The organism is Mucilaginibacter sp. UYP27, from assembly GCF_040547175.1.
Classification (GTDB): Bacteria; Bacteroidota; Bacteroidia; order Sphingobacteriales; family Sphingobacteriaceae; genus Mucilaginibacter.
The window spans coordinates 1-115,343 of the sequence record NZ_JBEPPE010000007.1 but is presented as its reverse complement, the minus strand read 5'-3'; the positions used below and the strand labels follow the sequence as shown (position 1 = coordinate 115,343).

Here is a 115,343-nt window from a genome sequence, read left to right as displayed (position 1 = left end):
TTATTTAGAGCAGCTAAAAAACAAAGTAACCACTCACGACCGCGGCTATCTTAAAGCACTGAACGCCCTGCCTAACGAAGAGCTTTACAATCAGCTACTCGCCTGGCGCGAAAAAGTGGCAACCCGTCAGAAAATAATGCCAGGGATGGTGTTTACCGAGAAAACGCTGGCTGCTATTGCAGAAAAACTGCCGGCAACTTTAAAAAACTTCAGCGGCATTAAAGGCGTCGGCCCTCAAAAGGCAAATCAATACGGGGCAGATATTATTACACTTATCCGCATATATCAGCAAGGGCCGGATAACGACCAGGCAAGTTTGTTTTAATTATAATCTATCCTATCAAAGTATTTGATTTCAAATTCTCTATATTCGGATAGAAGAAATCAGGGGCATTTAAAATAGCGGCTATTTATGTGATTGTGGGCGTGCTATGGATCATGCTGAGCGACAAGCTGTTATTTGCCATGCAAAACCACGTCGACCTGGAGTTTGTATTATTTATAGGCAGCATTAAAGGCGTTGGGTATGTATTGCTGACCGGTTTGCTGCTATATCAACTGATAAAACTACACACCCGCCGCATATCTGAAAGCGAATTACGTTATCGCAGTTATTTTGATGATAACCCCAACCCAATGTGGATAATTGACCTGCGCACTTTTGCTTTTACTGCGGTTAACGAGGCTGCAATTTCTTTTTACGGTTACAGCCGGGAGGAGTTTTTCAAGATGAATGTGCTGGATCTTTGTTTACCCGAAGACCTTGCCGCTGTGCATACCGCAGCACGCGAATTACAACCCGGCATGAATGATAGCGGCGTTTGGCGCCATCATAAAAAAAACGGTAACATCATAAACGTCGCCATTACAGCACACCTGTTACGCAGCCAGAAAAGCGGCAACATTATGGCGATGGTAAAAGAAGTTGCCCCCTAACCCTGGTTGACCTTAAAGAAGTTTTCTGTAGATGCAACCAAAGTAGGGTTAACCATTACCGGTTCCGCTTCCAGCCCGCTTGCCCAAAGTTCTGCGTCAAATTTCTTGAAAGATGCCAGCGAAAGTAAAACATCGTGCGGCATCATCCTCAAACTGGTCGAAATGCATAAAAGTTTTACCATCGGAAAGCAACCAGCACCCGCATTTTATGCCGGAATGCTTCACTTCTTTTAACTCCTTTATAATCCCGCGTATGTTAGCCTGGTTCACAGGCGAAAATGCCGCGGTGGTTGTGTATTGTACCCTGTTTACTCTCATAATTATTTATTATTGATGAGTAAAGATACCCGCCGCCATTCAATAATAAAATGTGTAATTGGGACAGATTGCAGGGTGAATTGCGACAAAAAAAGCCCAGCTTATTTTTGCAAGGCATTTTGATATTTTTAATTTAGCTATCCTATTCCCCACCCGCCATCATATCTACCATAAATTTTAGAGCGCCTTCCGAGTGCAGGGCTTCGGTGTTTTGCAGGGTGAAGTATGCCGTTTCGGATGCGCGTTTTAGCATTTGGGTTTCGTAGGTTTTGATAGCTGATAAGGTATCGGGATAGCTTTCATCGAGTAACTGTTGGCTTAGTTCTAACGCATCCAGCATAGCCATATTTACGCCCTCGCCGGCGTAGGGTGGCATCAGGTGGGCGGCATCGCCAAGCATGGTGAGGTTTGGTTTTGATTCCCAGGTTTGGTCTAAGGGCATGCAATATTGCGGGCGGGGAATAAAGTTGCCGCTGGTATTCTCAAAAAGCTCGTCCCAGGCATCGCCCCATCCTATATATTCCTGTTTAAACCAGGCAAGCACCTGTACTCTATCGCTAAAGTCTACCCCGCAATCACGAGCCCAGTTCTCTTCGGTTTTAAAGCCGGGGTAAAACACCAGGCTCCCATCCCCTTTCGAGCTCACGATCAAACTTTTGGTATCGCCGAAGGCAAATATTTTACCGCCGTTAAGCAGGGTGTGCATATTGGGGATTGTTTTAGCTGAGCTATATACCGATGCTTCGATGGCAGTCATCCCTGCAAAAAATGGCTTTATATCGGTTAGGTATGGGCGCAGTTTTGAGTTGGCGCCATCTGCAGCTACAACTATATCGGCGTTCTCAGCATAGCCATTTTTGAAAGTTATTGTCCAGCCTTTGCCTTTTGGTGTAAGGGTGTCAAACTGCCTGTCCCAAACCAATGTGCCGGGCAGTAATGAATCAAGCAGAATTTTTTGCAGCGGGCCGCGGTCTATCTCGGGTCGCCAATGCTCATCGTTCCGCTCGGTGTTATCTTCCAGCCAAATTTTGGCATGCTTATCTACAATTCGTAACCTATCGGCACCGGGGCGGTAATTGGCCATAAAGGCATCCCACAAACCAGCCGCACGGATGGCCGCCAATCCAGATTCGTCATGCAGATCGAGCGTGGCTCCTTTCGGGCGGGCATCCTTATTAGCATCGCGTTCGTAGACTCTTACATTCGCGCCGTTCATTTGTAAAAGCCTGGCAAGCGTTAAGCCGCCCGGGCCTGCGCCTATAACGGCTATATTTTTTGATTTGATGTTATTCATTTTTAAACAGGGAGTTAATTATGCACCCTGTTTGGGTAGACGGACCATCACCGTTTATCTTTTAAAATATTTTTATTTAAACCACAAAAGCCGCCAAACTTACGTTTGGCGGCTTTTAGATCGTATGTTGACTGAATTATTTAGTAGGTGCTAACACGGCGTTTAGGCCGTTCACCACACCGTTGGCGCCAACAAGGTCATATAAAATAACCTGCGAAGTATTACCTGCGGCGTTTGAAAGCTGCAATTTTTTATCGGCAGTAACCGAAAGTGTAAGCGTTTGTCCGTCGATAGTTGTCAACGTAGCCTTGCCTTTACCGGCATTTAATGCTTTGATGATATCAGCTTTAGCATATTTACCGGTCACTACGTGGCCTTTAAGCACGGTGGCTAATTTTGCAGGATCTTTTACCAGGCTATCCAATTTTGCAGATGGTAGCGCGCTGAACGCGGCATTGTTTGGGGCGAAAATTGTATATGGGCCACCTGTTTTAAGGGTTGCCTCAAGGCCTGCCGCCTTTACATCGGCAAGGGCAGTAGAGTAATCTGCATTGCTGGCTAATGCGCCAACTACATCGGTTGCGCCATCTGCAACTGCAGGTGTGGTGGCGGTAGCTGTAGTGGTAGTTTTTTTGGTAGTATCTTGTACTTGTGCAAATGCACGGCCGGTGGTTAAACTTAAAACGACTAACGCGCCAACCATTAAAGTGGATCTTTTCATGTTACTGATGTTTGTAATTGAATTAATTGATTTGGTTAAAGTGTAGTTGTTTTTATCTATATAGCGCAGTTTATTTTAAGTGGGTAACTGCCATTTATAACGCCAAAAAAATCAAATTTGTTTAACAGGCGCATAAAAAATAAATGCTAATGCCGTGCCATCAGTCACAAGATAGTGTAAATCAATTAGTTGAAAACTTATAATTTCAGACTAAAATTATAAGCTTTCCGGTGATTCTAACGCCGAAGTGGCAATAACGTCCATCATTTAATTTGCAACATAGTATTATGATTTGTTGCGAGACATCCGCATTTATAATCCGTCCGGTTGGAAATCTAAGGAGACGGAATTCATACAGAACCTTTTGTAAGTTGGTGCGGGGCCGTCATCAAAAATATGCCCCAAATGCGAGCTACAACGTGCGCAAATCACCTCGGTGCGCTCCATCCCTACTGAATTATCCTGCTTGTAAATTACGCTGTTCTTGCGTACAGGCTCGTAAAAGCTTGGCCATCCGCAATCGCTTGCAAACTTAGCATCAGAACGGAAGAGTTTGTTACCGCAAACCGCACAGTAGTAAATCCCTTTGGCGCTTTTGTTCCAGAACTGGCCGGTGAAGGGGCGTTCGGTAGCTTGCTCGCGGGCAGTCGCGTACAATGTAGGTGGCAGAATCTTTTTCCACTGGGCGTCCGTAACCTTTAAAGGAGTGGTATCGGTGTTGGAATAATATGGGTTATTCTCGTGCCCTTTATTGCTCTTTAAGTGCTGCGCGAATGTAGCGAAGTTAAAGGTTAGTAATAATACAGCGGTGATATATATCGCTTTCATTTTTAGCTTTTCAGTTTATTTTTAAATACTTTTCTAAACTTATCCAGTTCGGGTTGTATCACATATTTGCAATACGGGTTGCTTCCTTTATTCTTGTTAAAATAATCCTGGTGATAATCTTCGGCTTTGTAGAAAATCTTGTAGGATGTTACCTGGGTAACAATATTGCTTTTGTAGGCTTTCTCGGTATTTAGCTTACCAATGTAATAATCGGCCTTTTGTTTTTGGGCGGCGTTATGGTAAAATATAGCAGAGCGGTACTGCGTACCTACATCGTTCCCCTGGCGGTTTAGCTGGGTTGGGTCGTGCGCTACAAAAAATGCGGCCAAAAGATCATCATAGCTAATCTCTTTCGGGTCGTAAATAATATTACAGGCTTCGGCATGGCCTGTAGTGCCGGTGCAAACTTGTTTATAGGTTGGGTTGGCAACACTGCCACCGCTAAAACCCGATACAACTTTTTTAACTCCCTTCAATTGCTGAAATTTCGCCTCGGTACACCAAAAGCAGCCTGTGGCAAATGTGGCGGTGTCTAATTTAATTTTATCGACTAAAGCCTTTTTAGGCGTACCCGCCAGGGCGCTGACACCTATTAATAACAATAGTGCAATTTGAATGCTTATCCTCTTCATATAATTTTAAGATGTACACGTTTAAACGTGCTGGCTAACTAACGTAAATATGGTTTTAAGTATTACCCATTCGTCGTAAAACAGTATACAAACTTACGTGTTGTAATTATTGTGATGTGCCCATGACAAACATTGTTATTCTTACATACGTGGATAACAAATCATTGTCATTTTACGTATTAATAGATAGCAAATTATAAGTAAAGCATATCAATTAATAAATTAATGCCATTTAATGAATAATTAATGGTACATTTGTCACTATTTAAATCAATATAATGCAACAAGGAACAGTAAAATTTTTTAACGAAGAAAAGGGTTTTGGATTCATCACCCCAAGTAACGGTGGCAAAGAAGTGTTTGTTCACTCATCAGGTTTAGTTGATCGCATCCGCGAGAACGATACTGTACAGTATGAAGTAGAAGAAGGCAAAAAAGGCCCTAACGCGGTAAAAGTTAAAGTAGCTTAATACACTATATTAATAATCGTGAAGCATCCGTTAACCATACGGATGCTTTTTATTTTTTTTCCATGGGCCTTTTAAACGCCCGTACCCCCCGCTCTTTAAAGTTTTTTTATTAATTTAATTGCCGGCAAAAGGTGGCCGCATTATTCCCATTAAATGAGACAACTTAAGATAAGTCAATCTATTACCAACCGCGAAACCCAATCGCTGGATAAATACTTAACAGAGATTGGTAAAGTAGACCTCATTAGCGCACAGGAAGAAGTTATCCTGGCACAAAAAATACGCGAAGGCGACCAGGCCGCATTAGAGCGACTTACAAAAGCCAACCTTCGTTTCGTAGTATCAGTAGCAAAACAATATCAAAACCAAGGCATTACCCTTGGAGACCTTATTAACGAAGGTAACTTGGGCCTAATTAAAGCCGCCCGCCGTTTTGACGAAACCAAAGGTTTCAAATTTATATCATACGCCGTTTGGTGGATCCGCCAATCTATTATCTCTGCTATATCAGACCAATCACGTTCGGTACGTTTACCGTTGAACCAGATAGGTACATTGAGCAAGATCCGCAAAACACAATCAACGCTTGAACAACAGTTAGAGCGCGAAGCAACGCCCGAAGAACTGGCCGAATGCCTGGAAACTACAGTGGAAAAGATCGCCGACTCGTTACGTAACTCGGGCCGCCAGGTATCTATGGATGCCCCTTTTCAACAAGGTGAAGAAGGTACATTACTTGATGTAATGCACAATGATGACCCAACTACCGACAGTGGTTTGATCCACGATTCATTAGCGACCGAACTTGGCCGTTCCCTATCTAAATTAGGTGAGCGCGACCGCGAAGTACTAATGTTATTTTACGGCCTGGGCGATAATCATACCCACACCTTAGAAGAAATAGGCGAAAAATTTGTTCTTACCCGCGAACGGGTTCGCCAGATAAAGGACAAAGCCTTACAACGTATAAAACAATCATCGCGCAGCGGTGCGCTGCAATCTTATTTGTAGTATTACCATCCGCATAGATACAAAAGCCGCTTTTAAGACACTTAAAAGCGGCTTTTTTTCGCCCCAAAAACTCCCCGAGCAGCCATCATCAAAACATTGTAAAATTAGGCTGACTTAGTAGTGTACTATGTACACTTTGCTTAAATTTGCATCGTCATTTATAACGGTGACAAACAAAAAAATACAGAAATGAGCGATCTTTCTAACCCTTCGGTTTTTACAGGCCATGAGCCTGTAACTCCTAAAAAAATTGTGGTTATTGGGGGAGGTTTTGCCGGTGTAAACTTCGCGCAAAACGTGGCAAAAAACAAAAGCTACCAGGTTACGCTGGTAGATAAAAACAACTTCAATTACTTCCCTCCGTTGTTGTACCAAGTATCAACCAGTTTCCTGGAACCATCAAGCATCAGTTACCCTTTCCGTAAACTGTTCCGTAAGGATAACATCCGTTTCCGCCTGGGCGAGCCTGTAAAAGTTGACCCGGTTACACAAACCATTTATTTAAAAGACGGCGAGATGGACTATGATTACCTTGTATTTGCAAGCGGCGCTAAAACAAACTTTTTCGGCAATGCCAACATTGAGGCAAATGCCATCCCGATGAAAAGCATTGACGATGGCCTGCGCATGCGTAATGCCCTGTTGCAAACGCTTGAACGCGCTACTATCACCAAAGACCCTGCCGAACGAAAAAAACTGCTGACCATTGTAGTAGCAGGCGGCGGCCCAACCGGCGTAGAAGTATCGGGCATGTTGGCCGAAATGAAGAACTACATCTTTAAAAAGGATTACCCGGAATTGGTTAACCAACCGGGCGCTATATACATCATAGACGGCAGCCCTAACCTGTTAGGTGCCATGAGCGAGAAAACCCATAAGGAAGCCTACAAAGTACTTACCAGCCTTGGCGTTAAGGTAAAGCTTAACCTGCATGTTAACGATTATGTAGATGGCAGGATCTTGCTATCCAACGGCGAAGTAATAGAATCAAACACCCTGATATGGGCGGCTGGTATCACTGCCAATACTTTTGACGGCATCCCGGTTACCTGCCTTGGCGCAGGCCGCAGGATGATGACCGACGAGCACAACAAGGTACATGGATTAGAAAACATATATTCTATTGGTGATGCCAGCATCCAGACAACCGATGCAGCTTATCCTAAAGGCCACCCGCAAATAGCACAGGTTGCCATACAGCAAGGCAAAACCTTGGCGGCAAACTTTATTGCTATGGCTAAAGGCCAGCCTTTAAAACCATTCAATTATTTCGATAAAGGTGACATGGCTATCATAGGCCGCAACAGCGCGGTGGTGGATCTCTTTAAGCACAAAGTTCACTTCCGTGGCATAATCGCGTTGTTTATGTGGCTGTTCATCCACCTGATATCGTTGGTGAATTACCGTAACAAACTGCGCACGCTTTATAACTGGGCGGTTGCCTATTTAAGCCGCGATCAGTCGTTTAGGATGATATTTAAGTCGGGCGTGTAATAAGCTTGACGACACCATTGAAAGCATCAATGGTGTTACAGCCTTCTTTTTACTTCATAACGAGGTGATACGATATTAAAACATACAATGCTATAAAAATAATAAGCCTGCAGTATTTTACTGCAGGCTTATTGCTTTTATTAGTCAGGCCTGATTAAATCAATAACATTGCGGTCCCTAAAATAAACCCTCGCGGTTCATTTTAGGGCGCAATGTTTCAAACAATAAACTAAGCACTAACTACGCCCATCCTTTTTAATAGTTTCCGGTTTTCGCGCCTGTGGATCAACTTGTAAACCATAGCATAAATAACAGGTAATATTAAGAGGGTAAGAATAGTTGAGGTAACCAAGCCCCCTATCACCACAATGGCCAAGGGTTTTTGGGTTTCGGAGCCTATCCCGGTTGATAAGGCGGCAGGCATCAGGCCAATTGCGGCCATCAAGGCGGTCATCACCACCGGGCGCACACGCGATATTACACCTTCCATTAACGCAATATCAAGCGTCATATGCTCTTCCAGGTTCTTCCGGAACACCGAGATCAGGATCACACCGTTTTGGATACACACCCCAAACAAGGCTATGAAACCAATACCGGCCGAGATGCTGAAGTTGGTATGCGTAATGTGCAGCGCCAATATCCCGCCTATCAGCGCGAATGGTACGTTCATAATGGTGAGCATGGCATCTTTGGCATTACCAAAGGTTACATACAGTATCAGGAAGATCACCAATAAACAAATAGGCACCACGTGGGCCAATGTGTTTGATGCACGGATCTGGTTCTCGAACTCGCCGTTCCAGGTAAAGGCATAACCTTTATCAAGCTTTACAGCAGCATTTACTTTTTGTTGCGCCTCGGCAATGGTACTGCCCAGGTCGCGGCCACGCACACTAAATTTGACTGCTATGTAGCGCGTGTTATTATCCCTGAAGATAAACGCCGGGCCGGTCAGTTGTTTTATGGTCGAGATCTCCTTAATGGATATTTTTGAGCCATTCATGGTAGGTACCATCAGGTTCTCTATTTTCTCTTCGGTATCGCGATACTGCTTTTGGTAGCGCAGGCGGATGTCGAACTTACGCTCGCCCTCGTATAATTGTGTCGCAGCTTTACCTCCTATCGCCATCTCAATAACCGAGTTTGCATCGGCAGTGGCAACGCCATACAGCGCCATCTTTTGCTGGTCAAGCTCTATCCTAAACTCAGGCTGGCCAAGGTTACGCAGCACGCCTAAATCGTCTACGCCCTGTATATTTTTCAGCACCTTCATTACCGCGTCGGCCTTATGGTCGAGCGTTTCAAAGTCCGATCCAAAGATCTTGACGGCCATACTTGCGTTTACACCGGCTACGGCCTCGTCCACATTATCGCGGATAGGTTGCGAGTAGTTGAATACGATGCCCGGCAGTTTACGCAGCTGGGTATCCATCTGGTCTATCAAAGCCTCTTCGGATAAGCCGCTTGGCCAGTCCTTTTTATTTTTCAGATCCACCTGGATCTGCACGTTAAAGAAACCCTTAGGGTCGGTACCGTCATTGGTGCGGCCCACCTGGGCAAGCGTTTGCTTCACCTCGGGGAATTTCTCCAAAATCTGCATCATCTTTTGGTTGATGTGCTCGGCCTGGTTTAGCGATACACTCATCGGTAGCTCAGCCTCAACCCAAAGGGCGCCCTCATTTAAATCGGGCAAAAATTCTGTTCCTAAGAACTTAGCCGAGAAGAAGGTGATCACCATAAAGGCAAGCGCTACCAGCAGGCTCAGTTTTTGGTTTTTATAGGTGAAGCCAAACATCCTGCGGATGCCATTCTCGAAGAATATAACTAACGGGTTATGCTTCTCCCGTACGTTTTTCTTGAGCAATATGCTGGATAGTGCCGGCACCAGCGTAAGGGTAAATATCAACGCGCCCAACAAGGCAAAACCCAAAGTGTAGGCCAGCGGAGAGAACATTTTACCCTCAACCTTTTGGAACGCGAAGATGGGGATCAAACAAGTAATGATGATCAGCTTGGAAAAGAAGATAGCCTTGCCCATTTCGGCACCTACATTCTTAAACAAACCAAGCTTGGCAATCTTGTTAAATTTCTCCATACCAAGTTCTTTGGCGCGATGGTCGAGCGCTACGAAAATGCCCTCTACCATCACCACGGCCCCATCTATGATGATCCCGAAATCAACCGCCCCCATCGAGAGTAAGTTGGCCGTCATCCCCTTAATGCGCATACATATAAAGGCGAAAAGCAATGCAAGCGGGATAATGATGGCTACGGTTAAGGTAGTGCGCCAATCGGCCATAAACAGGAACACGATAACGGTTACCAATACGATACCCTCCAACAGGTTATGGATCACCGTTTCGGTACAAAAATCCATCAGGTTGGTACGGTCGTAAAAGGTATCTATCTTAACATCCTTCGGCAGGATGTTCTCGTTCAGGTCTTTCACCTTCTCGCGGATCTTATCAAGCACCAGCGCAGGGTTTTCGCCTTTGCGCATCACGATGATACCTTCTATCACATCCTTCTGCCTGTCGCGGCTTACCTGCCCAAGGCGTGGCAGGCCACTTTCCTTAATTTCGGCAACGTTGCGCGCCAGAATAGGTACGTTGTTTACATTTTTAATGATGATGTTCTGGATCTCGCTGACGTTGTTGATCAAACCGATACCACGCACTACAAAGGCCTGGTCGTTCTTCTCGATAACATCGCCACCCACATTAATATTACTGCGGTTAATGGCGTTATACACATCTAGGGATGTTAACCCATATTTTTGAAGCAATTGCGGGTTTACGCTCACCTCGTAAGTTTTTTCCTCGCCACCAAAGCTATTTACATCGGCAACACCCTGGATAGATTTAAACTGGCGGTCCAATACCCAATCCTGTATCGCGGTAAGGTCATGGATAGATTCGGTTTTGCTTTTAAGCGTGTAACGGTAGATCTCGCCGGTTGGGCCGTATGGCGGCTCAACCTCGGGTTTAACACCATCTGGCAGGTCGGCATTTTGCAGGCGGCTCAGCACCTGTTGGCGGGCAAAGGCATCATCCACATCGTCATCAAAAATGATGCGCAGGTATGATAAGCCGAATGATGAAGTAGTACGCAGGTTAGCCTTTTTTTGTACCGAGTTTAAAACGGTTTCCATGGGTATGGTGATCATTTTCTCCACCTCTTCGGCACTACGGCCCGGCCATTGGGCAATTACGATGATTTGCGTATTGGTAACGTCCGGGAACGTCTCGATAGGGGTATTCAAGTAGCTCCAGACGCCCAATACAGCCAGCACCGCAGTCAAAAAGAATACCATCGCCCGGTGCCTGAGCGAGTAGTATATGATATTTTTAATTAGCTTATTCATTTTTATATTTTTAAGGAGCCGGAGCGAAGAGCGACGACATCTTAAATTAATTCTGTCTTGCTTCTTAACTCTTATGTCTTAATTCTAATTGTCTTGATTCTTGACTCTTGACTCTTACATCTTGATTCTATTAATGATTCTTAAGTCCTGACTCTCTTCTTAATCCTCCGTTAAAGCATTGTAAAGCAGCAACTGGCTTTTAGAAATCACCTTATCACCAGCCTTTAAGCCCGATGCGATATAGGTAATATCGTCAACCGTTTTTATCACGTTTACCGGACGTACTTGCAGGTCGCACTTGCTGTTGTAAACCACGACGTAGTTTTTGCTGCTGTCGAATATTACAGCCGCAGCCGGGATGGCTACCGAGTTTGAGCCTTCTTTATTGGTGATGAGCACATTGGTGAACATTTCCGGCTTCAGTAACATATCATTGTTGGATAACGCGATACGCACTTTCATTACCTTGTTATCCGGATCAAGTACCGAGCTTATCTCATCTATTTTACCGTTGAATACTTTATCGGGATAGGCCAGTGTTGTTATTGTAGCATCGTAACCTTTTTTAACCTTGGCAATGTCTGTCTCAAACACATTTGCCCAAATCCACACATCCTTCATATCAGATATGGTGAAAAGGCTATTCGCGTTATCCGGGCGGATAAAGTTACCTGCCGAGATATTTTTCTCTACTATGTAACCGCTGCCCGGTGCCTTTATAATAAGCGAGCCGCTGGCGCTGGTATTGCCACCGCCGTTAATAGCAATCTGGTCGCGGACTTTGCTATTCGCGGCTACCGCCTTATTATAATTTTCTTTTGCTTCGGTATAATCACGCTCGCTGGAGATGCCGTTCTTGTACAGGTACTCGGCTTGCTCCAACTGGCGTTTGTTGATGGCCAGGTCAGATTTTGTAGTGCTTAGGTCGGTATAGCTACCTGCAACATCCGCGCTGCGGATAATGGCAAGCGTTTGGCCCTTGGTTACTTTATCACCAAGGGAAACCTTAACTTCCATTACCTGCCCGCTGGTGAAAGGGAACACCTTTACCACTTTATTTTCATCGAATGATACCTCGCCCGATAGTGCAAGCTCATCTTTCATGGGCTTGCTTTTGGCGGTATCTATTTTGATCATCTTTTGCAACGAATCGCTTATGCAAACCTGTTTGGTCTCCATAGTGCCAGTCTTTTTTTCCTGGCAAGCGCTAAGGCCAATTAAACCCAGGCCTAAGTATATGATGTGCTTTTTCATTTATATGTTAGTGCTATTATTGATTGAGATATATTTAAACTTTGTTCCTACCTCCCTCTCCTTTGGAGAGGGTCGGGGTGAGGCTTTTTAAAGCGGTGTTACTACTGTTGTGCCTACCGCGAAGTTGAGGTCGGCGATGGCCTTTTGCAGGTTTAGCTGCTGCTGTAAAATTTTGATCTTGGTTTCCCGGTAAGAATCGAAAAAGTCTACATACTCCTGTAGGTTAATCTGCTTCAGCTGGTAAGCTTTAGACATCCCCTTAAACAACTGATCGTACTTGGCGTAAAAGTCATTCTCGCGGTTGCCAAGCAATTGCTGGCTAAGCTTGTATTGTTGCACTGCCGAATACACATCGTTCTTCACCTGTAGTTCGCTGTTCTTTAGCGTGTATTCCTGGCTTTGGGCAGCAAGTTTCGCGTTTTTGATATTACCCTGGTTACGGTTAAAGATGGGCAACGGCAGGCTGATCTCTAAACCCACAAAGTTGCGGGCGTAGCTACTATTTTGGTCAAACGTGCTACCAATGGTAACATCCGGCACGGCCAGCGCTTTTTGCAGCGACAGGTTATGGTTGTTTTGATCTAACAGATATTGGTTAGCCAGGTAATCGCCACGGTTTGCTTTTGCAAGAGCAGATAGGTCATTTGCGTTGAGCGTGGTATCTGTATTATTAAAAGTTATTTGCGGGGCGATGAATTGTTCCTGATTAGCAACCAACAAAGTTTTCAATTCGCTTTGCAGGTCGTTTATCTGGCGGTCTATTTCAACAAGGTCATTCTGCAAACCAAATAATAAGGCTTTTAAACGTATCAGGTCTTTAAGAGAGTTATTACCTGCCTGGTAAGATTTATCTGTAGCGTTCACCATATTGGTAGCCGACGCTATCTCGGTCTGGTAAACTTTACGCTGGTCTATCAGGTTGGCCACCTGCGAAAAATCTAAGAGCAGGTTGTAGTGCAAATTCCGCAACAAATCATTAAATTGTGCCTGCTGGATGTTTACATCATCATTAGCAATTTGTACCTGCTTGCCGCGTTTGCCGGCTGTCTTAAAAACCTGACTCAGTTGTACCAGTATTTGGCCGTTACCGTTACTGTGGTCAAAAAACTTTTTGTTGGCGTCGGTAATGTTCTGGTCAGTACTTAGTACGGGGTTATCCCAAAGTTTGGCTTGTTTAACCAATGCCTGCGTGGCATCAACATTATACTTTTGGGCTATCAGGCTCAGGTTGTTTTGCAGGAATAGTTTCTCTGCATCTTTAAAGTTTACCTTAAGCGTGTCAGTTTGTGCGGAGGCTTTTTGCCCGATCATAAAAGCCAGGGCAAACAGAATGAAAATTCTATAATATATACGTAACATGTGCTATTGTTTGATAGTACCAAAACTATCGCACCTGTATTAGAAGCACATTAAAAGCAAATTAGAATACCATTAGAATTAGGCTGAGGCATTGTTTTTCAAAAATTGCACCTCAAAAGTGCTACCAGCCTGTCCGTCAGACGTTACCTCGATAGTGCCCTTAAACAATTCTATTATTTTACTGGTGATATAAAGGCCGATGCCGCTGCCGGCAATGTTTTTATCCCGGTTTGCACGAAAGAACGGGTTAAATATCTTCTCCGCGTTCTCTTTACTAATGCCCGGGCCATGATCACTTACTGCGATTTTAATGTGCGATGCATTGGCTTCAAAGCTTAGCGTAACGGGATATGGTTCCGAATATTTAAAGGCGTTGTCAATGACGTTGTTCAGCGCGATATACAGCATAGATTTATTGGCCGGGATGGTTAACACCTCTTCATCCTCGGGCAAAGCTGCCAACCGGATCTTCAGCATCCCCGCCCCTTTCCTGGCCGACCATTGTTCCTCCAGTTCCCAAATCAACTCGTCAACCCTAACGGGGCTTAGCTTGGCCTGGGTGTAATTCAAATCTACCTGTGCAAGCTCCATTAAACTTGTAATAGTTTCCTGCAACCGCGCGCCATCTATGGCTATTGACGACAAAATGCGTTCATATTCCGCTTTGTCGCGGTCTTTCTCCAGCGCAAGTTCTACTTCGCCAATAATACTGGTTAGCGGTGTACGCAACTCGTGAGATGCATTGGCTACAAAAGTTTGCTGCAACTCGAACGCGTTTTGCAAGTGTGCCAGCAGACTGTTAAAATTAGCTATCAGTTCGGCAATCTCATCCTTACTTTTTACCTGGGTAACCCGCATGTGCAAGTTGCTGGACCGGATATCCCTGATCTGCGAGATGATCTTTGTTACCGGCGAGAGCGCCCTTTGCGCGAACATCCGCCCCGCAAAAAATAATATCACCCCAAATACCACAAACAACACACCCGCTATTTCACCTAAAACAACCATACGCCGTGGCGCGTTTTCATCAACCGCGGAAGCCAGTATCACAAAATCGCCCTGGTTATCACGGTAAAATTTGCCCACCACCTGCCTGTTGCCTTCCTCGTATTGGATGCTTCCGTCGCGGCGTACTTGTTCAATAATGCTTTGTGTCCAATATATATTATGTTTTACCTTAAAGGCAGATACGTTGTCTTTATCATAAACGCGGATGGCTTCATCGGGCAATTTCTCCAGGTATTGCTCCTGTATCTGCAGCATACTGTCGGCAGCCAGTTCATCTGCCTTTAAATAAAGTTGGGATGCAAGGTTGGTACGGTCGGTAAGGCGGCTATAAAAATCGGCAGTAAAAAACGAATACACGGCTATGTACAATGCCACCAAAACAAGCAGCAACGCCCCCGAACTTATGAGCGTAAAGTATAACGATAAACGGGTTTTTATTTTCATTATTAGCCCCCTCTAAATCTCCCCCGATAGGGGAGACTTTTTAAAAATCTTTAAAAATCTATTAAGCCCTGCTTCCGGGAAGAGTTTGGGAAAGGCTTCTCTTAATCTTTCAATATATACCCCATCCCAATTACCGTATGGATGAGTTTTTTATCAAATCCTTTCTGGATCTTGTTGCGCAGGTAGTTTACATATACATCCACCATGTTGGTGCCTGTATCAAAGTTGATGCCCCACACCCGTTCCATAATATACTCGCGGGATAGCAGCTTGCCGGGATTGTTCATCAGCAGTTCCAGCAGGCTATACTCCTTTGCGGTAAGGTTTATTTGCTTGCCTTCGCGCTCGGCGGTTTTGTCCCAGGTATTGAGTTTTAATCCGCCAAAACTTAGGATATGGCTGTCGCCATCGGTAAGCTTTTTACGGCGAAGCAGGGCTTCAATCCGGGCCAGCAACTCGTTAAAGTGGAACGGCTTTACCAGGTAATCGTCCGCGCCGGAATGAAGACCGTTCACCTTATCGTCTATAGTGCCTAAAGCGCTTAACATTAGTACGGGCAATTGTGGCTGATGCTTGCGTATCTGCCTGCAAATTTCAATACCACTTATATCGGGCAGCATCACGTCCAGTATCAGCAGGTTGTAATCATTCGCCTGAACCATCTCCAATGCGGCTTCGCCGGTATCGGCAATATCCACTTCGTAGTTGTGCTCGTTAAGGCCTTTTTTTATAAATGATGAAACTTTCTCTTCATCCTCTACAACACAAATCCTGATCATTCTTAGTATTTGTTCAAATATGAAAATAAATGGCGGTTTGTCAATTTACTTTCACAAATATACATTGTACGCCATATAACTCTTGTTTGCATTTGATGGCGATACACATTTGCTTACGTTTGCGGCATGACGGCTACCATCACCCAAAAATTACACCCCGCTATAATCCCCTTAATGGCCGTGGCGGCCGGTGTTACAGTAGCCAACATCTATTATAACCAACCCATCCTCAAAGATATCGGCGAATCAGTACATGCCTCAGGTTCCGAAATTGGTAAGGTATCAATGTTTGCGCAGTTAGGTTATGGCTTAGGTATGTTCTTTTTGATCCCCCTTGGGGATAAGGTGAACCGCAAAAATCTGATCTTATTATTGAGCACTTTACTAATGGTAGCGCTTGCCAGGTTTAGCTTTGCCACACAATTATACCAGGTTTATGCGCTGAGCATACTGGTGGGCCTGTTTGCTACATCTGCCCAGATATTGATGCCGATGGCGGCTACATTAGATAGCGTTAACCGCGGCAAAACTGTGGGCAAGGTTTTCAGCGGCGTCCTGGTAGGTATCTTAGGCGCAAGGGTTATCAGCGGGTTAATTGCCGGCTGGCTGGGATGGCGTTTTGTTTACGGCATCTCTGCAGGGATGGTATTTGTTGTTGCTATACTGCTAAAACTTTACCTGCCCAACGTACCGCCAAAATTTAAAGGTAATTATGTGGGGTTGTTAAAGTCGGCATTATCATTAGTTGGCGAGTTTAAAATACTACGACAAGCTGCCTTGCTTGGCTTTTTCACCTTCGGGATCTTCTGCTCTTTTTGGACAACCCTTACCTTCCACCTCAGCAATTCGCCGTTAAATTATACGGCAAGTACCATTGGGTTGTTTGGTTTTATAGCTATTGGCGGCGCACTGGTTGCCCCGTGGTTTGGCAAATTGGCCGATAAAGGTAACACGCACCGCTCGTTGTTAATTTCTGTTGGGATGATCATCGCCAGCGTCATCCTTATCAAGATCTTCCCATACTCTATTGTGGCGCTTATTATCGCCATCTTCTTTTTAGATATAGGCGTGCAGGCTACCCAGATAACCAACTTTGCCCGCATCTATGCCCTTGACGAGCATGCGCACAGTCGCCTGAACACCATCTACATGACCACCTACTTTATCGGCGGCTCGGCAGGCACATACTTCGGCCTGCTATCCTGGAAGCTTGGCGAATGGGATATGAGTACCTGGCAGATGCTGCTTTGGGGGGTTATTGCAATAGCTATTGTAATGGTATCGGGCCGAGGAAAGTCGAGCGTACGGGCCTAATTTCTCTAAATTACTGGCATAATGGTGCGAGCGTGACTCTCACAGCGGGCAGTAATTTAAACCGCGTCAATCTTCTGCTTTACATGATCTGCCAGGCGTATAGATAATGCCACCAATGTTAAAGTTGGATTTGGCGCGGCTGCCGTTGCATAACAGGATGCACCCGCCATATACAGGTTAGCAATGCCATGCACTTTGCAATTGGCATCTACCACGCCCTTTTTAGGATCGGCTGCCATGCGGGTAGTGCCCATGTGGTGCCAGCCACCGCCGGTAAACTCGGGCCAGGTATTATCGCTCTCGTCACGCAGATATTCCATTAACCTAACACGGCCGGCTTCAGCGATGCCTATCTGTTCGCCAATAATTTTGTAGATGCCCCGCAAACTATGCTTTTCCAGCGGTGTAAGCTCCCAGTGCAGCATAGCCCTTGGTACACCCAAAGCATCTTTTTCGGTATCTAAGGTAACACGGCTGTTGGGGTTTGGAGCCTGCTCTATCCGGGTAAACAATTGGTACGAACTGTGGCCTTCTTTTTTCGCGCCCTCCTTCCCGACTTTTTCAAATTTGGCAAAGTTCTTTTTAGTTTGCGCGGTATCGGCCGACCAAATATCTATAAAGGCGGCTTGCTTTTTGGCGATATCCAAAGGAATAAGTGACGCTGTTCCGTTCAAAATCCTATGTTTGCGCTGCATATTCTCACTAATGGCCAGTTCGGCGCGGGCTTTGGTTATCTCCCACTCCCAATGGTATAGTTTTAATACATCGGGCCGGGTAAGCCACAACTCTGCCGATTTTATCTCGAGATGCTCCATAAAATAGCGGCCTACATTATCATTTTGGTTGCCCAGGCCCCTTGGTATTTGTTTATTTGATGCCAGCAGTAAACGGGCATTTTGGATGGAGCAGCAGGCAATAATAAATTCTTTTGCCTTAATTGTATGCTGCTTGCCCGCAAGGTTTTTTACCGTTACTTGCGTAATGGCGGTGGCGTGTTCATTGGCGGTAATATCTGTAACGTTGGCGTAGGTATACAGGTGGATATTAGGCGCCTTAACAATAGTATCGCGGTATTTGGTGCCAAAGCGGGTAGGTTTACTAAACTGCCACATTTTATTGTAAACCGCATCGCCCTCAAACGGCAACGACTTCAGTTCCGGGTCTTTACTTTGCCAATATGCTACATCGTACTCATACGGGCCAAGGTCGAGGTTTTTGTGTGCGCGGGGGTAATACGGGTCAAGATCATCACGGGTTATGGGCCATCCGCTATGCGGCACCCAGTCGCGCTCTTTAAAATCTATCGGGTCGAAAGTGGAGCAAAAGCCCGACCAGTGCCCTGTTGTTCCGCCAAAGTAATGCAGCCTTGCCGAATCGAGCGGATAGTACCGCTGCCCGGTAGTTTTGCCTTTATACAGGTCTTGCATTTGCTTTTCATATTCAAAGCCTCCCCCCTCAAGCAGTATTACCTTATATGGTGTATTTAAAAATTCAAGCGCTAAGCTTATACCTGCCGCACCCGAGCCAACTATACATATATCGCCTTCTATCAGGCTATCATCCTCTATATTTCTCGCGTCGATGTGCATGAGTATCCTAAATTATGGTGTAAAGTGCGCACTGGCGCGCTTCGGTTAACGCCATTACCCAACCACTAACTTGTATTACATTACCTGCTTTAAAATCGGCAGTTACCTGCTTTTTAAGCATGGATTGTATCTCGTTTTGCTTAAAGTTAGCTACATCTTTGCCGCCCATAAGCAGTTGCGAAAGCGTTTTCCGGTCGCGCTCGGCACTGTGAGTTTCCAGGTAATTGGCACCAACCTCTTTAATGGTTTTTGCATCAACCAAATGCGAGAATACGAATGGCTGCGCAACGGCCATTTCTTTAGGCCCTCTGCTACAGCTCTCAGCAAATGGCAATGTTAACGCCAGAGCGGTAAATGCCGATAGTTTTACAAACAACCTTCTTTCCATATCAATTCTTCACAGTTTCCAGTTTCATGGCATCAAGGCCACGCCCCTTTACCAGTTCGGTGTAGTTGGTCAGTTCAAATTTTAGTCCTATCAGTTTTTTAAACTCGGGCAATAACAGCATGTTCAGTTCCGTTTGGCGGTGCAGGGCGGTAAGCGGCCTGCCTGCTTTGGTATTCATCATGCTGCTGTTCATATCAAACAGGGCGCTCATTTCCGAATCTTGCAGAGCAACGTGGATCACCACGAGGTTTGGCCTGTTCTTACTTAGTTTATTGGTAACATAAGCCAAAAACGCTTTCTTTTTAGTGACAACGGGTTCGCCCCACATTTCCTTATAGGTTTCGCCCAGGTACACCTGCTCGCTCAGCGTTGAGATAGCCAGTTTATATTTATGGGCAAGCTTCTCAGTTAACGCGCGCAATGCCGGGGTTGATAGGGCGATGCCCATGTGCGGGTCGATGTAAGTGATTTTAAGCCCGGATGCCAGGGCGCGTTCAATTTGTGCCGAGAGTTCCCTCTCCACTTCATCTATCTTGTAACCGCTTTTGGCAAAAGCGCCTGTGCTTTGGTGGAAATATCCCACGCCATCAACCAAACTAGGTACCGCTTCGCGGCCTGTTACTGGCCCCCATCGATAGTTCTTCCATTCGGATGTAAGGGTAAGGTGCACGCCAACGCTTACCTGTGGGTTTTTCTTCAGTATCTCTACTGCTTCCTGGTACCAGGGGCAGGCAAACTGCACCGAGGCCGAGAACGGCATTTTAGTATCGGCCATTTTTTTCATGGCCATATTTACGGAGTGGTTCATGCCGATGTCGTCTAACCGCAGCATCAGTTTAGGCAATATCTGGATAGACATTTGTGCCGGTGCCGTTTGCATCAACCCAACGCATAACATTAAACAGAACAGGTATTTTATATTTTTCATATTGATAGATTATACTTTTAAGAAAGCCTTTTTACGATACAGGAAGTAAAGGAACATCCATTTCACCATTACAAAACATATAGCCATTACTACTATATTGTAAGGCTCACCAACCACCTCGCCCAGCCAACCGAAGAAACCATTGGTGGCATAGTTCCAGTTAATGAATTTGCTGGAGATGTAGATCAGGATAGAGTTCATACCTATCACCTTAAAATAAAATGCCCAGGCCTTATAACCCAACACGTCTATTACATAATAAAACAGTGCTAACAATAGCAAGCTTAAACCACCCACATGCAACACGAAAGAGCTTGTCCACAGGTTTTTATTGATTGGAAAGTCGAGGTTCCAGATCTGCGCCAGCACCAAAAACACCACACCTACAGCGGCCAGTATAAATGCCTTGCGCCCTTTATGCTGATGCCCGGTTTTAAGTAATGTACCCGCAAGCACACCCAATAACCCTGTACTGATAGCCGGGATGGTTGAGAATAACCCTTCCGGATCGTGGATGCCCAGATACAATTTACCCGGCAGTATCAGCCTATCAATATAAGATGCAAAGTTGCCCGGCATGGTAAGGTCGCCCGGGGCGAAGCCTGGGGCAGCTGTGAATTTTAATAGCAAATAGTACCCGATGATAAAGAACCAGAAAAAAACGATCTGCCATTTGCGGTTGGCATACAGGTAAATAATATTGGCGAACATATAAGCGATACCAATGCGCCCAAGCACAGATGCGAAGCGGATCTCTTCGAATGGTTTCAGGGTTTTTAAGCCGTTATTCACCAATAAGCCGAGCAAAACCAAAATTGCCGCGCGTTTTATAACGCGTAAAAGAAGTTGGTTTTTTGTGGCGCCCTTCTCCAACTCGCGGCCGGTCGAGTATGGGGTTGCCACGCCCGCCAGGAACAAAAATAGCGGGAAGATGAGGTCATACAAATGAAAGCCATTCCAGTCCGGGTGGGTAAACTGGTTGGCAATGGTTTTCCAAAATGGCGAGCCGGTAGCTTTGGCAAGGGTGTGGAAGATCTCTTCTCCCCCAAGGATCCAAAACATGTCAAACCCACGTAGGGCATCAAGGGAATAAAGGCGCTCGTAGCTAAACGGTGAGGTGTTTACACCATCGGATGCGGCGATATTATCGGCTTTTTTTGCGGTCATTGGTAATACTAATAAAGGTAAAACAGCCCGGTACTGGCCACCGGCAATGGTTTATCAATTGATTTTTAAATATAAGATACTTTTTAAAGAATTTACAAAAGTTTTTTGGCCTATCCTTTTAGGCCGCTTCAAAGCCCTTGTAGCCTCACCTAAATCCTATTAGTAGGAAGCCTCACCTAAGTCCTCTCCTTCGGAGAGGACTTAAAAAAAACGTCGACAGTTCTGATCTTACTCCCTCTCCTTCGGAGAGGGCCGGGGTGAAACTACGTACATCAAAATGCGGGTTTTACGGTATATAGGTTGCGCCTGCCTTTGGTCACCTTTAGTTGATTATTGTTGCGATGCTCAACTTTCCCCGGTTTTGCGGATGCCGGTGGTCCCGATGCTAAAACTATGTATAAAAACAAGTTCCAGTTTAAAAGGCACGCCTTTTTAAAGTTTTTAACTGTTATAATATTAATGTCGCCCATTCGCATCCTGGCGCAATCGCCCCATATTGACAGCCTTACTGCCAAATTAAAACGCTACCCTGATAATATTGCCTTACGTTTAGAGCTTGCGAACGCCCATTTAAAAGGAGGCACTATCGATACCGCTCAACTGCTTTTTACCGAAGTTGCTGCCCTTGCCGAAAAGCTTGATAATTCCGTGGATTATGCAGAAGCCCATATTAACATTGGCCGCATCAATGCTGATAGAGGCGAAAATGTAAAGGCACTTGCTAATTACCAGCAAGCCCTTACCAAAGCCGAAAAAATAAGCGACAAAGACCTTTCCGCGCACATCTACAAACATATTGGTGCACTATACATCAGCTGGAAAAAGTTTGATGAAGCGCTTAGCTACTACGAAAAAGCTGAAACACTTGCCCGCGAGATCGATAATGAAGAACTGGTTGCCGATTGCCAAAACAATAAGGGCACCGTTTACGAACAGCAATTAAAGTATGATAAAGCAATCATCGCCTACAAGAACGCGCTGGATGTTTACACAAAAATGGACATCACTGCCAAAATCTCGATGGCGCTGAGTAATGTGGCTATCGTTTATAAATTTCAAAAGAACTATGGCTCATCGTTAGAGTATAATTTAAAGGCGCTCAAACTTTCTGAAAAAACGGGCGATAAATGGATGATGGCCGCAACTTACAACAACATCGGCAACCTGTACGGCGAAATGGGTGAATACAAAAACGCCCTGGAATACTGCAACAAAAGCATCGCAATAGCCAAAAAAATAAACGCTATTGAAATTGTAGAAGCTGCTTACGAAAGCATGGCCGATGCCGCCGCCAAAGCAGGCGATTATAAAAACGCCCTTAATTATCATAAACTTTACGCTACTACAAAAGATAAATTCATTAATGTAGAAAGTACCAAACAGCTATCGGAACTGAACGTAAAATTTGAAACGGAACGCAAACAGAAACTAATTCAGCAGCAGCAGTTCGAGATCACCCGGCGAAATACCACCATTGCGGTCATCGCGGCGTTATTTGCAGTGGCAATCATTATTGGCATACAATCGTACCGTAGTTATAAATTAAAACAAGACTGCATTTTGCAGGCAGCAGTTTTGCAACAACAGAATATTGCAACAAAAGGCATTATTGAGGCCGAAGAAAAAGAGCGCAAACGCATAGCGGCCGACTTGCATGATGGTGTAGGGCAGCTCTTCTCGGCCGTGCGCATGAACCTCAGCAGCCTGATGGACCGCGTGGTTTTAATCAACGCTGATGAGCAGGCCCTCGCCGAAAAAACCCTCGCCATGGTCGACGAAAGCTGCAAGGAAGTACGCACCATTGCCCACCAGATGATGCCAAATATTTTGTTAAAAATAGGCCTGGCATCGGCTATTAAAGATTTTGTAAACAAGATAGATTCGCAGCATTTGAAAGTGAACCTCGAGGCTTACGGGTTGGAAGAACGACTGGAAGATAATGTGGAGATAGTACTTTACAGGGTTGTGCAGGAGTGCGTGAACAATGTTATAAAACACTCCAAAGCTAACCGGTTAGATATAAACCTTACCCGCGAGGATGATAATATTTCCGTAACTATCGAAGATAACGGCGTCGGTTTTAACACCAACGACAAGATGAAATTTGAAGGAATCGGCCTAAAAAATATCATTACCCGGGTGGAATACCTGAAAGGCACAGTTGATATCTCATCCGACCAAAACAAGGGCACGCTGATAGCGATCTATATCCCGCCTAAAGCTTAAATTTAAAGTAGCTTTTGGCGTTGTAGTAGCAAATATCCTGGATTACCTTACCTGTCCATTCTATATCGTTTGGCAATTCGCCGTTCACAATATCCTCGGCAAAAAGGTTGCATAAGATGCGCCTGAAATACTCGTGGCGAGGGAACGACAGGAAGCTGCGCGAATCGGTCAACATCCCGATAAACCTGCTCAACAAACCCATGTTTGATAACGCGTTTATCTGCCTGGTCATCCCGTCCTTTTGATCCTGGAACCACCATGCCGAGCCATATTGTACTTTGCCGGCAATAGAGCCGTCGTTAAAGTTACCTATCATGGCGGCCATCATTTCGTTATCGGCGGGGTTAAGGTTGTAGATGATGGTCTTGGCAAGCCGCTCGTCCTTGTCCAGTTTATTTAAAAACTTTGCAAGCGGCCTGGCCTGGCTAAAATCGCCTATGGTATCAAAACCGGTATCCGGGCCAAGGGTGCCCAACAGGCGACTGTTATTGTTTCGCAACGCTCCCAAATGGAACTGTTGCACCCAGTCTTTCTCCTGGTTCCAAACCGCGAAATTGTACAGCATGGCCGATTTAAATTTCACTTTTTCGGAGTTAGTTACTTTTTTATCAGTGCGCACTTTTTCAAAGATCTCGCGCATTTCTTCGTCGGTATATTCCTCTGCGTACATGTGCTCAACGCCATGGTCGGCAACGGTACAACCGTTTGCGGCGAAGTAGTGGTGGCGGTTCTTGAGCGCGTATAAATAATCTTCAAAAGTACTTATGGCGATGTTTGAAACCTCCTCGAGCCGGTTTATATAAGCGTTTAGCCCCGCCACATCTTCAATGTGCATGGCTTTATCCGGCCTAAACGCCGGGAATACTTTTACCTCGGCCCCATCCCGTTTAAGTTGGTTGTGGTGGGTCAGGTCATCCAACGGGTCATCGGTGGTGCAAATCACTTCCACATTCATCCTTTTGATCATTTGCTGTACCGAAAACTCCGGGCTTTGCAAACGTGCCGAGCAATCGTCATAAATAAAATCGGCAGTATCAGGCATCAGGCGGGATGTGATCCCGAAATAGCGTTGCAGCTCGAGGTGTGTCCAATGGTATAGCGGGTTACGCAAGGTGTACGGAACAGTATTTGCCCACTGCCGAAATTTCTCACTATCGGGCTTGCTGCCGGTTATGTATGACTCATCTACACCGTTGGCACGCATTGCCCGCCACTTGTAATGATCGCCCTGTAGCCATGCCTGGGTTATGTTGGCAAAATTGATGTTGCCGGCAATTTGATCTGGCGGCAAGTGGCAGTGGTAATCTATAATGGGGAGGTCCTTCGCATGATCGTGGTATAACTCGCGGGCGGTATCACTCTGCAGCAAAAAGTCCTCATCTAAAAAGCTCTTCATAATTGGCTAATAAAAAGGCAATGTATTAAACATTTCTGATACATTTTACCGGCAAACCACTCAAACGTTTTAGTTACACGCCCATTGCATTTAATATCTCGTTTATAGAGAATTTTGCCCCGCAAACAAACTCATCGGCAGCGCCATAATATAGGGTAATGGTGTCGCCATTAACCACGTGGCCGTTGGTAAATACCACGTGTCCAAAAAAGCCGGTAGTTTCGTAAGCCTCTGTTGGTTCCATGATCGGATCGGTGGTGCGGGCTAATACTTTTGAAGGATCGTTAAGATCTAATAATACCGCGCCTAAGCAATATCTATGCTCTTTTGTAGCGCCGTGATAAATTTCTAACCATCCTTTTTCAGTTTTAATAGGCGCGGCACCTGCGCCAACGCGGCCGCTGTCCCACATCCCCTCGCGGGTTTTTAGGATGCATTTGTGATTGCCCCAGTGTTCACCATCCGGCGATTCGGCTATCCAGATATAATTTCCGCCAATGTCCACACTGCTAGGGCGGTGCAGGGCGTAAAACTTGCCGTTTATCTTTTCCTCAAAAATGGCTACATCCTTATTGTGCGGGGGCAAGATCATACCGTAAGTTTCGAAAGTTTTCCAGTCGGTAGTGGTGCGCAGGCCTACGCCTACTCCACTATCGCTAACGGCGGTAAAGGTTAGGTAAAACTTATCTTCGAGATGGGTTACCCGGCAATCCTCGATACCAAAAGTTTGTAACGGGCCTATACCGTATAGCTTTTTATAGCCATCAGGTTCATAAAACTTTACACCATCATCGCTGCATAGTAAGCGCAGGTGCGATAGCGTGGTGAGGTAATCTACCCCTTTATAATGCACTACGCGGGCATCTGTGGCTATCAGGTCGGAGTCATCCAGGGCTATTTCCATAATGGTGGTTTCGCCTGTAGCGGTCAGGATCGGGAACGATACCTTCACTTCGCTTTGTTCGGGCCGCTCGGCTACGCGCACCAGCAGCCATACCTTACCATCAAACCTGAAAACGCCGGGGTTTAGCAGGCAGGCTATATGCAGGCCAGCGGCACTTGGCTTTAAATCTTTGGGTGATAAGAGTGGGTTTTGCGGGAAACGTTTAGCGAGATCTGCCATCATTTAAAATATTGGTACGTAATTTTAACAGCCTGTCTATACAATGGTTTACAATAAAAAAACTTTGACAAAAATTTGCGTAACCGAATGGTAACATATATATTTGCGTAACCATTAGGTTACACGAAATGAGAAGAGATGTTTTCCAGGCCATTGCCGACCCTACCCGCCGAGATATTATCAACCTGCTTGCCCATCAGCAGCTAAACCTAAATGCCGTTGCCGATAACTTCGACATCAGTCGCCCGGCGATAAGCAAGCATATCAAAATTCTGACCGAATGTGGCCTCATCACCATAAAACAACAAGGCCGCGAACGTTACTGCCGTGCCGACCTTAAAAAACTGGAACAGGTTAATAAATGGACCGAACAATACCGTGCCTTTTGGACCGGAAAATTAGATGCCCTCGAAGATTTTTTAAATAACGAAACAAAAACAAAATAATATGGAAACGACACCTCTTGTAGTTGAGCGCACGCTTAACGCCCCCGTTAGCCGTGTATGGCAGGCACTTACCGATAACGAACAAATGAAACAATGGTACTTTAAACTGGAAAGTTTTGAACCCCGCGTTGGTTTCGAATTTAGCTTTAGCGGGCAGGGAAGCAAAGGCGATAAGTATATGCACAGCTGCCGCGTAACCGCTGTTCAACCTGAGAAAAAACTGAGCTACACCTGGGCTTACGATAGCTTCCCCGGCGGTTCTGAAGTTAGTTTTGAATTGTTCCCCGAGGGGGATAAAACGCTGGTGCGCATTACGCATACGGGCTTGGAAAGCTTCCCGCAAAATACCCCCGACTTTGGCGTGGAAAGCTTCAGCAAAGGCTGGAACCATATATTGGGCATCAGCTTAAAAGAATTTGTAGAGAAGGAATCATAACAAAAAAAGGCCGGTAAAACTTTCGCTTTACCGGCCTTTCTCGCATTTATATGTAGTACAACTTATTAAACTTATAGACGAGGCGTAGCTGGCGCGGTGCTACCTGGTGATGTATTACCGGGTGTTGTAGCCGGGGTAGTTGTACGTGGCGCTGTTGGCGACGTACTGCTTGGCACAGTAGGGCTTTGCGTTGGCACGGTTGGGCTCTGTGTTGGTACAGTAGGGCTGGTAGGGCTTGTTGACGGTACTGTTGGGTTCGGCATAGTTGGTACTGGTGCCGTTGGAACAGTCGGGTTAGTAGGGCTGGTTGGAGCCGTTGGATTTGTTGGCGTTGTAGGATACGAGGGATTAGTCGGGCTTGTTGGCGTCATTGGACTGCTTGGGCTCATTGGCGTTGTAGGCGTAGTACTCCTGGTTGGTGTAGTTGTTTTGACCTTTTGTTTTTTAGGCACGGTGTCCTGATTAGCAGTTATATGGTCTGTTAACAATACCGCTTTGTGGAATGATGTTGAAGTATGAGTTTTTGCAGCTGCGTTCATGGCTAAAGCAGCAAAGGCAGTTGCCATTATTAAACTTATCTTTTTCATAGTATTAATTATTTAATGGTTTATAATGTTAACTATAAAACAATTACCATGCCGATAAAGATAATATAAGCATAAAATCGTTTTTAATAATACTGACTCCGCAACCACATCGCCACTTTCACCAGGATGATCAAGGCGGGCACCTCTACCAGCGGACCAACAACGCCCGCAAAAGCTTCGCCCGAATTGATACCGAATACACCAATGGCTACGGCTATGGCCAGCTCGAAATTATTACCGGCTGCAGTAAAAGCGATAGAAGCATTTTTTGAATAGTCTGCACCCATATATTTACCTGCAAAAAAACTTACCAGGAACATGATCGCGAAGTATATTACAAGCGGGATGGCGATTCGCACAACATCAAAAGGGATCTGGACAATTAATTGCCCCTTCAAGCTAAACATTACTACAATTGTAAATAACAAGGCAATTAATGTTACGGGCGATATTACAGGTAGAAATTTTTGGCTGAACCACTCCTCCCCTTTTAATTTAATGAGCGCATACCTGCTGATGATGCCCACGGCAAAAGGTACCCCGAGATAAATACCTACCGATTTCGCGATCTGGCCAATGGTGATATTCACTACCTCGCTTTTCATACCAAATAAAGGCAGCAATACCGTAATAAATACGTAAGAGTAAACGCTGTAAAGCAATACCTGGAAAATGCTGTTCAATGCTACCAACCCGGCGGCATATTCCCGGTTACCTTCGGCAAGTTCATTCCATACAATAACCATTGCTATACAGCGGGCAAGGCCTATCAGGATAAGGCCTATCATATAATCCGGCTTATCATGCAGGAAAATTAAGGCCAGTGCAAACATCAGGATAGGCCCCACTATCCAGTTTAGGAATAGCGAAAGGCTTAAAACCCTGCGGTTACGGAACACCTCACCTAAATTCTCATATTTCACTTTCGCCAATGGCGGATACATCATAAGTATCAATCCAATAGCCAAGGGAATATTAGTTGTACCGCTGGAGTATGAGTTAATAAATTTTGGGGCGCCGGGGATAAAATAACCGATACCAACCCCTATTGCCATTGCTGTAAAGATCCATAAGGTAAGGTAACGGTCTAAAAAGCCAAGTTTTTTGCGGTTAGCCGCCGGGGCGCAATTGTTAGCCGTCATAATTATTTGATGTGTTGTTTTACAAAATCATACGTGTACGCCTTGATCATATCACGCACCCTGATAAATTCGGCTATTACGTCATCTACTGTACCTTTAGCCTTTGCCGGGTCGGCAAAATTATAATGAAAGCGTTTAACATCCCCCGGGAAATAAGGGCAGGCCTCATTGGCATTGTCGCATACGGTTATCACATAATCAAACGGGATGTGCATATATTCGTCCACATGGTTTGATGTATGGGCTAATAGGTCAATCCCGTCAGCAGCCATTACAGCAATAGCTTTAGGATTAACGCCATGGGTTTCTATTCCGGCGCTATAAATAGTCGCTTTATTGTCCGCATAGTGGCGCAGATATCCTTCTGCTATTTGGCTTCGGCAGCTGTTGCCGGTGCATAGTACTAATATATTCTTCATGGTAAATTTAATTAGCAACAGCCGGATCCCGGCGTACAGCAAGATGCGTTGTTGGCAAGGTTTTGCATTTGAAATTTAGGTTTAACTTCTGCTATTGGCATACAGCATTCCGTGCATCAGCATTCGTGCCGCAACTGCCGCCACGGTCAATCGCCTTACACTGCACAACATCGGCTTTGAGGTCTACCACCAGGCTATCGTTATCAATTATCAGTTGTTTAGGCAACATTTGGCGGGTCTCAAATTGTTGGTTGCCAAATTCTATCTTTACTATACCATCTGCATCTAATGGTAATATGTTTTCAACCAAGTCGATAATAGATAAGGCTTTACTTGCCGGCATAGCCCTTTCTTGTTGCTCATTTTGCGGCTCCCAAAGCTGCATGATGATCTCCGTCCATCTATTCACTACACCACCACAATCTACTGATGTAATAGGTGCCTGTTTAATTTCGGTTATATGATATGACGCATTCACCCATTTATCTTCGGCGTACCTAAATTGTAGTATCAACTGCGGGTTTGCCTGCAACTGCTGCGTAAAAGCACCCCATTTTTAAGTTTTCCATAACTTTATTTATTCGATATTATCGCAATATTACGATTGATTTAAGCAAAAAATTTTAACAGCATTTATTTACATCGGTGTACGATGTAAATAAGGCACCCACTTCGTTTTGCAGTGCTTTCCATGCCTTGGGTTCGATGCAATAGCATATGCTTGCACCCTCAATTGTCCCCTGGATCAACCCGGCATTTTTCAGTTCTTTTAAATGTTGTGATATGGTTGCCTGGGCCAAACCTAAATCGTCTACAAGATCGCCACAAATGCAGGCATTGGCTTTTATAATATGCTGCAGGATAGCGATACGCGCCGGGTGTGCAATAGCCTTTAATTGCATAGCCAGCTTATTTTGCTCAGCAGTGAAAATATCTGTTTTAGTAACCCCCATATCAATCGCAATATTACGATTAATAATTCAAATCAAAATGTTTTGTTTTAAATATTTAATCACTTACCTTTAACGTTAGTAACGTATGAAGTTAGCATGATCATTTCTTTCGGTTCTAAAGACACAGAAAAAATATGGAATGGTACCAGGGTTGTTAAAATGCCCATGGACATTCAAACTACGGGAAGAAGGAAATTAAGGATGCTAAATAATTCGCAAAACGTATCCGATCTAACAATTCCGCCATCAAATAAACTCGAAAAATTAAAAGGTAACTTAAGAGATTTTTACAGCATCAGAATAAACAATCAATGGCGTATAATATTTAAATGGGATAACGGCAACGCGACTGAAGTTGAAATTGTAGATTATCATTAAAATGGAAAAATTACCCAATATACATCCGGGGGAGATCTTATTCGAAGAGTTTTTACTTCCGTTAGAAGTTACTCCTTACAGGTTAGCAAAAGAAACGCACATCCCCCAAACGCATATATCTGAAATTATTAAAGGCAACCGCAGGATAACCGCGGATACTGCATTGCGTTTCAGTCATTTCTTTGGCAATAGCGCGAAGTTTTGGCTTGGCCTGCAAGATGATTTTGACATAGAAGATGCCATGGCCGAAAAGCAAGAAGAGTTTGATACCATTAAGCGACTTAAAAGCGCTTAATCTTCCCACCTACTTCAACACCACCTTTGTAGCGCCATAACCAAACTTTTCTTTACGGGCATCCATAAAGGTTTGCACTTTGGGGTGCTTGCTAAGCAGTTTATGCAGTTCGTGTTTAAGTATGCCGTTGCCTGTGCCGTGGATAAAAGTAATATCGGGCATCTGGTGTACAATGGCGGCATCAAGCGATTTTTTGAAATGGTCGGTTTGGATATTGAGGATCTCGCTGCTGCTTAGAAACTGGTAATCGTCGCGCAGTTTTTCGATGTGGAGGTCAAGTTCGCTTACGGGTTTTGCAGTGGTTGGGGCTTTCTCTTCGGCAGGTTTAAAAAAGCTTTCTTTTAGCTTCTCGGCATCTATAATAAGTTCCGGTTCGTCCAATTGGATCATCCAGCCTAACTGTTTAATATACGGAACAAGCTTTTTAGCACCAGAAAAATCTTTTGCTTTAAACTGTTCGCTCACATTCAACGGACTTACCGATGGCTGGTTTTGCTTTGTGAAAAACACAACCTGGAAGATAAGCTTCGGCCATAGCTGCAAGTCGGATAGTTTAGCCGAGTAAACCTTGGCTACACCATTAGCTTCGATGATGCCTGCAAACTCGCCTTTAAAATCCTTTTGCTGTTGCGCCGTAACCGAGGCAAGCAATTGGTATGATGTTTCGTTGATGATGTACAGATGCACCAGCGCCTGGGCTTTTGCGTCAGCAACTATGGCAATATGTACGCCCTTGCTTTTAAACTCGCCAAGTGGTTTTACTTCGGCAACGTATTCTTCGTCGTGGCTTTCGGCACCGTGGCCATGTACATAAGTTACTTTGCTGGCTAAAACAGCGATCTCAAAATCATCCTCAACGGTAACACCTATCATCTGCTCGTCGATGATGCGGGTTACATAGCCTTCCAGTTTTTCGTCAACAAAGCGTACAAAATCGCCTAACTTATATCTCATGGTGCAATTATAACGAGCAATAGCGAATAAATGGTACTAATGGTTTGTAATTGTTTAAATTTGAATTCCCTTTCACAGTTAATTAAGCAAGATGGCTCCTCGTACCCCACCCGCCCCCGATGATGCTTTTTTGAAGCAGATCTTTTTACATCACTTAACCCGCATATACAATGGTAAACGTTTTTTGCAGCAGCGAACAGACGACCTGGTAAAGATTGCATCATTTAAAGCGCTTAAGCTTGCTGTGGGTGAGTTTGGCGGCGACGTTGATAAACAGGTGGAACGGATGGAAGACATTTACAAGCTTATAGGTGAAACCCCATTACCCGAGGTTTGCAACCCTATCCGCTCTATTGTGAAAGATGAGTTTTGCCTGGACGACGGGCAAGACGTCCCCTTATTAAACGACCTTGACCTGATGCTTTATTTGCAGGTGCTGGAGCACATCAACATTACATCGTACCGGATGCTGATAATGATAGCCAAACTTTTGAAATACGACGAGGTGAAGCAGTTATTGAAGGAAAACTTTGATGAGTCGGCTGATAACGATAAGTTATTTACGCTGATAGCTAAGGAATACATTACTGATTAACATCAGCAAAACCATATAAAATAACAAAACCGGACTAAAAAGCCCGGCTTTGTACAGTTATTTAATACCCCTACTAAAATAACTTGATACAAAGGAATATAATTAAAGGCCGCAAAACAAGCAAGTATTGTAACAATTCGTTTACCAAAATCGTCAATGGTTTACTCATATATATTATACATTTGCTTCGTGTTTTTATAAAAGCTAATCATTTATCATGTTTAAAAAAATCCTGTTAACCGCAATTTGCAGCATTGCGCTGGTACAATTGCAGGCCCAAAGCCTTTACATGCCCCGCGATGTAAAAAAGGCTTTTGAGAATGGCACCCGCAGTGCCGATGGTAAACCCGGTGCCAAATACTGGCAAAACCGCGCGCGTTACAACATTTCGATAACTGCCGCGCCACCAATGGCTACGGTAAAAGGTACCGAAACCATCACGTACTACAACAACAGCCCCGATACTTTGAAAAGGCTGAACATGAAACTGATCCTGAACATCCACCGTCCGGGTTCGGCCCGTATGGGTGATGCAGGGCCCGATTACTTAACATCAGGCATCCGGATAGATTCATTTTTTATTGCAGGTATTAAAATGCCCTGGAACAACGCGCAGGCATCCTCTACCAACCAGGCTGTGGGTTTAACAAAACCGTTGATGCCACATGATTCTGTTAAGATCAACATCGCATGGCATTTTGACGCATCAAAACAAAGCGGCCGCGAAGGGCAGATAGACAGCACCAGTTATTACCTGGCCTACTTTTACCCGCGGGTTTCTGTTTATGACGATTACAATGGCTGGGACCGCGTAGCATTTGTAGATGCACAGGAGTTTTACAACGACTTTAACGATTATACCCTAAACGTTACCGTGCCTAAAAACTTTATTGTTTGGGCTACAGGTACATTGCAAAACCCAAACAAAGTTTTACAAAAAGAATATGCTGACCGCCTGCAAAAGTCAATGACCAGCGACAGCACTATTAATGTGGCTACCATTGAAGAAATTACAGGCAACAAGGTTACCAATCAAAGCGCCATGAACACCTGGACATGGACCGCCACAGACATTAGCGACGTAGCTGTTGGCCTAAGCAACCATTACATTTGGGACGCAGGCAGTGTTATTGTTGATAACAAAACCGGCAGGCGTTCCAGCATGCAGGCTGCCTACTCTGTAGCCGGTACCGACTTTAGAAAATCAGTTCAATACGGCCGTAACGCCTTGGGTTGGTTTAGCCACAACTGGCCGGGAGTACCCTACCCATTCCCTAAGATGACTGCTTTCCAGGGATTTGCCGATATGGAATACCCTATGATGGTGAACGACAGCCAAATGGGCGACCCGGGTTTTGCACAACTTGTGCAGGACCACGAAATTGCACATACCTGGTTCCCTTTTTATATGGGCATCAACGAAACCCGCTATGCGTTTATGGATGAAGGCTGGGCAACTACCTTAGAATACCTGATAGGCACTGCCGAAAAAGGCAAAGCAAAGGCAGATGAGTTTTATAAACAGTTCCGTATTAACGGATGGATCAATAACCGTTCGAGCAATCAGGATATCCCGGTTATAACCCAAACCAGCGAACTGACCACCGGTTATGGTAATAACGCTTACGGTAAGCCATCGTTAAGCTACTTAGCGCTTAAAGATATGCTTGGCGATGAACTATTCAAGAAAGCCCTGCATGGTTATATGGACAGATGGCACGGTAAACACCCTATCCCCTGGGATTACTTTAACTCGATGAGCAATGTATCTGGCCGTAACTTAACTTGGTTTTTTACCAACTGGTTCTTCACCAATTACTACAACGACCTGGCTATTAAAAACCCGGTAACAGGTAAAGATGGTTGCACCTTTACAGTAGCTAACGTTGGTGGTTTCGCTATCCCATTTGATGTTGTTATAACATACGCCGATGGCACTACCAAAACCGTCCACAAAACCCCTGCGGTTTGGGAAGCTAATCAGAAACAAACACTGGTAACTTTTACTAACGAGCGGGGTAAAAGTTTAAAATCTATCACGCTTGATAACGGGATCTATATGGATGCCAATACCAAGGATAATACTTGGGCACCTGCTGCCGTGCCTGCTAAAAAGAAATAAGTCTTTTTTCCAATATAAAAGCGCCGGGCCTAAAGGTCGGCGCTTTTTTTTGCTTATTCGTCAGGAGGCCTGGTGAGCAATACCACAAAAAAAAGCCCTGCCAACATCAGTCGGTAGGGCTTTTACACATGTATCTTAAATAGCTTACGCGTTCTGGATAGAATTGTTCCAGTCGTTTGCGGTACTTTTTGCTTTTGATTTTGCACTGTCTGCACCGTTTTCAGCGTAGTTGGTCGCTTTTGATTTTGCATCATCGTAAGCACCTTCGGCATCGTTAACGGCACCGTTGAATTTCGATTTTACAGAATCAACCGTACTGCTGGCGTATTCTTTAACGTTATCGGCAGTACTCTGCGCTTTGTTTTTCGCTTTATCAACAAGGTCATTTACGTAATCAGCGATGTCGCCTCTTAGTTCTTCGCCTTTTTCCGGGGCCAATAATAAACCTAATGCGGCACCCGCTGCAGCACCCACTAAAAGTGCTGCTATAATTTTTGCTTGATCTTTCATATTAATTACTTTTTTAGTAGATGATTTGTACTTAGGTTAACAAATGCCATGCCGCACTGTTTAATTTTTTTTCAATAAAGTTATCTAAGCTATTATTCAACACTAATTTAAGGTACACCCAACACAAAGCTGTTAGCTTGACGTTGAGGGTATTATGGCCCGGGGAGCGTTAACAGGCTTATTAAAGTCTGAACATTTTGGGAAAATGCTCTATTTAGTAACCGTTGTACTGGTAGCTATACTAATTGTACTTAAATATAAACTATTCCCTACTTTTAACCGGAAAGAAAATGTTGTCCATCGTGTGGGTCGCCATATTTTGGAAACACTGATACCTGTAATGATGCCCATCATTGCTTTGGCATCGGTGGCTTTTTGGACGAGAGGAAATGCTTAGAACACTCATGCCGAACTTATCGAAGGCCTGTTTGTATTTGAAAGATTGTTAGTTTGACCTAATCAATGACTGATCCGCAGTGCTAATCCTTCACAGGCTAACATAAAAATAAACACTCACAACCATAAAATCGCGGAACAAAAAAAACATCCGCCCTTTGGGGAGCGGATGCTTTCTGTAACATTTAGTGGATTAATATATAATTAAACAACTTTTACGTTTACTGCGTTTAAGCCTTTTCTACCGTTTTCTACTTCGAACTCAACTTTATCGTTTTCACGAATTTCGTCGATTAGACCTGTTGAATGAACAAATACGTCGGCACCACCACCATCAGGTGTGATAAATCCAAAACCTTTTGTCTCATTGAAAAATTTTACTGTTCCTTCTTTTTGCATTATTTTATTTATTAAAGTGCAAAAGTATGCATAATAATCCACATAAGTGCAAACGTGCTGTAAATGCTGGTTATGCCGGTGCTATAAATGGTTTATTTATGCTACAACAGCAAGGTGGCGGCCATGAAGGGTATTCTCAGAATCTTTAACAATCCCGCGGATCTTCTCGTCTAATTCGTTAACGGTAAGCTCCATCATCTCAAAATAGTTAAAGTACACGTTCTCCATTTTTATGAGGTCCATGATACCTAACAGCGATGCAACCGGCCTTCGCAACTCGTGCGACTGGATAATAGCAATACGGTTAAGCGCCTCGTTTTGTACGTTTATGTAAGCTTCCTGCTTTTTATGATGTGTAACATCGGTAGAGTTTAACGCCACACCTATAACTTCGCCTGCTTTGTTCCTAACGGGTATAAATGTGGTATTCATCCAGCAGGAATATGGGGTACCGGCCATAATATGCCACTCTCGTTTTACAGATTTACCACCAAGCGCAGCTTTGCAATATTTTTTTAATTGGATTAATGTTTTAGGGTCCGAATAGTCTAACAAACTATCTCCATTAACAAGTACGTGGGCAAAAATGGTGTGGATAAATGATGATGCCGACTTGTTAAAGGCCAGTACCGAAAAGTTTTTATCAATAAGTATATGGCTATCTTTACTACTGTCAAAAATAGCTTTTAGTTTAAATTCAGAGTCAATTATGGTTTCAGCTTGTTGCTGCTCACGTTCGCGTTGCTGGGCCATTATTTTAAGGCTCCAGTTAAGTTCCATTAGGTTTACCACCTGTTTGCTCATTATTTGAAGAGCTTTTTGCTGATGCTCAGTAAGATCACGCGGCTCCACATCCACCACACATAAACTCCCAATGGCATAACCATCTTTGGTGATCAATGGCGAGCCTGCATAAAAGCGCACATTGGGTTCGCCCACTACAAGGGGGTTTTGGTTGTGGCGATCGTCCTTTTGCAAGTCGTATATAATATTGATACCTTCCTGCTCAATGGTATTATTACAAAACGAAACACTTCGGGGGGTGTCGGTAACATCAGTACCTGTGGCTGCTTTAAACCACTGTACTTCTTTATCAAGCACAGTAACCAGGGCAACCGGGGTGTTACATATTTCTGATACAAGGGCAACAATATCGTTGAGGTCTTTCGTGATACCGTCGTCGAGGTTTTTAAACCTGTCTACCGCGGTAAGGCGTTGTTGCTCGGTGTAATTCATTGTGACTAATAAATATTATTCCAAGTTATTTTAATATAACTATAAGGTTTTTCTTAATACGTTATAACATGCACTTTGGTTCAGGTTTTGGTGCGAGTTGTAAGATTTTTTTTGCGCATTTATTTAAAATACGGGAAAACTAACTGTAGAGTTCACAATTTACTTCAAAAAGTTTTAGGATAAAAAAAGCCCCGTAAGCGTTAACCTGCGGGGCTTTACTAAATACCTTAACATTACTTATAACCACAAAAGCAATATTAATTATTTAGCCACTTTGTATATAAGACAACCACCTTATAATTAATCAAAAGAAGCTATTTAATTAATATACGCTTAATATCTACAGTTGGTTTGCTGTGTGTTTAAACCTATTCGGAGTAAACGGACTGCACATGATCGCGGAGGTTATAGTTAGACGCCATCACTTCGCCATAAGCCCCCGCTGTACGGATAGCGATGAGGTCGCCACGGTACGATTGCGGCAGGTCAACATCTTTTCTGAAGCAATCTGTACTCTCGCAAATAGGGCCTACTACGTCATATTTTATTAAAGGTGCCGAGTGCGGGGTGCCCGTTAAGTCCGCTCCGTCACTCTTCGCTCCTCGCTCCCTGCTCAAATTCTCAATTGCGTGGTACGCCTGGTAAAGCATTGGGCGCATCAGTTCAGTCATGCCGGCATCCAGGATCAGGAAGTTCTTCTTCTGGCCGTTTTTTACATACAGCACCCTTGATATCAGCGAAGCCGATTGTGCAACCATTGCCCGGCCTAATTCAAAATGCACCTCCTGCCCAGGTTTTACACGCAGAAACTTGCTGAATACTTTGAAATATGCTTCAAAATCGGCAATGCCATTGGTGTCGGGGTTATAGTAATCTACACCCAGGCCACCACCGGTGTTTAAGATCTTTATCGCGAAGCCATGGTCTTCAAACCAATCCTGGATCTCGTTGATACGGGTACACAGGTTGCGGTAAACCTCCATATCGGTAATTTGCGACCCGATGTGGAAGTGGATGCCTAAGAATTTAAGATGGGCGCATTTACGCAGCATCTCGGCTACGTCATTTAGCTGCCAGGTGTTAATGCCGAATTTATTTTCATCAAGCCCGGTGGTAATAAAATGATGGGTATGCGCATCAACGTTTGGATTGATCCGGATGGCGATACCAGCCACTTTGCCCTTGGCAGCGGCAAGTTCGTTTATGATCTCCAGTTCTTGAACCGACTCCACATTGAAGCAAAAGATATCTGCATCAAGCGCCAGATTGATTTCTTTATCAGATTTACCAACCCCTGCAAAAACCACCTTGCCTTTATCAAAGCCATGCTTCACTGCAGATTTCACTTCGTTACCGCTTACGCAGTCGGCACCAAACCCAAAGGATTGGATCATACCCACCACTTTGGTGTTGAAGTTGGCCTTCATAGCATAATGCACATGGAAACCGTATTTTGATGATGCATCCCTGCAAGCATCAAGCGTATTTCGCAGAACATCCATATCATAATAATAGAATGGTGTTTCGGTATCGTTAAAGCGCTGTATCGTATTGTTGTTGAACATGTTTGTAAAGTCAAAATTAAAAAGTCAAAAGTCAAAATTGACTAACGTCTTAAACCACGCTATTGCGAGATACGGAGCAATCTCTTGCTACACAGAGCGGCCCCGTAAGTTGGGGATTGCTTCGTACTTCGCAATGACGCGCGGGTGTTTTTTAAGCCCTTTCTCCCGATAGATATCGGGACTAATATTAAAATAACCTGCTATGCAAACTCCTTAGCACCTCTACCTTCTCTTCTGTTTTTACCAGTACCGACATGTTATGATCGCTGCCACCGTATGATATCATCCTTACAGGAACATGCTTAATAGCTTCCAGTACGCGGGATGCGTAGCCATGTTTCTCGGCGGCAAAATCGCCAACCACACATATAATAGTATGGTTCACATCAATATCAACCGAGCCATAAGCACCAAGTTCTGCAGTGATCTCGCCCAGGTAAGTAGTATCATCAATTGTTAAGGATACCGCCACCTCAGATGTGGTGATCATATCTATAGATGTACGATAACGCTCAAACACCTCAAATACGCGGCGTAAAAAGCCATGCGCCAGCAGCATGCGGCTGCTTTGGATCTTTATAGCGGTGATGCCATCCTTAGCGGCTATCGATTTTATTTTATCCTTTTCGCTGGTGTTGGTTATCAAGGTACCGGCGGCTTGCGGGTCCATAGTGTTTAACAACCGTACCGGGATCTTATACTTTTGCGCAGGGAACACACTTTGCGGGTGCAGGATTTTGGCACCAAAGTAAGCCAGCTCGGCAGCTTCATCAAATGATAGCTGTGAAATGGGTTTGGTGTTGTTCACAATACGCGGGTCGTTGTTGTGCATCCCGTCTATATCGGTCCAGATCTGTACTTCCTCGCTGCGGATGCCCGCACCAATTAATGATGCCGTATAATCGCTGCCGCCACGGCGCAGGTTATCTATCTCGCCAAAGGCATTGCGACAAATAAAACCCTGTGTGATGAACAGGTTTACATCCGGGTGCTTCTCCAGCAATGGTGTAAGCTCTTCAGTAATATGGTCTACAATAGGCTCGTTATCTTCATCGGTCTTCATAAAATCCAATGCGGGCAACAAAACCGATGGCACACCAATCTCTTTCAGATATATATGGTATAGCGTGGTAGACAGCAATTCGCCCTGCGCTAAAATAACTTTATCTTCTATGGGCGTGAAAAGGTCGTTAGCAAAGCAGCTTAGCAACCTAAAGTGATAATCAATAACCTCTTTACCTTGTTCAAATGTTTCCGGCTTCTTTAAAAGCTCCTTTATAACACTTTCGTACTTATCCTTTAGTGTAGCAATTAATTTAGCTGCCTTTTCCTTATCATTGGCAAGGTAGGCCTGGCCTATTTCTACTAAATTATTGGTAGTGCCAGACATGGCCGACAGCACCACAATTTGCCTTTCCTGCGGGTTTACAATGTCCAGCAGTTTTTTCATACGGGCGGCACTCCCAACAGATGTTCCGCCAAATTTTAAAACTTTCATTATTTGTTTCCGTTTACCATAAAACATTAATATTCTTGTATGAATATTGAGGCGCTAAAAATAGGATTTTAAACCACTTATATCTAAAATGAGCAAAATAAAATTTGGAACAGATGGCTGGAGAGCGATCATTGCAGACGACTTTACAGTTGAGAACGTAAAACGAGTGGCATATGCTACAGCATTATGGCTAAAACAAAACTTTGAGAACCCAAGTGCGCTTGTAGGTTGCGACCCGCGTTTTGCGGGGCCGATGTTTGCCGATGTAACCACCACGGTGCTTGCATCACAAGGCATTAAGGTTTTCCGTGCCGAAAATACTTTCATTTCTACGCCGATGATATCCTTGGGTACTGTACGTTTAAAAACATCAGCAGGTATCATCATTACGGCCAGCCACAACCCGCCGGCTTATAACGGATATAAGATTAAAGCATTTTACGGTGGCCCGGCTACGCCAGATGATATCGAAAAGGTAGAATCGCAGATCCCGGATACCATCAGCCTCGAGCTAAAATCTGTTACCGATTACGTTACCGAGGGTTTGGTAGAATACGTAGACCTGGAGGATATGTATGTAGAGCATGCCGAAGCTAACTTTGATATCCCCGCCATCCGCGATAGTGGTTTGCAATGGGCTTATGATGCCATGTACGGTGCAGGCCAAAACGTTATGCGCCGCCTGTTCCCGGATATTACTTTTTTGCATGCAGATTATAATCCAAGTTTTGATGGCCAGGCACCAGAGCCTATACAGCGTAACCTGCAGGAGTTTGAGCAATTGATCAAACTATCTGAAGGCGAAATTGCTTCTGGTTTGGTTACCGATGGTGATGCCGACCGGATAGGTTTATATGATGGCGATGGAACTTTTGTGGATTCGCACCACATTCTTTTACTGCTGATACATTATATGTATAAAGTAAAAGGTGAAACCGGCGAGGTATATTCTACCTTCTCGTGTACCAGCAAAATTCAAAAGCTTTGTGATGCTTACGGCTTAAATAACACGGTTACTAAAATTGGCTTCAAATATATTTGCGACCTGATCGTGAACAGCGGCAAACCATTTATGGTGGGTGGTGAAGAATCCGGTGGCATCGCTGTGAACGGCCACATCCCCGAGCGCGACGGTGTTTGGATAGGGTTGATGATATGGGAGTTTATGGCAAAAAGCGGCCGCAGCTTAAAGGACCTTGTACAGGAAATTTATGATGTAGTAGGGAAATTTGCTGTAGAACGTTACGACCTGCACGTTACCGAAGAGAAGAAACAACAGATCATTAGCAATTGCAAAAGTGGTTTCAGCGCGTTTGGCGACCTAAAAGTTACTAGCACCGAAGACCTGGATGGTTTCAAATTCTTCTTCGAAGACGAAACCTGGGTGATGATCCGCCCGTCGGGTACAGAGCCTGTGCTTCGCGTTTACGCTGAGGCCCCAACCACTGCGGAATCTTTCAAGATCCTTGATACGGTTAAGGCTGACTTGTTAAAATAAACGGGGATTAACCCGATTTAATAGATCAATGAATTTATAAAAGGCTTGCTTCGGCAGGCCTTTTTTGTGGCCTCTCCCGGCCCTCTCCTTCGGAGAGGGAGTAGAAAAATCTATCTCACGCGTCATTACAATGACGTTTCTATTGAAACGGAAAATAATTCCTAATTTCCCGGTGATATATTACCCAATCCGAGCACTTATAATTAAACGTAGTTATCATGGTAAAAACGGTTAAAAGGGAACAATTGCTGATGGAGCTTTACAAAAGCGCCTTCCCCGCGGTTGCTAAATATGTGGCACGGCTGGGTGGATCGCTTGATGATGCCAAAGATGTTTTCCAGGATGCGCTGGTTATTTATTATGAGAAAGCAGTAACCGGCAACATGGTTGCTACAGATAGTAAAGCTTATTTGCTTGGTATCGCCAAACACCTTTGGTTTAAAAAATTCAGGGATAATAATAGTACCCAACCCTTACAGCACGACCTACTGAACATTGCTGATGAAGCTGATGAACACATCTCAACAAATAAAGTGATGCACTACCTGGAAACCGCGGGCAAACGCTGTATGGATTTACTTAGCGCCTTTTATTACCGTAAGTTGCCCATGAAAGATATTGCCGGGCAGTTTGGATACGCCGGCGAACGGTCTGTAACCGTGCAGAAATACAAATGCCTCGAAAAAGTACGCGACACCGTTAAACAACAATCATTAAGCTATGCGGACTTCATTGAATAACCTAAAACTGGTAGACAACCATTTGCTTGGCCTTGCTACCCCGCAGGATAATTTACTATTACAAGCAAAAGTAATATTGGACCCCGCTTTAACCGACGATATCTATTGGCACAAACAAACGCTAAGCCTTGTGCATCAATACAGCCGCAAGCAGTTACTCGCCGAAATAGAAAATGTACACAACCAACTTTTTACACGGCCGGAGCATTTGAGTTTCCGGCAAAGCATATTGCGCTTTTTTAAACGCTAACCCTTAAATTTCTTAGAAAGATGAACAACAACGAGTTTCGCAAATACGCGGTGAGGCATCGCCATGTCCAAAGTTTACACGTGGATAGGTTTATTGCACAAGTAAATAATAGCTGCATTACAAGTCAAACACCCGCCATTATGGAAGAGCGCCAAATGAACATCACCCAAATGGACGTGTTCTCGCGGCTGATGATGGATAGAATAATTTTCCTGGGCTCGGCGGTTGACGATCATGTGGCCAATATCATCCAGGCGCAGTTGCTGTTTTTGCAGTCAACTGATGCAAAGCACGATATCCAGATCTATATCAATTCGCCGGGCGGCTCGGTGTATGCCGGTTTGGGTATTTACGATACTATACAATTCATCTCGCCGGATGTGGCAACAATTTGCACCGGAATGGCGGCGTCTATGGCGCAGGTATTGCTTTGCGCAGGCGCTAAAGGCAAACGCGCTGCCCTGCCCCACTCGCGTATTATGATGCACCAGCCGTCGGGCGGTGCGCAGGGTATGGCATCAGACATTGAAATTGCGGCCCTGCAAATTGCCAAGATGAAACAGGAACTCGCTCAGATCACCTCCAAACACACCGGGCAAGATTACGAAACCGTTTACCGCCTATCTGACCGCGACCACTGGATGATAGCCGCCGAAGCGCAGGAATTTGGAATGATAGATGAGATTTTGACTGCGAGGGAGAATGGTTAATACTTTGGTCGAAAAAAGTTTGTCATGCTGAGCGACAGTGAAGCATCTATTCGCCGACATGAATAGTTTACGAATAGGTCTTTCACTACGTTCAGGATGACAACATAGGCACATATCCCCATGCCAATTTCCCTGAATATCTTAACAATTGCCCTTACTTTATCTTACTGATATAATCGCTTACTTTGGGTTTAACATCAAGCGTTCATCCCATGAAGAAATTACTGACGTCAGCGTTCCTGATTAGCTGCATCATCTTTAAAGTATCGGCACAAAACATCGAGGTGTCTAACACCAAGGCCAATTATACCGCCCTGCAGCAAAAGTTTGTGGACCTTAAGTTCGGGATGTTTATTCACTTTAACATCCCTACCTATATGGATGCCGACTGGCCTGATCCGGAAACACCCGCATCTGCCTTTAACCCTAAAAAACTCAATGCCGACCAGTGGGCGAAAGCCGCCAAAAGCGCAAACATGACTTACGGCTGCTTAACCACTAAACATCATAGCGGTTTCTGTATCTGGGACACCAAAACCACCGACTACAACGTGATGAATAGTCCGCTGAAACGCGATGTAGTTAAAGAATATGTAGACGCGTTCCGCAAGAATGACCTTAAAGTAATGCTTTATTACAGCATCCTGGATACGCACCACAAACTTCGCCCGCATAACATCACGCAAAAACATTTCGAGATGGTGAAGGCCCAGCTAACTGAGCTGCTTACCAAATACGGCAAGATAGAAGCTATCATTATTGATGGATGGGATGCGCCATGGTCGCGAATAAGTTATGATGATATCAATTTTGAGGACATTTACCACCTGGTAAAATCTATCCAGCCGGATTGTGTGCTGATGGACCTTAACGGTGCTAAATATCCTGCCGAAGGCCTTTTTTACAGCGACATTAAAACCTACGAAATGGGTGCCGGTCAGCGCATTTCAAAAGAGAATAACATTATGCCATCGCTGGCCTGTTTGCCTTTGCAGCAAAGCTGGTTCTGGAAAACCAGTTTTCCCACTACCCCTGTTAAGGATGCCGCCAAAATGGTTACCGAGTTAACAACCCTTAACCAAGCCGATTGTAATTTCATCCTTAACGTTGCGCCAAACCGCGATGGTTTATTTGATGAGAATGCTTTGGTGGCACTTAAAGAGATTGGTAAACTTTGGAAAAACGATGGCCCTGCACCAAAACTTGCAGCTACCGGCGCACCGATCATTTCAAGCAACATCGCCAAAAACATACCGTCAAACGCCAGTTGGAGCGACGACTCGGAAATAATGGACTTTGCCAACGATGATGACTTTACCACCTCGTGGGTATCCAGCAAAACTGTTGAAAAACCATGGTACGAAGTTGACTTTGGCCACGATACAGCGTTTAACACTATAGCGCTAACAGAGGCAAAACCAAACATTACCGCTTACCATTTAGAGTACCTGCAAAACGGCGTGTGGAAACCGATATTGGAAGGCAATACCGGCTCCCGCGTAAAGATCCACCGCTTTAACCGCGTTTGGGGAACCAAGATTCGTGTTACTGTCGATAAAGCTCAAAGCCAGGTTTCAATAGCCGAGTTTGGGGTTTATAATGAGAGAAGGTAAATAAGTTAAGACGCGTCCTATTATCTGTTTTTTTACTTTCGCGGGTTTAACAACAAAAGCCTACTCAATTCTTGCGCACGAGGCCATCATTGATGCATCGTGGAAACCCGTGCTGATACCCTTGCTTAAAGAAAAATATCCCGGCATAACCAACACACAGATCCTGACGGCCCATTCTTATGAGCTTGAGCGCTCACAACTTCTTTCATTAAGCGTAGACGTTTGAACTTTCGAGTATTAAAGCCAGTCGAAAAACTTGTATTGTTGCAATTCACCTTCTACAACTACAGTAGCGGCATAACCCGCATATAATTTAAAGCTTACAAGTTGCCAGTTTCTGTCAGCGCCATTTAGTAATGCACCCATCAGGTGTATTCCGTCGAGTGCCGGGGTGATGGGCAAATGATCGCCGAGGCCTTGGGCCGTTGCTTTTAGGATCGCCTCCTTACGTGTCCAAAGGGTGAAAAACCTTTCGGGCGAATTATGAATATATTCGGCTTCTTGTTTACTAAAATTATCTTCTAAAATATCATGGAACGGAAAAGCCTTGTCAATAAACTCCAGATCGGCACCAACTTGCGCTATTGCAACGGCAAGCACTATCCAATCGCCCGAGTGAGAAAGATTATAATGGACGATCTGTCCGCTTTCCCCAACCAAATGTGGCTTCTTGTTATCGCCTAAAACAAAGAGCAAATCGGCTGGCAATTGGTTTAGGTATCTTCCTAAAATGATCCGTTGTGCACCACGGCTTACAATAAACCTATAATTATCTTTTTGCTGCCTGTATTTGCCGGCGCGCAATGTTTCATCAGCGGTAAGCAAAGCTTCAAATTGCTCTAAACGTTTTATGTTTTGGCTGATGTTGACGCGCCAGATGTATACCTCGCCATCATTAATAAAAAGCGAACCCTCCGCGGCGTTTTGCCACGATACATCATTTAAATACCGGTTTGTGATAGTGCCCAAAACTCTTATTTAGTAGTTGATCTTATCCAGGCAAGCCTGCAAGATCCGGGCAAATTCCTTATCGTTAGGCTCTTTAAATATGGTGTTATGTTCGCCTGGTACATTATGGATGTTAACGCCTTTTAGCGCATAAGGTTTCCAACCCATGTAAACATAATCGTCAAGGTAAAACGAGCGCGTTTCCGCACGGAACAGCTCTATAGCGATATCATAAGGCATTATTTTATAGTGCTTTTGCGCCTCATTATTCATCTCATCTATCTTGTTCGAATAGCCAAAAAAGCCGGTTTGCTTTTGCTGGGTGCCAAATTTAAGCTTCCATAAAAGCCTTACCGCGCCGCGTTCAATGGCCTTGGCGCGGGTGGTTATGGTTTTCAAAAAGCCATCCTTAAACAACAGGGCATGCCATATTTTACGGCCAAAATACATACCACGTTTAATATTTTTCACCAGCCAGGGGTCGTAATGCGGGGTACGATAAGCATAGGTGTCAAACATGCCCAACATCCGTACCTCTTTGTTTAGCGCCTCAAACTGGCGCGCCATTTCGTAAGCGATAATTCCACCAAACGAGTAACCCGCCAAAGCATAAGGCCCGGTAGGGTTTTGCGCCATGATGGACGATACATAATGCGCTGCAATGTCTTCCATTTTGCTTAGCGGCTCGTCCACCCCGTTTAACCCTTTAGCCTGCAAGCCAAAAACCGGCTGGCCGGCATCCATGTGTTTGGCAAGTGTATTGAACAATAATACATTTAAACCTGCACCATGCACAATATAAATAGGGATCTTATTCCCCTTTGGTTTGATTGGAACCAAAGAATCCCAAATGATGGATTTACCATCCATCTCCAGCATCAGCGAAAGTTTCTCTACCGTGGAATTCTCGAACAGAATAGCCAGCGGCAGGCGTTTACCCGTCTCCTTCTCTATCCTTGTCATTACCCGCACGGCTATCAGCGAGTGGCCGCCAAGCTCAAAAAAGTTATCATGGATGCCTACCTGCTCAATGCCTAAAAGGTCCGTCCAGATATCGGCCACCAGTTGCTCAACATCAGTGCGCGGGGCAACGTAAGTTACGGTTTCTGCTGTCGCGATGTCCCGGGCAGCCAGCGCCTTTTTATCAACCTTGCCGTTAGGGGTCATCGGCATGGCGTCTATCACTACAAAATTATCGGGTACCATATAATCGGGTACCGAATTGCGCAGATTGCCGCGCCATTGCCGGGTCATTTCGCCCTGATCATCAATCAGTGTCACATCATCTTTCAGGATGATATAGGCCACTAATTTACCCACGCCGTTGTTATCAGCACGGGCTATAACCACAGCTTGCTTTATGTTATCTTCTTTAGCCAGGTTAAATTCTATCTCGCCCGTTTCAATCCTGTAACCGCGAATTTTCACTTGCGCATCAATTCGCGAAAGGTACATCAGGTTACCATTTGGGGTAAAAGTCCCCAGGTCGCCAGTGCGGTACATTTTCGCCTCTGGTTCGTCCGAAAAGGGATTTGAAACGAACTTCTCAGCCGTCAATTCGGGTTGATTTAGGTAGCCATGCGCTATCCCCTCTCCAGCAATAAAAATTTCGCCGGCGGCGCCTGCTATCAACGGGTTTTGGTATTTATCTAAAATGTAGATCTGCGTATTATCGATAGGTTTACCAATACTGACAAACCCGTCATCCGCGGTAATTTCTTTTAGTGTCGACCAAACGGTAGTTTCCGTTGGGCCGTAAACATTCCACAATGACGTTGCTTTGCCCAGTATGCGTTGGGCAAGGTCCATCGGTAAAGCTTCGCCACCACAAATTACTTTTACCTTTTCTTTATCCCAACCTGCTTCCAGCATAATACGCCAGGTATATGGCGTAGCCTGCATCACAGTAATTTTTTCTTTTTTGATGATGTCTAACAAGGCAACACCATCTTTGGCGGTGGCAGCATTGGCCAGTACAATTTGCGCGCCTGTTATAAGCGGTAGCCAAAGCTCCAGCCCGGCAATATCAAAGCTGATGGTGGTTACAGCCAGCAGTTTATCGGCTGCGGTAAGGCCCGGCTGCTTTTGCATGCTGTATAAAAAGTTAACCACGTTGTGATGCTTTATCTGCACCCCTTTCGGTTGCCCGGTTGAGCCGGATGTATAGAGGATGTAGATGAGGTCTTCGCCTTTTACCTCTACAGCCGGGTCGGTTGTTGGGTAGTTACTTAAGCCCGCCCAGATGTCATCGAGGATGATTTCTTTCGTGTTAGAGATGTATTGCCCTTTGTAGGTTGCCGACGTAAGCAATACTACCGGGGCAGAATCCTCCAGCATATAATTGATGCGGTTGATTGGGAATATCGGATCGAGCGGGATGTAGGTTGCACCGGCCTTGATGATAGCCAGTAAGGCGACCACCAACTCCGCCGACCTATCTAACGATATGGCAACTTTATCGTTCGGCTTAACGCCATTTTCTATCAGCACAGCCGCAAGTTGATTAGCTTGCCGGTTAAGCTGCGTATAAGTAAGTTCCTTATTATTAAATTTCAGGGCGATGCTGTCCGGGTATTGCGACGCTGTTTCGCTAATGATCTGGTGTAGTGGTTTCTCCTTCGGATAATCAATTTTGGTATCGTTCCATTTGTTTAGCTGCTCCTGAATCTCGGCAGCATTCATCATTTCCAGGTTACCTATTGGGGTATCCGGTGTTTTTACGATCTCGCGCAGCAAATGCTCCAGTTCATCCATAAACCGGGTAATGGTAGCCGGCTCGAATAACCGCGAATTGTACGACCACTCGAACGTTAGCGTGCCTTTATGATCCGTAATATTTAGGAAGATCTCGAAGGTTTCGTACTCCCGTGGGTTGTTGATGTAACGGTGCTTCAGGTTATGGAAAGCGATACCGTCATCCATCCCGATATCGATATTGAACACTACCGGCACCAGCGGCAAACGTGTGGCATCCCTGGGGATATTTAACTTTTTAAGCAAGCTGCCAAAGGTGTACTGCTGATGGTCGTAAGCATCCAGTATCAGCCCGGTGCGCGTTTTAAGATACTTTACAAAAGATTGTTCGCCTTTTGGGAAACTCCGTAACGGCAGCAGATTTACACAATGCCCAACCAGGCCATAGTTACCTGTGGCCGACTGCCCCGCTGCAGGTAGCCCGATAATGATCTCTTCCTGCCCGGTTATCCGGTGCAAAAACACCTCGAACGATGCAAGTATAGTAGTTACAAAGCTACTGCCTGCTTTGCGTGCAAGCAATTTAAGGTCGTTTACTAATTCGGCGTCGAGGCTGTAGTCGGCGCGGTTGCTTTTATAGGTACGTGGCGATGGTCTTTGGTCGTCTGTAGGCACATCCAGCAAATGGTTGCTGCCTTTAAACTGATCCACCCAATACTGCTCTGTTTCTTTATATTCCGCACCGTGCGATGCTACAATTTCCGTTATCGCGTATTCGCTAAATTGTGGAGCGGGCGGTAATGCAGGTTGTTGATTTTGGGCAAAGGCCGAGTAAATTTTGCTCAAATCCTGCATGATGATACCCACCGACCAGCCATCGCAAACAATATGATGTATCAGCATGATCACCATGTGCTCGTCGTAATTTAGCTTTAAGATAGCCACTTTAAACAGCGGGCCGTTCACCAGATCGAGCGGGGTTATGGCCAGCTGGCGATTGTAATTTTTGATAAAAAGCTTATTTTGCTCATCATCCCTCCCCAACAGATCGTGATAGTCAACGCTTATTTCGGGGTTGTTGTAAACAATAATATTGGTGCCATCGGCACTAAAAACAGTGCGTAAAGCCTCATGCCTATCAGACAAAGCCTGCAAGGCTTTTGTCATGGCATCCTTATCGAAATTGCCTGTTAACAAGATAGATGCGGAGTCGTTATAGGCACAATTTGCATCATTCCCCCCTATTAAGCACGATGTCCAGATCTCAATCTGCGGCTCGGTGGCAGGGGCAACCAATAGTATCTCGGGCCCTGCGAATGGGTCAAACTCGTCAGCGGTAATCTCAGGAATATAGGTAAGAGTTTGGTCCAAATTACTTGCCGTTTATATCTAACTGTAAATATTTGCCCGGGTTATTTTCGTCCTGTACAAACCATGCAGGGTTGCCATCTTTATCGCGGCCAAGCTTAGCTCCTGGTACAGGAGGGGCACTGGCATTGGTAATAGATGGCGTGGGCGGGATAGCTAAAGGTGCAACCGCCGTGCCAATGTGCGCTTTAAAAAATCCCGCCTCTATCATATCGGCTATGCTTGCATCAAATGCGGCGATCATCATGTCGATATCATCGTTGGTATGCGCATCCGTCATAAAGCAAGGGAAACCATCTAAAATATGGATCCCTCTCCACCTCATAAGGGTGAATAACAATTCGCTGTAAGGGATATCTTGCAGGAATTTTAAGCGCCATAATGAACTATAGCCAACCACGGTTAGCGGCAAATTCTTTTTGGTACAAGTAGCCTCGATACCGGCTTTTAAACGGGTAGCCAAACCTGCCAGTTTTTCCTGCAAGGCAGGTCCACGGTCTTTCATATATTGCAGGGATGCTTTTGTAGCAGCCAATGCAAGCGGGTGGCGCACAAACGTACCAGCAAAGTAAGTTACCCCTACTTCGGGTACGGATTCATCGCCGTATTCCCAAAAACCACCATCAAGCGCATCCATATATTCGGCTTTACCGCAGATGGCGCCTACCGGCATACCACCGCCTATAACTTTTCCGTAAGTACCCAGATCGGCCTTGATGCCAAAAATAGCCTGCGCACCACCCAGGTGGAAACGGAAGCCGCTAATCACCTCATCAAATACCAAACACACTTTTGCATCTTCGGTAATCGTTCTTAGTTTTTTAAGAAAATCGATAGGCTGATACTCTGGTCGGCGGCTTTGCACCGGCTCTACCAGTACGGCAGCGATCTCATCTCCACGCTCTTTAATAATGCGCAGGGCTTCATCGGTACCGTAATCTAATATCAGCATGTTCTGCACATTCTCGGGCAAGATTCCCGATGCGGCAGGCACCGTTTTTAATTTTTTTGTACCGCGGACAATCACCTCATCCATAATGCCATGGTACGAGCCGCTGAACGCTACGATGATCGAACGACCTGTTACCGTGCGCGCTACACGCATAGCGCCCAGTACGGCCTCAGAGCCTGTGTTACATAATGCGGCGCGGTCATGATTGGTAAACTCGCACAACATTTTACAAACCTCGCCGGCAAGTTCATGCTGTGGGCCAATCTCGTATCCAAGTTCTATCTGTGCTAAAATCGCTTCTTTTAAAATATCGGGCTGATAACCCAGCATGTTAGAACCAAACCCATTTAGGGCATCTATATATTCGTTGCCGTCAACATCCCATAGGCGACTGCCTTTTGATCTGTTGATCACTATTGGGTAAACCACTTCTTTGGTCAGCGGCCTAAAACCGCTCACCACGCGCGGATCGGCCATGTAGGCACGGTGCTGCTGGGTTTGCGCTTTACTCTTTTTGGTTTTGTCGTTATATTTTTCGGTCAGGTCGGCAAGGAAAGCCATTTGCTTATCATCAAGCTCTTGCACCTTACGTTCTATACGCGCGGTAGCGCCAAATGGTTTTTTAATTTCCACCATTTCCTCCGGCGAAATATCCGGTTCTTGTGCCAATGCTGGTGGCGTAACCGTGTCGCCTTTAAACTGGCTTGGCGGTACGCTGTTTGCGAATGGCTGCGGTGCCGTGCTACCTTGCAGGTGCGCTATCTGGCTTGCCAATAATTGCAATTGCTGGTTGATCATGCTCAGCGCAACATCGCTGCTGCCGCCGGGTGTGAATGGCATATTTGGCATTTGTACCGGGCGCGGGGCAGCGGCCTGGTTATAAACAGGCTGCGTGGCAGGAACAGGTTCAAAGGCACCGGCTGGTAGGTTCTTATCCAGAAAATCTGATAACAGGTTGATGGAATTGTATTCCTCAAACAGCTTCCTAAAAGTGACCGGCACGTTAAAAGTTTTTTTGATATTGGTAGCTATCTGCGTGAGCAATAACGAGTCGAAACCAATTTCGGGGAAGCTCAAGTCTGCGGCATCTTTTTCTATCTCGATACCCGAAGCATCTTCAAAGATCCCGTACAGTTTCTCGGCCAGCAAATTTTTTCTCATCACGTTATTCTGTATAATATTTGGGGCTGTGGTTATTTGTGGTTCGTCCGGCACAATTTCTTCCGGTTGGTAATTTACGGCTCCTGTTTGGTTATATACCGCAGGCTCTACCCAATATTTTTTATGGTCGAAAGCATACGCGGGCAGGCTTAACCTGTTACGTTCGCCGCTGTAAATTGCTTTCCAGTTTGGCTCTAAACCATTAAGCCAAAGCTGCCCAAGTGCCTTTATGAGCGATTGATATTCGAGTTGATCATTCGCCAAGTGGATACCTGCAATTGAAGCCACCGGATTATCTATAGTTTGATGGGTGGTAAGCGTAGCTAATGTACGGCCCGGCCCAACTTCTAAATACAACCGACCGCTTTCTTCTGTAAGCGTATCAACAGCATCGGCAAAGCGTACGGTTTTACGCAGGTGCAATGCCCAGTAGGCCGCGTCGGTTGCCTCGGCAGCGCTAAGCCATTTACCGGTAGCGGTAGATACGATTGGTTTAACAGGCGCGTTCAGTTGAGCGGTTTTTACGATCTGCTCAAACGGCGCCACAATATCATCCATCATGGCCGAGTGGAATGCGTGGCTTGTTTGCAACAACCTGCCGGGGATGCCTTTCTCTTCCAGTACTTTTGCAAAGGCGGCAATGGCATCCTTCTCCCCTGCTACAACAGAAAGCTTGTTGCTGTTAACAACGGCAATGGAAAGATCAGTAGGTAGTATTTTTTCTAATTCAGCAGCATTGGTACGTACCGATAGCATATCGCCCCCCGCAACTCCGCTTACCAAACGCGCGCGTTCGGTGATCAATTTCAAGGCATCGGCAAGGCTAAATACGCCTGCAAAATGCGCGGCAACAAACTCGCCAATGCTGTGCCCAACAAATACCGATGGTTCTACACCCCAATTCATCAGCAGCTTAGCCATGGCGTAGGAGGTAATGAAAATAGCAGGTTGGGTATAATAGGTATTCGTTAATTTCTCTGTCGCTTCCGCGGATGCCTCGGTATAGATAATATCCAACAGGTTTTCGTGGCCTGTACCGTTCAGTAAGGCGATGCACTCATCTACCGCTGTTTTAAAAACAAGTTCCTGCGTGTAAAGTTCGCGGCCCATGTTCAGGTACTGCGCTCCCTGGCCGGGGAACATGAATACCACCTCGCTTGCCTTTTCTTTTAACGTTTTGGAATTGGATAGGTCGCGTTTAAATTTCGTTAGTTTTTCCAGCAGGTCAGCCCTGTCGGTAGCTAAAATAAAGTTGCGTTCCTTGAAATCGGCACGGGTGGTTTGCAGGGTGTAGGCAATATCGGCTACACTGATATCCGGGTTTGCTTGCAGGTAATAATACAGCCTATCCGCCCATTTTGATGCGCTTGTCGCCGTTTTTGCCGACCAGCTTATTAAGCTTACCGGTTTGATTGCGCCTGTTGGTTTTCCGGCTTTTAGGTATTCTTCTAAAACGGTGTGCACGTTGGTACCACCCACACCAAACGAGCTTACTCCTGCCCTGCGTTTACCTTCGCTTTGCCAATCGGTAAGTTGGGTGTTCACAAAAAACGGACTGTCCTCGAAGTCAATATTCGGGTTGGCTTTTTTAAAGTGCAGCGTAGCAGGGATCTGTTTATGGTATAGTGCCAGCGTAGTTTTTATAAAACCCGCCACACCCGCCGCGGCCACCAAATGGCCCATATTGCTTTTTATCGAGCCGAGGGCGCAATATTGTTTTTTATCCTGTTTGCCAAAGGCCAGGTTAAGGCCTTCAATTTCTATCGGGTCGCCTAATGCAGTGGCGGTGCCATGGCCTTCGATGTACGATATGGTTGCCGGGTCAACACCTGCATCGGCGATTGCCATCGCTATGGCACCCGCCTGCCCTGCGGCACTTGGGGCGGTAAAGCTACCCTTGCCGCCGCCGTCGTTGTTTAGGCCTACGCCTTTTAATACGGCATAAATGGTATCACCATCGCGCTCGGCTTCATCCAGGCCTTTTAAAACCACTACCCCTGCGCCATCGCTAAACACGGTACCATCGGCATCCGCATCAAAAGATCGGCAATGCCCGTCGGCACTTAGCATAGTGCCCTGCTGGTACAAATGCCCGCTTTTTACAGGCGAGTTGATGGACGCACCACCCGCAAGTGCCACGCTGCATTGCCCGTTACGGATGCTATCTGCAGCCTGTGCAATTGCCAGCAACGATGTAGAACATGCCGAATGCACACTTACTGCCGGGCCTGTTAAGTTTAGCTCGTAAGCGGTGCGGGTAGCTATATAATCCTTTTCGTTAACGGTAGCCACCATAAAGCGGCCAACGTTCTCAATTTTATCGGTATTTGATATTACGTTATTGGTGTAATAGGTATTGTTGCCCACACCCGCAAAAACCCCAACCGGACCATCGTACTTACCGGGCAGGTGGCCGCTGGTTTCTAAAGCCTCCCAAGCCAGTTCAAGAAACGCACGGTGCTGCGGGTCCATCAGTTCGGCAACCTTTGGGCTTATGCCGAAAAAGGCAGCATCAAAGCCTTCGCAATTTTCTACTATTCCGCGGGCTTTTACATAGTTTGGCGCTGTTTTTATTTCATAAGGCACACTCGGGTCTATCTCCTCATCAGTAAAAAATGACGTGGTTTCGCGGCCTTCGCTAAGCACCTGCCAAAGTTCGGCAATGGTATTGGCCCCCGGGAAACGGGCGGCCATGCCAATAATAGCAATATCATTGTTCTGACTGTCCTTTTTAGGTTTAGCAGCAATTTTAGTTAGGTTTTTATTTCCCTCCAGGTAGGCAGCTATGCCATTTACGGTTGGGTATTGGTATAGTTTAGTAATTGGCAGCCTGTAGTTATGCAGCTTTTTTAAGCCGGCAACCGTTTTAAGCGCCAGTATGGAGTTGCCACCCAGTTCAAAAAAGTTATCGTAAGCGCCTACTTTGTCCATCTGCAAAAGTTCGGCCCATAACACGGCGATGTGCTTTTCAGCGATGGTAACAGGGGATCTGTACAATACCGACAGTTCGGGCCTTTGCGTATCTGGCGTTGGCAGGGCGTTACGGTCAACTTTGCCGCTGGTTGTTTTAGCAAAGCAATCCACCCAAACAAATGCCGACGGCATCATATAGTCTGGTAGTTTTTTTTCGATGACATCGCGCAGGTAGGCAATATCTTTTTTTATGCCCGATGAGACCAGGTAGGCCGCCAAACGTTTCTGCCCCGGCACATCCTCACGGGCCACCACAACAGATTGCTGGACGCCTTCCAGTTGGTTCAGCAAAACTTCTATTTCGCCAACTTCCACCCTGTTACCACGAATTTTCACTTGTGTATCGCGGCGGCCAAGGTATTCTATATTGCCATCGGGCAGGTAGCGGCCAAGGTCGCCACTGCGGTAGATGCGGGTGGGGTTTCCACTGGCGTCTGTCCAGTTGACGAATTTCTCGTCGGTAAGGTCGGGGCGGTTCAGGTAGCCGTAAGCTAAGTTGATACCGCTGATGCAAAGTTCGCCTTGTTCACCATGGGCGACCTGTTTCATGTCCTCATCCAGCATATGGATGGTTACATTATCCATTGCTTTGCCAATAGTTGGCAACAGCGGCCAGTTTTGGGCGGGGCCTTCCATTTTAAGGGCTGTGCTGCATACGCTGGCTTCGGTTGGGCCATACATATTGTAAAACACACAACCCGGCAACGCCTCAAAAAATCGTAAAACCTGCGGCGTTATCTTCAATTGCTCGCCCGCACTGATCACTTCCTGTAAGGATTGCGGGAAATACTGCTCGGCATCGGCAGCTTCGGTAAAATATTGCAGGGCAACAAAGGGCACATTGATACGGTTTACCTTTTGCGCGTCTACGTAGTTTAAAAGCTTTAAAGGGTCTATTCGGGTGTCGTCGTCAACCAAAACCAAGGTGCCGCCAATACAAAGTGTGCAGAATATCTCCATTACCGATGCATCAAATATCAGCGGAGAAAACTGAAGCGTTTTATGCCCTACACTTAAATAAGGCGAGATACGGTTATGCCAGTTAATAAGGTTTACGACCCCCTCGTGCCCAACGCAAACCCCTTTTGGTTTACCTGTGGAGCCGGATGTATAGATGATATAGGCAACCTTTGTTTTAGCCCAATCATCTGTATTTGCTGATGGATTAATTGTTTTATCTGACGTAATTACATTTTTAACAATAGCTGCAAAAACAGCCTCATCTTTAGTAACAGTAAGTATGGTGTCCATGCCGCAATCGATCACAATATCCTGCAGGCGTTCGGTTGGGAAAGTTGGGTCTAAGGGCAAATAAGCCTTACCTGTTTTAAGGATGGCAAAAAGGCTTACAATGGTATCTATTGACCTGGTAGAACTTACACCAATAACGAGCGAGGTAGGAGAAGTAGCAACAATAACTTTAGCAAGCTCATTTGCTTTAGCGTCCAGTTCGGCATAAGTAATTTTATCAGCACCAAATTGCACCGCTATAACCTGCGGGTTCTGCTGCACCTGTTCCTCAAACAAATGATGAATAAACACATCAGTCGCGGAAATATCATTATAATTATTATCAGTAAGAATATCCATTAAGCTAAATAAGTAGGTCAATCTGTACCGATAACCTGGTTCTGCTTTTTATGCCGGGTTTAACCGGGTTTAAGTTATAAATTTTATCCTTTAGGACGTAATCGTTGGCGAAGAAATCCACTGAACGCTAATACACACATTATCGTTCCTTTTAAGTTTGCCCAGTCCAACGTTATTTTATTGCCTTTTACGGCGATGGTATGTTTTGGGTTTGGATAATTGCCACCCATTTGATGAGGGTAAGCGTATCGCTAAAAATTTTTCGACGACACTACATGGTTTTGGCTTTGCCAAGGTTAGCTATAATTACCTCTACATTAAATGTTTGTGCCGATGCTTTGCAGAAGAAGGCAGCCGAATTAACAAACAGCGTGAATAGTTTTTCAGGCATTAAGATATATGAATAATTGCAATGCACGAACGGGGGTTTTGATGATTGTATAACAACAGTTGCCTAATTAGATGTTCTAATTCAACTCATTCAAAGTCCCCGCCCGCTCGTTATGCCAAAATAGCCGGTAGCAGCCTGCTACTTTTATTTATCACAAAACATCAAACCAAAATGAAAACAAAATTTACCACCGTGCTATGCCTGCTGATAGCGGCTATTGCAACAACAACACAATCATGCAAAAAGGATGGCGCAGGGCCCGGCGGCGCTATTGAAAACTCCCTGGTTAAAGATATGGTAATCACCTATACAAACAGCCTGGATAATGCCCACTTCGATTACGACGACCAACAACGCGACAAAAGCTGGGCATACTCCGAGCTTAAAATAGAAAAATCGTTCGGCGGGCCGCAGTACACATCCAGCATGCAGATAGATGCCCAGGGGCGCGTAACGCAGGTAGACACCAAAGGCCTTAACGGGGTGGGAAACGACTACCGCTTATTGTATTCTTATGATGACCAGGGCCGTGTTAAATCTATTCTGACTAAATCAAAATTCACCACTACTAACTATCGAGACGAAAGCCAAACCGATTTTATTTATGATGCGGACAATAACCTGAGCAAAATAAAACGCGGGTACATGCAATACAATTACTACACAGTTACCGCTTTTAGCGATTTTAAGGCTGAGTTTAAAAACTCGTTAAGCACCAAAAATTTCGGCTTTAACCAGTTTGGCACAGCATCTTACCCTTCGTTTTTTATGGATGCAGGCGGCAGCGGCCACAGCGGCGCTACCTTTTATATGTTTGGCGGTAACCTGATGCCCGGCAAATACACCACCCGCGATTACCTTAAAAGCGACGACTCGCCAAAAACGGTTGAGCAAACTCTTTACACGTACAATTATCAGAAAGATAGCAATGGGCGCATAACCCGTATCGAAGCCAATTACTTCCAGGGACAAAAGGAAACTTACGCTATCAGTTACTATTGATGAAATTTTCCCATAAAGAAAGCCCTTTTAAATATTTAGAAGGGCTTTCGCTTTACTTTAATTTCTACTTTTTAGACCTGCCCTGCTCAATAAAGGCTTTAATTTCATTTACGTCGTTTTTGCTGAAGCCGTGTACTTCTACCTTGTTACCGCTGTGGTAAAAACGGATGGTAGAATAGCCGATAAGTGGTGTATCTATCTCCACTGCCGAAATGCTGTCATAAGCGATGGTGGTGGTATCGCCGCTAAACAGTCCGGGGATTTTTATAGTGATACCGTTCTCTTCAGTCATTATCTCTGCCGGGAACATTTTATTCCCTTCCGACAGGCGCGATGCTACGTATTTCATATGTTATGGTATTTTAAGTTTTATATAATACGGTGCAATATAGGTTATTAGTATGTATAGCATAGCGCGGTACCACAAAGTAACCTTTAGGTTAGCCTAACTATACTTAAAGCTGACACACTTTATTTTATTTTTAGCTTATTTGCACTTATGGAAATTGGCATCAGCACATTTGGAGAAGTTAACCCCGCAGGCGCTGTAGGTAACGACCGCGCGGCTTATGAGCGGGTACAGCAATTGTTGGACGAAGTAAAACTGGCCGATGAGGTTGGCTTGGATATTTTTGCCTTCGGCGAGCACCACCGGCCCGATTTTGTGATTTCATCGCCCGAAATTTTTATCGCAGCAGCAGGCGCAATCACCAAAAATATCCGCCTATCCAGCTCGGTAACGGTTTTAAGTTCTGCCGACCCTGTGCGCACATTCCAAAACTTTGCCACTGCCGACCTTATATCCGGCGGCCGGGCCGAGATGATAGCGGGCCGTGGCTCGTTCATCGAATCGTTCCCGCTGTTTGGTTATAACCTTGACGATTACGACGAACTGTTTGAAGAAAAGCTTGACCTGCTGATGCAGATAAACAAAACCGTAAACCTTACCTGGAAGGGCAAGTTCCGTGCGCCTATAAATAACCAGGGCATTTACCCCAGGCCATTGCAACAGCAACTGCCTATATGGATAGGCGTTGGCGGTACACCTGCATCTGCCATGCGCGCGGGGAGGCTTGGCTTACCATTGATGATAGCTATACTGGGCAGCGCCCCAAAACATTTTGTACCGTTTGTTGAATTGTACCGCGAGTCGGCAGAGAAGGCCGGGCATGATGTTAGCAAATTACAGCTGGGTATCTCATCCCAATTTTTAGCTGCCGATACCGCACAAGAAGCTAAGGATGCTTTTTATCCGTCGTACGAAGCATTAATGAACCGGGTTGGCCGCGACAGGGGCTGGTCGCCCATGAGTACCGACCAGTTTGAGTACCTGCGTACTGATGGACCGTTAATTGTTGGCGATGCGCAGGAAGCTATAGATAAAATAATGGCACAGTACGAGTTATTTGGCAATACCCGTTTTTTAGCGCAGTTGGTTACCGGCCACACCCCGCATCATAAAATACTAAAAGCAATAGAACTACTGGGCACCAAAGTGGCGCCAGCGGTACGGAAAGAGATTAACGGTTAGCACCCGATATAAAATGTTTAAAGGCAAGGCTATCCCCTTTAAACACGTCAAAATCAACTGTGTGGCCTATCCCGTTCACATGTCCGGTTTCGGAGTGTTGCCAAAATTTCCAGTTGGTGCGTACGCTTACGTTTAACTTATCCTGGTTGTAGTGCGCAATCCACAACGGGTAATCATCAAAATAACCGGCAAGGTAATCACGGTAAAAGCTGATGCCGGTATAAATGATGGGCACTTCGCCGGTTTTATTTTCTACGTAGAGAAGAAAATCGCGCAGTTCTTTACGCATGGCGGCGGGCGTTTTACCATCAAGGCGTTCCACATCGGCTACGGGCGGCAGGCCACCGCTTTCGATTGATGAATTTTGTACAAAAAACCTCCCCTGCCACAAACCACTTTTTTTAGGGCGAAAGAAATGGTACGCGCCGCACGGGATGCCTGCTTTTTTAGCCTCTTTCCAGTTACGTTTAAAGTATGGGTCAACCGTAAGCAAGCCCTCGGTAGCTTTAATGAATGCGAAGCGGACGCGCACGCCATCTTCTTCCATGGCAACCACTTTCGGCCAGTTTATTTTGCCCTGCGCATACGATACATCAATACCATGGATCTCATAATTAGAAGGAATTTTGATACCGAAGCTTTTGTAGGCGCGGTAGTTGGGATCCTGGCCAATATCCCTAATCCATCGCCAGGTATATGATGCCGTTTTAATAATGTAAGGGTAATAAAATGGAGATAGTAATACCAACACAGCAAGCGCAACCAGGTAATATTTTAAGCGTGAAGGTGCTTTGGCTTTTTTCTTCCTACTGATGGTTTTCCTTTTAACAGGCGGGGCAGTTTTCTTTCTAACAGGCACGTGCAAAAGTAATTAATTTGAGGGTGCGGGCGATGCCAATCCAAACAAACCTATCTGCCGACTTGTTGCCAATACATGAGTAAGCAGCATAAAACCATCCTTAACGAGCCCGAGGAGATGCCCGTTATAAAACCCGAGCCCGAGATACAACAACCGCATGACCCAAAAACTCCCGAGATACCGGAAGAAAGCCCTGATGAATTACCAGATGAGATACCGCCCGAGGACGGGGGCAAGATCATTTAAAAACCTTAAATCGCCCCTTTAGGATGATAAGCCTCTATCTTATCGGCCAGCAGATGCAATATATTCTCGTTAACGTGGCCTGGGTTTTGGCAGATCTGTAAAAGATGTTGTGCATCCGGCTCAAAACTGGCTATAAATACACCATTTTCAAACACGCGGTACTTGCAACGCCCGTCGTCAGGATGCGGGTACTCCCCTATCTCAAACTGATAGGTTTTGGCATCTTTTGTAACTGTTACTTGATAGCTTTCCATATGTTTATAACGATTCAAAATTTCAAATGTTTATTATAAATGAGGGTCGGTTTCCAACACACACTTCTCGTTTTACCTTATTTTAGATGAACCGCAAATTGCGAGGTTAACAAAAGTGATCAGTCTGAAACATAAAGCGCCATTTACTTTACTGTAATCTTACTTTTCTTAAAAATTACCGCCCATTTTTCTAAAAACAATGGCGACAATGTGGCTTCCTTAACAGCAACGAAATTTATAAACAGGGCAGATTTACCCTGAATTACATAATACAATTGCGACTCGGGCTTGGCGCTATTTATAAAAGAAGAAGCCTGAAGCTTGAACATGATCCAGTTGTAGCCGTTCGTTTGGCTTTGCTCAATTACCATTAGCTTAGCATCCTTAGCACGTTTTTGCATTTGGGCAAGAAATACAGGAGGGATTTGAGAAAGCGGCCTCTTGGCGTTTTTCAGTACCAACATAGTACCAAGTATGGACCAGTTTTGCAAGGTTTGGTTACCCGGGATCATCTCAACCATTTGTTGCGTGGCACCCTGCTGGTTAGAGCCTATCTTCCATTGATATGCTGTTGGCCAAAAAATTTTTAAAACTTCTTGTTTCGGCTGGGCTTGAATACCCATTGCCGCCATACACAGTATCATAAATAATGTTATCCCCTTCGTCCTGATCATATTATGAGTCATTTAAAGCAACTTACATTACATAACCAACATCTGGCCCTGCGGTTTGGCTTATGTGATAAGTTAACTGCAAATACTAAGCATAAACGTTCTAAAACGAAGAAGCTCTTTTAAGATTTTTGCGAATCGACAACCAGCCAAACCAATCATTGGTTGGTGTTAAACTTCTCCAAACCTCATAACATTTCATATAAGTAAATAAATGTTACTTATTATAAAAACATTTAACTACTAATGTGTTTATAATTTATCTCCATTGCATTATGGGGGTTAACTAAATCATAAACTCAAACAACAAAAATGGCACATTTAGAAGTAGAACCAAAAAAATCAACCCCGTGGATCTGGATCCTGTTAGGGCTGGTTGTGTTAGCTGTCTTATTTTTCCTATTAAAGGGATGCGGCAACGGCACAGCAAACAAAGTAGCAACCGATTCGACCACCGCAGTTACAGACACCTCGGCAGGCAATGCTGTGGCGGCTACTCAACCCGATTGGAGCAAAGTAGATTTCAACGCCCCTGAAACTCCGGATGCGGATATTACCGATAAGGACGTTAGCGTGCGTGGAAATGACCAATACACAATTTACAGCCTTGGCGAAAACATCTTATTTGCTACCGATAAAAATACACTGCAAGGGAGCGCTGATGCTAAATTGATGCAAGTTACAGCATCGTTAAAAAAACGTTTTGAAGGCGCAGTAATAGGCGTTTATGGCAGTACCGATGCAACAGGCGATGCAGCACATAACAAACAATTAGGTACCGACCGCGCAAACGCGGTTAAAGACTGGCTTGTAAAAAGTGGCATCAGTACCGATAAGATCTCTGTACAATCGCTTGGCGAAACCGAACCGGTAGCTACCAACGATACAAAAACAGGCAGGCAGCAAAACAGGAATGTATCAATTGTAGCGTTCCCCGCTAAATAATTAACCACATTTAAAAATACTATTATGGCATTTGAAGAAGAAAATAAATACAACCACCTGGAAGAGCTTAATGGAAGTGATTACCAGATAGTGGACGGCGAACCGGATATTACCGGCTGGAACGTAATTGACCGCCAGGGCCGCAAAATTGGAGAAGTTGACGACGTGCTGTTCGATCCAAAAACACGCGATGTGCGTTACATGATCATCGATCTGGCCGAAAACGAGTTAGACATTGAGGAAGAGAAAAAAGTATTGGTACCTATAGGCATTGCCGAACTGCGCAACCAATATAATGAAGACAACACTGAAATCGATACGATTACAGAAGTTAACCGCACTGGCGAGGAAACCGACGATGATGAAGACACTTTTGATAACGAAGTGGTTTACCTGCCTTCGGTAACTGCCGGGCAATTACTTGCTTTGCAGGGATACGAAAAAGGCAATCTATCGCCGGATAAGGAGACTGCGATAAGGAATGTTTTCGAACCAACCACCACTGATGCTATTGTGGTGTACCAGGCAGATACCTTTTATACGCACGAACATTTCAATAACAAGATCTATCCAAGGAATGATTCTCAGGTTTCTGACGAATTAGGCCGCTCGGATTTTGATAGCGATACAGATGCCGAAAGCAGCGATCGCAACAAGTCAACATTCTAATCTGATCTTATAATGAGGGCCGGCCGATTGAATTTTGCCGGCCCTTTTTATGCCTATTATTTCAAACAACCAATATTATAAAAATGAAAAAAACACACTTATTATCTTTTGTATCGGCCGCCGCATTGATCGCAGCTATACAATTCACATCATGTAAAAGCAAACAGAGTAACGAAGGTGCCGACACGGCAACTGTAAAAATGGACACCCCTGCAACTACAGCCCCGGTAACCATGGCAACCGACGACCAGTTAGCTACAGGCGTTAAAGACGCGACCAAAGATTTCCCCGGTGTTACCGCAACGGTAGATAAAGGAGAGATTACCTTGACAGGTAACATTACACGCGATAAATTACCCATGTTAATGATGGCGTTAAACTCGTTGCACCCAAAAAAAATCAACAATAATTTAACCATAAACAAATAACTATGGCACTACAGGAAAAATATGCGGAACTGATACAAGCCGCAAAAAATGCGGGCGTAACAGACTTGCAAGTTCGTGAGCAGGATAACGTGCTTTACATTGACGGTAAAACCGGCGATGGCGCTGTGAAAGATTCGTTATGGGATGTTTACAACAAAATAGATCCGGACTTTCGCGCCGGCGACCTGATCCTGAACATTGATGCATCTGCAGCAGCAGGCAGCCAGGCCAGGGTAACTACAGAATCTTCCAACTTAAATATCAGAAAAGGCCCGGGCACCGACCAGCCAATTGTTGGTAAAGCGGCGCATAACTCAACAGTAACGGTAGTAAGCCGTGCCAATGAACAATGGAGCCTGGTACGTACCGATAAGGGAGAAGAAGGGTACGCTTACACGCAGTATTTAACTCAACTATAACTAAAAAAACATAACATGTTCGATCAAATATTAGACCTTGTAAAAAGCCACCTGGGCGGCAATCCTCAGGTTGCAGAACAAATCCCTGCTGATAAAGCAGACGAAGTACACCGCGAAGTTGCAACCCATATTGACAGCGGCATCAAAGAGCAGGCTTCTCAGGGCGGCATCGGCGATATGTTATCATCCTTGGCCGGAGGGCTTAGCTCGGGCAGCCCAATTACCAGCGCAATTGAAGGCGGGTTGGTTGGTAGCTTAGGTAGTAAGTTTGGTTTGCCACCCGCGGTAACCGGCGCCATTGCTGCTGCATTGCCGGGGCTTTTGCAAAAGTTTGCCCACAAAGCCAACGATCCTAACGACAGCAGCATTACCCCTGATAGTATCACTAAAAGCATTTCGGGTGGCGGCTTAGGAAGCTTATTTGGGAATTAAGCTGAGTATTTGATAAATATGCCCGCTAACATTATTAGCGGGCATATTTTAGCTGACTATACCAGCAATGCCCCTTAAATAACTATTGAGTGGCACTGTTTTTAAGTTTCAGATACAAGCTGTATCCATCTTTCTATTTATTGACGCGAAATACTACCGGTGTAACTGCCTGTAATGGGGCCACGACTGGTTGTAGCGTCAACTGTAATCTTATAACTGTCGCCGTCTTTTACAACGTCGATCTTTCCGCCGGTAAGCACATGCGCATCAGCTATGCCAAGATTTACATTACCGCCTGCAAAATTTGTTGCCGGATTATAGGTAGGGTCGGCATTCTCTTTAAAGGTAAAGCTACCTTCGGGGATGATTTCGCCTGTTTTGTAAAAGAAAAGTTGGATCCACTGGCTGGTTTCGCTACCTTCCAAAACGAGGCTTAACGTATTAGCACCGGCAATATTTTGTACGGTGTAATTGCTGCTGGCAATTTTTTCTTCTTTACCCTGGTAAACGTACTTGTTGTTACCGCTTGCCCCGGGGTTGTCACTGTTGTCTTTTTTGCAACCTGCAGCAAATACGGTAAGCATTATAAGCAGGTAAAGGGATGTTTTTAAAGTTTTCATGGCTTTTGTTTATTACGTTAATTGTTTAATGAAATAAATATAGGAGCACACCACTCCCTTTTTTTTGACAGTGAGTGAGCAGCTACTTACAATGAGCGAACGTCCTTTTAGCGTCTATTTGACGGCAAGCCGTTTTCGAAAATTAAATTTGATAAGCAGTTTATCCGGCAGTCATTTCTAAACAGAAAGGGATTTACCGATTCCTATATCCAGAATTCCTCCAACATCTTTTTTTAACTCGCCAAAAAGTTTCTTAATGGCGTTATACAAACTGGTGCGGCAGGCTGCAAAATTCTCAACGAACTTATTGAGTAACCGGTTGCCACCAAACATGCATTTTCATAATTTACTGCATACCCAATATGTGGTAAACGCGGTTACCGAAATTGGCTTTATTTGCAAAATAAATGACCGCGATATGGCTATAGTGCAAACCGCTGCATGGTTTCATGATACGGGTTATTGCTATGCATATTTGGGGCACGAGGATAACAGTATAGGAATTGCCGCAACCTTTTTAAAGCAGGAAGATGCCGAAGGTAGTTTTACCGATGAAGTTGTAGCTTGTATCACAGCTACCAAAATGCCGCAGTCGCCGCAAAACTTGTTACAGCGAATTATGTGCGATGCAGATATGTTCCACCTGGCAGATGATGATTACCCGGCTTATGCATCCCGCTTACGCACCGAATGGGAACTTGTTTTAAGCCAGCGATACAGCGACGAGCAATGGCGACAAACAAACTTAAACATGCTGATACAGCATAAGTATTTCACCGATTACGGAAAAACCACATTACAACAACATAAGCTTGCCAATATTGATAAGTTACTGCGCTAATACTGTTGCCATTGGCATGGCATTTCTCCAATTTTAAGTGTTAATTTTATAGGGTGAAGATTTTAATAGTAGAAGACGAGGCCGGGCTGCGCGACAGCATCGAGTCCTATTTTACAGGCAGCGACAGCATCTGCGAAACAGCGGGCGACTTTACAACGGCCCTGGCTAAGGTAAGCGTTTACCGCTACGATTGTGTGATACTTGACCTTACCCTGCCACAAGGTACCGGGCTGGATATCGTTAAACACTTAAAAGAGAACGGGCATAACGATGGGGTGCTTATCATATCTGCCAAAAACTCATTGGACGACCGCCTAACCGGGCTCGATCTGGGTGCCGATGATTATCTAATCAAACCCTTTCACCTTTCCGAACTAAGGTCGCGGGTTACAGCTATTGTAAGGCGGCGTACATTCAATGGCAGTAGTGTTCTTAAGTTTAACGAGATCAATATCGACCTGGACGCAAAAACTGTAAAGGTGAATGACGCAATTGTTAAATTTACCCGAAAGGAGTATTCGCTTTTGCTTTACTTCATAGCCAACAAGGGCAAAGTGGTATCGAAGAGCGCCATTGCAGAGCACCTTTGGGGCGATAGCATCGATATTGCCGATAACTTCGATTTCATATACTCTCACATCAAAAACCTCCGCAAAAAACTGGTTGAAGCCGGCGCGAACGACTACATACAGGCCGCCTACGGTATGGGTTATAAATTTACCGATGCATGAAGTTATTTGACAAATACAACCGCGTTAATATCGGCGTAACCATCATAATAATGCTGGTTACAGGTATAGTTTATTACTACACTATCAGCCATATTTTAACCGGTCAAATTGATAAGGACCTTGTTCTTGAAGAAAATGAAGTTTTTAGCTACGTAAACAAAAACCATCGCCTGCCCGATGTTTACGAAAGCAACCATCAGCAAATAGTTTTTGCCCCGCTTAAGCAGCAAAAGGCGCAGCGCCGTTTTTTAGATACTGTTTACCGCGACGATGATGAAAAAGACATGGAGGCCGCACGTGCGCTCATCAGTTCGGTAACGGTAGCGGGACAAAATTATAGGATAATAGTAACCCAGTCAAAGGTAGAAACTGAGGACCTGATCCAGATCATCTTTCTGATTACTATCGGTGTAATAATTGCCCTGCTGGCTATTTTGATAATCCTAAACCGGGTAATTTTAAAAAGCATCTGGAAACCCTTTTATAAAGTACTATTCCAACTTAAAGAATTTAGCCTGGCAAGCCACCCAACAGTTAGCAGCACTCCCTCTACTATAGATGAGTTTACCGAGCTGAACCAGGCCGTTATCAACATGGCCGACCGGGTAAAAAGTGATTATCAAAACCTAAAAGTGTTTACCGAAAATGCCTCGCACGAGTTGATGACACCCATCTCTATCATCAACTCAAAACTGGATACGCTAGTGCAAACAGATGAGTTTACCGATAAGCAAAGCAAACTACTGAATGATATTTATGGCACGGTTACCCGTTTAACACGACTGAACAAATCCATGTTATTACTTGCCAAAATAGAGAACGGGCTCATAAAGGATAACACCGATGTAAATGTGAAATTGGTACTGGAAGAATGCGTTTATCAGCACGAGGAGATGATCCATCAACTGGGCATCAACCTAAAAACAACCTTAGGTGAAAAACAATTACTGGTGAATAAATCGCTCATCGAGATCTTATTAAACAACCTGCTAAGTAACGCTATCAGGCATAATTACCAAAACGGGGAATTATCTATTGAATTGGATGCAGAAAAGCTTACCATCACAAATACCGGTAAAGGCTCTTTTGATTTTGATAAGGTGTTGAAACGCTTCCATAAATCTGACGGGTCAGAAGGTATCGGCCTTGGCTTAACCCTTTGTAAACAAATCTGCGACAATTACGGCTTTACTCTTCGGTATAAACAAGAGGGTAAAATACACGCGTTCTCTGTAATATTTTAATTATCCCAAATCCCTACAATTTTAGTCCAAACTAAATACAGATTGCGCGGATAGTTTAGTATAAAAACAACTAAACATGAAAATCATTAAAACAACAGCGGCTATTTTAATAGCAACAACTGTAGGCCTAACAGCTACAGCCCAACAAATCAATTCAACCCATGTACCGGCAGTAGCAAAGGTAGCATTTGAGAAAGCTTACCCCGGCATTAAATCTGTTAAATGGGAAAAAGAAAAAGGCGATTTTGAAGCTGGCTTTAAGCAGGGCAGCAAAGAAATGTCGGCGGTGTTTAAGGCTGATGGCACGCAGGTAGAATCTGAAATGGAAATAAATGCAGCCACCCTGCCTGCAACCGTAATTGTATATGTAAAACAACATTACAAAGGCGCGGTTATAAAAGAGGCTGCAAAAATTACTAAAACAGCCACGGGCGAGGTAAACTACGAGGCCGAAGTAAAAGGCAAGGACCTGCTTTTTGACAGCGCAGGCAAATTCATAAGAATAGCGCAAGATTAAATGACAGACCCCGGCCCTTCAGCGGGATAATGTGGCAGGTTAAGATGCTGCGGGTATAACCATCCGCAGCATTTTTTTATCCCACAAAATGTTTACAGATTTAGTTAGCAGATTTACGATGGAAACTACATAACTTAATACCCATAGCCGTATCCCGGATGAAATATTTTATCAACCTGCTTCTGCTCCTATTACTCACCACAACCTGTTTTTCGCAAAGCAAAACTTTGGATGATTACCTGCAGCAGGCGGTAAAAAATAGTCCGCTAATTAAAGATCTTAACAACCAGATCCTGTCGGCAAAATTAGATAGCGTGCGCATCCGTGCGGGGTTTAAGCCACAGGTTACCGCAAGCAGCGCGGGTTTATACGCACCTGTAATACGCGGGTACGGTTATTCATCTGCCATTACCAACGGGCAATCATTAAACGGCTTGGTAACAGTAAGCAAAGCATTTATTGGCAAAGGATATTTGAACGCCCAGTTTGCAGGGCTCGGCATCCAAAACGATTCGTTACGGAACAGCATCCGGCTATCTGAACAAGACCTCCGCCGAACAATCATTGGCCAGTATATCACTGCTTACGGCAGCCTGCAACAACAACGCTTTAACCAGGAAGTGGTTAGTTTGCTAAGCAAAGAAGAAGACTTGCTGAAACGCCTTACCCGCGGCAACGTTTACCGCCAAAGCGATTATCTTACCTTTTTGGTGACCTTAAAACAGGCGCAGTTGCAACTATCGCAAACCCGTTTGCAATATAAAACGGATTACGCCACGCTCAATTATTTATCCGGCGTAGCCGACACCACCATTTTTGAGATAGGTAAACCAGACCTGCAAAAAACAGTAAACGCGACAGACCGTAGCGCCAGCATCTTTTTCAAACAGTTTCAGTTGGATAGCATCAGGTTAAACAATAGCCGTAAACTTATCGATTACAGCTATCGCCCCAAGCTGAGCGTTTTTGCCGACGGTGGTTATAACTCTGATTTGACAGCGCAGTATTATAAAAACTTTGGCACAAGTGTAGGCTTTAGCGTGAGCATGCCTTTGTATGACGGCGGGCAACGCAAACTACTTTATAAAAAGCTAACCCTTGAGCAGGAAACCAGCCGCAGCTACAAGGCTTTTTTTAACAATCAATATACACAGCAAATAAACCAGCTTAACCAGCAAATTGGCGAGTATGATAAACTGATAGCCGAGATAAACGACCAGTTCAAATACTCGGAAAGCCTGATAAAGGTAGATACCAAGCTGCTGCAAACCGGCGACCTTAAAATTGCCGACCTGATACTGGCTGTGAATAATTACCTCACTATAAAAAACCTGCTTACACAAAACACCATCAGCAGGCTGCAACTTATTAATCAACTAAATTACTGGAGCAGATAATATATGAACCGATATTACAAGCCACTTACTATAATATTTGCCTGTTTAATTATAACAGCGTTTTACTCCTGCGGTGGCACTACCCCTGCCGGCGAAGAAGCTGCTGTAGAATCGCAAACACCTGTAACAGTCACCACTATTGGCAACAGTGCCCTGGCAGATACCATTGAGTTGAACGCCACCTCATCGTTCCTACAAAAAAATTATGTGAGCGCCAATGCCATTGGTTATATTCAAAAGGTAAATGTGCAGCCGGGGCATTATGTAGAAAAAGGCCAGTTGATGTTCACCCTAAAAACCAAGGAGGCGCAAAGCATTGGCAATACCATTAACGTACTCGATACCACCTTTAAGTTCTCGGGCGTTAACAATATCCGGGCATCGCGCAGTGGTTTTGTTACCCAACTACTGCACCAGGTTGGCGATTATGTGCAGGATGGCGAACAGCTTGCCATCATCAGCGACCGTGAAAGCTTTGCCTTTGTGCTACAACTGCCTTATGAATTAAGAAGCGTTATCGCCAACAACCAAAACATGACACTCACCCTGCCCGACGGTGAAAAACTGAACGGCCACATTGCCTCGTTGATGCCATCGGTAGATACACTTTCGCAAACGCAGGGCATCGTTATCAAAGTAAACAACATCCACCCAATTCCCGAAAACCTGGTAGCTAAATCGCTCATCATTAAAACAGCAAAAAGCAGTGCGCCATCTTTGCCAAAATCGGCAGTGTTATCAAACGAAACGCAAAACGAGTTTTGGGTAATGAAGCTGATAAATGATACAACCGCGGTAAAAACCCCTATAAAAAAAGGCATCGAATCGGGCGGGAAGATAGAGATCTTATCCCCCACATTTAACCAAACCGACCGTATAGCGGTAACCGGCAATTATGGTTTGGCTGATACCGCCAAGGTTAAAATTGTAAAATAATGGATAGCCTTAACAACTTTTTCATCAGCCATAAAAAGCCCATCAGCTTAATGCTATTCATTATACTGCTGGGCGGTGGGTTTGCCTATTCCAGGCTGCAAACCTCGCTATTCCCCGAAATTACTTTCCCCAAAATAAAGATCATTGCCGATGCTGGCCTGCAGCCGGTAAACAAAATGATGGTTACGGTTACCAAGCCGCTTGAAAATGCTGTTAAACAAGTCCCCGATTTGCATTACGTACGCAGCACCACCAGCCGCGGCAGTTGCGAGATCTCGGCCTATATGAACTGGGATGCGGATATCGACCTGAGTCAACAACGCATAGAATCGCGCATAGCGCAAATAAAAAACCAGTTGCCACCCGAGGCAAATGTTACGGTAGAGAAGATGAACCCCTCTATCCTACCCGTAAGTGGTTACACGCTGGAGAGCCATAACCTATCGCCTATTGAGTTGAAGCAACTTGCAACTTATACGGTAAAACCGTTCTTGTCACAAGTGGATGGGGTATCAGAGATCCGCGTGATAGGTGGAAAAACTAAAGAATATTGGCTGGTGCTGAACCGCCAAAAAATGAGCGCGCTGGGCTTAACACCCGATATGATCACCAATACGCTGGCACAAACGGCGTTCATTAAATCCAACGGTTACCTGTCAGATTTCAAGATGCTGTACCTCACCGTTACCGATGCCAGCGTAAACACGAGCGAGCAATTGCAAAACCTGGTAGTTAGCAACAATCGCAAAAGGGTTATCCAGCTAAAAGATGTTGCCGAGATCCAGATAAACCCTGGTATCGAATACACCAAAATAAACGCCAACGGGCACGAAGGTGTGCTGATAGCTGTCATCAAGCAGCCAAATTCCAACCTGGTGGACCTGTCTGCCGCCATGACAAGCAAAGTGGCCGAGTTACAAAAAGTGCTGCCCAAAGGTGTATCTATAAAACCATATTACGTGCAGGCCGATTTTGTGAACGAATCTGTAAAAAGCGTAAGTGATAGCCTGTGGATAGGTTTAGCGCTGGCTATTATTGTGGCTATTATTTTTTTGCGGTCGTTAAAGGCGAGTGCTACAATTTTGATAACTATCCCGGTTACATTAGGGCTTACGCTGATAATTTTATATGCTGTAGGCTACACCCTCAACATCATGACGCTGGGGGCCATTGCAGCTGCAATAGGTTTAATAATTGATGATGCCATTGTGGTGGTTGAACAGATTCACCGCACGCACGAGGAGCACCCGGAAGAACCAACCGTAACGCTGTTGCAAAAGGCTATTAATTATTTATTCCCGGCTATGGTAGGCTCATCGGTGAGTACTATTGTGATATTTATTCCATTTTTATTGATGACGGGTGTTGCAGGCGCGTACTTTAAAGTTATGACCGATACCATGATCATTACCCTCGTATCATCCTTTTTTGTAACCTGGATAGGCCTGCCTGTTATTTACCTGCTGCTTACCAAAAACTCGGAAGCAAATACCCTTGGTAAAAAAGCAGAGGCACATGAAGTAAAAAGGCAACGCTGGGTATCATTTTTTATATTGCGCCCTGTTATGAGTATCATTATAATTGCGCTGCTCGTTGCTGTGATCATCATTATTCCCGGCAGGCTGGAAACAGGTTTTTTGCCCGATATGGACGAAGGGAGCATCGTACTTGACTACACCTCCCCTCCCGGAACCTCCCTCGAAGAAACCGACCGCATGCTGCGCGAGATAGAAAAAGTAATTATCAAGGAACCCGATGTTGCCGCATACTCGCGCCGTACAGGTACGCAAATGGGTTTCTTTATCACCGAACCAAACACCGGCGATTACCTTATTCAACTTAAAAAAGGGCACAGTAAAACATCCGAAGAAGTCATCAGCGACCTTCGCGCCCATATAGAAGCAACACAGCCAGCCCTCCGGGTTGATTTTGGGCAGGTAATTGGCGATATGCTAGGCGACCTGATGACATCTACCCAGCCCATAGAAATAAAGGTTTTTGGGGACAACCAGACAAAACTACAGGCATTATCTAAACAAGTAGCCGCCATTGTAACGAGTGTTAAAGGCACTGCCGATGTATTTGACGGTATTATTATCGCCGGCCCATCGGTGGATATTGTTCCCGATTACGCAAAGCTGGCGCAATACAACCTCACGCCTGCTGCTTTACAAACACAGGTACAATCGGCATTAGAGGGGAACGTAATTGGCAACCTGTTTGAGCGCGAACAGCAATCGCCTATTCGAATGGTTTACCCCGGCAACCGTATGCAGGATGTGGCAGGTATAAAACGCCTTAACCTATTTTTACCCGATGGCAGGTTGATCCCTATTACCCAGTTAGCCAATGTAAACCTGCGTACAGGTGATGCCGAAGTAGAGCGCGAAAACCTGCAGGCAATGGGTGTAATCAGTGCCCGTTTAGAGAACAGCGACCTGGGCAGTGTTATACCCGCCATACAAAAAGGCATTGCAGAAGCAGTAAACCTGCCAGCCGGCTACCATGTAGAATACGGCGGCGCTTATGCCGAGCAGCAACAAAGCTTTAAGGAATTATTGATGATCCTGATTACCGCCAGCCTGTTAGTATTTGGGGTGATATTGTTTCTGTTCAAGCAATTCAGGATAGCGTTACTGATACTGGTGGTGGCGGTTTTGGGGATTGGCGGCAGCTTGCTTGCCATGTTCCTGACCAATACACCGCTTAACGTAGGCAGCTACACCGGGCTTATCATGATAGTGGGGATAATTGGCGAGAATGCCATTTTTACCTTTTGGCAGTTTCGCGAAAGCGCAAAAGAAAGCAGTATTGATGACGCCATCGTGTACTCCATATCAACCCGCCTTCGGCCTAAATTAATGACAGCACTTGGGGCTATAATTGCGCTGATGCCATTGGCGTTGGGCATAGGTGCCGGGGCCCAACTACACCAGCCATTAGCCATAGCCGTAATAGGTGGTTTTTTAGCTGCGTTGCCGTTATTGCTAATTGTGCTGCCAAGCATGCTTCGGGTATTTTACCGCGATCATGTATTCGCCAAAAAATAAAGGTAAATGGTTTTTTAAAACTGCATGGCAAAATTTAACCCCACTATACCTTCGCTATACGATGGCATTACAATTGAGGTTGTTTTGGGTTGTTTCTTCAACTCGGCAGGCACATCGCGGTTATCTTCTTTCTCTCGGCCTGCCTTAAATATGCGGTTACGGATATATGGGTAAAGCAAATAAGCTGCTTTTGCAGATAAGATCCCAATCCCTGCACCTGCTACCACATCACTAAACCAATGGTCGCGGTTGTACATACGTAAAATACCTGTAGCTGTGGCAAAACCATAGCCTAAGGCGCTATACCCTATAGATTTATCTCCAAGCTCCTGCGCCATAAATTCGGCGCCCAAAAATGCATTGGCTGTATGGCCCGATGGGAAAGAATAATAGTCAGAGCCATCCGGGCGAAGCCTGTGGGTAACTTTTTTTAGGCCAAACGTAGTCAGGCCCATCATCCCCTCGGCCATTACAAAAATAAGTGTGCGGTCTACAAAAGTATTTTTACCGTGGATACCTGCCAGGTTCAAGGCATAAACCAGAGCCACCGGTGTAAATTGGAAATAGTTTTCGGGGTGGTGCTTAAAATTGGGGGCATCCTCTTTAATATCGTTATTGATACTTACGTCCAATCTCCTTACCGGCTTAAAATAGAAATTGCTTGAACCGTAAACGATCAAAGCGATTGGTGGTGCTAATGCCCATGCTTTACTGCGCAGATGTTTCACTGTATCTGGCGCGGTAAAAAGGTCTTTTTTTAGCGTATCCACTATGTTTACTTTCTTAGTGGTATCGGTTGGTGTTTGCTGGGCAAGGGCATTAAAGCCAATAATGCAGCAAAGCAACAGGGTTGTTATTCTTTTCAAAGGGCGGGGTATTAAAATTCTAACTATTTACCTATCTCAATTACATGGAAAGTGCCTGCTACCATGTGCGGCCTTGGGTGAGCATTCTCTGCCGTTGGTGGGGTAGCTTCCATTTGCGCGGCAGGCAAAAACAAGTGATGGGTAACGGTATCTATGCCTATAGTACGCGCGCTTTTTTCAGTTACAATATTCTCTACAAACACAAATTTATTGGCGTTAACCTCTTTAACAACCGACATGTTGCCATCACCGTTGGATGCATAAGCCATTTTGAGTTCCGGGTCGAAAGCTACACCATCGCAATCGCCAATTTTAAATTTAGCAAGGTTTTTACCGTTGGCGGCATCCATAACAACCATAGTAGCGTTACCACCACAACCGATAAATAAGCGATTGGTGGTTTTATCAATAGCCAAACCAGATGGTTCATCACCTTCATTTATTTTATATCGGGCTACAACTTTATACGTATTAGCGTTAATAACTACCACCTCATTCGTAGTTTCCGAATTAACAAAGATCTTGCCCTTTCCGTCAGAGACACCTGTTTCCGGCTTGCCGCCAAGCGAGATAGTTGCCACCACTTTATCAGTAGCCGGGTCTATTACCGATGCATCGCTGCTACGGCCGTTAAACGCGTAAACTTTTTTGGAAAAATCATCATAAAATATCGCGTCTGGATTGGTGCCTACCGCTATCTTGCCCAGCTCTGCATTGGTTTTCAGATCGAATATAGTACAGCTATTATCGCGGCCATTGCTTGTATAACCTTTTCCTAATGCTTTTACCAATGCAATACCATGCACACCGTTTGTGTTTAAAATGACCCCAACCGAATCGCCGGTGGCAGTACTCAAAATATTAACCTGCGTACCATGTGATACGTAGATCTTTTTCTCGTCGGCATCAACCATAACGTAATCCCAACCGCCACTGCTTTTTATACTATATTTTTTAAGAATTTGCAGCCCGGTTTTAGTTTGGGCACTAACGGCTGATGAAAAAATCACCATTATGATGACCATAGCATTTGTAATTTGACGGATATGCTGCATTATAACTTTTTGATGCTATAATAAGAGTGCATTCTGTAGAAATCTTGGATATTGGGCCTAGCAACAACAAACCGTAAACGATTACCCGGTGAAAGGAAAACAGGCCACAAAAAGCCCCTCTAATTTCTTAAAGGGGCTTTTTCCTGTGAACCCTATTGGACATTTTTCGAACCAATTTATAGATGAAATTAGAATTATAGCTGATTTTAAATAGGTGGTTCGAACCCAGTTAAGGGATATATTTATCAAATAATAGCCTGGTATTGTCTAGCATTCGATAAGATGTTCATTTCGGTTACAACACCGTCCGTTTTGGTTACAATCCGCCTTTTGCGATGACGCAACTTTGTATCACACAAAAGGAAACAACATGAAAACTATTTTGATCACCGGCGCATCGACCGGATTAGGCAAAGCAACCGCTAAACTATTTCAGGCTAATGGCTGGAGGGTTATTGCTACGATGCGTACACCCGAAAAAGAAACAGAACTTAACCAGTTATCCAATATTCAACTGTTACCGATGGATATTACTAAGAGCGAACAGGTAAATCAAACCATTAAAGCCGCACTGGAACTGGGCGATATTGACGTAGTATTCAATAATGCAGGTTACGGACTGATCGGCCCAATTGAATCACATACCGAAGAACAGATCCGGGCACAATTCGATACCAATTTTTTCGGTACACTTTCGGTTATCCGTGCCTTTATTCCATATTTTCAGGAGCGTAACAAAGGTTTATTTATTAATACCACATCACTTTGCGGCTTGGTGTCTAACCCTCAGTCGGCCATTTACAACGCTTCTAAATGGGCTGTACAAGGCTTAGCCGAAAGCTTGTCCTATGATCTTGCCCAGTTCAATATAGGCATTAAAAACGTAGCTCCGGGTGGCATCAAAAGTGATTTTATGAAAGCTATGCAGGTAACCGAAGACAAGGCTTACGCGGCCACTTTGGCTAAGTTGAATGAAAGTTTTACCGATGGTACCTTAATGGAATTCACTGAAGCGGAGCAGATCGCCGAAGTGGTTTACCAGGCAGCTACAGATGAGAAAGATCAGCTAACTTACCCAGCAGGCAACGATGCGGTACGCCTTTATGCCAAACGTCTGGCCGAAGGTCCGGAAGCTTACCGGATTGGTTTGACAAAATATCTTAACTTGCCAAGCCCATATCCACAAGCATGAAGAACGTAAGTAAGCAACCCATCATCTTTAATTCGATCTCGGAACTGCACCGGGCATTGGGCCTGCCCAAACCCCTGCACCCGCTGATCAACCTGGTGGATTATAATAACATCCCCGTTGAAACTGCCGAACTGGAAAAAGGCATGTTATTTAATTTTTATAAGATCTCTTATAAAAAGAATTATAGCGGCAAGATCAAATATGGACAAAGCCAATATGATTTTGACGAGGGCGGCTTATCTTTTATTTCACCAAACCAGGTGATTACAGCGTTGGAAGGTGAAGCGGATTATAGTGGTTATACTTTACTGTTACACCCGGACTTTATCAGGACTTACCCTTTGGGGAAAAGCATTAAAAATTATGGCTTCTTCTCTTACGCTGTAAACGAGGCCTTGTACTTATCGGAAAAAGAAAAACAGGTCATTATCGGTTTGTTCAAAAACATCGAAATGGAACTGGATTCTGCTATCGATCAGATCAGCCAGGACGTACTGGTATCACAAGTGGAACTGCTGCTTAACTATAGTAAACGCTACTATAACCGGCAGTTCATTACCCGCAAAACGGCCAGCAGCGAATTGCTGGTTCGTTTTGAAGGCTTGCTTGCTGATTACTTTGATACCGGTAAGCCGTTAACCAATGGCTTGCCCGCAGTGGATGATCTTGCAGCGTCGCTTAACATTTCGGCTCATTATCTGAGCGATATGCTCCGTACGCTCACCGGTCAAAATACGCAGCAGCACATCCATGCTAAATTGATAGATAAAGCTAAAGAACTGCTAAGTACGGGAGATCTGTCTGTCGCGGAAGTCGCTTACCAATTAGGTTTTGAACACCCGCAATCCTTTAACCGCTTGTTTAAAAGTAAAATCAAGCTTTCACCGCTTGACTTTAGGGAGTCTTTAAATTAACTTTTACCATGCAAGATATTGTCAATAATCAAACAGAACTCGAGCACATTGCTCATCAATTTATAGCAGCGGCCAACCGGTTTGATACCGGGGCAGTACTGGATCTTTTCGCTGCAGATGCAGTAATCGAAGATGTTTCCGTTGGGGAAAAATTTGAGGGTACATCAGGCATTAAAAGATATATAACAACCTTCTTTATCGGCTATCATACAAAGACTGAACTGCTGTCTTTTGAACATACCGCGCTAGGTAAGATACTGGCTAAAGTGGATTTTACCGGAGACTTTGGCCATGAAACCGGGTGGCTTGATATCCGTTTCAATGCTGCGGGGTTAATCGAACAAATCGACGCCGATTTGGATTAGTCGCTTTGAACGGACTAATCAGACCAATTAGCCCCAAAAAAACAACTATATTAAGAAAACAAGTGTAGCATATCATCAAGCAGCACTTTAAAAACTACAGCAATGGTTCAAAATCATCTCATTGCTTCCTCAAAAACTCATGCCGGCTGGCTAAAGGATGAGGTTGCTCGCGACATTCACCGGTTCAATGTTTTTCAGGTAGATGACCCGGCCGATTTGTTTGATTGCCGCCCGTATAACCGACCCGGTTACTACAAGATTAGCCTGCATTATGGGCATAACCGGTTATCTGATGAGAAGCACTCATTCGAATTCGAGGGTGCTGCGCTGGTTTTTGCGCATCCTGACGTGGTATACGGAATGGAGCATTTGGGTGTGCAGAAAGCCTGTTACTTCTGTGTCTTTACAGAAGATTTTTTCGAACGCTTTACTGGTATCGGGACCTACGAGGTATTTTCTGTAGATGCCGCGCCTGTGATTCTACTCACAGATGCGCAACAATTAGAATTTACTTATTTGTTCCAGCAAATGACATCGGAAATTGCGCAGGATTTTCACTTGAAATACGACTTGCTCCGCGCCTTAGTTATGCAGCTCATATTGAAAGCCATTAAACTCCGGCCCATTCCTGTTCTGCGGGAGCATCCTTCTAATGCCACTAAGCGTGTAACCGAACGGTTCATGGAACTATTAGAGCACCAATTTCCAATCACATCACCAGTTCAACGTATGGCACTGCGCCATCCCGTTGAATTTGCACAGCAATTGTCCATGCATGTAAATTCTCTGAACAGGATGTTAAAAAAGCTAACAGGCAAGACAACCTCGCAGCTCATTTCGGAACGTACGCTAAGGGACGCGCAGGAATTACTGATCCATACAACCTGGAACATTGTAGAGATCGCCTGGTGCCTCGGCTATGAGGACGTATCACATTTTATCAAATCTTTTAAGAAATACGGGGGAACTACTCCCGCAATGTTCCGAAAGACACTGGTTGCCTGATTTTGCCTATCATTGGTTTGAAAATGCCCATTGTTCCGGTATTGTAATACTGACATTTGTGGAGTTAATCTTACAAATAAATTTATGGAAAATTACATGATAAATATTCAGGAAACAGCAGACAAATACGCTGTTGTTGAGGCGCTTTACCGGTTTGCCGCTGGCCTTGACCTGCGCGATAATGACCTTCTTGCATCCGCTTTTTCGGCAGATGCCATATCCGATTTCAGGCCAGCCGGGAAAAAAGCCGGGTTTGAATACCCGGTGTTGGAAGGCAGGGATACCATCGTTGCGGCGCTTTTGGGCTCCCTAAGTAAAATTGATACTTCGCATTCGATAAGCAACCCGAGAGTCGCTATCGATGGAGACAAAGCATCGATGGACGTTTTGGTAGAAGCGCAGCATTTACCGGCAAACGACCACTCTCGTCATTACCTCATGAAAAACAGATATGATGTTGAATTGATCAGGCAGGATAAGGTTTGGGTTATCAAACGCTACATCGTTGACAATATCTGGCGCACGGGAGATCCAACCGTACTCGCCGGTATCTAAAGCGGAGTGACAGTGTGTAAATTGACCCAACAGGGTTATTTTAAACGCTTAAAGCCGCTTTCAAATTTTGTGAGCGGCTTTATACATTCGGCTATACCCTCTTCTCCAGTTTGTTTGACAGACACTTCTTTACTTAACTGGAACATCGTAATATGAAAATGACATTATTTTAGAACAAGTGTTCTAAAATAACTTTAAGTTTGCAAAGAATTATGGCAAGGAACTTAGAGTTTAACGAAGAGCAGGCGGTCAAAAAAGCGATGGAGGTCTTTTGGAAAAAAGGTTACAGCGGTACTTCTATCCGTGACCTGGCCAATGCGATGAATATCAACATCAGCAGTATCTACAATACGATTGGTGACAAACACCAGCTTTTTGTTAAATGTATACGCAATTATACTGAGGACAGAATGAAAGACGCCATTACCCAAACTGTCAAAGTCAAATCGCCGCTAAAGGCGATCGTCGGTTTTATTAATGATGCTGCCAATACCATTTTATACAGCAATAATAGCTGTTTGGCTATTAAAACGACCTTTGAAGTGGCTGCGTCTGATCCGGCTATTCAGCAAATATTAAAGGAAGACAATGAATTTACCTACAAATTTTTGTTTGACCTTGTTAAGAAAGCAATTGATCAGAAAGAGCTTAACGCAACTACTGACGCTGAAACGGTAACCGATTTCATCATCAATACCTTTACCGGTTGGCATGAATCTTATATCCTGCACAACGATCCTGTTAAGATCAAAAAAATGGCCAAATACCTGATCGATCAGATCTCCCAATAATATCTTTCGCCAATTTAATTCAGATACAAAGGCCAGTTTGGTCTATAATTTGCTTTCATTTTGGAGCAAACGTTCTAAAATAAGGAAAGAATACCGTGGAAATCAGATCAGATAATTACGATACACATTAAGTAAAAACAATATGAACAACGAATTGGATCTTAAAGAAGTTATATCCCGCTCACAGAAGATAAGGGAACTTTATCACCGGTTGGAACTGGAATATCACGGCAGCAAATGGTCGGTTGAAGAAGATGCACTTGCCTTTTTGACGGACGCTGGCTTAGTTGGCAGATTAACGATGTCCCAGCAAGGGCGCTGGCCAAAAGGAGACAAAACAAACGAAGAACTATCTCACAAATTAGGGGAAAGCATCTGGTGGCTGATAGTCCTGGCCGACCGGATGGATATTGATATTAGTGTGGCCCTTGAAGGGTTCCTTTCTAAAACAGAAAAGCTTTTAAAGAAGTAAGATGACAGAACTAAATAAGTCCAAAAAAGGTAAATTACTTATCTATGGTGCGACTGGACATACAGGAACATTGATCGCTCATGAAGCAACAAGAAGAGGCCTTGATTTTGAGATCGCAGGTCGCAATGAAGATAAGTTAGCCGCGCTGGCAACTGAATTGAATGTCCACTACCATGTGTTTTCGGTAAATGATACAGCAGGATGGGATGTAAGCCTTAAGGGTAAAACGGCATTGCTGAACATAGCCGGTCCGTTTAGCGAAACCGCCGACCATGCAATGGAAGCCTGCATCAAATACAAAGTTCATTATTTTGACATTACCGCAGAAGTGGATATTTACCGCCTCGCTGAAACTAAGGATGAGGCTGCAAAAGCCGCCGGTATCATGTTAATGTCTGGTGCTGGATTATTTGCTACTTACGACCCATTAGTTCTACATACTGCTAAACGGGTGAAAGATCCGGTGCGTTTACGAGCTGCGTTTAAATACGCAGGAGGATTTACGCCCGGTTCCATTGCCAGTAGTGCCAATATTATAAATGCCGGTATTTTGGTGCGGAAAAACGGTATCATAGAAAAACTAATTGAAGCAGCACCCGCTGCCTTTGATTTCGGCAACGGCGCTGAAGAATGTTTTCCTACACCTTTGGGCGGAGTGGTGCTATGTTACAAATCTACTGGCATTCCCGATATTGAAGAATATTTTCAAATGGCACTTCCTGCTGCAACGCCCGAGGCCGGGAATTTGCAGATGAAAAGCGTTTTACCTGAAGAGATAAGTATGATCATTGCAGAAGTGACCGGAGCAGACTTAACGGTAGTCCGGTCAATAGCAGAGATGCCTGCCGGGTATATGCCGACAGTAAATTCAGCCATTGAGATCGTATCCCTTGCGCTTGAAGGGCAATTCAATGTAGGTTTTCAATCTCCCGCTTCTGCCTACGGTGAAGGTTTACTTGATTCTTTCATCGATTTAAAGATCGTTGATTTGTAAATTGCTTTTCCTAACACAAGCTATCGATGTCGGGGCTCATCTCTTTAGGTCATTTCAAATTGATTTATTACCGTTAGCTGATCGATAAAATGGTTCGAATTATGTATAGTCTGGGGACGGTTGATTGAATTAGAAAACAAATAATTATCGTCCCTAGACTGGACATAATTCGAACCATTTGATAGAACAATTGAAGATCTTACACGATTTACAAGTTGCTTAGACGATGGTCATGTTTTGGATGTGTATCTCTATAATTTCAGCACTCGTCCATATCTGGCGGGCTTTCTCAAATTTAGATTCAATATCGTATATAGTAACTTTCTTCACATTACCCGAATTATGCTTTAATAGATCTAAAACAGCGATATCATAAGGTTTAAAATTAAATCCAAATACAATTAGCTCGTTTGATCGTGACAATACGTTTGCGGCATTTTCCCATTCTGCTTGAACTGCTATATTTAAGTTTTTCTCTATGGACGGCGGAACAATCAAAGCATTTCCATTTAAGCCGCATATGCCACTACTCCAATAATTGGCACCGTCAAATGAAATACTACCGTGGATTTTTGAAATTAAAATATTACCTGTCAAATTTACCGGCGTGTGCTGGTATGGAAACAATGGATTATGACCCCGGCCTAAAACTTTTTGACTCCGTCGGCCATAACGAAACCCTGACGTACCAAAAGCATATTCTAAAACTAAGTCATAATTCGTAGTAATTATGCCTCCAATTTCCATCATCTCATATAATCCAAAAAAACTTTTGGCTTTTTTTATACTATCTAATGATTTGATTTTCTTATCGTCAAACATAAATGTTTGGATACTGCCAAGGGTAGAACATAAAAAGGGTTCAGATAGTCTCCTGGCTATATATTTTGAAAGGTAGTTATTTAGCCTCGGTCCTTTGTCGCTTATGATGTGAGATATGAAGGCTTCATTATTCTCATTGGGATGACTACGTTGCCATGTCTCTTTTTCACTATATAATTTATCGTGCCATTTTCTATCCCCACTTCGTATTTCTGAAATATTAAAATCGAAAAGCTGATGCACCAGAGGCAAATCTGCTGACCATTTTGAAAATCCTGCACCGATAAAAAAACTTACCACTTGATTTAATTTAGAAAGAAATTACACGATATAACTTATTAAATAAACAATTTACTAACAATAATTTTTAACTTAACCTTTTATTAATTAGGGCAACAACGGGACGAAACCTGTTCAGCCCCTAAACCTACACTTTTGCTTCGTCATGATTGAAAATATAAAGGATATTGCTAATTTAACAGGGCTTGCCCGTCTAAAGGGCCGTTTATTTGAAGTAAAAACAATTCACCCGGCCGACTTGCAACAATACATCGATCAGGGGTGGGAACTGTATAAAAAATTAAATAAAACTGTTCAGGTCAAAAGAAATAAACAGCATTCATATTTACTAGAGGACCGCGTTTGGAATATGTTTTATAAAATGGGGTTTCGACAGCTATCAGCAGAGGGCGGCGCACAGCTAATAATAAACGCCAAAGAAACCTCTTCACCAAAATCCCAAATTGATATCGTAGCTATTGACCGGGAAGTAGCCATTGCTATTGAATGCAAATCTTCAGCAGACTATAAAAAACGTATTCAGTTCCAGGAGGAACTAGGCAAATTTTCCCAAATAAAAGACCCTTTTATTAAATCTATAAGAAATCATTTTTCTAATGATGGTGTGAAAAAGCAACCTGTTTTTATTATGTTTTTAAGTAAAGCGATCTTAAATGATAATGACAAGGAACGTGCAAAACAGGCTAACGTAATTTTGTTTGATGATGTGGATCTGACCTATTACGAAAACTTGGTCAATCATTTAGGACCGGCCGCGAAATATCAAATCTTGTCTGACATGTTGCCCGGCAAGGAAATCCCTGGGCTATCTATCAAAATACCTGCGATTAAAAGCAAAATGGGCGGTAATAATTGTTACTCATTTTCCATTTCGCCGGAGTTTTTACTTAAAATCGCATACGTATCTCACCGCTCAAAAGGGAAAGCATCTGATATCAATACCTATCAGCGTATGCTTACTAAATCCCGGTTAAATAAAATAAGAGACTATCTGACGGACGATGGAATTTTCCCAACGAACATCATTCTTAATATTGACAAAAGCAGACTAAATTTTCAGCGTATAAAACAGGAAGGGGAACAAGACGATGAAATAAACGCTGGTATATTAGGTTGGCTGGATATTAAAGCTGCTTATAAATCTGCTTGGATCATCGATGGGCAACATCGGCTTTACGCTTATTCTGGTCACCCAAAATCCCATAAAAGTAAATTGTCCGTAATGGCATTTGAAGGCCTAAAGCCGAGCAAGCAGGCGGAACTTTTTATCGACATCAATGCTAAACAGAAAAGTGTCAAGCAATCTCTTTTACAGGAGTTATTTGCAGAGTTGCATTGGGATTCTGATAAACTTTCAGATCGAGTGAGCGCGATTATATCAAAGTGCATTCAGGATTTGAATAATATGCCAGGGTCAATTCTATTTAATCGGATACAAACCACAGATGGAATAAAAGATAATATCCGGTGCATTACACTTAAAAGCTTATTTGACCAAATTGAAAAGAAGGGCTTTTTTATCGCTAAAGAGCGTGGAGGAAATGTATTGGAGTACGGGCCGTTATGGGCAGGCAATAATTTGGACACTTTAAAACGTGCAACGTTCATACTTAACTTTTGGCTAAGCGAAGTCGTTGCCCTAAACAGGGCTTGGTGGGATTTGGGCTCAGCGCCCGGTGGCGGTTTTTCTATGAATGACGGCGTTGCTACAATTTATTCAGTTTTAAGGATCCTCTTTGATCTCCTGGAAAAAAAAGGGCTAAAGCTAGTCACTTATACAGATCAAGAATTAGCCGATATTATAAAACCATATGGCGTCGCATTGGGCCAATATCTTGCCAGCTTGACGGAGGGCCAACGTAAATCATTTAGGGACTTGCGGGGTATTCAAGGTTTAACCTATAGAACGATGCAGTGCCAAGTCGGGATGCGTAATGTCATGCCTGAATTTAATCCTGATGGCTTGGATGAATGGCAAAACCTGCAAAAACAACAAACCAATAAGAACGCAAAGGAAATTATTGATCAAATGGAGGTCGCCCTTCAAAATAATATTATTGACGAGTTGAAATTTAATATAGGGACTGAGGATGAGGTGTGGTGGTATGAAGGCATACCACAGGGGATTAGAACCAAAGTGTCCAATCGCATGGAAGAGGATAAAAATAAGCGCGGTGGTAAAGAGTACTATTTTGATCTTTTAGACTATAAAAAAATCATACACGACAATTGGGAGATTTTCGAAAAAAAGTTCGGTTACGGTAAGGGTGGCAAGGATAAAAGAACGGAATGGTTGGATTTTATCAATGAAATTAGGCGGATTGTCGCGCATGCATCTTCTGGAAAAACGGTAAGTATTGATCATTACCAAAAGTTAACCGCCTTAAATGAGTGGTTGGGTATGCAGATTATCAGTCCGGTGGAGGAAGAAACTACACAAGATTAATTAATATCAAGTAATTGACTTAAATAGATTATTGCCATTAACTTCGCGATTTAATTATAAAACACCTAATGGTAACAACTCAATTAAAGGATACGCCTGTAGTGATAGATAAAATGCCTCATTTACTAAAGTATATGGGGTCAAAAAGAGAGATTATTGAATTTGTTACGGATTCGATTAGGGAATTGAATGCTGACAGCAACTGGATTTGCGACTTGTTTGCCGGTACGAGCGTAGTTTCAGGTTCGTTAAAAAATATCTACAATGTTCATGCAAACGATATTCAATTATATTCTTCAATCTTTTCGCATACCTATTTCAGCAATTTAAAAGGAATTGCAGGAATTACGATAAAAGAAATACAAGAAAAATGCTTAAAGAAGGTTAATGAATTCAAAGTTAAATATCCTCAGCATGTCTACAACTATGGTACGATACAAACCTTAGACGAACTGAATAAATTGGAGGCACAGCAACAAAACCTCCTTCACGACGAGTTTAATATCGGCTTTCATTTGTTTGTTAAAAATTATTCTGGCACTTATTGGTCGTTCGAACAGTGTTTATGGATTGACTCCATACGGGCTGTAGCTGAAATTTATGCGGGAAAACCGGAATATTACGCTATACTATCCTCTTTAATATTTTCCATGTCTTACAATTCGCCAAGTACCGGCCACTATGCACAGTATCGGGACGCCACGACGGATAACATGCAAGATATATTAAGTTACCGGAATAGGGACATATGGTCTTATTTTGAGAAAAAATTTGATGAGTTGGTGCTTACTATAGGCGAATCAGAATTGGATCATAAGATTTCAACGCTTGATTACCTCGACTGTTTAAGAATAATAAAAAAGGGCTCCATCGTGTATGCCGACCCCCCCTACCAGTCGGTACATTATTCAAGGTTTTATCATGCACTCGAAACACTGGTACGATATGACTACCCCAAAGTCCATTACAAAGGACGCTATAGGGAAGACCGTCATCAGTCTCCTTTTTGCAAGAAGACAACGGTTAATAGCGCATTTAGTAATTTATTTCAGGGTATCGCCGATAAGAAATCGCATTTAGTATTAAGTTATAGTGATACCGGTATGATCACGCTTGAAGATGTGAAAAAGATAGCAAAGACTGTCTTTAAAAACACTTATGAACTTGATGTTTTGGAAAAAGAGCATATACATAGTAAAATGGGAAGAAGCGACATTAGGCAGCAAGGGGTTGTCGAATATTCAATAAACTTTAGAAGAAAATAATACCTGTCATGAAAGATACTGGTAAATTAAAAACTTCCTGGACGAAGTATTACACTGTTCAAATGATTGAAATTATTTGCAACGAAACTATTGAAAATTATCTTTCAGGCCAGGAGAAGTTTGAAAAATCCGTACTGTTGTCCGTGTTAGGTTTAAGGCAACTGGGAGATCCTTTACCAGATTACTGGATTAAGCTCTATCAATATCCAAAACAAGTCAGATTGTTTTCTTTGATAGCTGCGCTTACAACCAATTATGCGGTTATCAAAAAATTTGCTGAAAAATATGCCGAAAAAGGTGAAATGTCTGGTACATTCCAAGTTGACAATGGAAAAGAGGGTACTAACATAAGAAGTGCCTTGGTTATAGCTGGCGCATCACTCGAAAACTATAGAAAAGAAAACATTGTACCTTTTAACTTTTCGCCTTTGTTTGAAAACGGAGAGGTTGGTTTATTGGCTCGCGAATTATATACAAACCGATTACTCCGTATTGGATTTTCCCCTTCTGAAATTGAAGATATATCAAGTCTGGCCAATGCTTGTTTTCAATATGATTTTGTTCAGGCATTAGGATTAACTAAACCTCAGTTTGAAAAATGGGTAGGTGGCACAGGGCTTAATGTGGAAGAGGAAATATTTCAGTTCTCCCAACTTAAAATTTACAAAGAGATTCCGATGTTAAAAGTTCATCAATGGATGAATGACTGGGACGATATTGATTTTAAATCGCCACTGCGAAGTAAACCGAAACCATTTTTTTACATGTTTAACATTGATGCTCGCTTACTTAAAAAGCTATCAGATGTTCACAGACGAAAACCGGATGGCAATCGTGGAGATGATATTCTAGTTCAACGTGATAAAAATGATCAGCGTGTGGGTGAGATCAGAAAATATATCGAAGGTGGGTTTCCCTGGTCAACTATTTCCAAACAAGAGCAAAAACTCACTGAAAATATTGACCTGAAAATGCCTGGTTTGTTGCCTACCGCCATTATTGCTAACATCATTGGGCCTGGTCAAAATAGAAACGGCAGAACGTTGGATGAAAAGGATCAACTATCGATCAAGGATGGAAACGGCATAATGCCAAGGCTGGTTATACCTGACCATATATTTGACAATACAGAGTGGAATCCAAGTTTAAAACCAATTGAAATTATTGATGGTCAGCACAGACTTTGGGCTTTTAACGAAAACCAATCGTTAAGTGGCAATTATGAATTTCCGGTAATAGCCTTTTTTGACCTAGATCGCGCCTGGCAGGCCTATTTATTTTATACCATAAATATAAAGCCTGTTAAAATAAATACCAGTTTAGGTTTCGATTTATATCCTTTGTTAAGGACACAGACTTGGTTGGAAAATTCAAAAGACGGGTTACTTGCATATAGGGAAACACGCGCACAGGAAATCGTAGAAGCATTGTGGTTATTTGAAGGAAGCCCATGGTATCAACGTATTAATATGATTGGGGAAGCGGGTGGGCCGACAATGAGCCAGGCAGCATTTATTCGCACCTTAGTTAATTCATTTTTCAAAAGAACTGCAGGGCTCTACAGCGATAAATTAAATGAAAACTACAAAATCATAGACTGGAATAGAGCGCAGCAGGCTGCCTTTATTATTTTACTGTGGCGTTATATCGCTAAAGAGATTAGAAGCTGTGATAAGCCTTGGGCTATTGCTTTACGAAACGATGAAAAACAAGCGGCCTTATTTGAAGATCAAAAAAATGATGATCTTGCATTTGTGGGTAAGAACACGTTTTTGTCAAGGGATCAAGGGGTTCGTGGTGTAATGCTATTCGCGAATGATTTTTTCTACACGGCAGCGAAATATGGTGATATAGACTTCAACTCGTTTATTTGGGAGGGTGATTTGGACGAACAAAGCATATCCAACGAGAATATTAGCAAAGCATTGCAGTTGTTTGAAAGTAACAGGAAACTAAAAAAACTTATCGGAGATTTAACAAACTCAATCGCTGAAGTGGATTGGAGGACATCATCTGCTAATTTCCAGATGGAAGCTGAAAAAGAATATCAGATGCGCTATAAAGGAAGTAGCGGCTATGGTGAATTTTGGCGGGAAATTCTTAAAAACCTGCAAAAATCGAAAGATCAGTTGGTTACTAAATATGCCAATCAATTAGCCAATCAATAATATGCCTTTACAGAGATTTATAAATAGTGCTTCCAGTAATGCAGCTCTGGCTGGCTTTATTAAAGTAAAAAGCGACTATTTACCGGGTAATGAATTCCTGCCTAACACTAATCTCCTAAAGATTGATGCTGTAAGGGCAATTGGAAGACGTCGTGATCCCTATAGAGTTTCTCCTGATGACACCAAAGCTTATCTTGCTGTATCATCATTGATGCATTGTTTTGACGGTTGGAATTATTTAAGCAGCGCCATTGACAGTTTAATCAACGGTGAGAAATACATCTCTGTGCATTTAAGTTACTATGCCGAACTTCGTGCTTCAATGTCATTTTTGGCAACAGAGGGAATAGGAATTTTTGACCATGATCATATTTGTGCTACGGGTACAAATACGGTCATGCGTAGTCCAGATTTGACATCGAGAGGAAGAAGTTTAAACGGTACTCACGCGTTTATTTGGGAAAGTTTGGCGGCATGGATCAACTATAAACAAGGAACAAATACCTTAAACTATTTTTCAGTTCATGGAAAAAGTTTTGATGAATGGATTCGTTTTATCCCGAACGCAAATAACGCAGCAGTAATTTCATTAATCGTCAAAGATTGGTTAAAGGAGTGGAGTTTCGATATCAACAATTATAAAAATGATCGGTCCGGAAGAAATACATTCAGCTACAGGCCAACACGGGTATCCGATCTGTCAGCAGATAATCTAGACGATAAATTGATAGAGGTCAATCAGTTTTGGAAAATGCTAGAACCCGAAAACTCCAATCGTTTTGCGCTTCTTGATAAATATCTATTTAAAATCCTGTTTGAGAAAATATTTACGGTTCTCACCGCCAACGGTCACCAACTCACTAAAGAGCAATTATTAGATCAAACCTTTGTAAATGCCAGGCTCCCCATGGATGCCCAATTAAAGCAATTAATTTTGACAGGGGCTAATCATACGCTTTTGACTCATGCGCAAAATCATGCTATTGATGCACAAGGCCATGCCATGCCTCTTTCAGTAATTGCAAGGGCAATTCTCATGCTGCGGTTTTCGAGTGGCGCGACTGGGTATTTGTTGAAATTGGCTGGTATAACCAAGGCCAACTTGCAATTTTATTGGAATATAATTGGGGTAGACTATGGATTTTGGGATGCGAATGCAACCCCGAATTCTTTTATTACCCTATGGGATCTGGTAAATGATTCAATAGAAGACATTGAAGATTGGAGAACTAATCCACCAGGAAATATTAACCTTAAAGAACTACATGGTCAGGAAATAGCCAGTATGCCAATTTATACGCAGTTTCATCGGGCCGGCTTATGGGGGACTGGATTTTAATCAAGATTTATCCCGTTGGTGGATTCCTTATTAGATCGAATGTTTTAAAACGCATTTCGCCCGAAGGCCAAAAGCAAGCCATGTTTTGGTCGGACCAAAACGCTTGCCGGGACACCCGGACCCGGTATGCTTTCACTTTGTTCTGCATAAAAATTTTGATCGGGAGCAGTAAATAAATACCTTTGGATATGGCATAGTTGCCGGGCCGTATCGCGGCTGATAAACGCAGGGCTGCCTGCGGCCCTCGCGGGTTTCGTAATTGTTTAAAGTCTTGAACAATTCTTCTAATCAATTTTTTTGTGAGTTTTATGGCAAGGCCAAAAGTTGAACCATCAGAAAAGAGGTCTTTAAAAATCACTTTCAGGGTAACCGAAAAACAACGGCAGCGATTATTGATCCTGGCAGACGCGTGTGGTACCAAGCCAGGCGAGCTGGTCAGGACGAAACTATTTAAAGGACATTTCCCACCTATGCGTTTGCCCAGGATTGACGAGAACACTTATGTCGAATTAAAAAAGATCGGTATTAATTTAAATCAATTGACAAGGCATGCCAACTCCGGCAGGCTGCCTTTGGGCATTGATAAAACCCTTGCTGCGCTGTTGCGGCAGGAAGAAAAGATTTTAAGGATCTTATTGAACGATGATAGCGGAACAGATCATAGGTAAAAGCTTTATGGGAGCTTTAGGCTATAACCTCAGAAAGTTTAATCTCAAAGATATCAGTCAAAGAGCCGAACTCCTTGAAACAAACTTTGCATCAATGGATTTAGGCCTGATCAAAATGGAAATCAATCTCGTTAGACGGATGCGCCCGGCAGTGGGCAATTATGTATATCATACCAGCCTCAATTTTTCACAGGAAGAAAATGAAAAGCTAAGCAATGACAAATTACTTGCCATCGCCAGTGATTATTTACAGGGCATGGGTTTTACAAACAACCAGTATATGATATTCCGGCACTATGATGCCGGCCACCCACACATCCACCTATTGGCAAACCGTATAAAGTTTGATGGCGGGATCGTCTCGGACAGCAAGAATTTTGATCATAGCGAAGCTTTATCAAGAAAGTTAGAACGGCTGCATGATCTTAAGCCAGTAATGCAAAGTAAATATATAGCCATACAAACATCCCCGAATAACATAAAAGTTTTCCCGACAAAAAGTACTTTCCGGCGTTCGCCTAAAAAAGGCGAGATAGAAATGGTAGTGCGAACCGGAGAGGCATCGCATAAAATGTTGGTTCAGGAAAAGCTATTGCTTATCCTGAACCAACCGAAGCGGAGCATGCAGGACTTCATCCAGCAATGCGAGGCTGAAGATGTGCATTTACTTTTTAACCAGGCAACTACCGGGCATATCAGCGGCATCACTTTTTTTTACAAAGACTTTAAGGCAAAAGGCCAGGCATTAGGTAGCCGCTTTAAATGGATAGAGATCGTAAAACAATTAGACTATGAGCAAGACAGAGATCGTCAAAGCATTAGCGAGGCTAACGGCAGAACAAAAGCAAAATACGGAGAACTTACACCAGTCGGAACCGGAAACACAGCAGACGGAAGAAGAAACGATCTTACAACTCCTGTTCCTGATGCAGAAAAACTCGTCGACCTCGGCCAGCCATATCACACAGATAACGAAGACGCAGAACGAGATACTACAGCGGATGGAGAAGTTGAAAGTAATGGCAGCAAAACAGGCAACCTACCTGAAACAACTTCGGGTAATGTTGATAATAATCTTACTGGTGATTGGCGTGATGCTGGTTATGGTATTCAAATTTCAGATGACGAGGATGATGCGTTGAAGCGACGGAAGCGGCGGGGCAATGGAAGGTAATTTACCAACAGCACATACGCTACATATTTTTGAGTAATTCGTTTTTTTCTTTTTCGGTGGCTAATAGACGTTCGTATAGTTTTTTGTTTTCTGTAAATAACTCGACGAGTTTGTCAATCGGATTAAATGTGCATTGATAATTCATATAATTGGCTGGGCCAAAATTAGATGCTCCATTATTTGAACCCTCATAATTATTTTGGATATTATAAATAACCGCCTCATCGGAATAGTTTTTTATAGCATCGACAGATACGCCTAATGCACTGGCGATTTTTTCAAGAGCACTTTCTTCAATTTCTGAACTTTGCTCTAACTTAGAGACAGCTTGTTGGCTAATGCCTAATTCTGCCGCTAAAGCCTCCTGCTTCATCCCGCGCAATTCGCGAATTCTGCTGATCTTTCTGCCAATATTTTGGGTCGTTTCTGCCATATTCAAATGTATAATTAATTACTAATGTCTACAAGAATGCTATGGAAGCATTCATTGTATTTTACCATTACGCTTTTTTCTTTTCCGTCACCTCTTTACGAAGTTCAGAAGCAGCGGTTTTTATCTTTTGCATGGCATTACGCAATCTCGTGCCTGCGGCTTTATTACCTTTTTCAAAAAACGCTTCGGCATCATGCTCGGCTGCGGATATCATGTCCTTTATTGCATTAAATTTTTCCATGCTTTTTTGTTTAAGATTGATAAATGTACGAAACAAACGAATTAATGTAAAACACAACCTTAAATAGTTCGGTACGCTGCTGCCAGTATGGTTATTTGTAATTCAATATTAACGCAAGGCTTATGAATTACCGTCGAATTGAGCTGTCAAAAAAACAAAAAATAGAACTTGCACCGTTCCTAGTCCGTATCAATAAAAAGGTCAAACCGCTCTGCGTGATCTGCTTCGCGGCTTCAACGAAAACTATTGATGCCCAAAACCCCTTACCATTTCCCGCCAGTGAGCAGAGCGGTATTTACGGGGTTTTAATTATCACCGCTAAAAAGGCAAACAGGCAGTACGTGCAAAAACTGGCTAACTCCACCGCAGGATATTCCCGTATTGTCGCGATAGCCCACAACTGGGAATATGTAAAGGGTAAACTACAGGAGAAGAATTTTTTTTTCATGGTAGCTATGCAGGGGGGCTTTATACTTTCCGGTAGTCTGGACAAACCCATTTGCGAAAGTCTTTCAGTCAATGAACTACATCTACGGGCACAAATTAATTTCGACTATCATATTGATTATGCTATCAGGTTTTCAGAAGCCGCGTCGCTTTGCCAATTGGAAGACCATGAAGGTAGTTGCTTATACCTGCTTTACCAGGCGGTATTACAAGCCTGTTTTACACTGATATGGGTTTATGCCTTTTATGAGCCGGACTTTGATAACCTGGACACGCTGCTAAACTTTTGTTATAGTCTGGAACCCCGGCTGGAAAAGTATCTTCCGCGCGACAAATCCGTGGATAGTTCTTATTTTGATGCCTTGACAGGGATCTACCGCCATATCCATTTTAATAATGATTTCGAGGTCATTGGCAGGGATGTGGAGTTTTTGGCCAATATCACCGACCTGTTTTGTGAAAAGGTAATCTATTTCTGTCATGAGCGAATTGATGCTTATAAAGAATTGGTCATTCTTTGACCTAATGCTAATTACAATTGGTTATGATGCGCTACACCGTGTAATAAATCTATCTGTTAAGATTAAATAATATGAAAATTGCAAACATCAAATACGCCGACGTTAGTGATGCCATCCTTAATAAAGTGGTTGTCGATCTCTCACAGGCCTTTCCTGTCCGGTATATCATCTGCTGGGGAATAACAACGGATCATCAGGAACGCATCACTTGCTTTGATAACGGGCTTAAACAAATACAAAAACATTTCTTTCTGCTGGTCATCACAGATGCAAATACCCCGTTGGAGCAAGACATTCAGGATTACATCGAAAGCAAGTATGAAAATGGCGAAATAGTTATTACAGCAATTTCCTGTGGTTTTGCTAATGTAAATGAGGGCATAATGGAAGGCAACCGCTTTTTTATAACGGTTTGTAGCAAAGGTTACTTAATGTATTCGTCAGACGGACTATTGATACAATTAGACTATCCGGTACTGGATCATGATATAACGCTTACCAAAGCGGAACAGCATTTCCATCACCGTTACCACATGGCTGAAGGGTTTCTTTTAGCCGCCGAACAAAGCCTTGACGGCGGTTATTATAACCACGCGGTATTCTTGCTTCACCAAACCACAGAACAAGCTTGTATAGCCATAACAAAGGTTTTCCTGGGCTACCGGCCTGACACGCATAATATTAAACAACTGATCGACCTTTGCTGCTCTAATTCCAAAAAACTTAAAACCATATTTACCTATAATCAAGTTACCGAACAGCTTTTTGATTTGATGCGAAAAAGTGATGTCGATGCCCGTTATCAGAATGCTTATGTGGTGCAAAGTACGGAAGCGGAAAGTCTGTACCAATTAGTGCATGAATTCGTAGAACTTACACAGGTGCTTTGCAAAGAAAAGATCGGGGATTACCAGATTTTGGGGGCTTCAGGAGATCATTTATAAAGACATTTGATTATAGTGCTGGGGAGAAAATGTATGCTGCGGCAAGCGGCTCATTACATCACGTGTTATCACACTATATTCATTCTCCGCCAGCCTCGCTGCGAATGGTGCAGTACTGAAACTCGTACCTCGTAACAGAACTGCTAATTGGGGAATAGGAATTAGCTGCCTGGGGGATAGGATAGGATTATAATTATTAGGGTTGCCAAAACCAAAGCGGGCTATCTATATTTAATGCAGGCATAATTGGTTTGAAAATGAAAATTTTGGGTTATATATTTCTTTTTATCATCATCGTGCTTCACAGTTACCGTACCTATCAAAGCCAGGTGTACTGGCTGGACAAACTTATTGCCCGGTTCATCCGCTACCTCAAATCGTTATGGCGTAAACGATGATATTCGCAACAACCAAAGGTTCTAAATTATTAGCCCTGCTTATAAACTGCCCTACTAAAAAAAATTTATTTTGCATTGCACTGCAGTCACAAAATTAGCACCGCAGTAAAACAGTCAAGGGCTTGTAAATGGCGATTATTGTTTAATTGTTTTTTATTGGCATCGCCACCCCTGACAGTTTTCCTGCTTGCTGCTGGCGGTTGTTTAAGCGGAGCAATACCAACCTATGTACATATTTATTTTAAAAGGGATGTAATAAAATGGAATAACAAGCGTCAAAAGAATAATTAGGCAATTACCAAAGCCGTCCGTTTATTGACCCGTCACCCGGCAGGTCGTATTTGGTGTTTACAAATAAGATAGCTGGTTGCTCATCTGTTTTCCCTGTTCACACCGTAATAATCGCTCATTCTGGATGCCATCTTATTCGTCGGGACACCCGCCTGGTATTGTTACAGGCGACCAGTGATCACCGATCAGACATACCTTCTTATTGTTACGACATGAAGGCCGGATCTTCTGAAAAAAGGAATGTTACTACCGCGCAAGCCATCGTCATATTGAAGAAAAATGGCTGCGAAGTAAATGAAAAAGAAGCTGAAAAAATCTTGGAATTAATGTATTTTTTAGCTAAATTAGTTGTAAATCAGAACGTTAAGATATGAAAATAGCAGATTTATATATCAGGGTGAGCACCGATGAGCAGGCGGACAAAGGCTATTCTCAAAGAAGCCAGGAAGAGGTATTATTGAAATATTGCGAGATCAGCAAGATACAGGTGCGAAAAGTCATTTTCGAGGATCACTCGGCGAAGACGTTCATCCGCCCGGAATGGATCAAGTTGTTAAGCACCCTACGCCAGTATAAGAATAAGACCAACCTCGTGCTATTCACCAAATGGGACCGTTTTAGCCGGAACGCTCCCGATGCCTATCAAATGATAGCCACCTTAAAGAAGTTAGGTGTAGAACCGCAGGCCATCGAGCAGCCGCTGGATATGGAAGTTCCCGAGAATAAAATGATGCTGGCAATCTATTTAACCGCTCCCGAAATTGAGAACGACAGGCGTGCGTTAAACGTGTTCTACGGGATGCGCAGGGCAAGGAAAGAGGGCCGCTATATGGCCACTGCCCCGGTAGGGTATAAAAACAGGACATTGGATGGCGGCAGGAAAACAATCGTGCCCCATGAGCCGGCAGCATCTGTGCTGCAATGGGCATTTGACGAATTAAGTATCGGTCAAAACACTGTGGTGGAAATCTATCGGCAGGCAAAGGTAAAAGGATTGCCTTGCAGTAAAAACAATTTCTGGCATGCTTTGCGGAACCCCGTTTATATAGGCAAGATCGTGATCCCTCAACTAAAAGAAGAAGAAAGTTACATGGTGGATGGCTTGCATGAGCCGCTGATTAAACCGGGTGTATTTTATGAGGTTCAGGACGTGCTGGAAGGACGCAAAAGGAAACTAAAGACAAAGATAGTCACGCAGGATATGCTGGCTTTAAAAGGCTTTATAACTTGTCCTACCTGCGGCAAGGTATTGACAGGGAGCGCATCTAAAGGTAGAACCGCCCATTACCATTACTACCATTGCAATTCTACCTGCGGCTACCGGACACGGGCAGAGGAAGCGAACAGCATCTTCGAGAAACATCTAAAAGACTATGTATTAAACCCGGATGCCGCAGAGTTGTTCAAATCGGTTATACTGGACGTTTATAAAAACGAACACCAAACTACAGGCAGCAGCAGGAAACAGTATATCGACCGGATAACCGCGTTAAACAACAAAATAACCAAAGCCAGGGAGTTGTTATTAAATGACGATATAGAAGCCTCTGATTTCCGTGCGGTGAAGGTGGAAGCAGATCGGGAGATCATGGTGTTGGAAAGCAAAATAAGTGATTTGCGAACTAATCAGATGAGTGTAAGCGAGATGGAGAAAACGCTGGATTCAGCAATGGAAAAGCTTACTTGCCTCAATACAATATACTGTAAATCTGATCATTACGAAAAACGAAAACTAATTGGTTCGATATACCCTGAAAAGTTCACATTTGAGGATTTGAAAGTTCGAACCGCGAAAACAGGGGAGGTTTTTGAATTTATTTACCTGATAAACAGGGAGTTATGGGGTAAAAAAAATGGGACAACGACCAGAAATTCTGTGTTGTCCCATAGGGTGATCCCAATAGGATTCGAACCTATGACCTACAGATTAGAAATCTGTTGCTCTATCCAGCTGAGCTATGTTTTAAAGCCTATTTTTAGTTTTGTAGCAGAAAAGTGCACCAAAAGTGCACCAAATGTCTCTCACTCAATTAGATTTCACTGAACCAACAATTGTAACGTCCAACGACCTTAATCATCGTTCTTATATAGCGTTTAATTTGAATGGCAAACCAATACGCCAATATCATGGAAAATGCCTCCAGCTTCAAATTAATCCTAATCGCGCAAAGTCGTTATCTGAGAAAACGCTCCTTTTAAATAAGTTGTTATTCGCATTACATAAAGCGTTAGAAGCAGGAACATACGGAGACCCCATCCATAGCCAATTAAATTTACCTAACATTTCCAAAGTTACAACTATACCCTTCACTAAAAATATTCCTAAAGCAACAGCGTTACAGCTACTATTTTCAGCAGTAAAACTCAAGCTTAGAAGCGACTTGAGTAAAAAATATAAACGAAATCTAAAAGCAATTTACAGGCAATTTCGGAATTTCATGACGATAGAAGAGCAAAATGCTTCTCTGCTTTCTATTTCAACATTACGTGTAGAGACATTTCTTAGTGCTTATTCCTCATCTGGTACATATTACATGAATAAAAGACGTGATTTAGGTGTTTTGTTCACTTGTGCTGGCAGAGGGTTTGAGCAGTCAGTAGGCACGATAAAGAAATCTTCAAAAAAGAAATCTAAAGCAACATTGCATAAAGCTTACGATAAGAGCCAGGTAAAACCGATCCTTAACTTTTTGGAAATTAACTATCCTAATCTCTACTTATGCTGCTTATTAACCTATAGTTCATGGCTTAGGCCACATGAAGAGGTAAGATTACTTACCGTTGAAGATTTTAAAAGAGATTGGACGGAGGTGCATTTATCTGGCGATGATAATAAAGGTGGCAACGTAAGAGTAGTTTACATACCTGATTATGCTCGTGAAGCGCTTTTACCTATACTTTCAAAATTAAGTAGAAAAGATAATATCTTTAGTAGAAACAGCAATCCACTTAACGAATATTATTTTAATACATCTTGGTCAAGAGCGTATAAAAAGATGTTTAGCTTGGGATTAATATTCGAAAATCAAACAATCTACTCATTTCGACACACCGCTGCAATTGAAGTTTATAGAAAAACTAAAGATGTTTATCTACTTCAAAAGCTATTGGGGCATTCTAATATAATCGTTACACTAAAGTATCTCCGAAGTCTTGGTGAATTTAATAGTGAAGAGCTTAGAGATTCCGCTCCGACATTGTAACTTTTAAAGTATGCCTGTGACGCCAGTACACAAAAAAAGCCCATCCTTGTTAAGGGATGGGCTAAATTTAACAAATAAAGAAAACTACAATTCCTCGTCTTCAGGTTTAAGTTTAAATAACGGGGTATAACCTGTTATAACTTTTTTCAGCTTTTGATTGATTGTGTCGTCGTCATCACAACAGATCTCTGTTGATTCTACTCTTACAATGAATAGATTGTAAAAGTCCCGCATACAGTTTCTCTTTATACTAGAAGTGTATGCCGCTGAGCCATGATCTCTCCTAGTTCCACTTACAGTTTGAATAATAGCATTCTCTGTAACTGGTTTGCCAATGGTAAACGCTTCAGCTAAATCATCTTGTAGCTGCTGAATTTTATAATCAGCTTGGAAGATTGCTTCCAATTTCTCGTTCACTTTCTTAAAGCTATTCTCACCTTTGCCATCTAATAGTAAAGTAGCTTTAATGGCCGTTGCATTATCTGGATATATGCCACGGAAAACGGCGAATCGCTGTTTTTGAGTGTAAGTTAAATCATCGTAAGTGATTGTTTTGGAGGCCACGCCAGTGTCCTCATTTTGATTGTTTGTCATATTAAATTGAAATTTACTCTTGATGTAAGAGCGTTTAAAAGATTTGTTAATTAAATCATTTAAACCAGCTGGTAAATTGTTTTCACAATTTAAGGGCATGATTAACCCTTCACGCAACACGGCCGTGTTACGCTACAATATATAATCTGTATCGGTTAATTACGTCGATACAGTAACTATTGGTCAAAATACAATTGAACAAAAAAGTCCAGGCGTTTTTTCAGGAAGTCAAAGAACACAAAAATTCTAATTACCCCTAAGGGGTATTGTCGGTATGGATTTTCGGCCTTGAGAACGGTAAGTGTCGGCCTAACGAAGATGTCGGTATGTAAGCATGTAGTTGCTCTTCGCTGTTGCAAATTTAGAATTTGTATTAGATATTCAAAAGAAAAGTTTAAAATAAATTTTGTCTAAATGCTTTGTGGTCAAATCAGTATAAAGGGATATCCATTAACTAATTGATTATGTGTTTATTAACTTGTTTTCATAAGTTATTTTTCGTATATTTGTATCAACAAAATCATAGTCGATATAGCCCCAAGGCACAAAACATTTAAGGTCGGATTAGCTCCCTGATCTATTGTTTTGCTCAAAATTTCCAATAAATGATCGACGTTAGATACACCTCAAAATGGCTCTTCTGCTAGGAATTAGATACGCCTTGTGAATTTTAAGACTAATGAATAATGTATTTAACGACTACCGTGCACGAACTCGCACCAACTGATTACCTAGATAAAATATATGCTAATGGCCTCCCAGTTAACACCATTTTAGATAAAGGACGATGTGGGATCGGTGCGACGACTATCGAATTGCTTTTTAAAGAAAGATGCTCGCTGATTGTTGTTCCGAACACTAACATATTAATAAACAAACAAAGATCACACCCTGAAATTGATATCGTTTATGGGGATGTCCACTACACCAACGTTGTAGATATTCTACGTAATCCAAAACAAGGTCATAAGATAATGTCAACGCCGGATGGGGTTTGGAAAATTTTTAAGGCCGCTAAAGAACTTGGGCGACTAGATGACCTGTATAATAATTGGTTTCTGTTGCTAGACGAGGCTCATGCTTTTATTACTGAAGTTTACAGAGGTAAGGCCATGCTTCGGCCTTTCCAATACTTTTGGAATTTCAAAAGCAAATCGCTAATGTCTGCCACACCGTATGAGTTCAGCAACCCAAAGTTCAAAAATTTACATTATGTCAAAATTCGCTTTACGGCTAGTTTGGGTAAGGTTTGCATAGTTAATTGCCGAAGTGTGGAAGCGACTTTAAATTGGATATTAGATAATCGTAATCAATACCCTGGTAACCTACATGTCTTTTATAATTCCGTAACTGAAATAAGTTTAGCAGTACAAAGAGCAAGTTTAGATGACTGTACAATCTTTTGTGCCAATGACGAAGAGAATGGTAATCTAATTAAATTAGGGGACAACGCAAGGCTACACTCCTCTCAACCGGAAACGGGTTCTTATAAAAAAGTAAATTTTTACACCTGCAAATATTTTGAAGGATGGGATCTCAAAGATGAAAATGCAACAGTTATCCTAGTCACCAATCATAATAAAACTCATACTAAAGTTGGGGTGAGTATGAAAGGCAAGCAAGCAATTGGAAGATTAAGGGATGAACCCTATGAGATTATGCATCTTACTAATCACGAAAATCGCAGACACCTTAAAACTATCTGTGAATTCAAAGCTGAATATACATTAGAAGCTATGTATTCAATTGAAGCAAGTAACCAATACGTCGCATATTGTCAAGCTAATAATTTGTCTATTAAGGCACATGAGCAAATCAAGAAATATGCAGATATTGACGAATACACACAATTGGCCACTCTTAATTGGGAAAAGTTAGATCAACAGATTAATGACGCCGCTAGTGGCGAGATTTACAATCATATAGATTTTATACAACAAGCCTGGAAAGATGCGTATTATGATATTGAATTGATTAAGAACGATTTGGTATCGGAAACAGCAACTTTAAAAAGACGTAAGTCAGCCGCTAAACAACTTGAAGAGGATTATAACTTGTTAAAATCACAAAGCAAAGCTGAAACGACAAAGTTGTTAACCTTAAGTTCAACATCCACTATTGAAAGTTTTGTGAATAAAACCAACCCACAGGCCTTTAAGGCCTTTCAACTAATAGACGAAGAGACAATGAGCAATTTAAAATACAATGTTAAAAAAGTAGAAGCAGAGATTATACGCAGAGACAATAGTTCATTAGAACTTAAGTTTAGGCAGATGTTAAACCTTACATTCAAGATTGGAGGAGAATATACTAATAAAGACATTAAAGAGAAGTTACAGACAATATATACCATATTGGGAATTAAAGCGGAAAACGGTAAAATAATGACAGCAACAGCAAGCCAATTATCAGCAAAAGGATTGTTCGAGGTTGAAGATTGCAAGGTGTTAATGGATTCTGGAACACGTGAGCATGGCAAGCGAATCATCCGAACTCAATTTAACTTACGAATGGCTGCATGATAAACTCTCAGTTTCCAAATTCCATAAAATCTGACATTTGTCCTTAATATAGTGATTTACAAGAAAATCATTTTTTTTGGAACTTTGTAATTTAAGAACTCAAAACCTGCCTAAAGCAGGTTTTTTTGTTTATCAGACCTTTTTGCAACCAAATTTGACAAAACGTGCGTTTAGCTCATTTTTATCACAAACACCGAAGTCCTACTTGAACAACGAGTTGTGCAGGATGAGCTTTTTTTCGTTATAGACATCTTTGATTGCGGCCAAACGACACAGACCACATTCATTTAAAAGGTAGGCTTCGAAAAGTAACCTTTAAGAAAGAAGTCTGGTGATGTTCAACTACGACAATTTAGGTTAAATAAAACATGCCCCTCCCCATTAAGCCGCCCCCCTGGGGCTTCAATATAAAGTTGCCTTTCCTATAGAAAAACACTTCTCTCAAAAATATTTTGAGAGTGTTGTAAACGGATCTACAGCTCTGATTTGACCCCCTTACCTTGTCTCGAAGGGAAAAGCTATATATAGCGTGATGTTCGCACAGCCAGGCTGTCATGAACGCGCCACATATCTTCCCTTCGCAAGAAATGGCAAAGCATATCCCAAGTCCCAAAGAGTACTGCCTAAACCCAACCCATTCCAAACTTTTCAAACCAATTTCACATCATAAACGACACCTAAAAATCCTCATAAACACATGAAAGAGATACTACAAGCCATCGAAAAACCAATAACGACACCTGCGTTCACAAAAGTTCGACCCATCTCAAAACGATGGAAGCGAGTTAGTGATTTGTCACACCCCAATAAGCTTAAACAAACCATTGATACAAGGATTATTCAATATGAACTGGTGCTTGAAAAAGTCAAGCACCTATACGCCAACTCGGGTGAAGTTTGCTATGAACGTGACTTTAAAATCGATAATGAAAATCCGTTTACCATCTACAGCTTCCTTACACCAGGCTTTTGGTGGGATATTGAATGTGATCTTCTTTACGATATCAATGTTACCTATCAATTTGCAAACTGTCCACACGAGGACGCTATAAGAGCGTTGTTCCGTGAGTTTCACTTAGCCCAATACATTAGAGAGGTTACTAAACAACCAACGCTTGCAGCGTTCTATACAGCGGTATTGGCCTATCAAAAACCTCAATACATCCACACACTTTAAAACCTTAATATAATGAATAAAGCAGAATTAACTTTTGTTGAAGAGACGCCAGGCGATAGCGTTTATGTTTTAGTTCTATGGCCGTGGGTACAGGATCTAATGGAATACACTTGGTTCAGAAAAGAATGTTTGTTGCACAATGCATCCGACGACCAGGAATATCACGATTCGGCCTACTTTGTCCCGATCAAACGCATGCTTGAAGTGCAGGTTGGTGATATAAGCAATTATATGGGAGATTGAACCGCAAGGGTAAATCCATTCCAACCTTAATTTCTTAAAAGGTACTGCGCCTGATTGCAGTACAAACAACATTACAAATGCTTGGTGAGATTCACCAGGCATTTTTCATTTAAACCCAATTCAAACCAATTGATAATGAAAAAACTAAAAAACCAGTCACCTTATAACGAAGCAGTCGAAAAGGCTTACCACAAAATACTCAGAAAAGCAAAACAAATGCTTTGCACCATAGAGCAAGATGAGTTACGCTATACGCTTATTAGAAGTGATAACCCAACCAGCACCGGCTACATAGCCCATGAGTTTGTTAATCCGTTGCTTTACCTGCGATTAGAAGCAGAAAATGACAGTTCATTCTTTATCCACTTTGGCATAGAGCAAGTTCAAAACAATGAGCTTCTAAGCAATATTACATCGAGATTTATTAGAGCACTTTACGCCTTTACAACAAAACAGGCAGCAACAATAAATATTGAAATGGCTATACGAACGGACTGGCTTCTTAATTCATGCTCTGACGCTTATGAGTACATTGAAGAACGCAATAAATACCACATGTTTAAGCAACTCCCTTATAAAGCAAGTGGTGTTAAAAGAAAACAAATGAGAGCAGTTGCTTAACTATCATCACTTATTAATTAACTTTACATCAAAACAAGGAGGAAACCGCAAACAGCACTATCATCGATACATCAACTACTTAAAATATAAGCGTTAAGCTTTGTTTGTTTTGCATTAGAAACCTTGGAAATTTTTTAAAGCTACCAAAACAAATGAGTTCAACGTCCACGCGAAAGCGTAGGACGAAGACTTGTTTGTGGTATCTGGGCTTTTCCAAGGGCCTCTAATGCGCAGACTAAGTTAAGTCCTGCGCTTTTGTGTTTTATAACCTACCGATAAGGACTAATCGGTGCCTTAACACATTACAATGAAAATCACTCTTATCTCACTCTTATGGTTCTTTTGGGGCTGTAGTATTTGCACTGCGCAAAGAACTTTCAAATTTAATATCGACGAGCAACAGTACTCAATTGAAGAGCAAAAGCTCAATGATTTATTTGGTTCTGCTTTTAATAGCATAATTGAACGCGGAGCAACAAGCAATAAAAACTTCGATCTATGGGCACGAAGTTTTGTTCATTGGAAAGATAATACAGTAAATGGAGTATGGGTTTATGAAACTCTTGGTAACCGGGTATCTAGCCTATCCTACCAAGGGTCAGATTTAGACGAAGTTTATTTAGGTTGGGACCCTGGTCACAAAACTGCGCAAGGAAACCCAAATAAAGAAAAGAATCACGGAAAGCGATTTGCAATTCTCAACACACATTTGAGTCGCGAAATCATCTATTACTTAACACAAAAGGTAATCATTAACTAAAACACTACCATCACATGAAGAGAATCCTATTATCAATGTTGCTCATTCTATCAATTGCAACAGCTAACGCACAAACCATTAATTACACCCAATTGCAACAGCTTTTTAAAAGCTGGAAGAATAGCAAGGGTAAAAACTTAATTACAATCGATTCAAAGCTTAAGATCATAAGTCCAAAGTGGAAATTGCAATCCAAGACACCGAAGGTTGATGGATATGTAAAATCAATAGTTTGGCAAGCATTAGAAGGTAAATCCGATACATCGCTTTTCATAATTTCAATAGAGGAAGATGAAGAATCGTATAAATATTCGATAAGTTATTTATTTCATAACAAGGTTTGGTTCAACAATTTGCACAAAGGCATAATATCATCTACTTACTATAAAGGCAATGTTGTTTCATTTAGTGACAAAACTACTGGAGAAACAACCTATACAGGCAAACCTGAAGAAGTCGGGCCTTTATCATCAAGGACAGATTGTATATTATCTGACTTTAGTAAAAATGAAGGGGTGTTTACATTCGACCTAAAATCACGTTACATTAACAAATAATTAGAACCTTATGAATCTATCACCAAAAGCTATTGCTTGTTTTATAGGATTGTCTATAATCTCCTTTTGCTCCTTTAGCCAAACTCAAAAGTTTGTTGTCAGTTCTAAAATTTACTTTGATGCCAATTTCAATCCACGTATTACTGTGACTTATCAGAATGTTTCTAAAAAAGATATTTCACAGATAATGTCTTCATTTATTTACAATAATTACTCGGATTGGGACAACACAAGCATGAGCCGCAGTTTAAGAGAAGCTGCTACTGTAAGGGTTATAAGGAATGTAAATATTCCGCCAGGTAAAAGTTATAAAGATGATTTCGCAATAACTCCCTTAGACGGCTATGAAGGTAAATCACCGATTGGACATATATCTAAAATAAGATTTTCAGATGGTTCTATTCAATCATTTGATTAACTATGAAATACAATCCAACAACAAAAGAGCTCTTCACAAATGAGGGGCTCTTTTTAAAGAAGCTGCATTGCCCTTTGTCAAAGCAATGGGAAGAACTAAGCCAAACTGATTTATTAAAAGGTAAGATGTGCGATCATTGCCAAAGCACTGTTCATGATACTTCATTGTTTAAGGATGATGAATTGTTAAGCTTGCTTAAAAGCAATGAGCACACCTGCTTAAAAGTTGATCTTAACCAACCTAATCTGACCATCACATACAAAACCAATGAACGATAAGAATTTAAGAGTTATTAAAACTGCAAGAAGCGAGAAAGCAATCAATGAAGCAGTTGCTAAAGGCTATTGGCCTTTAGTTAAGCCAGTTGTACCATCACCTAAAATCAAAAGCAAGTATGCCATACTTCAAGACCCGATAACGGGTCAAATTGAAGTTATTCACGATTATAGAGCACTTGGAGAAAGTATTTCAGCAGATGGAACAACGCCTACACCAACAGTAATTGATTTCACTTACTACTATCCACATCATTTTGAAAACCCCTTTGCTGCTTACTTAATTCCCAAAGACTTAAAAGTCGGAGAAGTAGTTTGGCTTGAAGATTTGATTGAAGATATAGTTAGTGGCAGTTGGAACCAAGGAGACGCATACAGGCTGCAAAGCTGTGAAGCAAAATGGGATGGTAAAGATTTAATAATAAACTTTAAACCTTTAGACGACCAGTATGTGATGGTTGGTTAAAATATACATTGATAGGTAGTTGAGTAAGTATTAATGATATGTTTACACTGAATTGATAGATACAAGCTTTAACTATTCATTAATGCCTTTATAGTAACAACTTTTGCAAATATTATTATATTACATTTATCTAAATCATATCAATGGAATACATAATTAGCAAAGGAGCAGAATTGCCAGATACAGAACTTAAAATGGAAACGATGCACTGGTTTAATATGTGGGCTACTCGTAAGCCACCGTACAGTAATTTATTAAAAGGAGATGTTCTATATTGGTTAGATAAAGTTAAAGCAAGAATTGTTTGGAAGACAGTAGTCACCGAAGTTAATCGATATCCATATGACGACAAATTGGAAGTTTATAAATTGTATGGTGATTTTATGACTCAATCATACTTTGATTCTAGACCGCAGTCCGGCTACTTCCTAAATTACCAAGTAAAAGTATTGGCAAGAATGGACATACGTAAACCTGACTTAAAATTTGACCAGTTAGGTTGGGAAATGTTGGATAAAAATAACTACAACACGTGGTTTTCCAAAGCACAGGGAGACGATACATCGGTTTTAGATGATAACATAACACTTGGTGGTTCTTTGCAATATACGTTACAGCAGCTCAATGAAAAGATGAAATATGTGTCACCTACTAGAGTGGAAACACTTGTTCTTAATACAATAAGACATGACACTAAGATAGTACAAGCTTTAAAACAGGCAGCCAATTATAAGTGCCAATTTCCTAATTGTGGGCATCAGATAATTAAAAAAGGGGGAGGGTATTATATTGAGGTGGCTCATATTTCGCCGGTTAAGAAAAACGGGAAAAGCATACTTGGAAACCTTATAGTACTGTGTCCAAATCATCATAAAGAGTTTGATTTCGGAGAAATTAAAATAACTAAACAAAGTGCAAATGAATTAATCGGAGTGATTAACGGGCTGCCTTTTAATATACAATTAACTGTGGCTAATAATTAACTACCTATCGCTTATAGCATACAGCGTAGTAGCATAATTTCTATATTAGTGACTCAAACCTATTAATATGACATTTAAACTTGGTAGTTTCTTTCCAAAACAACCTATAAACGAACCACCTTTGGATTTAAACGATCCTAATTGGGAAAGGCTTGAGGGTGGCTATAAGGGTCCATCATACGACGCATCAATTGCTTTAAGACAACTGCAAGGAGTTAGTTCATTAAAACAGGCTAAACCAATCTTTGACGAGCTGTGGAATAATCTGCATCATCAAGGAGATATAGGAGTAGCATCACTATATGCGGTTCCTCATTTAGTTAGGATTGCAAAGGACAAAGGATTGATAGACTGGAATGTACTTGGGCTTGTCACTCTTATTGAAGTTCAGCGAAGCAAGTGCAATCTGACTATTCCGAGTAAACTCAAGAATGAGTATGAAGCTGCGATAGGGGATTTAAGCGTGCTTTCTACATCTGTGCTAACTCAATCATAGGGTTTAGAAATAGCTTCATCTGCTTTGGCAGCTATTGCTCTTGCCAAAGGGCAAGTAAAGCTTGCTAATGCTATTCTTAACTTAGACAGTGAAGACGTAATAGACGAATTTCTAGAATCATATTAGCTTTCTTAAGCAACCAGAACCATATTTAACCATTTCCTAAGAGCCCTTTAAGAGGGAATGGTTAGATCTGTTCTTTGCGCTCCGGGCCTTTCACACACCAGGAAGATTTGAGTTACGTTGCTCTAACCTCATCAAACCATCACGCCAAGCTTCGTTAAGCATCAATAAGCTTTTTCAAAGCACATTAACGCTTAACCGGCAAGAACCGGCTTGTCATGCGATTTGATTTTCAGAGAGTCGCCACTCCACATTCGCTCTTGCTATCCTTTTAAACGCATCGCTGTAACTACGCTAAAGCTTTGTTTTCGCTCAACATATAAAAGTATATGCGCTCATATTGTTAGGCTCGCCTGCCGCCATCGCTCGGGCTGCTCAACTGTCACAGCATTTGAAAGGCAAACGCACAGGCCAACTAATCAAATGCACCGCCAGTTTTTTGTGAGCATACTGAGCAGTCGTACTGCGTACTATCTCTGCTCAGACCCTCGCTCAACTCGCAGGACGTCTCGCGGTGACTTTAGTTTCTATATAACTTAATAATCGTTAAGACATTGGGTCAATTATGTATATTAGACCTTCAAAAAAGCAAACTCTATGTCGGAATCATATCAATTGCCAGAATCTTTACAAATCATTGTAGCAATAAGTGCTATTGTTTCGTCCTTTGGGGTGGTTGTGGCGCTCATTCAAATTGCCATTGCAAAAGGGCAATTCAAAACACAGTTGGAAGTCACGTCTAATCAATTTTATTTATTAAACCAAGGTTATCTTAGTATAGATACACGTTCAGCCCTTTATTCTCCGCAACTGGCACCTGGGTCTCCTATGGTACCAGGAATTACTTACGAAAGCATATCTATCTCAGCTTCTTTAGAAAATGTAGGTAACACTCCTATAATATATGAAATTGACCAGTGCGTGTTTAAATTTAACGGTCTTACAGTTTATAAACCCACGATCAAATTATCAGATAAAGGAGTGTTATATCCTAAACAAATTGCGACGTTCGGGCTAGGTCAAACACCATTTACCAATCTAAATGAGCTTTTAACCACTGATGCAATCCAGGCTTTAAATATAACATGTGTTTTTAGTTTTAAGTACAACGATTTTAATAGTAACGTTATTAAAACTATAGAACGTACTTTAGAGGTAAGAGTTGATGATTATAGAATAACTGGAATATATTCTCAAATCGGTGACACTATTTGAGAATTTTAAAACCATTGCGGTTAATTGAAAAAGTAAAATGCCTAACCTCGCTTTGAACGTCTTTGCCTCATCATTATAACACCTTCTGTTGACGGTTTAAAACTAACTGATAGCAACCATTAGATCATTTATATAAATATTCATTTGCTTTCAAACGTTCTTTCATATTCAAAAGCTGGTCTCTTAAACCAACTACATAACTTTCAGCTTCTTCAGAATTTGCAGAAATAAAAGCCTTATTGTTAAAACCTTGCTCAGAAATCAAGTCGAAGGCTTTCTCTACTTCATTTGCAGCACTCCAAGCTATTTTTAAACCATCTTCTGTACCATCGGCTAGCTCGATCTGTTCAGCTATATTCATACATACTAATACTTGTCTAACTTCAATTGGTGGATGAGTTGAAGATCGATAATTAGATATTGGGAATTGTTTCATTCCAAATAACCGAAATGTAGTATATGTTGCAAACGCTAATAAATAAGTTGATTTATGACGATTTTCAAATAATGGCTTTGTTTCATTAGACTGGTTTTCGATGTTAATTAGGTAATTATCTAAAATCCTTAATCCATAAAATACTGCAAATCTATCAGCGTCATATTCTAAAGCTTGATATTCTGAATTTGTAAGACTGAGGTTTTGTTTAAGGGTTAGATGTAGGAAATCTAAGTGACCACAGATTGCATGTGCATATTCATGATATAAAATAGATCTACAAGCCATCCAACTCAATACAGTAGCAGCGGTTTGTCTTAATGGATCTTTTGGAATAGCACGTTCAATTCCACCTAATTCGGCTTTAAGATCTAAAAGACTCGTTATTTGAGCATTATTAATTCGTTCAATGTTAATTTCATTTTCAGCATTACCTAAGTTGTATATTACTTGTTTATTGCAAAGAAATCTGTTGAAGATCTCAAAAAGAATAATTATAACGGCATGGTTTATTCCAATGTAACAAACATCTTCATCTTTAAATATCTTTGCAGCAAAAGCCCCATTAGATACAAAGCCTATATAACAAGTTGGTGGACTAACGAGATATGTATTAGCATATTCAATTGCATTATACATGTCTATAATTGTTGCGTAATGAACTGCTAAACTCAATTCAGGCATCTCGCCCCCTTCGTTTGCAAAAAGCTCGTTGAAACGATGTTCTAATTCAATTTTATTCATACTTAACATATTTCATTGCTAACATGGTTTAAAAACATAAGCACTTAAAGACACTTAATTGTAAACTACGAGGGAATACCTTTTTGAAAGTTGTTCTCTTATAATTGAAGGTGTTTTATTCGAAAACCGACTTCATCATTGACACTTTCAAGTGTTTGTATTCTAAACTAATATAAGTAAGTTTACTGTCTAAACCTAAAAGTATCATGAAGAAATCATTACTTATCCTATTCCTGGCCGCAGGATCATTAGTAAGCGCGCACAACTCAAAACCAATAGCCGCAAAACGTACTGTTGCAACATGCGTAGGCGACAACCCTTGTAAAGCTTGTAAAAATTGTAAGTATTGTAAACGTTGTGCTAAGGATGGTAACACTTGTGGGGTTTGTAAAAAGTAATATAAGGAGATTGTATGAAGACACCTAAGCTAATATTTTATCTGGCATTATTAATTTGTACGTATGGTTGTAACAATAATCAATCATCGCCGGTTCAAATCAATAAATCAAATGAATCGGATAACCCGTCTTCATCAGCTATTGCAGGAGAAAACGGCACAGATAATACATTACATGTTGATTCAAATTATAAATACGAATATAGAACTGGAACTTCAGGTGCGTATGAATACAATTATGATGTTGAAGGTTCAGATGATAATGGTAAAAGCGTCACGGGCAATATTAGTGTTTCGGGCAAATATGGAACTGGTACTATAACCGATGAAGATGGTGATGAACAGGATATAGATGTTGAGTGGGTTGATTACGGTAAACTTGAAGGCACCGATGAAAATAATAATACCTATGAACTTGAAGTGCAATAGTTATAATCAGTAAACAATTGATTTACATATCAAATTAAATGGGTCACTCACAATAATCTCAGGCTTGCCTTTATAAAGAACTACCTTACCAATTGCACCAACTTCATCACAAGCCATCTTCTTATAGGCCTCAAGCGCAATACCTTTTAAAACAATAGTTAGTACTTGATTTGGGTAAGCAGCACTAATCATTACGGGAGCGTTCTTAGCGTCTTAAGTTTAATGTAAGGTGCCGGCCAAGCCGATATTATCAGGATTAGTAACAACTATCTCTACTTTGCCTTTATATTCTATTACCTTACCGGTGACACATGCAGTCATTGAATTTAAACCTTTATATGTATTCTTGGCTTCCCCTTTAAGAACAACCGTAAGTAGTTGGTTAGGGTATTCAGCTCCAAGATTTAATAAAGTCGTATTCTCAAAAACTTTGTAACCGTAAACTTTGGCACATACTAGTACTGTCTGACCAACGCACTTGTCAATATTTTTAATTTCAACACTTCTAATTATACGTTTAGTAGCATTAGTAGCTAATATTTTTGACTGTTTGTCTATATTAACAGCTCCGTCAAGAGTGCCTAGTACATCTTCAAAATTGTTGCCTTTAAAAACGTCGTTCAAAATACCAGCTAAACGGATTCCAGCCATCTCGATACGCTCGTGGACGATATTGATGTGTGATTCATAGTAGCTGTGATCAAGCTTATTATTTTGTGCAACTTCAGCATAAAGCTTCGTACTTATCTGATAACTTTCCCAAAGCCAATTCATTGGCTTATCAGCTTGCCATTGTTGAATTTGTTTTGAGGAGGCCTTGTCATAGTCAACAGCCATTCGAGTAAAATCGTCGCCTTCAGTGGCTATTAACTTACTATCCCAAAGCGAATGCAAATTAGTCCCTTTACCGGCATATTGAACTTGAATAGCGTTACCACCCTTATCTTCCTTTCGTGATACGTGCATCGGTTGATGTAAGTCACCAACAAAGTGAATTAAGAACTTCAATGCCTCTCGTTGTTTTTCAATTGAATTGTTTTGATGATTAAGAACATGAATTGCTTTTTGAATCGCAGAATAAACATTTTCGTTTTTTGGCAGGGTAACCGAATCCGCGAAGGCCTTATAGCTTAAACCTAAAGGGACATTTAAGTAATGCCAGGATGAAGTATGTTTATAAGTTGGCTCTCTAAGCACTTGATCGGCCCAAGATGCTGCATCAGCCATTGTTGTATCACCAAGTAAAGCTTTTACTGCTGCCTTTGCTTGTGGTGTTAGGTGGTTGTATGCAATTGTTGCGACTGTTTTGTGGCCGACTACTCCCCAGGAAATCAAGAAAAGGGAAACGCAACTGATGATGCTTAAGGCAAGGTACTTTCTCATAAGACAAATGTAAATAAGCAACGTAAACAATAGGTTAACTATCGTAAGTTAGTTATAAAACAAAAACGCCAGGCTCCTCAGCTTGGCGTTTCTCATTTTTCCTTTCGCTTATATTTTATAAGCCCAACAATTGCTTTTTCTTGGCATCGAATTCAGCTTGAGTTATTGCACCTGCATCTAGCAACGCTTTGTACTTTTTAATCTCATCTGCTGCGCTTACGGGTTGTGCCGCAATGGTGTTTTTCGACTTATATTCATCAGGTACTACGATCTCACCAGCGGCTATCGCATTCTCAACATCGACCTCATATCTTGTAAATCCTGAAAGTAAAACATAGTACATAAACCCTTTCTTTTCACTTCCTCTCTTTTGAAGCTTTGCTACTTTCATTAAGGAGCCCGATTTGCCTCTTGATAGTGCGTTAGCTTGATTAGCTAATCCTTGATATCCGGTTGTGGAGTAATAACTAAATAAGGAGGCCTGATTTATTCTTATAAACTTGAAATCGCCATCAGGCATCGCCCCTGTGCCAATTTTTAAATCTTGCCCTTTAATGATTTTGAATCCAGACGTTGTATACAGCGTATCTCCTTTGATCATCGGTAGTTCTTGAGAAAAGCAGGTAGTAACAGCGAATAATGCCGCTGAAAGCATTAGAAGTAGTTTTGTTTTCATGTAATTAAGGTTTAAGGTAATTCTATAATTAGAATTTGTTCATTTCTTTGAAAAACTAATTTACAAAATATACGATACCAAACTACATCTGATACTAATTAAAACCAGTTACTTCAAGAAGTTGGGAAATCTTAATCAACGGTCCGTTGTCGGAGAAAACAACATTCATCTACTCAGGATAGAATATAAGCCTCTTTCCTAAAAGGTACCGTTCCTGGCAGTTTCGAAGCCTAACTTTTAAAGAATAGGTTTATCTTAGCAATGTGAACCTACCTTACGAACCGGAATTACCAATAAATCTATTAGCTGCCAGTTTTAACAATACATCAGCTACTTATAAGTTTTACTGGTTTCTTTCCATATTAGAAAAAGTAGAGGCTGGCATCACTACCATCGGTAAACGAGATTTGTTTATAAGTATGGTTGCCCATTCATGGTTTACAGTTAACTACTTTCATATTTCATTAGGTAAACAGGATCAGTTACAAAAAGCTGTCGAGAGGATCAAACTATTGGAAGGGTTAACAATTGATGCGAACAGATTTAATATTATCAGCCGGTTGTCAAACACCACTCATAAGGAGACGAATAGAGAATTGCAATACTTTAATGGGGAAGTACCTCATCGTTTCTTAAGCCCGTGGTTCAAGGCCGACAATTCAAGTTTAGCATACACTCTTTCCCAATCTTTTACCAATAATTGTTTATATGCTTTGTATAGAGACCAGATAGAAATCAATCCGGCTTGGGTTACATACCTACAAAGGAATGCTCGTTTATTAAAGGACTTTTGCTATTGGAACCTGGCAATGTATCTCCAATCAAAAAATCCTAACGTTCCTGACATTCCTAACAAGCTTTTAAAACTACCGTTTCGTAAAGGTCTTGTTGAGCAACGTAAGAAGTATTGGGACATAGTAATTAAAGAGCTTGGCAGTGTTGATTGTATATATACTAATCGGCCATTGTATATAGGGAACTATGCCGTTGAGCACTTCGTGCCTTACGCTTTCGTATCGCATGATTTGATTTGGAATCTTATCCCAGCTGACAAGTCCTACAACAGCACTAAAAGTGAAAAGTTACCCAACTTAGAAAGCCATTTTACTCCGTTCTTTCAGCTTCAGAAGAAAGCTGTCGAAGTTATAAGTCATAAGCTTCCTAACAGCAAGTTTCTGCAAGATTACCTGACCATCTTCCCCGACCTGACTACTACATACTTTAATAAGGAAAAGTTCTTCGAGCAGATTCAACCGTTGGTTACTATAGCCAGCAACAATGGTTTTGAATATTTAAGCTAAGTAAGCTCAGTGAAAAACTCTTATTGATGTTAATATGCAATTGAAAGTAAGTGTAATCTTACAGACTTATTTCAACAAGTCCAACTTTTCGTTAATTGCATATAGTTGCCTATTCATACTTAACAGAAGATCGCTAGTTGGCACATTTCGTCGTGGAGATCGAAGTTCTTTTAATTTTTGTGATAGTGTTTGGTACAGCCTGTCATCATTGTGGTCAAGACTACCTTTTTCATAATTCTTTAAAAGTATCTCAATGTCTTTAATAAAATTTAACTCCAGTTCATTTTGTGCGTGGTTAAGTATATTCTCTTTTGAGACAAATTGATATCTCTCTATCCAATCTTCTTTCGATTGGTCGATTATAGATTCCTCATATTTAACGACCTTGACTTGGACGTCATGACCTCCGCAAAATTCTATAAGATTAGGCGTATCCTCGTCAATAGAAATTACTTCGTCGAGATAAAATTCTTTTAAGATTTTAAATTGCTTTTCGGCTGTTAGGTAGTCATCAAACCAAAGAAGAAGCATTGCGTTCTTGTAGTAATATCTATTGTCGTCATAATCACTGGTTATACGATATAATGCCTCTTGTCTAAAAGACAGCCAAAGTGTGTTTGACTTATCGTTGATGTTGATTGCCTTTAAATACCAGAGTCTATTTTCACTGTTTAAAAATTCCATTTTTATTCTTGGGAAGTGTAAGTGCTTTAAAGATAAGTAAAGGTTTTCGTATTCATATTTTAGAAGAACCTTAAACAAGCCCACCACACACAATATATAATCAATACTGGCAAGCAAAATTAGCCAGTTAAGCAGCAAACGGTGGCCATTTCCCACTTACTCCCACAATCCAAGGTAGTATCAAAAACTTTAGAGCTTACACGGCATAAACCCACATTGCCCTTGCTCTACCCATTTATTCCATGTTCCTAAAAGTTATTTGCTCTCCACCTTGACCTTATTGCCTCTTACAGGCTGTCAGGCTGCCATAATTAATT

General features: G+C 42.7%; 114 protein-coding genes (1 of these 114 running past the window's edge). 68 read left to right on the top strand and 46 right to left on the bottom strand.

Features of this window, described 5'->3' with window-relative positions:
- Both ABIB39_RS18865 and ABIB39_RS18860 read left to right on the top strand, forming a co-directional pair.
- Window positions 1-325, top strand: partial view of an HRDC domain-containing protein gene (locus ABIB39_RS18865; protein ID WP_354431739.1) — the 3' portion only. It extends 1,658 nt beyond the left edge of the window; only the last 325 of its 1,983 coding nucleotides appear in the window; its start codon lies off the left edge, out of view; the stop codon is at window positions 323-325.
- A gap of 113 nt (window positions 326-438) precedes the next feature.
- On the top strand, window positions 439-936 hold the full coding sequence (locus ABIB39_RS18860; protein ID WP_354431738.1) for a PAS domain S-box protein: 498 nt from the start codon (window positions 439-441) through the stop codon (window positions 934-936).
- On the opposite strand, the gene ABIB39_RS18855 is transcribed toward ABIB39_RS18860, so the two are convergent.
- The 5 genes from ABIB39_RS18855 to msrA form a co-directional block, all read right to left on the bottom strand.
- Window positions 933-1,118 carry a hypothetical protein gene (locus ABIB39_RS18855; RefSeq protein ID WP_354431737.1) on the bottom strand — a complete coding sequence of 62 codons (186 nt, stop codon included), beginning with the start codon at window positions 1,116-1,118 and terminating at the stop codon, window positions 933-935. The two genes, ABIB39_RS18860 and ABIB39_RS18855, sit on opposite strands and share 4 nt — an antisense overlap.
- 278 nt (window positions 1,119-1,396) lie before the next feature.
- A complete protein-coding gene (locus ABIB39_RS18850) occupies window positions 1,397-2,548 on the bottom strand; it encodes an FAD-dependent oxidoreductase (protein WP_354431736.1) in 1,152 nt (383 codons plus the stop codon).
- Window positions 2,549-2,684: 136 nt separating this feature from the next.
- Window positions 2,685-3,269: a fasciclin domain-containing protein gene (locus tag ABIB39_RS18845; RefSeq protein WP_354431735.1), complete on the bottom strand. Its 585-nt coding sequence runs from the start codon at window positions 3,267-3,269 to the stop codon at window positions 2,685-2,687.
- Between the two features lie 312 nt (window positions 3,270-3,581).
- Window positions 3,582-4,097 (bottom strand): peptide-methionine (R)-S-oxide reductase MsrB, encoded by a 516-nt coding sequence (gene msrB / locus ABIB39_RS18840; RefSeq protein ID WP_354431734.1) that lies wholly within the window; start codon window positions 4,095-4,097, stop codon window positions 3,582-3,584.
- Window positions 4,098-4,099: 2 nt separating this feature from the next.
- A complete protein-coding gene (msrA, locus tag ABIB39_RS18835) occupies window positions 4,100-4,729 on the bottom strand; it encodes a peptide-methionine (S)-S-oxide reductase MsrA (RefSeq protein WP_354431733.1) in 630 nt (209 codons plus the stop codon).
- A gap of 278 nt (window positions 4,730-5,007) precedes the next feature.
- Here msrA and ABIB39_RS18830 point away from each other — a divergent pair, with 278 nt between their 5' ends.
- From ABIB39_RS18830 to ABIB39_RS18820, 3 genes are all read left to right on the top strand, one after another.
- The gene (locus tag ABIB39_RS18830; protein ID WP_129875592.1) at window positions 5,008-5,199 is read left to right on the top strand and encodes a cold-shock protein; all 192 of its coding nucleotides are present in this window, start codon (window positions 5,008-5,010) and stop codon (window positions 5,197-5,199) included.
- A gap of 153 nt (window positions 5,200-5,352) precedes the next feature.
- Window positions 5,353-6,210 (top strand): sigma-70 family RNA polymerase sigma factor, encoded by an 858-nt coding sequence (locus ABIB39_RS18825; RefSeq protein WP_354431732.1) that lies wholly within the window; start codon window positions 5,353-5,355, stop codon window positions 6,208-6,210.
- Window positions 6,211-6,399: 189 nt separating this feature from the next.
- Complete coding sequence (locus ABIB39_RS18820) at window positions 6,400-7,704, top strand: NAD(P)/FAD-dependent oxidoreductase (protein WP_354431731.1); 1,305 nt, start codon at window positions 6,400-6,402, stop codon at window positions 7,702-7,704.
- 229 nt (window positions 7,705-7,933) lie between these two features.
- On the opposite strand, the gene ABIB39_RS18815 is transcribed toward ABIB39_RS18820, so the two are convergent.
- The 5 genes from ABIB39_RS18815 to ABIB39_RS18795 all read right to left on the bottom strand — a co-directional run bounded on the left by ABIB39_RS18815 (window position 7,934) and on the right by ABIB39_RS18795 (window position 15,915).
- Window positions 7,934-11,071, bottom strand: a complete 3,138-nt coding sequence (locus ABIB39_RS18815) for an efflux RND transporter permease subunit (RefSeq protein ID WP_354431730.1) — start codon at window positions 11,069-11,071, stop codon at window positions 7,934-7,936.
- A 159-nt stretch (window positions 11,072-11,230) separates the two neighbouring features.
- Entirely contained in the window at window positions 11,231-12,325 is a 1,095-nt protein-coding gene (locus ABIB39_RS18810; RefSeq protein ID WP_354431729.1) for an efflux RND transporter periplasmic adaptor subunit, read from the bottom strand.
- Between the two features lie 87 nt (window positions 12,326-12,412).
- Window positions 12,413-13,684: a TolC family protein gene (locus tag ABIB39_RS18805; RefSeq protein ID WP_354431728.1), complete on the bottom strand. Its 1,272-nt coding sequence runs from the start codon at window positions 13,682-13,684 to the stop codon at window positions 12,413-12,415.
- A gap of 78 nt (window positions 13,685-13,762) precedes the next feature.
- Window positions 13,763-15,136, bottom strand: coding sequence for a HAMP domain-containing sensor histidine kinase (locus ABIB39_RS18800; protein WP_354431726.1), 1,374 nt, complete (start codon window positions 15,134-15,136; stop codon window positions 13,763-13,765).
- Window positions 15,137-15,237: 101 nt separating this feature from the next.
- Complete coding sequence (locus tag ABIB39_RS18795; RefSeq protein WP_354431725.1) at window positions 15,238-15,915, bottom strand: response regulator transcription factor; 678 nt, start codon at window positions 15,913-15,915, stop codon at window positions 15,238-15,240.
- A gap of 126 nt (window positions 15,916-16,041) precedes the next feature.
- Between ABIB39_RS18795 and ABIB39_RS18790 the strand changes: the two genes are divergently transcribed.
- Complete coding sequence (locus ABIB39_RS18790) at window positions 16,042-17,229, top strand: MFS transporter (RefSeq protein WP_354431724.1); 1,188 nt, start codon at window positions 16,042-16,044, stop codon at window positions 17,227-17,229.
- Between the two features lie 56 nt (window positions 17,230-17,285).
- Here ABIB39_RS18790 and ABIB39_RS18785 read toward each other — a convergent pair whose 3' ends face one another.
- From ABIB39_RS18785 to ABIB39_RS18770, 4 genes are read right to left on the bottom strand one after another with little or no spacing between them, the layout of a single operon-like run.
- Window positions 17,286-18,818, bottom strand: coding sequence for an FAD-dependent oxidoreductase (locus tag ABIB39_RS18785; protein ID WP_354431723.1), 1,533 nt, complete (start codon window positions 18,816-18,818; stop codon window positions 17,286-17,288).
- A 7-nt stretch (window positions 18,819-18,825) separates the two neighbouring features.
- A complete protein-coding gene (locus ABIB39_RS18780; RefSeq protein WP_354431722.1) occupies window positions 18,826-19,206 on the bottom strand; it encodes a hypothetical protein in 381 nt (126 codons plus the stop codon).
- 1 nt (window position 19,207) lies between these two features.
- On the bottom strand, window positions 19,208-20,134 hold the full coding sequence (locus tag ABIB39_RS18775) for a ChbG/HpnK family deacetylase (protein ID WP_354431721.1): 927 nt from the start codon (window positions 20,132-20,134) through the stop codon (window positions 19,208-19,210).
- Between the two features lie 9 nt (window positions 20,135-20,143).
- Window positions 20,144-21,301, bottom strand: coding sequence for an acyltransferase family protein (locus ABIB39_RS18770; protein ID WP_354431720.1), 1,158 nt, complete (start codon window positions 21,299-21,301; stop codon window positions 20,144-20,146).
- Window positions 21,302-21,694: 393 nt separating this feature from the next.
- Here ABIB39_RS18770 and ABIB39_RS18765 point away from each other — a divergent pair, with 393 nt between their 5' ends.
- On the top strand, window positions 21,695-23,527 hold the full coding sequence (locus ABIB39_RS18765; RefSeq protein ID WP_354431719.1) for an ATP-binding protein: 1,833 nt from the start codon (window positions 21,695-21,697) through the stop codon (window positions 23,525-23,527).
- Here the strand turns inward: ABIB39_RS18765 and uxaC are convergent.
- Together uxaC and ABIB39_RS18755 are read right to left on the bottom strand one after the other, a co-directional pair.
- The gene (gene uxaC / locus ABIB39_RS18760) at window positions 23,517-24,923 is read right to left on the bottom strand and encodes a glucuronate isomerase (RefSeq protein ID WP_354431718.1); all 1,407 of its coding nucleotides are present in this window, start codon (window positions 24,921-24,923) and stop codon (window positions 23,517-23,519) included. The two genes, ABIB39_RS18765 and uxaC, sit on opposite strands and share 11 nt — an antisense overlap.
- 73 nt (window positions 24,924-24,996) lie before the next feature.
- A complete protein-coding gene (locus tag ABIB39_RS18755; protein ID WP_354431717.1) occupies window positions 24,997-26,049 on the bottom strand; it encodes a glycoside hydrolase family 130 protein in 1,053 nt (350 codons plus the stop codon).
- A gap of 125 nt (window positions 26,050-26,174) precedes the next feature.
- On the opposite strand from ABIB39_RS18755, the gene ABIB39_RS18750 reads away from it, so the two are divergent.
- Window positions 26,175-26,492, top strand: coding sequence for an ArsR/SmtB family transcription factor (locus ABIB39_RS18750; protein ID WP_354431716.1), 318 nt, complete (start codon window positions 26,175-26,177; stop codon window positions 26,490-26,492).
- 1 nt (window position 26,493) lies between these two features.
- Window positions 26,494-26,928: an SRPBCC family protein gene (locus tag ABIB39_RS18745; RefSeq protein WP_354431715.1), complete on the top strand. Its 435-nt coding sequence runs from the start codon at window positions 26,494-26,496 to the stop codon at window positions 26,926-26,928.
- A gap of 71 nt (window positions 26,929-26,999) precedes the next feature.
- On the opposite strand, the gene ABIB39_RS18740 is transcribed toward ABIB39_RS18745, so the two are convergent.
- The 5 genes from ABIB39_RS18740 to ABIB39_RS18720 all read right to left on the bottom strand — a co-directional run bounded on the left by ABIB39_RS18740 (window position 27,000) and on the right by ABIB39_RS18720 (window position 30,029).
- Window positions 27,000-27,515: a hypothetical protein gene (locus tag ABIB39_RS18740; protein ID WP_354431714.1), complete on the bottom strand. Its 516-nt coding sequence runs from the start codon at window positions 27,513-27,515 to the stop codon at window positions 27,000-27,002.
- An 83-nt stretch (window positions 27,516-27,598) separates the two neighbouring features.
- A complete protein-coding gene (gene arsB / locus ABIB39_RS18735) occupies window positions 27,599-28,657 on the bottom strand; it encodes an ACR3 family arsenite efflux transporter (RefSeq protein WP_354431713.1) in 1,059 nt (352 codons plus the stop codon).
- Between the two features lie 2 nt (window positions 28,658-28,659).
- Window positions 28,660-29,076, bottom strand: a complete 417-nt coding sequence (locus tag ABIB39_RS18730) for an arsenate reductase ArsC (RefSeq protein ID WP_354431712.1) — start codon at window positions 29,074-29,076, stop codon at window positions 28,660-28,662.
- Between the two features lie 91 nt (window positions 29,077-29,167).
- On the bottom strand, window positions 29,168-29,608 hold the full coding sequence (locus tag ABIB39_RS18725; RefSeq protein WP_354431711.1) for a DUF6428 family protein: 441 nt from the start codon (window positions 29,606-29,608) through the stop codon (window positions 29,168-29,170).
- Window positions 29,609-29,699: 91 nt separating this feature from the next.
- Window positions 29,700-30,029, bottom strand: a complete 330-nt coding sequence (locus ABIB39_RS18720; protein ID WP_354431710.1) for an ArsR/SmtB family transcription factor — start codon at window positions 30,027-30,029, stop codon at window positions 29,700-29,702.
- 96 nt (window positions 30,030-30,125) lie between these two features.
- Between ABIB39_RS18720 and ABIB39_RS18715 the strand changes: the two genes are divergently transcribed.
- Together ABIB39_RS18715 and ABIB39_RS18710 are read left to right on the top strand one after the other, a co-directional pair.
- Window positions 30,126-30,407 carry a type II toxin-antitoxin system RelE/ParE family toxin gene (locus ABIB39_RS18715; protein WP_354431709.1) on the top strand — a complete coding sequence of 94 codons (282 nt, stop codon included), beginning with the start codon at window positions 30,126-30,128 and terminating at the stop codon, window positions 30,405-30,407.
- A gap of 1 nt (window position 30,408) precedes the next feature.
- Window positions 30,409-30,702 (top strand): HigA family addiction module antitoxin, encoded by a 294-nt coding sequence (locus ABIB39_RS18710; RefSeq protein WP_354431708.1) that lies wholly within the window; start codon window positions 30,409-30,411, stop codon window positions 30,700-30,702.
- Window positions 30,703-30,711: 9 nt separating this feature from the next.
- On the opposite strand, the gene ABIB39_RS18705 is transcribed toward ABIB39_RS18710, so the two are convergent.
- The gene (locus ABIB39_RS18705) at window positions 30,712-31,656 is read right to left on the bottom strand and encodes a Smr/MutS family protein (RefSeq protein WP_354431707.1); all 945 of its coding nucleotides are present in this window, start codon (window positions 31,654-31,656) and stop codon (window positions 30,712-30,714) included.
- A 91-nt stretch (window positions 31,657-31,747) separates the two neighbouring features.
- On the opposite strand from ABIB39_RS18705, the gene ABIB39_RS18700 reads away from it, so the two are divergent.
- Both ABIB39_RS18700 and ABIB39_RS18695 read left to right on the top strand, forming a co-directional pair.
- Window positions 31,748-32,251 carry a DUF892 family protein gene (locus ABIB39_RS18700; protein WP_354431706.1) on the top strand — a complete coding sequence of 168 codons (504 nt, stop codon included), beginning with the start codon at window positions 31,748-31,750 and terminating at the stop codon, window positions 32,249-32,251.
- A gap of 217 nt (window positions 32,252-32,468) precedes the next feature.
- Window positions 32,469-34,373 carry a M1 family metallopeptidase gene (locus ABIB39_RS18695; RefSeq protein WP_354431705.1) on the top strand — a complete coding sequence of 635 codons (1,905 nt, stop codon included), beginning with the start codon at window positions 32,469-32,471 and terminating at the stop codon, window positions 34,371-34,373.
- A gap of 144 nt (window positions 34,374-34,517) precedes the next feature.
- Here the strand turns inward: ABIB39_RS18695 and ABIB39_RS18690 are convergent, their stop codons facing one another.
- Complete coding sequence (locus ABIB39_RS18690) at window positions 34,518-34,883, bottom strand: YtxH domain-containing protein (RefSeq protein ID WP_354431704.1); 366 nt, start codon at window positions 34,881-34,883, stop codon at window positions 34,518-34,520.
- Window positions 34,884-35,088: 205 nt separating this feature from the next.
- On the opposite strand from ABIB39_RS18690, the gene ABIB39_RS18685 reads away from it, so the two are divergent.
- Window positions 35,089-35,280 carry a hypothetical protein gene (locus ABIB39_RS18685; RefSeq protein WP_354431703.1) on the top strand — a complete coding sequence of 64 codons (192 nt, stop codon included), beginning with the start codon at window positions 35,089-35,091 and terminating at the stop codon, window positions 35,278-35,280.
- Window positions 35,281-35,483: 203 nt separating this feature from the next.
- On the opposite strand, the gene ABIB39_RS18680 is transcribed toward ABIB39_RS18685, so the two are convergent.
- The 4 genes from ABIB39_RS18680 to ABIB39_RS18665 all read right to left on the bottom strand — a co-directional run bounded on the left by ABIB39_RS18680 (window position 35,484) and on the right by ABIB39_RS18665 (window position 39,977).
- On the bottom strand, window positions 35,484-35,678 hold the full coding sequence (locus ABIB39_RS18680) for a cold-shock protein (RefSeq protein WP_067057762.1): 195 nt from the start codon (window positions 35,676-35,678) through the stop codon (window positions 35,484-35,486).
- Between the two features lie 96 nt (window positions 35,679-35,774).
- Window positions 35,775-36,914 carry a GAF domain-containing protein gene (locus ABIB39_RS18675; RefSeq protein WP_354431702.1) on the bottom strand — a complete coding sequence of 380 codons (1,140 nt, stop codon included), beginning with the start codon at window positions 36,912-36,914 and terminating at the stop codon, window positions 35,775-35,777.
- A 368-nt stretch (window positions 36,915-37,282) separates the two neighbouring features.
- A complete protein-coding gene (gene lysA, locus ABIB39_RS18670) occupies window positions 37,283-38,479 on the bottom strand; it encodes a diaminopimelate decarboxylase (protein WP_354431701.1) in 1,197 nt (398 codons plus the stop codon).
- 187 nt (window positions 38,480-38,666) lie between these two features.
- The gene (locus ABIB39_RS18665) at window positions 38,667-39,977 is read right to left on the bottom strand and encodes an aspartate kinase (RefSeq protein WP_354431700.1); all 1,311 of its coding nucleotides are present in this window, start codon (window positions 39,975-39,977) and stop codon (window positions 38,667-38,669) included.
- An 88-nt stretch (window positions 39,978-40,065) separates the two neighbouring features.
- Here ABIB39_RS18665 and ABIB39_RS18660 point away from each other — a divergent pair, with 88 nt between their 5' ends.
- From ABIB39_RS18660 to ABIB39_RS18640, 5 genes are all read left to right on the top strand, one after another.
- Window positions 40,066-41,475 (top strand): phosphohexomutase domain-containing protein, encoded by a 1,410-nt coding sequence (locus ABIB39_RS18660; protein WP_354431699.1) that lies wholly within the window; start codon window positions 40,066-40,068, stop codon window positions 41,473-41,475.
- A 218-nt stretch (window positions 41,476-41,693) separates the two neighbouring features.
- Window positions 41,694-42,215: an RNA polymerase sigma factor gene (locus ABIB39_RS18655; RefSeq protein WP_354431698.1), complete on the top strand. Its 522-nt coding sequence runs from the start codon at window positions 41,694-41,696 to the stop codon at window positions 42,213-42,215.
- On the top strand, window positions 42,196-42,465 hold the full coding sequence (locus ABIB39_RS18650) for a hypothetical protein (protein WP_354431697.1): 270 nt from the start codon (window positions 42,196-42,198) through the stop codon (window positions 42,463-42,465). The genes ABIB39_RS18655 and ABIB39_RS18650 overlap by 20 nt, the downstream gene beginning before the upstream one ends.
- 20 nt (window positions 42,466-42,485) lie before the next feature.
- Entirely contained in the window at window positions 42,486-43,175 is a 690-nt protein-coding gene (locus tag ABIB39_RS18645) for a ClpP family protease (RefSeq protein WP_354431696.1), read from the top strand.
- A gap of 212 nt (window positions 43,176-43,387) precedes the next feature.
- Complete coding sequence (locus tag ABIB39_RS18640; protein ID WP_354431695.1) at window positions 43,388-44,788, top strand: alpha-L-fucosidase; 1,401 nt, start codon at window positions 43,388-43,390, stop codon at window positions 44,786-44,788.
- A 237-nt stretch (window positions 44,789-45,025) separates the two neighbouring features.
- Here ABIB39_RS18640 and ABIB39_RS18635 read toward each other — a convergent pair whose 3' ends face one another.
- Genes ABIB39_RS18635 through ABIB39_RS18625 form a run of 3 tightly spaced genes read right to left on the bottom strand, consistent with a single transcriptional unit; the run spans window position 45,026 to window position 56,474 of the window.
- The gene (locus ABIB39_RS18635) at window positions 45,026-45,757 is read right to left on the bottom strand and encodes a 4'-phosphopantetheinyl transferase family protein (protein ID WP_354431694.1); all 732 of its coding nucleotides are present in this window, start codon (window positions 45,755-45,757) and stop codon (window positions 45,026-45,028) included.
- 9 nt (window positions 45,758-45,766) lie between these two features.
- Window positions 45,767-49,801, bottom strand: a complete 4,035-nt coding sequence (locus ABIB39_RS18630) for a non-ribosomal peptide synthetase (RefSeq protein ID WP_354431693.1) — start codon at window positions 49,799-49,801, stop codon at window positions 45,767-45,769.
- Window position 49,802: 1 nt separating this feature from the next.
- A complete protein-coding gene (locus tag ABIB39_RS18625; protein ID WP_354431692.1) occupies window positions 49,803-56,474 on the bottom strand; it encodes an amino acid adenylation domain-containing protein in 6,672 nt (2,223 codons plus the stop codon).
- 562 nt (window positions 56,475-57,036) lie between these two features.
- On the opposite strand from ABIB39_RS18625, the gene ABIB39_RS18620 reads away from it, so the two are divergent.
- Window positions 57,037-57,867: a hypothetical protein gene (locus tag ABIB39_RS18620; protein ID WP_354431691.1), complete on the top strand. Its 831-nt coding sequence runs from the start codon at window positions 57,037-57,039 to the stop codon at window positions 57,865-57,867.
- A 64-nt stretch (window positions 57,868-57,931) separates the two neighbouring features.
- Here ABIB39_RS18620 and ABIB39_RS18615 read toward each other — a convergent pair whose 3' ends face one another.
- Window positions 57,932-58,216, bottom strand: a complete 285-nt coding sequence (locus tag ABIB39_RS18615) for a hypothetical protein (RefSeq protein WP_354431690.1) — start codon at window positions 58,214-58,216, stop codon at window positions 57,932-57,934.
- Between the two features lie 150 nt (window positions 58,217-58,366).
- Here ABIB39_RS18615 and ABIB39_RS18610 point away from each other — a divergent pair, with 150 nt between their 5' ends.
- A complete protein-coding gene (locus tag ABIB39_RS18610; RefSeq protein WP_354431689.1) occupies window positions 58,367-59,398 on the top strand; it encodes an LLM class flavin-dependent oxidoreductase in 1,032 nt (343 codons plus the stop codon).
- On the opposite strand, the gene ABIB39_RS18605 is transcribed toward ABIB39_RS18610, so the two are convergent.
- Window positions 59,388-60,257 (bottom strand): glycoside hydrolase family 25 protein, encoded by an 870-nt coding sequence (locus ABIB39_RS18605; protein ID WP_354431688.1) that lies wholly within the window; start codon window positions 60,255-60,257, stop codon window positions 59,388-59,390. The genes ABIB39_RS18610 and ABIB39_RS18605 overlap by 11 nt on opposite strands.
- A gap of 75 nt (window positions 60,258-60,332) precedes the next feature.
- On the opposite strand from ABIB39_RS18605, the gene ABIB39_RS18600 reads away from it, so the two are divergent.
- Complete coding sequence (locus tag ABIB39_RS18600) at window positions 60,333-60,503, top strand: hypothetical protein (protein ID WP_354431687.1); 171 nt, start codon at window positions 60,333-60,335, stop codon at window positions 60,501-60,503.
- Window positions 60,504-60,508: 5 nt separating this feature from the next.
- Here the strand turns inward: ABIB39_RS18600 and ABIB39_RS18595 are convergent, their stop codons facing one another.
- Together ABIB39_RS18595 and ABIB39_RS18590 are read right to left on the bottom strand one after the other, a co-directional pair.
- On the bottom strand, window positions 60,509-60,757 hold the full coding sequence (locus ABIB39_RS18595; RefSeq protein ID WP_354431686.1) for a hypothetical protein: 249 nt from the start codon (window positions 60,755-60,757) through the stop codon (window positions 60,509-60,511).
- A 143-nt stretch (window positions 60,758-60,900) separates the two neighbouring features.
- Window positions 60,901-61,431: a hypothetical protein gene (locus ABIB39_RS18590; protein WP_354431685.1), complete on the bottom strand. Its 531-nt coding sequence runs from the start codon at window positions 61,429-61,431 to the stop codon at window positions 60,901-60,903.
- Between the two features lie 309 nt (window positions 61,432-61,740).
- Here ABIB39_RS18590 and ABIB39_RS18585 point away from each other — a divergent pair, with 309 nt between their 5' ends.
- From ABIB39_RS18585 to ABIB39_RS18565, 5 genes are all read left to right on the top strand, one after another.
- Window positions 61,741-62,373 carry an OmpA family protein gene (locus tag ABIB39_RS18585; RefSeq protein ID WP_354431684.1) on the top strand — a complete coding sequence of 211 codons (633 nt, stop codon included), beginning with the start codon at window positions 61,741-61,743 and terminating at the stop codon, window positions 62,371-62,373.
- Between the two features lie 24 nt (window positions 62,374-62,397).
- Entirely contained in the window at window positions 62,398-63,042 is a 645-nt protein-coding gene (locus ABIB39_RS18580) for a PRC-barrel domain-containing protein (RefSeq protein ID WP_354431682.1), read from the top strand.
- Window positions 63,043-63,125: 83 nt separating this feature from the next.
- Window positions 63,126-63,470, top strand: coding sequence for a hypothetical protein (locus ABIB39_RS18575; RefSeq protein WP_354431681.1), 345 nt, complete (start codon window positions 63,126-63,128; stop codon window positions 63,468-63,470).
- A gap of 2 nt (window positions 63,471-63,472) precedes the next feature.
- Window positions 63,473-63,889, top strand: coding sequence for an SH3 domain-containing protein (locus ABIB39_RS18570; RefSeq protein ID WP_354431680.1), 417 nt, complete (start codon window positions 63,473-63,475; stop codon window positions 63,887-63,889).
- Window positions 63,890-63,904: 15 nt separating this feature from the next.
- Window positions 63,905-64,321 (top strand): hypothetical protein, encoded by a 417-nt coding sequence (locus ABIB39_RS18565; RefSeq protein ID WP_354431679.1) that lies wholly within the window; start codon window positions 63,905-63,907, stop codon window positions 64,319-64,321.
- Window positions 64,322-64,458: 137 nt separating this feature from the next.
- Here the strand turns inward: ABIB39_RS18565 and ABIB39_RS18560 are convergent, their stop codons facing one another.
- Window positions 64,459-64,941, bottom strand: coding sequence for a hypothetical protein (locus ABIB39_RS18560; protein ID WP_354431678.1), 483 nt, complete (start codon window positions 64,939-64,941; stop codon window positions 64,459-64,461).
- A gap of 256 nt (window positions 64,942-65,197) precedes the next feature.
- Between ABIB39_RS18560 and ABIB39_RS18555 the strand changes: the two genes are divergently transcribed.
- The 7 genes from ABIB39_RS18555 (at window position 65,198) to ABIB39_RS18525 (ending at window position 73,657) form a co-directional block, all read left to right on the top strand.
- Window positions 65,198-65,782: an HD domain-containing protein gene (locus tag ABIB39_RS18555; RefSeq protein WP_354431677.1), complete on the top strand. Its 585-nt coding sequence runs from the start codon at window positions 65,198-65,200 to the stop codon at window positions 65,780-65,782.
- 53 nt (window positions 65,783-65,835) lie between these two features.
- Window positions 65,836-66,513 carry a response regulator transcription factor gene (locus tag ABIB39_RS18550; RefSeq protein ID WP_354431676.1) on the top strand — a complete coding sequence of 226 codons (678 nt, stop codon included), beginning with the start codon at window positions 65,836-65,838 and terminating at the stop codon, window positions 66,511-66,513.
- Complete coding sequence (locus ABIB39_RS18545) at window positions 66,510-67,757, top strand: sensor histidine kinase (RefSeq protein WP_354431675.1); 1,248 nt, start codon at window positions 66,510-66,512, stop codon at window positions 67,755-67,757. Before ABIB39_RS18550 ends, ABIB39_RS18545 begins: the two co-directional genes overlap by 4 nt.
- Before the next feature lie 76 nt (window positions 67,758-67,833).
- Window positions 67,834-68,274: a PepSY-like domain-containing protein gene (locus tag ABIB39_RS18540; protein WP_354431674.1), complete on the top strand. Its 441-nt coding sequence runs from the start codon at window positions 67,834-67,836 to the stop codon at window positions 68,272-68,274.
- Between the two features lie 158 nt (window positions 68,275-68,432).
- Window positions 68,433-69,671 (top strand): TolC family protein, encoded by a 1,239-nt coding sequence (locus tag ABIB39_RS18535; protein ID WP_354431673.1) that lies wholly within the window; start codon window positions 68,433-68,435, stop codon window positions 69,669-69,671.
- A gap of 3 nt (window positions 69,672-69,674) precedes the next feature.
- Window positions 69,675-70,607, top strand: a complete 933-nt coding sequence (locus ABIB39_RS18530; RefSeq protein WP_354431672.1) for an efflux RND transporter periplasmic adaptor subunit — start codon at window positions 69,675-69,677, stop codon at window positions 70,605-70,607.
- Window positions 70,607-73,657, top strand: a complete 3,051-nt coding sequence (locus ABIB39_RS18525; protein WP_354431671.1) for an efflux RND transporter permease subunit — start codon at window positions 70,607-70,609, stop codon at window positions 73,655-73,657. Before ABIB39_RS18530 ends, ABIB39_RS18525 begins: the two co-directional genes overlap by 1 nt.
- A 14-nt stretch (window positions 73,658-73,671) precedes the next feature.
- Here the strand turns inward: ABIB39_RS18525 and ABIB39_RS18520 are convergent, their stop codons facing one another.
- Window positions 73,672-74,523, bottom strand: a complete 852-nt coding sequence (locus ABIB39_RS18520; RefSeq protein WP_354431670.1) for a phosphatase PAP2 family protein — start codon at window positions 74,521-74,523, stop codon at window positions 73,672-73,674.
- A gap of 23 nt (window positions 74,524-74,546) precedes the next feature.
- Complete coding sequence (locus tag ABIB39_RS18515) at window positions 74,547-75,578, bottom strand: YncE family protein (protein WP_354431669.1); 1,032 nt, start codon at window positions 75,576-75,578, stop codon at window positions 74,547-74,549.
- 370 nt (window positions 75,579-75,948) lie between these two features.
- Between ABIB39_RS18515 and ABIB39_RS18510 the strand changes: the two genes are divergently transcribed.
- From ABIB39_RS18510 to ABIB39_RS18475, 8 genes are all read left to right on the top strand, one after another.
- Window positions 75,949-76,770: an SDR family oxidoreductase gene (locus ABIB39_RS18510; protein WP_354431668.1), complete on the top strand. Its 822-nt coding sequence runs from the start codon at window positions 75,949-75,951 to the stop codon at window positions 76,768-76,770.
- Window positions 76,767-77,684: a helix-turn-helix domain-containing protein gene (locus tag ABIB39_RS18505; protein WP_354431667.1), complete on the top strand. Its 918-nt coding sequence runs from the start codon at window positions 76,767-76,769 to the stop codon at window positions 77,682-77,684. Before ABIB39_RS18510 ends, ABIB39_RS18505 begins: the two co-directional genes overlap by 4 nt.
- An 8-nt stretch (window positions 77,685-77,692) precedes the next feature.
- Window positions 77,693-78,049 carry a nuclear transport factor 2 family protein gene (locus ABIB39_RS18500; protein WP_354431665.1) on the top strand — a complete coding sequence of 119 codons (357 nt, stop codon included), beginning with the start codon at window positions 77,693-77,695 and terminating at the stop codon, window positions 78,047-78,049.
- A gap of 102 nt (window positions 78,050-78,151) precedes the next feature.
- Window positions 78,152-79,054: a helix-turn-helix domain-containing protein gene (locus ABIB39_RS18495; protein ID WP_354431664.1), complete on the top strand. Its 903-nt coding sequence runs from the start codon at window positions 78,152-78,154 to the stop codon at window positions 79,052-79,054.
- An 84-nt stretch (window positions 79,055-79,138) separates the two neighbouring features.
- Window positions 79,139-79,609 (top strand): nuclear transport factor 2 family protein, encoded by a 471-nt coding sequence (locus ABIB39_RS18490; protein ID WP_354431663.1) that lies wholly within the window; start codon window positions 79,139-79,141, stop codon window positions 79,607-79,609.
- A 212-nt stretch (window positions 79,610-79,821) separates the two neighbouring features.
- Entirely contained in the window at window positions 79,822-80,400 is a 579-nt protein-coding gene (locus ABIB39_RS18485) for a TetR/AcrR family transcriptional regulator (protein ID WP_354431662.1), read from the top strand.
- A 142-nt stretch (window positions 80,401-80,542) separates the two neighbouring features.
- A complete protein-coding gene (locus tag ABIB39_RS18480; protein WP_354431661.1) occupies window positions 80,543-80,872 on the top strand; it encodes a nucleoside triphosphate pyrophosphohydrolase family protein in 330 nt (109 codons plus the stop codon).
- A gap of 1 nt (window position 80,873) precedes the next feature.
- Entirely contained in the window at window positions 80,874-81,866 is a 993-nt protein-coding gene (locus ABIB39_RS18475; RefSeq protein WP_354431660.1) for a saccharopine dehydrogenase family protein, read from the top strand.
- A 219-nt stretch (window positions 81,867-82,085) separates the two neighbouring features.
- Here the strand turns inward: ABIB39_RS18475 and ABIB39_RS18470 are convergent, their stop codons facing one another.
- Window positions 82,086-82,988, bottom strand: coding sequence for an SIR2 family protein (locus tag ABIB39_RS18470; RefSeq protein WP_354431659.1), 903 nt, complete (start codon window positions 82,986-82,988; stop codon window positions 82,086-82,088).
- 145 nt (window positions 82,989-83,133) lie between these two features.
- Between ABIB39_RS18470 and ABIB39_RS18465 the strand changes: the two genes are divergently transcribed.
- The 6 genes from ABIB39_RS18465 (at window position 83,134) to ABIB39_RS18440 (ending at window position 92,048) form a co-directional block, all read left to right on the top strand.
- Window positions 83,134-85,434: a DGQHR domain-containing protein gene (locus ABIB39_RS18465; protein ID WP_354431658.1), complete on the top strand. Its 2,301-nt coding sequence runs from the start codon at window positions 83,134-83,136 to the stop codon at window positions 85,432-85,434.
- Window positions 85,435-85,502: 68 nt separating this feature from the next.
- A complete protein-coding gene (locus ABIB39_RS18460) occupies window positions 85,503-86,699 on the top strand; it encodes a DNA adenine methylase (RefSeq protein WP_354431657.1) in 1,197 nt (398 codons plus the stop codon).
- An 8-nt stretch (window positions 86,700-86,707) separates the two neighbouring features.
- Window positions 86,708-88,867: a DGQHR domain-containing protein gene (locus ABIB39_RS18455; RefSeq protein ID WP_354431656.1), complete on the top strand. Its 2,160-nt coding sequence runs from the start codon at window positions 86,708-86,710 to the stop codon at window positions 88,865-88,867.
- A gap of 1 nt (window position 88,868) precedes the next feature.
- On the top strand, window positions 88,869-90,206 hold the full coding sequence (locus ABIB39_RS18450) for a hypothetical protein (protein ID WP_354431655.1): 1,338 nt from the start codon (window positions 88,869-88,871) through the stop codon (window positions 90,204-90,206).
- A gap of 308 nt (window positions 90,207-90,514) precedes the next feature.
- The gene (locus ABIB39_RS18445; protein WP_354431654.1) at window positions 90,515-90,874 is read left to right on the top strand and encodes a plasmid mobilization protein; all 360 of its coding nucleotides are present in this window, start codon (window positions 90,515-90,517) and stop codon (window positions 90,872-90,874) included.
- A complete protein-coding gene (locus ABIB39_RS18440; RefSeq protein WP_354431653.1) occupies window positions 90,849-92,048 on the top strand; it encodes a relaxase/mobilization nuclease domain-containing protein in 1,200 nt (399 codons plus the stop codon). Before ABIB39_RS18445 ends, ABIB39_RS18440 begins: the two co-directional genes overlap by 26 nt.
- Window positions 92,049-92,067: 19 nt before the next feature.
- Here the strand turns inward: ABIB39_RS18440 and ABIB39_RS18435 are convergent, their stop codons facing one another.
- Window positions 92,068-92,481, bottom strand: coding sequence for a helix-turn-helix domain-containing protein (locus ABIB39_RS18435; RefSeq protein WP_354431652.1), 414 nt, complete (start codon window positions 92,479-92,481; stop codon window positions 92,068-92,070).
- A 67-nt stretch (window positions 92,482-92,548) separates the two neighbouring features.
- Window positions 92,549-92,722: a BF3379 family histone-like protein gene (locus ABIB39_RS18430; RefSeq protein ID WP_354431651.1), complete on the bottom strand. Its 174-nt coding sequence runs from the start codon at window positions 92,720-92,722 to the stop codon at window positions 92,549-92,551.
- A 122-nt stretch (window positions 92,723-92,844) separates the two neighbouring features.
- Here ABIB39_RS18430 and ABIB39_RS18425 point away from each other — a divergent pair, with 122 nt between their 5' ends.
- The 5 genes from ABIB39_RS18425 to ABIB39_RS18405 all read left to right on the top strand — a co-directional run bounded on the left by ABIB39_RS18425 (window position 92,845) and on the right by ABIB39_RS18405 (window position 98,526).
- Window positions 92,845-93,690, top strand: coding sequence for a hypothetical protein (locus ABIB39_RS18425; protein WP_354431650.1), 846 nt, complete (start codon window positions 92,845-92,847; stop codon window positions 93,688-93,690).
- 71 nt (window positions 93,691-93,761) lie between these two features.
- Window positions 93,762-94,634, top strand: a complete 873-nt coding sequence (locus ABIB39_RS18420; protein WP_354431649.1) for a HEPN domain-containing protein — start codon at window positions 93,762-93,764, stop codon at window positions 94,632-94,634.
- Between the two features lie 901 nt (window positions 94,635-95,535).
- Window positions 95,536-95,697: a hypothetical protein gene (locus tag ABIB39_RS18415; protein WP_354431648.1), complete on the top strand. Its 162-nt coding sequence runs from the start codon at window positions 95,536-95,538 to the stop codon at window positions 95,695-95,697.
- The gene (locus ABIB39_RS18410) at window positions 95,694-97,367 is read left to right on the top strand and encodes a recombinase family protein (protein ID WP_354431647.1); all 1,674 of its coding nucleotides are present in this window, start codon (window positions 95,694-95,696) and stop codon (window positions 97,365-97,367) included. The genes ABIB39_RS18415 and ABIB39_RS18410 overlap by 4 nt, the downstream gene beginning before the upstream one ends.
- On the top strand, window positions 97,339-98,526 hold the full coding sequence (locus ABIB39_RS18405) for a tyrosine-type recombinase/integrase (protein ID WP_354431646.1): 1,188 nt from the start codon (window positions 97,339-97,341) through the stop codon (window positions 98,524-98,526). Before ABIB39_RS18410 ends, ABIB39_RS18405 begins: the two co-directional genes overlap by 29 nt.
- An 84-nt stretch (window positions 98,527-98,610) precedes the next feature.
- On the opposite strand, the gene ABIB39_RS18400 is transcribed toward ABIB39_RS18405, so the two are convergent.
- Window positions 98,611-99,237, bottom strand: a complete 627-nt coding sequence (locus ABIB39_RS18400; protein WP_354431645.1) for a hypothetical protein — start codon at window positions 99,235-99,237, stop codon at window positions 98,611-98,613.
- Between the two features lie 587 nt (window positions 99,238-99,824).
- Here ABIB39_RS18400 and ABIB39_RS18395 point away from each other — a divergent pair.
- The 12 genes from ABIB39_RS18395 to ABIB39_RS18340 all read left to right on the top strand — a co-directional run bounded on the left by ABIB39_RS18395 (window position 99,825) and on the right by ABIB39_RS18340 (window position 108,976).
- Entirely contained in the window at window positions 99,825-101,642 is a 1,818-nt protein-coding gene (locus ABIB39_RS18395) for a hypothetical protein (RefSeq protein ID WP_354431644.1), read from the top strand.
- 697 nt (window positions 101,643-102,339) lie between these two features.
- Window positions 102,340-102,819 carry a hypothetical protein gene (locus ABIB39_RS18390; RefSeq protein ID WP_354431643.1) on the top strand — a complete coding sequence of 160 codons (480 nt, stop codon included), beginning with the start codon at window positions 102,340-102,342 and terminating at the stop codon, window positions 102,817-102,819.
- Window positions 102,820-102,831: 12 nt separating this feature from the next.
- Window positions 102,832-103,062 carry a hypothetical protein gene (locus ABIB39_RS18385; RefSeq protein WP_354431642.1) on the top strand — a complete coding sequence of 77 codons (231 nt, stop codon included), beginning with the start codon at window positions 102,832-102,834 and terminating at the stop codon, window positions 103,060-103,062.
- A 135-nt stretch (window positions 103,063-103,197) separates the two neighbouring features.
- Window positions 103,198-103,683, top strand: a complete 486-nt coding sequence (locus ABIB39_RS18380) for a hypothetical protein (RefSeq protein WP_354431641.1) — start codon at window positions 103,198-103,200, stop codon at window positions 103,681-103,683.
- Between the two features lie 307 nt (window positions 103,684-103,990).
- A complete protein-coding gene (locus tag ABIB39_RS18375) occupies window positions 103,991-104,443 on the top strand; it encodes a hypothetical protein (protein ID WP_354431640.1) in 453 nt (150 codons plus the stop codon).
- Between the two features lie 14 nt (window positions 104,444-104,457).
- Window positions 104,458-105,000 (top strand): hypothetical protein, encoded by a 543-nt coding sequence (locus ABIB39_RS18370; RefSeq protein ID WP_354431639.1) that lies wholly within the window; start codon window positions 104,458-104,460, stop codon window positions 104,998-105,000.
- 10 nt (window positions 105,001-105,010) lie between these two features.
- Complete coding sequence (locus ABIB39_RS18365) at window positions 105,011-105,418, top strand: hypothetical protein (RefSeq protein WP_354431638.1); 408 nt, start codon at window positions 105,011-105,013, stop codon at window positions 105,416-105,418.
- A gap of 2 nt (window positions 105,419-105,420) precedes the next feature.
- Entirely contained in the window at window positions 105,421-105,696 is a 276-nt protein-coding gene (locus ABIB39_RS18360; RefSeq protein WP_354431637.1) for a hypothetical protein, read from the top strand.
- A complete protein-coding gene (locus ABIB39_RS18355; protein ID WP_354431636.1) occupies window positions 105,686-106,159 on the top strand; it encodes a hypothetical protein in 474 nt (157 codons plus the stop codon). Before ABIB39_RS18360 ends, ABIB39_RS18355 begins: the two co-directional genes overlap by 11 nt.
- Window positions 106,160-106,302: 143 nt before the next feature.
- Entirely contained in the window at window positions 106,303-107,142 is an 840-nt protein-coding gene (locus tag ABIB39_RS18350) for an HNH endonuclease (RefSeq protein ID WP_354431635.1), read from the top strand.
- Between the two features lie 67 nt (window positions 107,143-107,209).
- Window positions 107,210-107,638 carry a hypothetical protein gene (locus ABIB39_RS18345; RefSeq protein WP_354431634.1) on the top strand — a complete coding sequence of 143 codons (429 nt, stop codon included), beginning with the start codon at window positions 107,210-107,212 and terminating at the stop codon, window positions 107,636-107,638.
- A 720-nt stretch (window positions 107,639-108,358) separates the two neighbouring features.
- Complete coding sequence (locus ABIB39_RS18340) at window positions 108,359-108,976, top strand: hypothetical protein (RefSeq protein ID WP_354431633.1); 618 nt, start codon at window positions 108,359-108,361, stop codon at window positions 108,974-108,976.
- A 124-nt stretch (window positions 108,977-109,100) separates the two neighbouring features.
- Here ABIB39_RS18340 and ABIB39_RS18335 read toward each other — a convergent pair whose 3' ends face one another.
- Window positions 109,101-110,156 carry a phage exclusion protein Lit family protein gene (locus ABIB39_RS18335; RefSeq protein ID WP_354431632.1) on the bottom strand — a complete coding sequence of 352 codons (1,056 nt, stop codon included), beginning with the start codon at window positions 110,154-110,156 and terminating at the stop codon, window positions 109,101-109,103.
- 206 nt (window positions 110,157-110,362) lie between these two features.
- On the opposite strand from ABIB39_RS18335, the gene ABIB39_RS18330 reads away from it, so the two are divergent.
- Together ABIB39_RS18330 and ABIB39_RS18325 are read left to right on the top strand one after the other, a co-directional pair.
- Window positions 110,363-110,554 carry a hypothetical protein gene (locus tag ABIB39_RS18330; protein WP_354431631.1) on the top strand — a complete coding sequence of 64 codons (192 nt, stop codon included), beginning with the start codon at window positions 110,363-110,365 and terminating at the stop codon, window positions 110,552-110,554.
- A gap of 14 nt (window positions 110,555-110,568) precedes the next feature.
- Complete coding sequence (locus ABIB39_RS18325) at window positions 110,569-110,982, top strand: hypothetical protein (RefSeq protein ID WP_354431630.1); 414 nt, start codon at window positions 110,569-110,571, stop codon at window positions 110,980-110,982.
- Window positions 110,983-110,988: 6 nt separating this feature from the next.
- On the opposite strand, the gene ABIB39_RS18320 is transcribed toward ABIB39_RS18325, so the two are convergent.
- The 3 genes from ABIB39_RS18320 to ABIB39_RS18310 all read right to left on the bottom strand — a co-directional run bounded on the left by ABIB39_RS18320 (window position 110,989) and on the right by ABIB39_RS18310 (window position 113,041).
- Window positions 110,989-111,174, bottom strand: a complete 186-nt coding sequence (locus ABIB39_RS18320) for a hypothetical protein (RefSeq protein WP_354431629.1) — start codon at window positions 111,172-111,174, stop codon at window positions 110,989-110,991.
- Window positions 111,175-111,201: 27 nt separating this feature from the next.
- Window positions 111,202-112,365 carry a S1/P1 nuclease gene (locus ABIB39_RS18315; protein WP_354431628.1) on the bottom strand — a complete coding sequence of 388 codons (1,164 nt, stop codon included), beginning with the start codon at window positions 112,363-112,365 and terminating at the stop codon, window positions 111,202-111,204.
- Between the two features lie 115 nt (window positions 112,366-112,480).
- On the bottom strand, window positions 112,481-113,041 hold the full coding sequence (locus ABIB39_RS18310; RefSeq protein WP_354431627.1) for an SHOCT domain-containing protein: 561 nt from the start codon (window positions 113,039-113,041) through the stop codon (window positions 112,481-112,483).
- 263 nt (window positions 113,042-113,304) lie between these two features.
- On the opposite strand from ABIB39_RS18310, the gene ABIB39_RS18305 reads away from it, so the two are divergent.
- Complete coding sequence (locus ABIB39_RS18305; RefSeq protein ID WP_354431626.1) at window positions 113,305-114,342, top strand: HNH endonuclease domain-containing protein; 1,038 nt, start codon at window positions 113,305-113,307, stop codon at window positions 114,340-114,342.
- Between the two features lie 66 nt (window positions 114,343-114,408).
- On the opposite strand, the gene ABIB39_RS18300 is transcribed toward ABIB39_RS18305, so the two are convergent.
- A complete protein-coding gene (locus tag ABIB39_RS18300; RefSeq protein WP_354431625.1) occupies window positions 114,409-115,026 on the bottom strand; it encodes a hypothetical protein in 618 nt (205 codons plus the stop codon).
- Between the last annotated feature and the right edge of the window lie 317 nt (window positions 115,027-115,343).

What these genes read in the sequence shown, in the direction of transcription:
- ABIB39_RS18860 (WP_354431738.1), top strand. Translation starts at nt 439, where the DNA reads ATGCTGAGCGACAAGCTGTTATTTGCCATGCAAAACCACGTCGACCTG.
- ABIB39_RS18855 (WP_354431737.1), bottom strand. Translation starts at nt 1,118, where the DNA reads ATGGTAAAACTTTTATGCATTTCGACCAGTTTGAGGATGATGCCGCAC.
- ABIB39_RS18850 (WP_354431736.1), bottom strand. Translation starts at nt 2,548, where the DNA reads ATGAATAACATCAAATCAAAAAATATAGCCGTTATAGGCGCAGGCCCG.
- ABIB39_RS18845 (WP_354431735.1), bottom strand. Translation starts at nt 3,269, where the DNA reads ATGAAAAGATCCACTTTAATGGTTGGCGCGTTAGTCGTTTTAAGTTTA.
- msrB (WP_354431734.1), bottom strand. Translation starts at nt 4,097, where the DNA reads ATGAAAGCGATATATATCACCGCTGTATTATTACTAACCTTTAACTTC.
- msrA (WP_354431733.1), bottom strand. Translation starts at nt 4,729, where the DNA reads ATGAAGAGGATAAGCATTCAAATTGCACTATTGTTATTAATAGGTGTC.
- ABIB39_RS18830 (WP_129875592.1), top strand. Translation starts at nt 5,008, where the DNA reads ATGCAACAAGGAACAGTAAAATTTTTTAACGAAGAAAAGGGTTTTGGA.
- ABIB39_RS18825 (WP_354431732.1), top strand. Translation starts at nt 5,353, where the DNA reads ATGAGACAACTTAAGATAAGTCAATCTATTACCAACCGCGAAACCCAA.
- ABIB39_RS18820 (WP_354431731.1), top strand. Translation starts at nt 6,400, where the DNA reads ATGAGCGATCTTTCTAACCCTTCGGTTTTTACAGGCCATGAGCCTGTA.
- ABIB39_RS18815 (WP_354431730.1), bottom strand. Translation starts at nt 11,071, where the DNA reads ATGAATAAGCTAATTAAAAATATCATATACTACTCGCTCAGGCACCGG.
- ABIB39_RS18810 (WP_354431729.1), bottom strand. Translation starts at nt 12,325, where the DNA reads ATGAAAAAGCACATCATATACTTAGGCCTGGGTTTAATTGGCCTTAGC.
- ABIB39_RS18805 (WP_354431728.1), bottom strand. Translation starts at nt 13,684, where the DNA reads ATGTTACGTATATATTATAGAATTTTCATTCTGTTTGCCCTGGCTTTT.
- ABIB39_RS18800 (WP_354431726.1), bottom strand. Translation starts at nt 15,136, where the DNA reads ATGAAAATAAAAACCCGTTTATCGTTATACTTTACGCTCATAAGTTCG.
- ABIB39_RS18795 (WP_354431725.1), bottom strand. Translation starts at nt 15,915, where the DNA reads ATGATCAGGATTTGTGTTGTAGAGGATGAAGAGAAAGTTTCATCATTT.
- ABIB39_RS18790 (WP_354431724.1), top strand. Translation starts at nt 16,042, where the DNA reads ATGACGGCTACCATCACCCAAAAATTACACCCCGCTATAATCCCCTTA.
- ABIB39_RS18785 (WP_354431723.1), bottom strand. Translation starts at nt 18,818, where the DNA reads ATGCACATCGACGCGAGAAATATAGAGGATGATAGCCTGATAGAAGGC.
- ABIB39_RS18780 (WP_354431722.1), bottom strand. Translation starts at nt 19,206, where the DNA reads ATGGAAAGAAGGTTGTTTGTAAAACTATCGGCATTTACCGCTCTGGCG.
- ABIB39_RS18775 (WP_354431721.1), bottom strand. Translation starts at nt 20,134, where the DNA reads ATGAAAAATATAAAATACCTGTTCTGTTTAATGTTATGCGTTGGGTTG.
- ABIB39_RS18770 (WP_354431720.1), bottom strand. Translation starts at nt 21,301, where the DNA reads ATGACCGCAAAAAAAGCCGATAATATCGCCGCATCCGATGGTGTAAAC.
- ABIB39_RS18765 (WP_354431719.1), top strand. Translation starts at nt 21,695, where the DNA reads ATGTATAAAAACAAGTTCCAGTTTAAAAGGCACGCCTTTTTAAAGTTT.
- uxaC (WP_354431718.1), bottom strand. Translation starts at nt 24,923, where the DNA reads ATGAAGAGCTTTTTAGATGAGGACTTTTTGCTGCAGAGTGATACCGCC.
- ABIB39_RS18755 (WP_354431717.1), bottom strand. Translation starts at nt 26,049, where the DNA reads ATGATGGCAGATCTCGCTAAACGTTTCCCGCAAAACCCACTCTTATCA.
- ABIB39_RS18750 (WP_354431716.1), top strand. Translation starts at nt 26,175, where the DNA reads ATGAGAAGAGATGTTTTCCAGGCCATTGCCGACCCTACCCGCCGAGAT.
- ABIB39_RS18745 (WP_354431715.1), top strand. Translation starts at nt 26,494, where the DNA reads ATGGAAACGACACCTCTTGTAGTTGAGCGCACGCTTAACGCCCCCGTT.
- ABIB39_RS18740 (WP_354431714.1), bottom strand. Translation starts at nt 27,515, where the DNA reads ATGAAAAAGATAAGTTTAATAATGGCAACTGCCTTTGCTGCTTTAGCC.
- arsB (WP_354431713.1), bottom strand. Translation starts at nt 28,657, where the DNA reads ATGACGGCTAACAATTGCGCCCCGGCGGCTAACCGCAAAAAACTTGGC.
- ABIB39_RS18730 (WP_354431712.1), bottom strand. Translation starts at nt 29,076, where the DNA reads ATGAAGAATATATTAGTACTATGCACCGGCAACAGCTGCCGAAGCCAA.
- ABIB39_RS18720 (WP_354431710.1), bottom strand. Translation starts at nt 30,029, where the DNA reads ATGGGGGTTACTAAAACAGATATTTTCACTGCTGAGCAAAATAAGCTG.
- ABIB39_RS18715 (WP_354431709.1), top strand. Translation starts at nt 30,126, where the DNA reads ATGATCATTTCTTTCGGTTCTAAAGACACAGAAAAAATATGGAATGGT.
- ABIB39_RS18710 (WP_354431708.1), top strand. Translation starts at nt 30,409, where the DNA reads ATGGAAAAATTACCCAATATACATCCGGGGGAGATCTTATTCGAAGAG.
- ABIB39_RS18705 (WP_354431707.1), bottom strand. Translation starts at nt 31,656, where the DNA reads ATGAGATATAAGTTAGGCGATTTTGTACGCTTTGTTGACGAAAAACTG.
- ABIB39_RS18700 (WP_354431706.1), top strand. Translation starts at nt 31,748, where the DNA reads ATGGCTCCTCGTACCCCACCCGCCCCCGATGATGCTTTTTTGAAGCAG.
- ABIB39_RS18695 (WP_354431705.1), top strand. Translation starts at nt 32,469, where the DNA reads ATGTTTAAAAAAATCCTGTTAACCGCAATTTGCAGCATTGCGCTGGTA.
- ABIB39_RS18690 (WP_354431704.1), bottom strand. Translation starts at nt 34,883, where the DNA reads ATGAAAGATCAAGCAAAAATTATAGCAGCACTTTTAGTGGGTGCTGCA.
- ABIB39_RS18685 (WP_354431703.1), top strand. Translation starts at nt 35,089, where the DNA reads ATGCTCTATTTAGTAACCGTTGTACTGGTAGCTATACTAATTGTACTT.
- ABIB39_RS18680 (WP_067057762.1), bottom strand. Translation starts at nt 35,678, where the DNA reads ATGCAAAAAGAAGGAACAGTAAAATTTTTCAATGAGACAAAAGGTTTT.
- ABIB39_RS18675 (WP_354431702.1), bottom strand. Translation starts at nt 36,914, where the DNA reads ATGAATTACACCGAGCAACAACGCCTTACCGCGGTAGACAGGTTTAAA.
- lysA (WP_354431701.1), bottom strand. Translation starts at nt 38,479, where the DNA reads ATGTTCAACAACAATACGATACAGCGCTTTAACGATACCGAAACACCA.
- ABIB39_RS18665 (WP_354431700.1), bottom strand. Translation starts at nt 39,977, where the DNA reads ATGAAAGTTTTAAAATTTGGCGGAACATCTGTTGGGAGTGCCGCCCGT.
- ABIB39_RS18660 (WP_354431699.1), top strand. Translation starts at nt 40,066, where the DNA reads ATGAGCAAAATAAAATTTGGAACAGATGGCTGGAGAGCGATCATTGCA.
- ABIB39_RS18655 (WP_354431698.1), top strand. Translation starts at nt 41,694, where the DNA reads ATGGTAAAAACGGTTAAAAGGGAACAATTGCTGATGGAGCTTTACAAA.
- ABIB39_RS18650 (WP_354431697.1), top strand. Translation starts at nt 42,196, where the DNA reads ATGCGGACTTCATTGAATAACCTAAAACTGGTAGACAACCATTTGCTT.
- ABIB39_RS18645 (WP_354431696.1), top strand. Translation starts at nt 42,486, where the DNA reads ATGAACAACAACGAGTTTCGCAAATACGCGGTGAGGCATCGCCATGTC.
- ABIB39_RS18640 (WP_354431695.1), top strand. Translation starts at nt 43,388, where the DNA reads ATGAAGAAATTACTGACGTCAGCGTTCCTGATTAGCTGCATCATCTTT.
- ABIB39_RS18625 (WP_354431692.1), bottom strand. Translation starts at nt 56,474, where the DNA reads ATGGATATTCTTACTGATAATAATTATAATGATATTTCCGCGACTGAT.
- ABIB39_RS18620 (WP_354431691.1), top strand. Translation starts at nt 57,037, where the DNA reads ATGAAAACAAAATTTACCACCGTGCTATGCCTGCTGATAGCGGCTATT.
- ABIB39_RS18615 (WP_354431690.1), bottom strand. Translation starts at nt 58,216, where the DNA reads ATGAAATACGTAGCATCGCGCCTGTCGGAAGGGAATAAAATGTTCCCG.
- ABIB39_RS18610 (WP_354431689.1), top strand. Translation starts at nt 58,367, where the DNA reads ATGGAAATTGGCATCAGCACATTTGGAGAAGTTAACCCCGCAGGCGCT.
- ABIB39_RS18600 (WP_354431687.1), top strand. Translation starts at nt 60,333, where the DNA reads ATGAGTAAGCAGCATAAAACCATCCTTAACGAGCCCGAGGAGATGCCC.
- ABIB39_RS18595 (WP_354431686.1), bottom strand. Translation starts at nt 60,757, where the DNA reads ATGGAAAGCTATCAAGTAACAGTTACAAAAGATGCCAAAACCTATCAG.
- ABIB39_RS18590 (WP_354431685.1), bottom strand. Translation starts at nt 61,431, where the DNA reads ATGATCAGGACGAAGGGGATAACATTATTTATGATACTGTGTATGGCG.
- ABIB39_RS18585 (WP_354431684.1), top strand. Translation starts at nt 61,741, where the DNA reads ATGGCACATTTAGAAGTAGAACCAAAAAAATCAACCCCGTGGATCTGG.
- ABIB39_RS18580 (WP_354431682.1), top strand. Translation starts at nt 62,398, where the DNA reads ATGGCATTTGAAGAAGAAAATAAATACAACCACCTGGAAGAGCTTAAT.
- ABIB39_RS18575 (WP_354431681.1), top strand. Translation starts at nt 63,126, where the DNA reads ATGAAAAAAACACACTTATTATCTTTTGTATCGGCCGCCGCATTGATC.
- ABIB39_RS18570 (WP_354431680.1), top strand. Translation starts at nt 63,473, where the DNA reads ATGGCACTACAGGAAAAATATGCGGAACTGATACAAGCCGCAAAAAAT.
- ABIB39_RS18565 (WP_354431679.1), top strand. Translation starts at nt 63,905, where the DNA reads ATGTTCGATCAAATATTAGACCTTGTAAAAAGCCACCTGGGCGGCAAT.
- ABIB39_RS18560 (WP_354431678.1), bottom strand. Translation starts at nt 64,941, where the DNA reads ATGAAAACTTTAAAAACATCCCTTTACCTGCTTATAATGCTTACCGTA.
- ABIB39_RS18555 (WP_354431677.1), top strand. Translation starts at nt 65,198, where the DNA reads ATGGCGTTATACAAACTGGTGCGGCAGGCTGCAAAATTCTCAACGAAC.
- ABIB39_RS18545 (WP_354431675.1), top strand. Translation starts at nt 66,510, where the DNA reads ATGAAGTTATTTGACAAATACAACCGCGTTAATATCGGCGTAACCATC.
- ABIB39_RS18540 (WP_354431674.1), top strand. Translation starts at nt 67,834, where the DNA reads ATGAAAATCATTAAAACAACAGCGGCTATTTTAATAGCAACAACTGTA.
- ABIB39_RS18535 (WP_354431673.1), top strand. Translation starts at nt 68,433, where the DNA reads ATGAAATATTTTATCAACCTGCTTCTGCTCCTATTACTCACCACAACC.
- ABIB39_RS18530 (WP_354431672.1), top strand. Translation starts at nt 69,675, where the DNA reads ATGAACCGATATTACAAGCCACTTACTATAATATTTGCCTGTTTAATT.
- ABIB39_RS18525 (WP_354431671.1), top strand. Translation starts at nt 70,607, where the DNA reads ATGGATAGCCTTAACAACTTTTTCATCAGCCATAAAAAGCCCATCAGC.
- ABIB39_RS18515 (WP_354431669.1), bottom strand. Translation starts at nt 75,578, where the DNA reads ATGCAGCATATCCGTCAAATTACAAATGCTATGGTCATCATAATGGTG.
- ABIB39_RS18510 (WP_354431668.1), top strand. Translation starts at nt 75,949, where the DNA reads ATGAAAACTATTTTGATCACCGGCGCATCGACCGGATTAGGCAAAGCA.
- ABIB39_RS18505 (WP_354431667.1), top strand. Translation starts at nt 76,767, where the DNA reads ATGAAGAACGTAAGTAAGCAACCCATCATCTTTAATTCGATCTCGGAA.
- ABIB39_RS18500 (WP_354431665.1), top strand. Translation starts at nt 77,693, where the DNA reads ATGCAAGATATTGTCAATAATCAAACAGAACTCGAGCACATTGCTCAT.
- ABIB39_RS18495 (WP_354431664.1), top strand. Translation starts at nt 78,152, where the DNA reads ATGGTTCAAAATCATCTCATTGCTTCCTCAAAAACTCATGCCGGCTGG.
- ABIB39_RS18490 (WP_354431663.1), top strand. Translation starts at nt 79,139, where the DNA reads ATGGAAAATTACATGATAAATATTCAGGAAACAGCAGACAAATACGCT.
- ABIB39_RS18485 (WP_354431662.1), top strand. Translation starts at nt 79,822, where the DNA reads ATGGCAAGGAACTTAGAGTTTAACGAAGAGCAGGCGGTCAAAAAAGCG.
- ABIB39_RS18480 (WP_354431661.1), top strand. Translation starts at nt 80,543, where the DNA reads ATGAACAACGAATTGGATCTTAAAGAAGTTATATCCCGCTCACAGAAG.
- ABIB39_RS18475 (WP_354431660.1), top strand. Translation starts at nt 80,874, where the DNA reads ATGACAGAACTAAATAAGTCCAAAAAAGGTAAATTACTTATCTATGGT.
- ABIB39_RS18465 (WP_354431658.1), top strand. Translation starts at nt 83,134, where the DNA reads ATGATTGAAAATATAAAGGATATTGCTAATTTAACAGGGCTTGCCCGT.
- ABIB39_RS18460 (WP_354431657.1), top strand. Translation starts at nt 85,503, where the DNA reads ATGGTAACAACTCAATTAAAGGATACGCCTGTAGTGATAGATAAAATG.
- ABIB39_RS18455 (WP_354431656.1), top strand. Translation starts at nt 86,708, where the DNA reads ATGAAAGATACTGGTAAATTAAAAACTTCCTGGACGAAGTATTACACT.
- ABIB39_RS18450 (WP_354431655.1), top strand. Translation starts at nt 88,869, where the DNA reads ATGCCTTTACAGAGATTTATAAATAGTGCTTCCAGTAATGCAGCTCTG.
- ABIB39_RS18445 (WP_354431654.1), top strand. Translation starts at nt 90,515, where the DNA reads ATGGCAAGGCCAAAAGTTGAACCATCAGAAAAGAGGTCTTTAAAAATC.
- ABIB39_RS18440 (WP_354431653.1), top strand. Translation starts at nt 90,849, where the DNA reads ATGATAGCGGAACAGATCATAGGTAAAAGCTTTATGGGAGCTTTAGGC.
- ABIB39_RS18435 (WP_354431652.1), bottom strand. Translation starts at nt 92,481, where the DNA reads ATGGCAGAAACGACCCAAAATATTGGCAGAAAGATCAGCAGAATTCGC.
- ABIB39_RS18430 (WP_354431651.1), bottom strand. Translation starts at nt 92,722, where the DNA reads ATGGAAAAATTTAATGCAATAAAGGACATGATATCCGCAGCCGAGCAT.
- ABIB39_RS18425 (WP_354431650.1), top strand. Translation starts at nt 92,845, where the DNA reads ATGAATTACCGTCGAATTGAGCTGTCAAAAAAACAAAAAATAGAACTT.
- ABIB39_RS18420 (WP_354431649.1), top strand. Translation starts at nt 93,762, where the DNA reads ATGAAAATTGCAAACATCAAATACGCCGACGTTAGTGATGCCATCCTT.
- ABIB39_RS18415 (WP_354431648.1), top strand. Translation starts at nt 95,536, where the DNA reads ATGAAGGCCGGATCTTCTGAAAAAAGGAATGTTACTACCGCGCAAGCC.
- ABIB39_RS18410 (WP_354431647.1), top strand. Translation starts at nt 95,694, where the DNA reads ATGAAAATAGCAGATTTATATATCAGGGTGAGCACCGATGAGCAGGCG.
- ABIB39_RS18405 (WP_354431646.1), top strand. Translation starts at nt 97,339, where the DNA reads ATGTCTCTCACTCAATTAGATTTCACTGAACCAACAATTGTAACGTCC.
- ABIB39_RS18390 (WP_354431643.1), top strand. Translation starts at nt 102,340, where the DNA reads ATGAAAGAGATACTACAAGCCATCGAAAAACCAATAACGACACCTGCG.
- ABIB39_RS18385 (WP_354431642.1), top strand. Translation starts at nt 102,832, where the DNA reads ATGAATAAAGCAGAATTAACTTTTGTTGAAGAGACGCCAGGCGATAGC.
- ABIB39_RS18380 (WP_354431641.1), top strand. Translation starts at nt 103,198, where the DNA reads ATGAAAAAACTAAAAAACCAGTCACCTTATAACGAAGCAGTCGAAAAG.
- ABIB39_RS18375 (WP_354431640.1), top strand. Translation starts at nt 103,991, where the DNA reads ATGAAAATCACTCTTATCTCACTCTTATGGTTCTTTTGGGGCTGTAGT.
- ABIB39_RS18370 (WP_354431639.1), top strand. Translation starts at nt 104,458, where the DNA reads ATGAAGAGAATCCTATTATCAATGTTGCTCATTCTATCAATTGCAACA.
- ABIB39_RS18365 (WP_354431638.1), top strand. Translation starts at nt 105,011, where the DNA reads ATGAATCTATCACCAAAAGCTATTGCTTGTTTTATAGGATTGTCTATA.
- ABIB39_RS18360 (WP_354431637.1), top strand. Translation starts at nt 105,421, where the DNA reads ATGAAATACAATCCAACAACAAAAGAGCTCTTCACAAATGAGGGGCTC.
- ABIB39_RS18355 (WP_354431636.1), top strand. Translation starts at nt 105,686, where the DNA reads ATGAACGATAAGAATTTAAGAGTTATTAAAACTGCAAGAAGCGAGAAA.
- ABIB39_RS18350 (WP_354431635.1), top strand. Translation starts at nt 106,303, where the DNA reads ATGGAATACATAATTAGCAAAGGAGCAGAATTGCCAGATACAGAACTT.
- ABIB39_RS18345 (WP_354431634.1), top strand. Translation starts at nt 107,210, where the DNA reads ATGACATTTAAACTTGGTAGTTTCTTTCCAAAACAACCTATAAACGAA.
- ABIB39_RS18340 (WP_354431633.1), top strand. Translation starts at nt 108,359, where the DNA reads ATGTCGGAATCATATCAATTGCCAGAATCTTTACAAATCATTGTAGCA.
- ABIB39_RS18335 (WP_354431632.1), bottom strand. Translation starts at nt 110,156, where the DNA reads ATGAATAAAATTGAATTAGAACATCGTTTCAACGAGCTTTTTGCAAAC.
- ABIB39_RS18330 (WP_354431631.1), top strand. Translation starts at nt 110,363, where the DNA reads ATGAAGAAATCATTACTTATCCTATTCCTGGCCGCAGGATCATTAGTA.
- ABIB39_RS18325 (WP_354431630.1), top strand. Translation starts at nt 110,569, where the DNA reads ATGAAGACACCTAAGCTAATATTTTATCTGGCATTATTAATTTGTACG.
- ABIB39_RS18320 (WP_354431629.1), bottom strand. Translation starts at nt 111,174, where the DNA reads ATGATTAGTGCTGCTTACCCAAATCAAGTACTAACTATTGTTTTAAAA.
- ABIB39_RS18315 (WP_354431628.1), bottom strand. Translation starts at nt 112,365, where the DNA reads ATGAGAAAGTACCTTGCCTTAAGCATCATCAGTTGCGTTTCCCTTTTC.
- ABIB39_RS18310 (WP_354431627.1), bottom strand. Translation starts at nt 113,041, where the DNA reads ATGAAAACAAAACTACTTCTAATGCTTTCAGCGGCATTATTCGCTGTT.
- ABIB39_RS18300 (WP_354431625.1), bottom strand. Translation starts at nt 115,026, where the DNA reads ATGGAATTTTTAAACAGTGAAAATAGACTCTGGTATTTAAAGGCAATC.